The 113,420-nt window shown below is 51.0% G+C and carries 111 protein-coding genes, 4 tRNA genes and 2 pseudogenes (2 of these 117 only partly in view); 66 read left to right on the plus strand and 51 right to left on the minus strand.

Annotation, left to right across the window (positions count from 1 at the left end; all coding sequences use genetic code 11):
• Positions 1-133, plus strand: partial view of a fumarylacetoacetate hydrolase family protein gene (locus AC5JO6_RS22085; protein ID WP_496083192.1) — the 3' end only. The gene continues 668 nt to the left of window position 1, outside the view; 133 of the gene's 801 nt are visible here — the last part of the coding sequence; the start codon falls outside the window, past its left edge; the stop codon is at positions 131-133.
• A gap of 73 nt (positions 134-206) precedes the next feature.
• Here AC5JO6_RS22085 and AC5JO6_RS22090 read toward each other — a convergent pair whose 3' ends face one another.
• The 8 genes from AC5JO6_RS22090 to AC5JO6_RS22125 all read right to left on the minus strand — a co-directional run bounded on the left by AC5JO6_RS22090 (position 207) and on the right by AC5JO6_RS22125 (position 6,603).
• Positions 207-683, minus strand: coding sequence for a Tic20 family protein (locus AC5JO6_RS22090; protein ID WP_496083193.1), 477 nt, complete (start codon positions 681-683; stop codon positions 207-209).
• Between the two features lie 97 nt (positions 684-780).
• Positions 781-1,071: a hypothetical protein gene (locus tag AC5JO6_RS22095; RefSeq protein ID WP_496083194.1), complete on the minus strand. Its 291-nt coding sequence runs from the start codon at positions 1,069-1,071 to the stop codon at positions 781-783.
• Positions 1,072-1,199: 128 nt separating this feature from the next.
• Positions 1,200-1,817, minus strand: coding sequence for a chorismate lyase (locus tag AC5JO6_RS22100; protein ID WP_496083195.1), 618 nt, complete (start codon positions 1,815-1,817; stop codon positions 1,200-1,202).
• Between the two features lie 157 nt (positions 1,818-1,974).
• The gene (locus tag AC5JO6_RS22105; protein WP_496083196.1) at positions 1,975-3,330 is read right to left on the minus strand and encodes an FAD-binding oxidoreductase; all 1,356 of its coding nucleotides are present in this window, start codon (positions 3,328-3,330) and stop codon (positions 1,975-1,977) included.
• Between the two features lie 216 nt (positions 3,331-3,546).
• Positions 3,547-3,957: a YggT family protein gene (locus tag AC5JO6_RS22110; RefSeq protein WP_496083197.1), complete on the minus strand. Its 411-nt coding sequence runs from the start codon at positions 3,955-3,957 to the stop codon at positions 3,547-3,549.
• A gap of 53 nt (positions 3,958-4,010) precedes the next feature.
• Positions 4,011-4,544, minus strand: a complete 534-nt coding sequence (locus tag AC5JO6_RS22115) for a pyroglutamyl-peptidase I family protein (RefSeq protein WP_496083198.1) — start codon at positions 4,542-4,544, stop codon at positions 4,011-4,013.
• A 43-nt stretch (positions 4,545-4,587) separates the two neighbouring features.
• On the minus strand, positions 4,588-5,019 hold the full coding sequence (locus AC5JO6_RS22120) for a ketosteroid isomerase family protein (protein ID WP_496083199.1): 432 nt from the start codon (positions 5,017-5,019) through the stop codon (positions 4,588-4,590).
• Positions 5,020-5,139: 120 nt separating this feature from the next.
• A complete protein-coding gene (locus AC5JO6_RS22125) occupies positions 5,140-6,603 on the minus strand; it encodes a DUF3747 domain-containing protein (RefSeq protein ID WP_496083200.1) in 1,464 nt (487 codons plus the stop codon).
• Positions 6,604-7,272: 669 nt separating this feature from the next.
• On the opposite strand from AC5JO6_RS22125, the gene AC5JO6_RS22130 reads away from it, so the two are divergent.
• Positions 7,273-8,424 (plus strand): EndoU domain-containing protein, encoded by a 1,152-nt coding sequence (locus AC5JO6_RS22130; protein WP_496083201.1) that lies wholly within the window; start codon positions 7,273-7,275, stop codon positions 8,422-8,424.
• Between the two features lie 6 nt (positions 8,425-8,430).
• Positions 8,431-10,065 (plus strand): phospholipase D-like domain-containing protein, encoded by a 1,635-nt coding sequence (locus tag AC5JO6_RS22135; RefSeq protein WP_496083202.1) that lies wholly within the window; start codon positions 8,431-8,433, stop codon positions 10,063-10,065.
• 60 nt (positions 10,066-10,125) lie between these two features.
• On the opposite strand, the gene AC5JO6_RS22140 is transcribed toward AC5JO6_RS22135, so the two are convergent.
• Together AC5JO6_RS22140 and AC5JO6_RS22145 are read right to left on the minus strand one after the other, a co-directional pair.
• On the minus strand, positions 10,126-10,398 hold the full coding sequence (locus AC5JO6_RS22140; RefSeq protein WP_496083317.1) for a ParE family toxin-like protein: 273 nt from the start codon (positions 10,396-10,398) through the stop codon (positions 10,126-10,128).
• A gap of 170 nt (positions 10,399-10,568) precedes the next feature.
• Positions 10,569-10,790: a hypothetical protein gene (locus tag AC5JO6_RS22145; protein WP_496083203.1), complete on the minus strand. Its 222-nt coding sequence runs from the start codon at positions 10,788-10,790 to the stop codon at positions 10,569-10,571.
• 195 nt (positions 10,791-10,985) lie between these two features.
• Here AC5JO6_RS22145 and AC5JO6_RS22150 point away from each other — a divergent pair, with 195 nt between their 5' ends.
• Together AC5JO6_RS22150 and AC5JO6_RS22155 are read left to right on the plus strand one after the other, a co-directional pair.
• Positions 10,986-11,678 (plus strand): Uma2 family endonuclease, encoded by a 693-nt coding sequence (locus AC5JO6_RS22150; protein ID WP_496083204.1) that lies wholly within the window; start codon positions 10,986-10,988, stop codon positions 11,676-11,678.
• Positions 11,679-11,718: 40 nt separating this feature from the next.
• Positions 11,719-12,591: an SWIM zinc finger family protein gene (locus AC5JO6_RS22155; RefSeq protein ID WP_496083205.1), complete on the plus strand. Its 873-nt coding sequence runs from the start codon at positions 11,719-11,721 to the stop codon at positions 12,589-12,591.
• A 12-nt stretch (positions 12,592-12,603) separates the two neighbouring features.
• Here the strand turns inward: AC5JO6_RS22155 and AC5JO6_RS22160 are convergent, their stop codons facing one another.
• A complete protein-coding gene (locus tag AC5JO6_RS22160) occupies positions 12,604-13,299 on the minus strand; it encodes a Crp/Fnr family transcriptional regulator (RefSeq protein ID WP_496083206.1) in 696 nt (231 codons plus the stop codon).
• A 373-nt stretch (positions 13,300-13,672) separates the two neighbouring features.
• Between AC5JO6_RS22160 and AC5JO6_RS22165 the strand changes: the two genes are divergently transcribed.
• The gene (locus tag AC5JO6_RS22165) at positions 13,673-14,533 is read left to right on the plus strand and encodes a DALR anticodon-binding domain-containing protein (RefSeq protein ID WP_496083207.1); all 861 of its coding nucleotides are present in this window, start codon (positions 13,673-13,675) and stop codon (positions 14,531-14,533) included.
• 191 nt (positions 14,534-14,724) lie between these two features.
• On the opposite strand, the gene AC5JO6_RS22170 is transcribed toward AC5JO6_RS22165, so the two are convergent.
• Positions 14,725-14,797: transfer RNA gene (locus AC5JO6_RS22170), tRNA-Thr, on the minus strand.
• Positions 14,798-15,022: 225 nt separating this feature from the next.
• Here AC5JO6_RS22170 and hemE point away from each other — a divergent pair.
• Both hemE and AC5JO6_RS22180 read left to right on the plus strand, forming a co-directional pair.
• Positions 15,023-16,087: a uroporphyrinogen decarboxylase gene (gene hemE / locus AC5JO6_RS22175; protein ID WP_496083208.1), complete on the plus strand. Its 1,065-nt coding sequence runs from the start codon at positions 15,023-15,025 to the stop codon at positions 16,085-16,087.
• A 5-nt stretch (positions 16,088-16,092) separates the two neighbouring features.
• Positions 16,093-17,049 carry an NAD-dependent epimerase/dehydratase family protein gene (locus tag AC5JO6_RS22180; RefSeq protein ID WP_496083209.1) on the plus strand — a complete coding sequence of 319 codons (957 nt, stop codon included), beginning with the start codon at positions 16,093-16,095 and terminating at the stop codon, positions 17,047-17,049.
• 95 nt (positions 17,050-17,144) lie between these two features.
• On the opposite strand, the gene AC5JO6_RS22185 is transcribed toward AC5JO6_RS22180, so the two are convergent.
• The 4 genes from AC5JO6_RS22185 to AC5JO6_RS22200 all read right to left on the minus strand — a co-directional run bounded on the left by AC5JO6_RS22185 (position 17,145) and on the right by AC5JO6_RS22200 (position 20,642).
• Positions 17,145-17,654, minus strand: a complete 510-nt coding sequence (locus AC5JO6_RS22185; RefSeq protein ID WP_496083210.1) for a cupredoxin domain-containing protein — start codon at positions 17,652-17,654, stop codon at positions 17,145-17,147.
• A gap of 40 nt (positions 17,655-17,694) precedes the next feature.
• Positions 17,695-19,953 (minus strand): heavy metal translocating P-type ATPase, encoded by a 2,259-nt coding sequence (locus AC5JO6_RS22190; protein WP_496083211.1) that lies wholly within the window; start codon positions 19,951-19,953, stop codon positions 17,695-17,697.
• A gap of 21 nt (positions 19,954-19,974) precedes the next feature.
• Positions 19,975-20,169 carry a heavy-metal-associated domain-containing protein gene (locus AC5JO6_RS22195; RefSeq protein WP_496083212.1) on the minus strand — a complete coding sequence of 65 codons (195 nt, stop codon included), beginning with the start codon at positions 20,167-20,169 and terminating at the stop codon, positions 19,975-19,977.
• A 173-nt stretch (positions 20,170-20,342) separates the two neighbouring features.
• On the minus strand, positions 20,343-20,642 hold the full coding sequence (locus AC5JO6_RS22200) for a DUF3493 domain-containing protein (protein ID WP_496083213.1): 300 nt from the start codon (positions 20,640-20,642) through the stop codon (positions 20,343-20,345).
• Between the two features lie 92 nt (positions 20,643-20,734).
• Here AC5JO6_RS22200 and AC5JO6_RS22205 point away from each other — a divergent pair.
• Positions 20,735-20,806: transfer RNA gene (locus tag AC5JO6_RS22205), tRNA-Thr, on the plus strand.
• Between the two features lie 194 nt (positions 20,807-21,000).
• On the opposite strand, the gene AC5JO6_RS22210 is transcribed toward AC5JO6_RS22205, so the two are convergent.
• Positions 21,001-22,281, minus strand: a complete 1,281-nt coding sequence (locus tag AC5JO6_RS22210; RefSeq protein WP_496083214.1) for a sensor histidine kinase — start codon at positions 22,279-22,281, stop codon at positions 21,001-21,003.
• A 183-nt stretch (positions 22,282-22,464) separates the two neighbouring features.
• On the minus strand, positions 22,465-23,154 hold the full coding sequence (gene rppA, locus AC5JO6_RS22215; RefSeq protein WP_496083215.1) for a two-component system response regulator RppA: 690 nt from the start codon (positions 23,152-23,154) through the stop codon (positions 22,465-22,467).
• A 174-nt stretch (positions 23,155-23,328) separates the two neighbouring features.
• On the opposite strand from rppA (AC5JO6_RS22215), the gene der reads away from it, so the two are divergent.
• From der to aat, 8 genes are all read left to right on the plus strand, one after another.
• Positions 23,329-24,699 (plus strand): ribosome biogenesis GTPase Der, encoded by a 1,371-nt coding sequence (gene der, locus AC5JO6_RS22220; RefSeq protein WP_496083216.1) that lies wholly within the window; start codon positions 23,329-23,331, stop codon positions 24,697-24,699.
• Between the two features lie 47 nt (positions 24,700-24,746).
• Positions 24,747-25,739 (plus strand): energy-coupling factor transporter transmembrane component T family protein, encoded by a 993-nt coding sequence (locus tag AC5JO6_RS22225; RefSeq protein ID WP_496083217.1) that lies wholly within the window; start codon positions 24,747-24,749, stop codon positions 25,737-25,739.
• Between the two features lie 254 nt (positions 25,740-25,993).
• Positions 25,994-26,263: a transcriptional coactivator PipX gene (pipX, locus tag AC5JO6_RS22230; protein WP_496083218.1), complete on the plus strand. Its 270-nt coding sequence runs from the start codon at positions 25,994-25,996 to the stop codon at positions 26,261-26,263.
• Positions 26,260-26,949, plus strand: a complete 690-nt coding sequence (locus AC5JO6_RS22235) for a YggS family pyridoxal phosphate-dependent enzyme (RefSeq protein WP_496083219.1) — start codon at positions 26,260-26,262, stop codon at positions 26,947-26,949. The genes pipX and AC5JO6_RS22235 overlap by 4 nt, the downstream gene beginning before the upstream one ends.
• A gap of 478 nt (positions 26,950-27,427) precedes the next feature.
• Positions 27,428-28,033: a cell division protein SepF gene (locus AC5JO6_RS22240; protein ID WP_496083220.1), complete on the plus strand. Its 606-nt coding sequence runs from the start codon at positions 27,428-27,430 to the stop codon at positions 28,031-28,033.
• A gap of 93 nt (positions 28,034-28,126) precedes the next feature.
• On the plus strand, positions 28,127-28,936 hold the full coding sequence (gene proC, locus AC5JO6_RS22245; RefSeq protein ID WP_496083221.1) for a pyrroline-5-carboxylate reductase: 810 nt from the start codon (positions 28,127-28,129) through the stop codon (positions 28,934-28,936).
• A gap of 408 nt (positions 28,937-29,344) precedes the next feature.
• Positions 29,345-29,641: a hypothetical protein gene (locus AC5JO6_RS22250; RefSeq protein ID WP_496083222.1), complete on the plus strand. Its 297-nt coding sequence runs from the start codon at positions 29,345-29,347 to the stop codon at positions 29,639-29,641.
• A 102-nt stretch (positions 29,642-29,743) separates the two neighbouring features.
• Entirely contained in the window at positions 29,744-30,358 is a 615-nt protein-coding gene (aat, locus tag AC5JO6_RS22255) for a leucyl/phenylalanyl-tRNA--protein transferase (RefSeq protein WP_496083223.1), read from the plus strand.
• 135 nt (positions 30,359-30,493) lie between these two features.
• Here aat and AC5JO6_RS22260 read toward each other — a convergent pair whose 3' ends face one another.
• Complete coding sequence (locus AC5JO6_RS22260; RefSeq protein WP_496083224.1) at positions 30,494-31,189, minus strand: esterase/lipase family protein; 696 nt, start codon at positions 31,187-31,189, stop codon at positions 30,494-30,496.
• Between the two features lie 18 nt (positions 31,190-31,207).
• Between AC5JO6_RS22260 and AC5JO6_RS22265 the strand changes: the two genes are divergently transcribed.
• The 8 genes from AC5JO6_RS22265 (at position 31,208) to AC5JO6_RS22300 (ending at position 37,392) form a co-directional block, all read left to right on the plus strand.
• Positions 31,208-31,393 carry a hypothetical protein gene (locus AC5JO6_RS22265; protein WP_496083225.1) on the plus strand — a complete coding sequence of 62 codons (186 nt, stop codon included), beginning with the start codon at positions 31,208-31,210 and terminating at the stop codon, positions 31,391-31,393.
• Between the two features lie 103 nt (positions 31,394-31,496).
• On the plus strand, positions 31,497-32,558 hold the full coding sequence (locus AC5JO6_RS22270; RefSeq protein ID WP_496083226.1) for a hypothetical protein: 1,062 nt from the start codon (positions 31,497-31,499) through the stop codon (positions 32,556-32,558).
• A gap of 126 nt (positions 32,559-32,684) precedes the next feature.
• Positions 32,685-33,743, plus strand: a complete 1,059-nt coding sequence (locus tag AC5JO6_RS22275) for a bifunctional heptose 7-phosphate kinase/heptose 1-phosphate adenyltransferase (protein ID WP_496083227.1) — start codon at positions 32,685-32,687, stop codon at positions 33,741-33,743.
• Between the two features lie 154 nt (positions 33,744-33,897).
• Positions 33,898-34,167 (plus strand): hypothetical protein, encoded by a 270-nt coding sequence (locus AC5JO6_RS22280; protein ID WP_496083228.1) that lies wholly within the window; start codon positions 33,898-33,900, stop codon positions 34,165-34,167.
• 265 nt (positions 34,168-34,432) lie between these two features.
• Positions 34,433-34,930 (plus strand): GNAT family N-acetyltransferase, encoded by a 498-nt coding sequence (locus AC5JO6_RS22285; protein WP_496083229.1) that lies wholly within the window; start codon positions 34,433-34,435, stop codon positions 34,928-34,930.
• 100 nt (positions 34,931-35,030) lie between these two features.
• Positions 35,031-35,237, plus strand: coding sequence for a glycogen debranching protein (locus tag AC5JO6_RS22290; protein WP_496083230.1), 207 nt, complete (start codon positions 35,031-35,033; stop codon positions 35,235-35,237).
• Positions 35,238-35,874: 637 nt separating this feature from the next.
• Positions 35,875-36,957, plus strand: a complete 1,083-nt coding sequence (gene psbA, locus AC5JO6_RS22295; protein ID WP_496083231.1) for a photosystem II q(b) protein — start codon at positions 35,875-35,877, stop codon at positions 36,955-36,957.
• Positions 36,958-37,092: 135 nt separating this feature from the next.
• On the plus strand, positions 37,093-37,392 hold the full coding sequence (locus AC5JO6_RS22300; RefSeq protein ID WP_496083232.1) for a hypothetical protein: 300 nt from the start codon (positions 37,093-37,095) through the stop codon (positions 37,390-37,392).
• A 476-nt stretch (positions 37,393-37,868) separates the two neighbouring features.
• Here AC5JO6_RS22300 and AC5JO6_RS22305 read toward each other — a convergent pair whose 3' ends face one another.
• Both AC5JO6_RS22305 and AC5JO6_RS22310 read right to left on the minus strand, forming a co-directional pair.
• Positions 37,869-38,075 (minus strand): hypothetical protein, encoded by a 207-nt coding sequence (locus AC5JO6_RS22305; RefSeq protein WP_496083233.1) that lies wholly within the window; start codon positions 38,073-38,075, stop codon positions 37,869-37,871.
• A gap of 4 nt (positions 38,076-38,079) precedes the next feature.
• Complete coding sequence (locus AC5JO6_RS22310; protein WP_496083234.1) at positions 38,080-38,457, minus strand: GIY-YIG nuclease family protein; 378 nt, start codon at positions 38,455-38,457, stop codon at positions 38,080-38,082.
• A gap of 146 nt (positions 38,458-38,603) precedes the next feature.
• Here AC5JO6_RS22310 and aroC point away from each other — a divergent pair, with 146 nt between their 5' ends.
• Both aroC and AC5JO6_RS22320 read left to right on the plus strand, forming a co-directional pair.
• The gene (gene aroC, locus AC5JO6_RS22315; protein ID WP_496083318.1) at positions 38,604-39,692 is read left to right on the plus strand and encodes a chorismate synthase; all 1,089 of its coding nucleotides are present in this window, start codon (positions 38,604-38,606) and stop codon (positions 39,690-39,692) included.
• An 88-nt stretch (positions 39,693-39,780) separates the two neighbouring features.
• Positions 39,781-42,783, plus strand: coding sequence for a PAS domain S-box protein (locus tag AC5JO6_RS22320; protein ID WP_496083235.1), 3,003 nt, complete (start codon positions 39,781-39,783; stop codon positions 42,781-42,783).
• A gap of 34 nt (positions 42,784-42,817) precedes the next feature.
• Here AC5JO6_RS22320 and AC5JO6_RS22325 read toward each other — a convergent pair whose 3' ends face one another.
• Positions 42,818-44,308: an MBOAT family O-acyltransferase gene (locus AC5JO6_RS22325; RefSeq protein ID WP_496083236.1), complete on the minus strand. Its 1,491-nt coding sequence runs from the start codon at positions 44,306-44,308 to the stop codon at positions 42,818-42,820.
• A 274-nt stretch (positions 44,309-44,582) separates the two neighbouring features.
• Here AC5JO6_RS22325 and AC5JO6_RS22330 point away from each other — a divergent pair.
• Together AC5JO6_RS22330 and AC5JO6_RS22335 are read left to right on the plus strand one after the other, a co-directional pair.
• Positions 44,583-44,664: transfer RNA gene (locus AC5JO6_RS22330), tRNA-Tyr, on the plus strand.
• A gap of 98 nt (positions 44,665-44,762) precedes the next feature.
• A tRNA-Thr gene (locus AC5JO6_RS22335) sits at positions 44,763-44,834 on the plus strand.
• Between the two features lie 1,309 nt (positions 44,835-46,143).
• On the opposite strand, the gene cas12k is transcribed toward AC5JO6_RS22335, so the two are convergent.
• Entirely contained in the window at positions 46,144-48,102 is a 1,959-nt protein-coding gene (cas12k, locus tag AC5JO6_RS22340) for a type V CRISPR-associated protein Cas12k (protein ID WP_496083237.1), read from the minus strand.
• 925 nt (positions 48,103-49,027) lie between these two features.
• Here cas12k and AC5JO6_RS22345 point away from each other — a divergent pair.
• The 5 genes from AC5JO6_RS22345 (at position 49,028) to AC5JO6_RS22365 (ending at position 55,735) form a co-directional block, all read left to right on the plus strand.
• Positions 49,028-50,059, plus strand: a complete 1,032-nt coding sequence (locus AC5JO6_RS22345; protein WP_496083238.1) for a type IIL restriction-modification enzyme MmeI — start codon at positions 49,028-49,030, stop codon at positions 50,057-50,059.
• Between the two features lie 91 nt (positions 50,060-50,150).
• Positions 50,151-51,419 carry a hypothetical protein gene (locus tag AC5JO6_RS22350; protein ID WP_496083239.1) on the plus strand — a complete coding sequence of 423 codons (1,269 nt, stop codon included), beginning with the start codon at positions 50,151-50,153 and terminating at the stop codon, positions 51,417-51,419.
• Positions 51,420-51,451: 32 nt separating this feature from the next.
• On the plus strand, positions 51,452-51,910 hold the full coding sequence (locus tag AC5JO6_RS22355) for a hypothetical protein (RefSeq protein WP_496083240.1): 459 nt from the start codon (positions 51,452-51,454) through the stop codon (positions 51,908-51,910).
• 379 nt (positions 51,911-52,289) lie between these two features.
• Positions 52,290-54,509 (plus strand): AAA family ATPase, encoded by a 2,220-nt coding sequence (locus tag AC5JO6_RS22360; RefSeq protein WP_496083241.1) that lies wholly within the window; start codon positions 52,290-52,292, stop codon positions 54,507-54,509.
• The gene (locus tag AC5JO6_RS22365; RefSeq protein WP_496083242.1) at positions 54,506-55,735 is read left to right on the plus strand and encodes an McrC family protein; all 1,230 of its coding nucleotides are present in this window, start codon (positions 54,506-54,508) and stop codon (positions 55,733-55,735) included. Before AC5JO6_RS22360 ends, AC5JO6_RS22365 begins: the two co-directional genes overlap by 4 nt.
• Positions 55,736-55,820: 85 nt before the next feature.
• On the opposite strand, the gene AC5JO6_RS22370 is transcribed toward AC5JO6_RS22365, so the two are convergent.
• Complete coding sequence (locus AC5JO6_RS22370; RefSeq protein WP_496083243.1) at positions 55,821-56,015, minus strand: ribbon-helix-helix domain-containing protein; 195 nt, start codon at positions 56,013-56,015, stop codon at positions 55,821-55,823.
• A 194-nt stretch (positions 56,016-56,209) separates the two neighbouring features.
• Here AC5JO6_RS22370 and AC5JO6_RS22375 point away from each other — a divergent pair, with 194 nt between their 5' ends.
• The 5 genes from AC5JO6_RS22375 (at position 56,210) to AC5JO6_RS22395 (ending at position 57,868) form a co-directional block, all read left to right on the plus strand.
• Positions 56,210-56,824 (plus strand): hypothetical protein, encoded by a 615-nt coding sequence (locus AC5JO6_RS22375; RefSeq protein WP_496083244.1) that lies wholly within the window; start codon positions 56,210-56,212, stop codon positions 56,822-56,824.
• Positions 56,821-57,132, plus strand: coding sequence for a helix-turn-helix domain-containing protein (locus tag AC5JO6_RS22380; protein ID WP_496083245.1), 312 nt, complete (start codon positions 56,821-56,823; stop codon positions 57,130-57,132). The genes AC5JO6_RS22375 and AC5JO6_RS22380 overlap by 4 nt, the downstream gene beginning before the upstream one ends.
• Before the next feature lie 89 nt (positions 57,133-57,221).
• Complete coding sequence (locus AC5JO6_RS22385) at positions 57,222-57,422, plus strand: hypothetical protein (protein WP_496083246.1); 201 nt, start codon at positions 57,222-57,224, stop codon at positions 57,420-57,422.
• Positions 57,419-57,730: a hypothetical protein gene (locus tag AC5JO6_RS22390; RefSeq protein WP_496083247.1), complete on the plus strand. Its 312-nt coding sequence runs from the start codon at positions 57,419-57,421 to the stop codon at positions 57,728-57,730. Before AC5JO6_RS22385 ends, AC5JO6_RS22390 begins: the two co-directional genes overlap by 4 nt.
• A gap of 15 nt (positions 57,731-57,745) precedes the next feature.
• Positions 57,746-57,868 carry a hypothetical protein gene (locus tag AC5JO6_RS22395; protein WP_496083248.1) on the plus strand — a complete coding sequence of 41 codons (123 nt, stop codon included), beginning with the start codon at positions 57,746-57,748 and terminating at the stop codon, positions 57,866-57,868.
• A 179-nt stretch (positions 57,869-58,047) separates the two neighbouring features.
• Here the strand turns inward: AC5JO6_RS22395 and AC5JO6_RS22400 are convergent, their stop codons facing one another.
• The gene (locus tag AC5JO6_RS22400; protein ID WP_496083249.1) at positions 58,048-58,938 is read right to left on the minus strand and encodes a tyrosine-type recombinase/integrase; all 891 of its coding nucleotides are present in this window, start codon (positions 58,936-58,938) and stop codon (positions 58,048-58,050) included.
• Between the two features lie 83 nt (positions 58,939-59,021).
• On the opposite strand from AC5JO6_RS22400, the gene AC5JO6_RS22405 reads away from it, so the two are divergent.
• The 3 genes and pseudogenes from AC5JO6_RS22405 (at position 59,022) to arsH (ending at position 60,920) form a co-directional block, all read left to right on the plus strand.
• Positions 59,022-59,474 carry a helix-turn-helix domain-containing protein gene (locus tag AC5JO6_RS22405; protein ID WP_496083250.1) on the plus strand — a complete coding sequence of 151 codons (453 nt, stop codon included), beginning with the start codon at positions 59,022-59,024 and terminating at the stop codon, positions 59,472-59,474.
• A 394-nt stretch (positions 59,475-59,868) separates the two neighbouring features.
• Positions 59,869-60,192 carry a tetratricopeptide repeat protein gene (locus AC5JO6_RS22410; RefSeq protein ID WP_496083251.1) on the plus strand — a complete coding sequence of 108 codons (324 nt, stop codon included), beginning with the start codon at positions 59,869-59,871 and terminating at the stop codon, positions 60,190-60,192.
• A gap of 66 nt (positions 60,193-60,258) precedes the next feature.
• Positions 60,259-60,920, plus strand: a pseudogene (gene arsH / locus AC5JO6_RS22415) (arsenical resistance protein ArsH).
• 25 nt (positions 60,921-60,945) lie between these two features.
• On the opposite strand, the gene rppB reads toward arsH, so the two are convergent.
• The 8 genes from rppB to AC5JO6_RS22455 all read right to left on the minus strand — a co-directional run bounded on the left by rppB (position 60,946) and on the right by AC5JO6_RS22455 (position 70,627).
• Positions 60,946-62,277 carry a two-component system sensor histidine kinase RppB gene (gene rppB / locus AC5JO6_RS22420; protein WP_496083252.1) on the minus strand — a complete coding sequence of 444 codons (1,332 nt, stop codon included), beginning with the start codon at positions 62,275-62,277 and terminating at the stop codon, positions 60,946-60,948.
• Complete coding sequence (gene rppA / locus AC5JO6_RS22425) at positions 62,264-62,968, minus strand: two-component system response regulator RppA (RefSeq protein WP_496083253.1); 705 nt, start codon at positions 62,966-62,968, stop codon at positions 62,264-62,266. The genes rppB and rppA (AC5JO6_RS22425) overlap by 14 nt, the downstream gene beginning before the upstream one ends.
• 124 nt (positions 62,969-63,092) lie before the next feature.
• A complete protein-coding gene (locus AC5JO6_RS22430) occupies positions 63,093-63,344 on the minus strand; it encodes a hypothetical protein (RefSeq protein WP_496083254.1) in 252 nt (83 codons plus the stop codon).
• Between the two features lie 108 nt (positions 63,345-63,452).
• Entirely contained in the window at positions 63,453-63,950 is a 498-nt protein-coding gene (locus AC5JO6_RS22435) for a copper resistance CopC family protein (protein WP_496083319.1), read from the minus strand.
• A gap of 42 nt (positions 63,951-63,992) precedes the next feature.
• On the minus strand, positions 63,993-67,127 hold the full coding sequence (locus tag AC5JO6_RS22440; RefSeq protein ID WP_496083255.1) for an efflux RND transporter permease subunit: 3,135 nt from the start codon (positions 67,125-67,127) through the stop codon (positions 63,993-63,995).
• Between the two features lie 15 nt (positions 67,128-67,142).
• Positions 67,143-68,093: a CDF family Co(II)/Ni(II) efflux transporter DmeF gene (gene dmeF, locus AC5JO6_RS22445; protein ID WP_496083256.1), complete on the minus strand. Its 951-nt coding sequence runs from the start codon at positions 68,091-68,093 to the stop codon at positions 67,143-67,145.
• An 85-nt stretch (positions 68,094-68,178) separates the two neighbouring features.
• Positions 68,179-69,843: an efflux RND transporter periplasmic adaptor subunit gene (locus AC5JO6_RS22450; RefSeq protein ID WP_496083257.1), complete on the minus strand. Its 1,665-nt coding sequence runs from the start codon at positions 69,841-69,843 to the stop codon at positions 68,179-68,181.
• Positions 69,844-69,922: 79 nt separating this feature from the next.
• Entirely contained in the window at positions 69,923-70,627 is a 705-nt protein-coding gene (locus AC5JO6_RS22455) for a DUF305 domain-containing protein (RefSeq protein WP_496083258.1), read from the minus strand.
• 562 nt (positions 70,628-71,189) lie between these two features.
• Between AC5JO6_RS22455 and AC5JO6_RS22460 the strand changes: the two genes are divergently transcribed.
• The 4 genes from AC5JO6_RS22460 (at position 71,190) to AC5JO6_RS22475 (ending at position 74,795) form a co-directional block, all read left to right on the plus strand.
• Positions 71,190-71,384 carry a heavy-metal-associated domain-containing protein gene (locus tag AC5JO6_RS22460; protein WP_496083320.1) on the plus strand — a complete coding sequence of 65 codons (195 nt, stop codon included), beginning with the start codon at positions 71,190-71,192 and terminating at the stop codon, positions 71,382-71,384.
• A 7-nt stretch (positions 71,385-71,391) separates the two neighbouring features.
• Positions 71,392-71,886 (plus strand): hypothetical protein, encoded by a 495-nt coding sequence (locus AC5JO6_RS22465; protein WP_496083259.1) that lies wholly within the window; start codon positions 71,392-71,394, stop codon positions 71,884-71,886.
• Positions 71,887-71,996: 110 nt separating this feature from the next.
• Positions 71,997-74,258, plus strand: a complete 2,262-nt coding sequence (locus AC5JO6_RS22470; RefSeq protein ID WP_496083260.1) for a heavy metal translocating P-type ATPase — start codon at positions 71,997-71,999, stop codon at positions 74,256-74,258.
• A 27-nt stretch (positions 74,259-74,285) separates the two neighbouring features.
• Positions 74,286-74,795: a cupredoxin domain-containing protein gene (locus AC5JO6_RS22475; RefSeq protein WP_496083261.1), complete on the plus strand. Its 510-nt coding sequence runs from the start codon at positions 74,286-74,288 to the stop codon at positions 74,793-74,795.
• A gap of 933 nt (positions 74,796-75,728) precedes the next feature.
• Here AC5JO6_RS22475 and AC5JO6_RS22480 read toward each other — a convergent pair.
• The 5 genes from AC5JO6_RS22480 to AC5JO6_RS22500 form a co-directional block, all read right to left on the minus strand.
• Positions 75,729-76,259, minus strand: coding sequence for a TniQ family protein (locus tag AC5JO6_RS22480; RefSeq protein ID WP_496083262.1), 531 nt, complete (start codon positions 76,257-76,259; stop codon positions 75,729-75,731).
• A 30-nt stretch (positions 76,260-76,289) separates the two neighbouring features.
• A complete protein-coding gene (locus AC5JO6_RS22485) occupies positions 76,290-77,156 on the minus strand; it encodes an AAA family ATPase (protein WP_496083263.1) in 867 nt (288 codons plus the stop codon).
• Positions 77,157-77,159: 3 nt separating this feature from the next.
• Positions 77,160-79,034 carry a TnsB C-terminal domain-containing protein gene (locus AC5JO6_RS22490; protein ID WP_496083264.1) on the minus strand — a complete coding sequence of 625 codons (1,875 nt, stop codon included), beginning with the start codon at positions 79,032-79,034 and terminating at the stop codon, positions 77,160-77,162.
• Positions 79,035-79,466: 432 nt separating this feature from the next.
• Complete coding sequence (locus AC5JO6_RS22495) at positions 79,467-80,303, minus strand: hypothetical protein (RefSeq protein ID WP_496083265.1); 837 nt, start codon at positions 80,301-80,303, stop codon at positions 79,467-79,469.
• Positions 80,304-80,689: 386 nt separating this feature from the next.
• Entirely contained in the window at positions 80,690-80,842 is a 153-nt protein-coding gene (locus AC5JO6_RS22500) for a hypothetical protein (RefSeq protein ID WP_496083266.1), read from the minus strand.
• A gap of 338 nt (positions 80,843-81,180) precedes the next feature.
• Between AC5JO6_RS22500 and AC5JO6_RS22505 the strand changes: the two genes are divergently transcribed.
• Positions 81,181-81,687 carry a pyridoxamine 5'-phosphate oxidase family protein gene (locus AC5JO6_RS22505; protein ID WP_496083267.1) on the plus strand — a complete coding sequence of 169 codons (507 nt, stop codon included), beginning with the start codon at positions 81,181-81,183 and terminating at the stop codon, positions 81,685-81,687.
• 78 nt (positions 81,688-81,765) lie between these two features.
• Here AC5JO6_RS22505 and AC5JO6_RS22510 read toward each other — a convergent pair whose 3' ends face one another.
• On the minus strand, positions 81,766-82,191 hold the full coding sequence (locus AC5JO6_RS22510; protein ID WP_496083268.1) for a DUF8743 domain-containing protein: 426 nt from the start codon (positions 82,189-82,191) through the stop codon (positions 81,766-81,768).
• Positions 82,192-82,383: 192 nt separating this feature from the next.
• On the opposite strand from AC5JO6_RS22510, the gene ftsH3 reads away from it, so the two are divergent.
• The gene (gene ftsH3, locus AC5JO6_RS22515; RefSeq protein ID WP_496083269.1) at positions 82,384-84,219 is read left to right on the plus strand and encodes an ATP-dependent zinc metalloprotease FtsH3; all 1,836 of its coding nucleotides are present in this window, start codon (positions 82,384-82,386) and stop codon (positions 84,217-84,219) included.
• Between the two features lie 62 nt (positions 84,220-84,281).
• Here ftsH3 and AC5JO6_RS22520 read toward each other — a convergent pair whose 3' ends face one another.
• Positions 84,282-84,917: a hypothetical protein gene (locus AC5JO6_RS22520; RefSeq protein ID WP_496083270.1), complete on the minus strand. Its 636-nt coding sequence runs from the start codon at positions 84,915-84,917 to the stop codon at positions 84,282-84,284.
• Positions 84,918-85,316: 399 nt separating this feature from the next.
• On the opposite strand from AC5JO6_RS22520, the gene AC5JO6_RS22525 reads away from it, so the two are divergent.
• The 3 genes from AC5JO6_RS22525 to AC5JO6_RS22535 all read left to right on the plus strand — a co-directional run bounded on the left by AC5JO6_RS22525 (position 85,317) and on the right by AC5JO6_RS22535 (position 87,555).
• Positions 85,317-85,967 carry a bifunctional 4-hydroxy-2-oxoglutarate aldolase/2-dehydro-3-deoxy-phosphogluconate aldolase gene (locus tag AC5JO6_RS22525; RefSeq protein ID WP_496083271.1) on the plus strand — a complete coding sequence of 217 codons (651 nt, stop codon included), beginning with the start codon at positions 85,317-85,319 and terminating at the stop codon, positions 85,965-85,967.
• Positions 85,968-86,092: 125 nt separating this feature from the next.
• Positions 86,093-86,611 carry a L,D-transpeptidase gene (locus AC5JO6_RS22530; protein WP_496083272.1) on the plus strand — a complete coding sequence of 173 codons (519 nt, stop codon included), beginning with the start codon at positions 86,093-86,095 and terminating at the stop codon, positions 86,609-86,611.
• Between the two features lie 56 nt (positions 86,612-86,667).
• Positions 86,668-87,555 carry an alpha/beta fold hydrolase gene (locus AC5JO6_RS22535; RefSeq protein ID WP_496083273.1) on the plus strand — a complete coding sequence of 296 codons (888 nt, stop codon included), beginning with the start codon at positions 86,668-86,670 and terminating at the stop codon, positions 87,553-87,555.
• A 10-nt stretch (positions 87,556-87,565) separates the two neighbouring features.
• Here AC5JO6_RS22535 and AC5JO6_RS22540 read toward each other — a convergent pair whose 3' ends face one another.
• From AC5JO6_RS22540 to AC5JO6_RS22555, 4 genes and pseudogenes are all read right to left on the minus strand, one after another.
• A complete protein-coding gene (locus tag AC5JO6_RS22540) occupies positions 87,566-88,081 on the minus strand; it encodes a DUF4330 domain-containing protein (protein WP_496083274.1) in 516 nt (171 codons plus the stop codon).
• Positions 88,082-88,267: 186 nt separating this feature from the next.
• Positions 88,268-88,844: pseudogene (locus AC5JO6_RS22545) on the minus strand (alpha/beta fold hydrolase); the annotation flags it as partial.
• A 153-nt stretch (positions 88,845-88,997) separates the two neighbouring features.
• Positions 88,998-89,912, minus strand: a complete 915-nt coding sequence (gene murQ, locus AC5JO6_RS22550) for an N-acetylmuramic acid 6-phosphate etherase (RefSeq protein ID WP_496083275.1) — start codon at positions 89,910-89,912, stop codon at positions 88,998-89,000.
• Positions 89,913-89,997: 85 nt separating this feature from the next.
• The gene (locus AC5JO6_RS22555) at positions 89,998-90,417 is read right to left on the minus strand and encodes a DUF3110 domain-containing protein (RefSeq protein WP_496083276.1); all 420 of its coding nucleotides are present in this window, start codon (positions 90,415-90,417) and stop codon (positions 89,998-90,000) included.
• A gap of 366 nt (positions 90,418-90,783) precedes the next feature.
• Here AC5JO6_RS22555 and atpD point away from each other — a divergent pair, with 366 nt between their 5' ends.
• From atpD to dxr, 4 genes are all read left to right on the plus strand, one after another.
• Positions 90,784-92,241: a F0F1 ATP synthase subunit beta gene (gene atpD, locus AC5JO6_RS22560; protein ID WP_496083277.1), complete on the plus strand. Its 1,458-nt coding sequence runs from the start codon at positions 90,784-90,786 to the stop codon at positions 92,239-92,241.
• Between the two features lie 102 nt (positions 92,242-92,343).
• Entirely contained in the window at positions 92,344-92,751 is a 408-nt protein-coding gene (gene atpC / locus AC5JO6_RS22565) for an ATP synthase F1 subunit epsilon (protein ID WP_496083278.1), read from the plus strand.
• Between the two features lie 156 nt (positions 92,752-92,907).
• Entirely contained in the window at positions 92,908-93,195 is a 288-nt protein-coding gene (locus AC5JO6_RS22570; protein ID WP_496083279.1) for a hypothetical protein, read from the plus strand.
• A gap of 133 nt (positions 93,196-93,328) precedes the next feature.
• On the plus strand, positions 93,329-94,516 hold the full coding sequence (gene dxr, locus AC5JO6_RS22575; RefSeq protein WP_496083280.1) for a 1-deoxy-D-xylulose-5-phosphate reductoisomerase: 1,188 nt from the start codon (positions 93,329-93,331) through the stop codon (positions 94,514-94,516).
• Positions 94,517-94,528: 12 nt separating this feature from the next.
• Here dxr and AC5JO6_RS22580 read toward each other — a convergent pair whose 3' ends face one another.
• Positions 94,529-95,020 (minus strand): acyl-CoA thioesterase, encoded by a 492-nt coding sequence (locus AC5JO6_RS22580; protein WP_496083281.1) that lies wholly within the window; start codon positions 95,018-95,020, stop codon positions 94,529-94,531.
• 494 nt (positions 95,021-95,514) lie between these two features.
• On the opposite strand from AC5JO6_RS22580, the gene AC5JO6_RS22585 reads away from it, so the two are divergent.
• From AC5JO6_RS22585 to psb27, 7 genes are all read left to right on the plus strand, one after another.
• A complete protein-coding gene (locus tag AC5JO6_RS22585; protein WP_496083282.1) occupies positions 95,515-96,363 on the plus strand; it encodes a universal stress protein in 849 nt (282 codons plus the stop codon).
• Positions 96,364-96,543: 180 nt separating this feature from the next.
• The gene (locus AC5JO6_RS22590; RefSeq protein ID WP_496083283.1) at positions 96,544-97,155 is read left to right on the plus strand and encodes an SRPBCC family protein; all 612 of its coding nucleotides are present in this window, start codon (positions 96,544-96,546) and stop codon (positions 97,153-97,155) included.
• A gap of 249 nt (positions 97,156-97,404) precedes the next feature.
• Positions 97,405-98,520, plus strand: coding sequence for a phosphate ABC transporter substrate-binding protein PstS (pstS, locus tag AC5JO6_RS22595; protein WP_496083284.1), 1,116 nt, complete (start codon positions 97,405-97,407; stop codon positions 98,518-98,520).
• Between the two features lie 191 nt (positions 98,521-98,711).
• On the plus strand, positions 98,712-99,665 hold the full coding sequence (gene pstC, locus AC5JO6_RS22600) for a phosphate ABC transporter permease subunit PstC (RefSeq protein ID WP_496083285.1): 954 nt from the start codon (positions 98,712-98,714) through the stop codon (positions 99,663-99,665).
• Positions 99,666-99,772: 107 nt separating this feature from the next.
• A complete protein-coding gene (gene pstA, locus AC5JO6_RS22605) occupies positions 99,773-100,711 on the plus strand; it encodes a phosphate ABC transporter permease PstA (RefSeq protein WP_496083286.1) in 939 nt (312 codons plus the stop codon).
• 176 nt (positions 100,712-100,887) lie between these two features.
• The gene (pstB, locus tag AC5JO6_RS22610; RefSeq protein ID WP_496083287.1) at positions 100,888-101,697 is read left to right on the plus strand and encodes a phosphate ABC transporter ATP-binding protein PstB; all 810 of its coding nucleotides are present in this window, start codon (positions 100,888-100,890) and stop codon (positions 101,695-101,697) included.
• Positions 101,698-101,960: 263 nt separating this feature from the next.
• Entirely contained in the window at positions 101,961-102,368 is a 408-nt protein-coding gene (gene psb27, locus AC5JO6_RS22615; RefSeq protein ID WP_496083321.1) for a photosystem II protein Psb27, read from the plus strand.
• Positions 102,369-102,438: 70 nt separating this feature from the next.
• Here the strand turns inward: psb27 and AC5JO6_RS22620 are convergent, their stop codons facing one another.
• Complete coding sequence (locus AC5JO6_RS22620; protein WP_496083288.1) at positions 102,439-103,497, minus strand: adenosine deaminase; 1,059 nt, start codon at positions 103,495-103,497, stop codon at positions 102,439-102,441.
• A gap of 265 nt (positions 103,498-103,762) precedes the next feature.
• Here AC5JO6_RS22620 and AC5JO6_RS22625 point away from each other — a divergent pair, with 265 nt between their 5' ends.
• Both AC5JO6_RS22625 and AC5JO6_RS22630 read left to right on the plus strand, forming a co-directional pair.
• Positions 103,763-105,115 carry an adenylosuccinate synthase gene (locus AC5JO6_RS22625; RefSeq protein WP_496083289.1) on the plus strand — a complete coding sequence of 451 codons (1,353 nt, stop codon included), beginning with the start codon at positions 103,763-103,765 and terminating at the stop codon, positions 105,113-105,115.
• Positions 105,116-105,213: 98 nt separating this feature from the next.
• Positions 105,214-105,837 (plus strand): 50S ribosomal protein L25/general stress protein Ctc, encoded by a 624-nt coding sequence (locus AC5JO6_RS22630; RefSeq protein ID WP_496083290.1) that lies wholly within the window; start codon positions 105,214-105,216, stop codon positions 105,835-105,837.
• A gap of 171 nt (positions 105,838-106,008) precedes the next feature.
• Here AC5JO6_RS22630 and trpB read toward each other — a convergent pair whose 3' ends face one another.
• Positions 106,009-107,265 (minus strand): tryptophan synthase subunit beta, encoded by a 1,257-nt coding sequence (gene trpB, locus AC5JO6_RS22635; RefSeq protein WP_496083291.1) that lies wholly within the window; start codon positions 107,263-107,265, stop codon positions 106,009-106,011.
• 149 nt (positions 107,266-107,414) lie between these two features.
• On the minus strand, positions 107,415-108,494 hold the full coding sequence (gene fba / locus AC5JO6_RS22640) for a class II fructose-bisphosphate aldolase (RefSeq protein ID WP_496083292.1): 1,080 nt from the start codon (positions 108,492-108,494) through the stop codon (positions 107,415-107,417).
• A gap of 302 nt (positions 108,495-108,796) precedes the next feature.
• On the opposite strand from fba, the gene AC5JO6_RS22645 reads away from it, so the two are divergent.
• Complete coding sequence (locus tag AC5JO6_RS22645) at positions 108,797-110,863, plus strand: S9 family peptidase (protein WP_496083293.1); 2,067 nt, start codon at positions 108,797-108,799, stop codon at positions 110,861-110,863.
• A 58-nt stretch (positions 110,864-110,921) separates the two neighbouring features.
• Here AC5JO6_RS22645 and AC5JO6_RS22650 read toward each other — a convergent pair whose 3' ends face one another.
• The gene (locus AC5JO6_RS22650) at positions 110,922-111,137 is read right to left on the minus strand and encodes an Hfq-related RNA-binding protein (protein WP_106260629.1); all 216 of its coding nucleotides are present in this window, start codon (positions 111,135-111,137) and stop codon (positions 110,922-110,924) included.
• A 163-nt stretch (positions 111,138-111,300) separates the two neighbouring features.
• Between AC5JO6_RS22650 and dapF the strand changes: the two genes are divergently transcribed.
• Entirely contained in the window at positions 111,301-112,137 is an 837-nt protein-coding gene (gene dapF, locus AC5JO6_RS22655; RefSeq protein WP_496083294.1) for a diaminopimelate epimerase, read from the plus strand.
• A 350-nt stretch (positions 112,138-112,487) separates the two neighbouring features.
• Here dapF and AC5JO6_RS22660 read toward each other — a convergent pair whose 3' ends face one another.
• Both AC5JO6_RS22660 and ispE read right to left on the minus strand, forming a co-directional pair.
• Positions 112,488-112,829 (minus strand): DUF3082 domain-containing protein, encoded by a 342-nt coding sequence (locus AC5JO6_RS22660; RefSeq protein ID WP_496083295.1) that lies wholly within the window; start codon positions 112,827-112,829, stop codon positions 112,488-112,490.
• A gap of 85 nt (positions 112,830-112,914) precedes the next feature.
• Positions 112,915-113,420: the 3' portion of a 4-(cytidine 5'-diphospho)-2-C-methyl-D-erythritol kinase gene (gene ispE / locus AC5JO6_RS22665; protein WP_496083296.1), read on the minus strand. 463 nt of this gene lie beyond the right edge of the window; the window shows 506 of its 969 coding nt (coding positions 464-969); its start codon lies beyond the right edge, outside the window; the stop codon is at positions 112,915-112,917.

Raw genomic sequence — 113,420 nt, forward strand, 5'->3', positions numbered from 1 at the left:
GCTGACTGGAACACCGGAAGGCGTGGGACCGCTCCAGGTGGGCGATCGTGTCCGAGTAGAGATTGAGGGTATCGGCTACTTAAACAACACGGTGGCTGTACGAGTGTCAGAATCGTCGTCAAGCCCTACCTGAACGTAAAAGGCACCCCTTTGCTGATGAGGTGCCTTTCGCTTTGTCCTTACGGCTCTGCTGCGTCGATCAACTGCTAGCGAACCTGAGTATATGCAGCGTCCGAGATGGTGGGGATCTCAGCATATCGTCCCAACGCAGACTGAACGACAGAATAGCCAGCAGCTGCAAGAGTTCCTAAAAAGACTGTATTGAAGAGCGTTTGAGTCAGTAAACCACCGCCTAAAATTGGTCCGAGAACGTACTGCCAAATAATGCCAAACAAGCTTAAAACGATGCTGATGAGAATTGCTTGCATAGCATTGAAACGAATGAAGTGATGGATGCCTTCGTTTCTGACGACGAGCAAGAACAGCGCAAAGAAAACGACAAAGGGGACAAAAGGAAAGTAGTAGATTTGAACAAGTGGAAACCGCATCAGCGCGCTCAAGTTGATGCCTAAAAATTCTCTAAGGAATGATTGACCGAATGGCAGAACATCCAGTAACGGAACTAAATAAACCAGGGAGGCAAAAATTCTATCCTGAGCCGTGTTAGACCCGCGCCAAGTCATGTTGCATTCTCCAGAAGTAGGGTGGTTTATTTATACTTTTCTACTGCTTAGGATAGCGCAGTTAGCGTAGGGATGCCCAGCTTTGAGGCGCGATCGATCATACTGTCCTGTCTTGGAGTAGGCGATCAACAATACCAACTAACCGATCAATGTTGCGTTCCTGCCGTTCTGCTGTTGCCGCCTGCCGTTCTGCTGCTTCTGCCTGCCGCTCTGCTGTTAACTTAATGTCCGCAAAGCCTTCAGTGAGATGACCAATTTGATCGGTTAGCGCATCAATTTTGTCCGTCAGTGCATCAATCTTATGATTATGCTGGCTAGAAGACTGCATCAGTGCAGTGGTTGTCTTGATTAGTTGGTCTAGCTGCTGCTGCGTCGTCGGGTTAGACATCTTAGCGGATGGTATGCACTGTCACTGAGAACAGATTATAGCCCTAGTTGACAAAAACTATCTCTGTAAAGCAGCCGCATGTGAACTGAATAGCGCGATCGCCGCGACCTTCATTCAGCGCCATCAACTCAGCAACCATCCAAGCGTGTCGCGCCCAGATACCTTGTCAAGTAAGGCGAAAAAACCTCGTAAATCAGCGTGAGGGGCTGTCCGCGATGCCAGAATAAGTAGTGGCGACCCCAGAGCGGACCCGATTGCCCAAATGCTTGCTCTAGCGCTGTCGAATGACCATAGCAGATACCCTGAACATCCCGATATAGTTCTGTACGTAACCGGGCAAGGCTTGCCCAAATGGGGAGCGATCGATTTTGCAGGTACTCATCCACATGACTGGCTTCCCACCAGGATGTAGCGTAGGCTAGGCGCTGCCCTGAAGCAGTTCGCAACCAGACCTGCCGCCGCAAGCGTGGACCCGGCACGACCTGAAGTTGGCTCGGTGCCTGATCGCCATCCATGCCGATCGCCGACATATCAATGACATCAACTTCTGTTGGCTCTCCGGTCAACAACTGTAAATGACGGGTTGGGGAACCATCGCCCAGCATGAGCATCTGCCAGGTAGGCGCTAGTTTGCTATGAGGTAAACCCTGCTGCACGATCGTTTCATCACCTTGCCAGATTGGGTTAAGAGGATGCCACGTCGCTGGCAGCGCAATATGCTCTGAAGACCTGACGGTTGTAGTCAACTTTCTTTACACAACTTAACCTCGCTACAATCATAGCGCTCTCGTTAGCAAAGTTCGTTTCTTGAGTCGGAGGGCGATCGGCTGACTGTTGCCTAGAGGAGACAGAAAGCCAGGGGGCGGCAGCGTTCAAATGACGCGTCTTCTTGTCCCCTACTCCTTATTCCCTTTCTTCCCAGGCTCTCATTTTTCCAGGATTCAGCAAGCCATAGGGATCGACCTGTTCTTTGAAGCGCAACTGCTCTGGATCAACGGTCTTTCTCCCCCCATCTTCTAGAACGTAGGTATGAGGATTGGCAATGAACGCACCGTTCGCTTCGTGGTAATGAATAATCTCGGCAAGACGCTCTGGAGTGGTATAGCGGACAATTTGCAGAGCAGCAGGAACGGCTTCGCCACCGATGCGAATAAACTCCAGGTGCATCATGACTTCATCACCAAAATGTTGATACATGTGCTCAACCAGCTTCATCTCTTTGTCTGGCGGAAACATCGTCTGGAGATAGGTCAAAGACGGATCAACGCTACGAGCGTGTAGTGTGGTGTGATTCCAGGAGTATTCAACTAAAGTGGTGCCTTTGCTGGCTTCTTGGGCGCTCTTCTGTAAGCAAACCGTGCCGCTGTATGCCTTTACCAGTTCGGCAAAGGGTTCTAGCGCTGATTCGGCAACCATGACCAGGGCACAGTGGCTACCAGCCGGAATGACGTTACGGAACGCGGCAAAATAGGTGGGGATGGGATCAGCGCAAATGCACGCGAGCTTTTTGATGATGCCGTCGCTATCGCTGAATGCCTGACCAAATCGAGCCGCCGTCATAAAGTCGGGAAAAGCAACGATCGCCTCTGCCCAGGCGTAGGCAGGCGCAAGCGGAATCTCCAGTTCGGTAATGATGCCGTTAGTGCCATAGGCATGAGCAACTTTGTAAACATCGTCGCCGCGTAGCTCAATCACACGGGGTTCGTCTTCCATGGTGACTACGCGCACTGCTAGAAGATTGCCGCGATCGCGAATTTGCCCATAGGTAATCGACCCGATGCCACCACTGCCACCTCCAATAAAGCCACCGATCGTCGCTGTGCGATAGGTTGAGGGCAGCATCCGCACTTCCCAACCACTGCTGCGAGTTTGCTTGTCCAACGCTGCCAGTTTGACCCCTGGTTCGACACATGCCAGCCCAGGCTTGACCCATTTGACCGCCTGCATCCGAGACAGATCAAGAATAATTCCACCTTGAAGCGGCACACACTGACCGTAGTTACCCGTCCCAGCGCCGCGCACCGTCAGCGGCAGCTTATGTTTGACGCAGGCAGCGGCAACCTGAATCACCTCTGCTTCACTGCTTGGGCGCACCACAAGATCGCCGCGCTTGTCGCTCAATAGCGGTTGCAGAATGGGGCTAAAGGTGTAGTAGTCCTGAGAAAGCTTGGTGATCTGGGTGAGATCAGTAATAATCTCCAATCCATTCAGTTCGGCAGCAAATTGCCCAAGATCTATAGGTAGCTTAGTTGCAGTCATAAGGATGTCAATAAATGCAAGAGACTTGATGGCTAAAGAACAAGACAAAACGATTAGCCAAGCGTCAGCATTACACAGATCCTTGGAGACGGGTGGTAGTGATAGTAGCGAAATGCGGTGAGAGGGTGAGGAAAAGGTTTGGGTTCTAAGCTACTTTAGCGTTCAGACGTGAGTCAATCGCTTTTCAGGTGTTAACTGATGACCGTGAATTCTAAGTTATCGCCCTCGAATGTACTGTACAAAGGCGATCGCCAACCAGCCTAAGAGTGCATAGACCACGATCGCAACCAAAACATTGAGGTCAAAGATATTTGAGCCACCCCCTGTTACAGGACTCACAAAAAGCGTAGAAAAAGGGGCAACAAACGGTTCGGAAATATCGTAGATAAACTGAGCAAAGGCGTTTTTGTTATTCGCTCCAGAGACACGTAAAATAAATCTTAAAGCTAAGAGGATTTCAAGCAGCCCAACAAAAAAGGAGATGCTATTAATGATCCACGCAAACGTCGTATTTCTTTTAGCCGACTCTAAACGTCCCTGCTCTTGTTGAAGTCGAAACGCCTCTTCCTCTCGCAGCAGTTCGCGTCTTCGCTCTAAATTATCCTGGTTATTCGGCTCCTGGTTCATCTCAGGTTCTCCTGGGTAAGCGCGTTTTAGTAGCGCTCATATTATAGAGTTGTCTATTGCTTTCTTGAGGCTTGTTGAGAAAAGTGTAGAATCGCCAAAAAGTCTTTCAAGACAGGCGCAAGGTTCATCTCATTGAGAACAGGTACGTGAACAAAGAGGCACCGACAGTTTAAGCCACGATCGCGAATGTATTTTAAGACTGCGTAGTAAAGGTGATTGCAAACAAACGTTCCAGCGTCATGACTCACTTCAGTAAACTCTAAACGTTTTACCAGTCGATCGACCGCAACCGCTGTTGAAAGCGCGTCCGTTTTGTGCCTGCCAGTTGACTCTACAGTGAGTAGCGATCGATGCTCAGCCATACCGCAGCAGATAACCAAATCCGGCTGCAAAACATCCATTTGAGCAATCACATATTGAGGCGCTAATTGAAAATCAACGGGCAATTTGCGCAGCAGGAACAGCTTGTCATGCCATGCAGCAAACAGATCCTGCTGAGCCATCGCTGTCATTAAATCGTCCGAAGCATTTGAGGTATGGTGCGCTTCCCAACAATCAAAAGACGTTAATAAAATTTTGTTGGTCATACGACCATTTGAGGTTTGACTGCATCAATTTTAGCTGTCTTTTTCAACCGCGCAGGCTGAGCAAATCTTGAGGAGATGCCAAAAGTTTGATTTTTGCCAGTAGTAATTTTTCTTCGGAATCCACAAGGAAGAGCCAAGAGACGTTGACTGAAAACAACGGTGTTTGCACCTTGCCAGCGACCTCTATTTCGGTGTAGCCGCTGTCTAACAGCTTCACTGTGCCTTCACGAGGCTGCAAGCTGAAGCCCTTTGCCTCCGCCTGCAAGTAGGATGCGATCGCGTCAGTCCCCACCACCGCTTGCTCAAACGGTGGCTGCATCTCCCCATCAACCGCAAAGAGTTGACCTGTTGCCTGGAACGCCCCTTCGTTGAGGGTTTCAAAGTAGCGTAAAATCACTGGCTCGTTCACACCCGCGATCGTCAGAGTAGGAGACGCTGTCACGTGAGGCTGAGCAGTGGGAGCTGGACTTTTCATATGAATAGATGGATAACGACGATCGCACACTAACTACTCTTTAGAATACGCAGAGCAGCCAACAAAAAGTGTGCCTCTTGAGAGAGATTACACCACGATTCGGAGAAGTGCTTCTGCGTTCTATGGATTTACTGGTGTTGTCGGTACAACGACTGATCCTGGAGTTGGTGATGGAGTGGGCGATGGTAGGGGTGTTGGCGATGAAGTGGGCGATGGTAGGGGGATCGGTGTTGGCGATGGTAAGGGTGTTGGCGATGAAGTGGGCGATGGTAGAGGTATCGGTGTTGGTGTCGGTATTGGCGATGGTAAGGGTGTTGGCGATGAAGTGGGCGATGGTGTCGGTGTCGGTGTTGTCGGCGGCTCTGTGGCGGGTGGTGTCGGTGCTATGGGCGATGGTGTTTCAGTAGGCGTTTGGGAACCGACGAACACAACATAGGGAGACGGAATAGCAGGCAGTTGACCCGCATCCGCCAGCGCTTGATAAACGAAGGCAGCAACTTCGGCTCTAGTGGCTGGACGAGTCGGATTTAGCTCTTTGACGCGAGGGTAGTTAACGACCAAACGACGATCGGTAGCCGCCGCGATCGCGCCATTCGCCCAACTCGGAATTTGTGCTGCATCCTGATAAAAGGACAGGGCATCCGTGGTGGTACTGCTTAGCTTCAGACCACTCGCTAGTGAAACCAGCGACTCTACGCGGGGAATTTGTTGGTTCGGCTTAAATGTGCTGTCTGGGTAGCCTGACATAAACCCCTTTTGATACGCCGTCTGAATGGCTTGAGCACCCCAGAAATTCGGTTGAATATCCTTGAAAGTGATACCAGCACGTTGCGATTCCAAAGCGGCAAAGGCTTTACTGACGATCGCGGCAAACTGCACTCGTGTTACTGGCTCATCAGGACGGAACGTTCCATCTTCAAACCCACTGATGATTTTTTGGGCAGATAATGCGTCAATGTAGTTCTTTGCCCAACTCGACTGCGTATCGACAAACGCCGTCAGCTTAATGCTAGAGGGAATTGTCTCGCTGGTTAGATAAACAAAGCTCAGCACGTTGCCATCTTTATCAGTGCGCTTGGTCAACCGCCACTCAGGGTTGAGGTTAATTTTGGCAAAGGCACCAGCAGGCGGCAGACCGTTTGTTCTACCAATTTCGATCGGCGGTGCATCACGATTGGTCAAGTCAACTGCAAGCAAGACCAAATCATTGTCACGTCTGAGCACACTGAGCTGCAAGAGCAAGCCAAAGTCTCGATCAGCCAGACGGACAGAATAACCGTTGCTATCGTTGCTACGCCCGCAAATGCGCGTAAAGTCAAAAGTCAGCAGCAGTGGATCGATGATAGTTGGGTTAGAGCCACTTTCACTCCAGCAGAGACGCTGATCAGAAAGCTGCTCCAAAATCAAAAGCTGATAAGCGTTAGTGCTGTAAGGAGAAGCCACAACGACAAATTTGCCAGGGTCAACTTCTGTTTGTCCAAACACTGCCGCGATCGCCGTTTTTGCCGGATGTAGCAGGCTAAGAGACGTAATGCCCAGAGCCGCCACTAGAGATGCAAGGCGAGATTGTGTTAAAGCTGCCATACCTGTAAGCCTATTTGTGTAAAAGCATTAGAGAGACCAACGGTCAGTTGAACAGCATATCAACCGATCGTGACAGGATGGCTGCTGCTCTCAATTGCTGCGGAACTCGATTAGACGCAGAATCCGCTCAATAGTGCCATTTGCGTTTGTATAAACACTTGTATAAACACGTGGATCTTACGCGATGTGCAACTAATTCGCCCTCATCCCCACCCTTCTCCCTGGGGAGAAGGGCTTCCAGACCGTTCCGGTTCCCTCTCCCGATGGGAGAGGGCTAGGGTGAGGGCAGTTTTGGCAAGCTTTTCAGGAAAGTCGCACATCGCGTGGCTCTTTGAAAATGAGAAAACTTTGAGATTAGAAAAGCTTATCTCAGCAACGCCATTGCGAGTTTGCAAGCACAAGCTTGGTAGGAAATGGCTCAATGTCCCTTTAGACAGTCACTTTACATTTCTATTTGCTTGAAGATTAAGGATTATTCAATAGCTGGTTGTCAGATGTTAATGAGCGATCGCACAAATTTTCTCCGTTCAAGAGGATTTAGTTAAGAAAAGGTTATCGCTCATAGCAATTAACATAAATTTTTCTGAAAAGCGTTCGGACTAGTGCTATGACCTGTTGTATTGATTTGCTGTCAGTCTTGCACACAGCCACGCACTAGGAGTTGTTTTCATGCCCCCCCTCTCCAAACGAATCGCGATCGGGGTTACCTGCCTCTCGATCGGCGCTACATCAGCATTTTTTGTTAAAACGATTCATGCCCAGGTGCCGCCATCGGGCACTTTTACAGCGACACAAGCCTGTCCTGCAACCCAAGCCATTAACGGCAAAAATCCTGGCAGCGTTCAGCTTACAGTAGGCACGAGCTATACCGCTGTTGGCTTCAACAGTCCGCAGCGGAAGTTTGTCTTTGTAACAGTGCCAGGAGCAACACCCGAACGACGCTGGGTGAGTGCAACCTGTGGTGACTTTCAAGCCAGTGACGGCAGCCCTGTAACGCCTTCCCCATCGCCCGATGCGTCACCTGATACGTCGCCTACGCCAGAACCCGCGAACCCATCAAATTCATCACTGCTGCCGTTTTTTGATACAGAGACGAATCCGGTTGCAGTGGACTTTCCCAGAGATGAACAGAAGGACATTTCGCCGCGTCCGCCGGAGCTGAATGATTTCGATCGCAAGGTTCTGGCACTTTGCGGCGCTGGATTTGATGCTCCTGTGAGCGACACCAAATTTCGGCAGTTGATGACGTTTTATCCCGATGTCGTTCGCAAGCTCAAGCAGGCAACGGGTGGTGAGCTAAAGCCCAATCGCAACTCCGACAGCCAGTTTTTAGATGATTTAACCGCCATCTGGTTTGAGCAGAAGGGCTTTAAGCACATTTTTTGCGGCGAGAAGGATGGCAAGAGCATCGGCGGGCTGCATTTTGTCGGTCGTTACCTGGAGTTGCAGCAGAACGGCATCGGTGGGCGCATTCTCCGCACTGGCAATGGCAGAAAGGCAACGCAAGAAGTGGTAGATGGTGAAATTTACACCTTTGGTGTGGCGATCGTGCAAAACGGTCGAGTGATTGTAGACAATCCCATCAAAGGTTATCCCTACACGCTTAACGCCCAGGAAACTCTGCTGGAAGGCACACGCGGGTTCAAGCTGTTCAAGTCCAACTCTAAAGAATCGAAGGGTTGTCTGCTGACGATCGCCGTACCAGGCACGGCACCGTATCAAGCCGTGTTTGTCAAAAAAGCAGGTGCCATTCGCACGTTTTACCCCGATGCTACGCCCGACACCAACCGCAATGCACCGTGTGACCAACCTACCCGGTAAAAAGCCATGCGAAAAAAAGAGACGAACGGCGCGATCGCAGTCCAGGCGATCGCAGGCTCCTATGTTGTCCTTCTGGGCATTGATTTAGCAGAATCGAGTAGTGCGGGTGTGCTGGGGTTTGCGATCGAGCGCATCGATCACACCGAAGACGAACGCTACTGGCTCAGGGGCTTTCGCACCTTTGAGGAAACCGATCCCAGCTTGCCGCCTGGTAGCCTTGTTTCGTCTCTAGAACATCCTATTCAGGCGTTTTTGTGGGGCGACTTCACCGCCAAGCCCAACCACGACTACACCTATCGCATCGTCGCACTGCGCGGCAAACCCAGGAAGCTAGAGCAGAGCGACACGGTAGAAGTCAAGGTTGAGACTGAGGATGAAACGGTTGGCACCCATACGGTGTACTTCAACCGGGGGGTGGCAGGGTCACAGGCATACGCCCGCAAGTTCAAAAATGTGTCGCCCGACAAAGTGCCTAAAGGCAAAGCCTGGGAATGGCTGTCTCGTGGGCTGGTCGAAGCGCTGCTGGCTTTTATCAAGCAGGCGAACGGTCGTCAGTATGAACTGCGGGCAGCGCTGTATGAATTTCAGTACTTGCCCGTCTTACAAGCGTTTGGTGCCGCAAAAAAAACGGGAGCCGCCGTCAAAATCATCGTCGATGCCAAGCCAAATAGCCAGAACTATCCTAACCAGGCAAACCAGGCGGCGATCGCCGAAGCCAACATCGAAGCCCTCACCATTCCTCGCACCACGAACCCCAGCTACATCGCCCACAACAAGTTCATCATCTTGCTCAAAGACGGCAAACCCCTTCAGGTCTGGACGGGTTCCACTAACATCACCGATGGCGGCATCTTTGGACATTCCAATGTGGGGCATGTTGTGCGCGACGCGACTGTTGCTGCCAGTTACCTCACCTACTGGGAACAACTTAGCCAGGATCCCACGGCTGCCAAACTGCGCCCCTGGAATGATGAGCAAACACCTGTTCCAACTGAGTTGCCACCCACTGCAACGACCACCATCTTCAGTCCCCGTGGCTCACTTGAAGCTCTGGAATGGTACGCCGATCGCATGGAAGCAGCAAACACAGCGGTATTCCTCACGGCTGCGTTTGGCGTGAATGATTTGCTGGCGGCAGTGTTGGCGAAAGACAAAGACTACTTGCGCTATGTTTTGCTTGAAAAAGAAGACGGCAACGTGGAAAGTTTGCGCCGTGACCCGGATAATCGCATTGCTGCGGGAGCCGCTGCCAAAGGTAGTGCCTTCGATCGCTTCCTCAAAGAAAAAACGACGGGACTCAACACCCACGTCAGGTACATTCACACCAAATATATGTTGATCGATCCCCTTAGTGATGATGCGATCGTCATTACAGGTTCCGCCAATTTCAGCAATGCCTCAACCAAGAACAACGACGAGAATATGCTGATCATTCGGGGCGATCGGCGTGTAGCTGACATTTACCTGGGCGAATTCATGCGGCTTTTCATTCACTACTACGCCCGCTATGTCGCCACAATGCAAACGACAGAACCCGACGAAGTGCGATCGTTTCACCTCAAACCCAACGACTCCTGGCTCAAAGGCTACTACAAACCAGGGTCACCTAAGCAAAAAGAACGCCTGTATTTCGCGGGTTGAAACATCGGGTTTCCACCTCAACTAACCACAAGGAACTTCGATTCAATCGCACTCGCTCACCTATAGGTTTTTTAGCAGTTTGTCGTAGTTGCTGTGTGAACCAATCCAAAACCATACGATAGTGTCTGGATTTTTTAAGACCCCTACGGCACGCCAGCCGATCCCCGCTCTTACTGAGTAAATAGGCTGTTTTGTGTTGAGCTTCTTAAACTCTAAGCTTGGGTGGTTAGGGTTTTGCTTCCAAAGCTTGTAGTTTTTTCGTGATGTTTTTTGAACCCTTTCGGGCAGCTTGGCAAAATATTGAACAAACTCATCCGTCAACTCCGACTTCAGAGGCTGTTTGAAAAGTGTCTGGCGGTTAAAACCGCGACTACATCAACAAAGTCCGCCTGCGCGGACTACCTCAGCACGAGGGTTTTGGAACCTGCGTAGGCAGGTTTTGTGCGTGTAGCCGCGACTTCAGTCGCCAGAGCTACACGCATCTTGACTTTTAAAACATCCTCTCATAGCTCGTCAAAGCCCTTTAACTGAGTCTTACCCTGTAGAGAATTGCTCAGTGCCTGCTCTGCCAGAGCGTCCAGCAACGGACTCTGGGGTTGAGCTAATTGTTTTTGCCATTTCCATTCGTTCTCAATATCGTCAATTAATTGTTCAGCAAGCTCATCTTGTAAATGCTCCGGTAAGTCTTGTGCCTTCCTAAATGCTTCTGTCAGTAGATTAGTCATACGTTAGTAATGCTTCAGAGGCTATTTCTCACTAAATTAGCATTGTGCATTGCAACATGAGATTCGCTTCCAGCACATTGCTTTTATTTGAATGTCCTTACTGACGCGGCGCGATCGCACCACGCTTACTCTCAGCTCACTGCTACTGTAAGTTTGCTACGCTGATATGCATTGACAGTAGAACAGGTGTTTGTCATGTCTTTGGTTCAGGTGTCTTCTGTGCAAGATTCAGCGATCGCACTACCAGATCCGGACGTGCTGCTGCCGCCTTGCGATCTGTACAGCGACGAGCCACCAGTGGAAACTGACCTTCATTTTCAGCAAATCGTGCTGTTTTTAGAATGCCTCAACTGGCTGTGGCGCGATCGCACTGACTTCTACGCCAGCGCCAACAGCACGATTTACTTTAGCGAAAAACAACTCCGCAACCGAGACTTTCGCGGACCCGATTTCTTTGTCGTCTTAGGTGTAGAACGCAGACCGCGTAAAAGCTGGGTCGTCTGGGCAGAAGACGGCAGAACACCCAGCGTGATTATTGAAGTACTGTCTGAAAGTACAGCAGATGTTGATCGAGGCTTGAAGAAACAGCTTTATCAAGATGTGCTCAAAGTCTACGACTACTTCTGGTTTGATCCCAACAGCCTCGAATTTGCAGGCTTCTCCCTAGTCAACGGTCAATATCAGCCGCTTCAGCCCAACGCGCAAGGGCAACTTTGGAGCCAGCAGCTACAGTTATTTTTGGGTCTTCACGAAGGCAAGCTGCGTTACTTTACACTCGAAGGTGACCTAGTTCCCTCGCCCACTGAAGCTGCTTTATCCTCACAGCAACGCGCCGATAGCCTAGCCGCCAAACTACGCGAACTCAACATCGATCCAGATACCCTCTAAGCACTACTCCTCACTCCTTACCCCTCACTCCTCTCCTCCCATGTCCGACCCCTACTCTCAACCAAACCGCGAATGGTGGGCACAGCGCTGGATTGATGTCCTGGAATCGTTCGGCTGGGTGCGACGGTTGGCGCGTGCCCGTACCTACGCCCGTGAAGGCAATGTCCTCAATATTGATTTCAAGGGATCAAAAGTCGCTGCGAGAGTGCAAGGTACAGCGCCAGAACCCTACAAGGTTTCCCTATCGCTCGATCCCTTTGGGGATGATCAGTGGGGCTACGTGATTGAGTCGATGGCACAGCAGGCGATTTTTTCTGCCAAACTCTTGGCGGGAGAGATGCCCCAAAATATTGAGGAAGTCTTCACCGCAAACGGTTTAAGCCTTTTTCCCTTTACCAAATTTGATATTCACAGCAAATGCTCCTGCCCTGATCCGGCAAACCCTTGTAAGCATATCGGGGCTGTGTATTATTTGTTGGGCGATCGCTTCAGCGAAGACCCATTCGTGCTATTTCAGCTACGCGGTCGCACCAAAGCGCAAATCATCGAAGCCCTCCGGCAAATTAGAAGTGCAGGCAGTGAGGACAATGGAGCAGACACTACTCACGACGAACGTAGCGCGCCCCAGTTTACAGAAGAGCGTCAATCACCCGAAACGATACCGTTGTCGATCGATCGCTTCTGGCACTACACAGAGCAGCTAGAGTCGTCGCTAGTCGTCATTGCACCGCCGCCTACCAGTGAGACAGTCTTAGATGTGCTCGGCTCCGTACCGTTGAGGGTTGAGTCCATCGCTGAGGCTGCGATCGCCCAAACCGATGCACAAGCGGTTACAGACTACCTTAAAATCGTTTACCAAGCAGCTAGCCAGCAAGCAATCCTGGCGGCAATGCGGACGGAAGGCGCAACATAAGCGTTTGGAGCATCAGGTATGAGTGAGTGAAGCCTCTGTGGGAATGCAGAGTAAGTTGTCTCCCTGAGTGCGGATCATGCCGCGCTGACGGAGTTTGCCCATCAGTCGAGTCACGGTGACACGGGTTGAGCCGATCGCGCTACCGATCTGGGCATGGGTCAACGGAAACGGAAGGCAATAGCCTTGTTCAGTCGGTTCACCATACTCTTCAATCAGCAACGTGAGAAAGCCAAGCAAGCGATCGATCGTCCGCCGTTGCCCCAGCGTACTAAGCCAAAGCAGCTTGCGTTGATGCTGATAACGAAAGGCATCTAGTACCTCTCGACGAAAATGGGGCCAGTTATCCAAATCATGCCAATACATCCACAGCACCGATGTCTGGTCAACATGGGCATAGCTTTGGAGGGTAAAAGGCGATTGAGCGACGATTTCAAACGGTTGCCCTGCTCCAACAAAGCCTAGAAAGGCTTCTTCTGGGCTGATGCGCGGGAGACGTGATGAGGTACTGCTGCCGATCGCATTGACTTGAGCGCTACCGACTAAACGCACAGCACCTCGCTGTACTAAGTAAACAAGTCCAGGTCGTGTTGGCAGTTTCTCATCTTTAGTAAATGTGCGAACACGGTAATGCTCCTGAGACCAATCAATAATCCGCTGCCAGGTGAGAAACGGACGCGATGCCTCTGAATTGGATGTTACTGAGTACATAGGCTACAGGCTGTAGGATTTACTAGGAATAGCAGGGAAGACGTAAAATTACTCACTGCAACTAGAACGTCAGACTCTACGCCTTGAGCCGAAGTCAGGGCACAACGACAGAAAGGTACTATTAGTCTACATTCACATTTCTCTTGTGGCTTCCGCAAGTACATTGGATACATTAATTAAACTAATAACTCTACCTTAGTCATCGAAGTGCTGTTGCGATCGTCGTGTCACTCAGGAATCTGACCATCAATGTTGTCTCCAACGCCCTTGCTGCGAGTAAGAAGGCAACGTCAGTAAGCAACCTGAATGATCAGTGGCTCATTTGAAGCACGGAGTTGGAAAGAGAACTGGCAAACATTGAGCTACTTTTGCGATGTTATCACTGCTACGCATGAGCCTGTATCAAGCGCTCTGCCGCTGGAGCGCCTCTACGGAAGCAATGGGGGGCAGTGTACCAGCGGCTCAAGCGATACCGCTCAAGCGTTTTGGCAAGACAACACCGCTGGTCTACACTTGCGCGATCGCGCATCGTTTAGCGCTTCAGTCGCAACATGCTGCCGCCATTGCCGCTCAATTAGTTGACCTGTTGCTACAAGCTTCACCTGATGATGTTGCAGTGCCGCCAGGAGTCTCTGTTCAAGCAACCGGAGCAGGCTTGATTCATTTTGAGGTGGGCGATCGCGCGATCGCCGCGTGGCTCGATCAACTTCTTGTCAATGCGCTACCTCAACGGACATTGCCGTCAGCGCCACTGGCTGTAAGCGAACGGCAGACCATGCTGCACTCAGCGGCAATTTTTGAAGCGCAATATGCTCATGCTCGTTGCTCTTCACTCTTACGGCTAGCCCATCATGAGGGGTTGATTAGGCTAGAGAGACTTGAGGAATCGCCATTTTATTGGCGCTTCAGCAGCCCCATCCCGTTTCCCTGGCTTACATCTGCTGCTCAGCTTTCCCTGCATCACTCAGCCGATCGTTACTTGCTTGTGCAGTTATTTGAGGCACTCGATCGCGTTGATGACCCATCCCAAAAACGAACCATAGCCACACTAGCGCGATCGGCACAAGCTGTATCACAGGCTTTTCAGACCTTTCATCGCGTACATCCACTGTGGGATCAGACTGAGCAAAAGCCTGTACTAACGGCTCAATTAGGATTGCTAATGGCAACCCAGCGCGTTCTGTTCTTGCTCCTGGCGGACGGACTGCATCTCTGTCCCGCGATCGAGCTTTAAGAGGGTGTTTGAGAAGCAAAGAGAGGAGAGATTATTGATCAAGCGCAACAAAAGGACTGCCGAACCAAAAGGACTTTAAAACCTGCCTCAGCAGGGTATAGCCCTTTGGGCATGGCTGCGCTAGCGTTGGTGTAGCCGCGACTTCAGTCGCCAACGCTACAAGGAATCGGACTGTTAAAACATCCTCTTAAAGCTGGTGACAAGACTCGAACTTGCGACCGGCTGATTACAAATCAGCTGCTCTACCAACTGAGCTACACCAGCGTTCTATCCATACGGCATGATAGCAAACTTTATTGCCCTCCTGCGGTGGATCGCCAGCTCTAGAGCAATACTTTAGACTCAACATCGGTAGAGCGTTTAACCATTATCAGCGTCTAATGGATGTCGAGTAACGTCTAGAAGCCACGAACTTGGGGCAATTGTCTAAACAGTGTTGTTGGGATGATAAGCTAGCAAATGCAATCAAGATGCCAGGAAGAAGCTTAAATGACCGGGTCAACCCAGGTTCCCTATTTGCTACGTGCCGCCCGTGGTGAAATGTTAGCGCGTCCTCCCGTTTGGATGATGCGGCAAGCGGGACGCTACATGAAAGCCTATCGGGATCTACGGGAGAAGTATCCGTCGTTTCGCGATCGCTCAGAAATTCCCGAAGTTGCGATCGAGATTTCCTTGCAGCCTTGGAGAGCCTTTCGTCCGGATGGAGTCATTTTGTTTTCGGATATTGTGACTCCGCTGCCCGGTCTGGGCATCGACATGGATATTGCTGAAGGCAAAGGTCCGATTATTGCCGATCCGATTCGTACAGAAGCACAGATCAACGCGTTGCACGCACTGGAACCTGAAGCGTCTTTGCCCTTCATCAAGCCAATTTTGCAAGCGCTACGGGCAGAAGTGGGGAATCAATCCACGGTGTTGGGGTTTGTGGGCGCACCCTGGACGCTGGCAGCGTATGCAGTCGAAGGCAAAGGATCGAAAACCTATTCTGTGATCAAGCAGATGGCGTTCTCAAACCCTACTGTGCTACACCAACTGTTGGCAAAGTTAGCGGATGCGATCGCCATCTATGCCCGGTATCAAATTGACTGTGGCGCTCAAGTGGTGCAGATGTTTGACTCGTGGGCAGGTCAACTCAGCCCGCAAGATTACGATACCTTTGCATTGCCCTATCAGCAGCAGGTTTTTCGCCAAATCAAAGCAACCCACCCCGATACGCCATTAATTCTACTGGTGAGTGAGAGTGGCGGTCTCTTAGAACGCATGGCGCAGTCTGGAGCAGACATTCTGACGATCGATTGGACGGTGGACATGGCGGATGCACGAGCTAGACTGGGTAAAGACATCATTGTGCAAGGCAATCTTGATCCAGGTGTTTTGTTCGGTTCTAAAGAATTCATTCGTGATCGTATTCTCGACACAATCCGTAAAGCTGGCAACGGAAAGCACATCCTGAATCTAGGGCATGGTATTCTACCGAACACGCCTGAAGAAAACGCTGCCTTCTTTTTTGAAATTGGCAAACAGGCTGATCAATTGTTAGCCGTTCATGCTTAACCCCGATGACGCTTAAGCGGATTTTTGTGACTGGTGCCAGTGGCTGTATTGGTCACTACGTTGTCGAAGCTCTGATTCAAGAAACTAACCACGAGCTTTTTTTGCTGGTGCGGAATCCAGACAAGTTAAAGTTTGATTACCGTGCTCGTCCTGGCATCACGATCCTTCAGGCGGATATGCGTGAGATCGACCGCTTTAGCGACCTGCTGAAAACGATCGATTGTGCAGTGCTGATTGCAACTGCTTGGGGTGGCACGCAGGAGGTTTACGATGTGAATGTCGTCAAAACACTCCGCCTTTTGAGCCTGCTAGACCCAACTGTCTGCCAGCAGGCAATCTATTTTGCCACTGCCAGCATTTTAGACCGCAATAACGAGCCACTCAAAGAAGCAGAGACGATCGGAACCGACTACATTCGCTCTAAGTACGCCTGTTTCCGGCAACTTGGCAAACTGAAAATTGCCCCCCGCATTACAACGCTGTTTCCCACACTGCTGCTGGGTGGTGATGCTCACAAACCGCAATCGCACGTTTCGTCGGGTGTTGTGCAGGTCGCTAACTGGGCGGGTCTACTGCGATTCCTTAAAGCCGAGGGTAGCTTCCATTTTATTCATGGAAAAGACATTGCTCAGATCGTACGTCATTTAGTGGATCATCCTCCAGCAGACGGTGAAAGCCGAGAATTGGTGTTGGGCAATCAAATGATGACGGTGAATGGAGCGATCGAAGAAACCTGTTTTTACCTCAATAAGCGCATTTATTTCCGCATTCCCCTCACACCAGGGCTTGCCAATGTGCTCATTACACTCTTCCGTATCAAAATGGCTGCATGGGATCGCTTTTCGATGCACTACCGCCACTTTACACATCGTTATGTGGTTAGCCCAGAAGTCTTCGGTCTGCCCACTTACTGTGCCACGTTTACCGATGTTTTGAAGCTCAGCGGAGTTCAACGACGTTAGCAACAAAGTGATGCACTCTAAATCTGCTGACGGTGAATCTGCCGATAGTGATCGCGATCGCCTACTTCTGAATAAAAGCAGCATTCCAGGCGCAGTTACTCTGCCCTAACCACACCGCGAAACATATGCATGCCACAGGTGAAACTGTATTCGCCTGGTTTGTTGGGGGTAAATTCGATCGCCGTTACCTGATTCAAGGCAAGATCAGCGGCAATCCGAAAATCGGGCAGCAGGATTTTCTCCAGGCAACTGCTGGGATCTCTGCGAAAAAAGTTGAGTTGCACAGGCTGTCCAGCTTTTACCACCACTTGACTAGGTAGATAACCCCCGTCTACTTGAATGGTTAGCATTTGCACGCCCTCGTCTAGAGTGGATTGTTTCGCTTTTGGCTGGCTCAGGAGAAACCACCAAAGCTCCAGCCCAATCAGGAACAGTCCGCCTGTCACGACACCGAGCTTGACCTCTAACGGTTGCTCAAGCCGTTCAAATTTTTCCTGAGAGGCTGGATGTTGCATAGGCATCTCGGCAGCGACGAGTCCAGATGCTGTCCCTAAAAGTAGCCCCACGATCGCACAACTGCCTCCGATCTTACGTTTGTGCCGCATTGATGCACTCCTTTGTTTTGAAACACTGGTTTGAAACAAGCTATGTCAACGGTTTGGGATGAAAGTGCCGCAGTCGTAAAGCATTGGTCACAACGGAAAGGGAACTGAGTGCCATTGCGGCTCCAGCGAAGATAGGACTGAGCAACCAGCCAAACACGGGATACAGAATGCCAGCCGCGATCGGAATGCCAGCCGCGTTGTAGATAAAGGCAAAGAAGAGATTTTGGCGAATGTTGCGCATGGTGGCGCGGGAGAGTTGGATCGCGGTGACGATCCCCTGCAAGTCGCCAGCGATGAGCGTGATATCGCTGGCAGCGATCGCCACATCAGTGCCAGTGCCAAGGGCAATGCCCACTTGAGCTTGAGCCAACGCAGGCGCATCATTAATGCCATCCCCCACCATTGCCACGATTTTGCCTTCTGCCTGGAGCTTGTCGATCTGAGCTACTTTCTGGTCGGGTCGCACCTCTGCAAACACGCGATCGATACCGACTTCACGGGCGATTGCCTCGGCAGTCTGACGGTTGTCGCCAGTCAGCATGACCACTTCTAAGCCCAAACGCTGTAAGGCTCGTACTGCTTGAGCCGATGATGGTTTAAGGGCATCGGCAATCCCCATCAAGCCCTGAGCACCATCAATGGCGATGAGAATGGCAGTCTTGCCTGAAGACTCTAAACGTTCCCTGTCTTGTTGTAATGCCTGGGTATCAATGCCTAATTCTTGCAGCCAGCGCTGAGTGCCGATGTGGATCACTGTGTTTGACACCCTGCCTTGCACGCCACTACCCGCGATCGCCTCGAAGTCTTGCACGTCGATGAGCGTGACTTCTTGAGACTGAGCATAGCGGACGACTGCTTCAGCCAACGGATGTTCAGAATTGCGTTCAACCGAGGCTGCTAGTTGCAAAAGCTTGAGTTCATTCTCAGGGGCGTTGCCTACAGTTGTGATGAAATCTGTGACGGTGGGTTGACCTTGCGTCAGAGTGCCCGTTTTGTCAAGGACGATCGTCTGAAGCTGGTGTGCCAGTTCCAGACTTTCTGCCCCTTTGATCAAGATGCCATGCTCTGCCCCTTTCCCTGTGGCTACCATGACGGATGTCGGCGTTGCCAAGCCGAGCGCACAGGGACAGGCAATAATCAGCACTTCCACCATCGTAATCAGCGCCAGGGTGATGTTCCCCACGACTGTGAACCAGATGATAAAAGTGGCGATCGCAATGGCAATGACAGCAGGTACAAACCAGCCTGTCACCTGATCTGCCAGTCGTTGAATCGGTGCTTTCGACCCTTGCGCCTGCTGCACCAACCTGACGATTTGTGCCAGGAAGGTGTCTCGACCGACGCGCGTTGCCCGAAGCTTAAAGCTCCCTGTTTGGTTGATCGTGGCTCCAATCACTTCATCGCCAGCCTGCTTTTTGACCGCAACACTTTCCCCAGACACCATTGACTCGTCGATCGTGGAAATGCCTTCGATGATTTCGCCATCAACCGGAATCTTTTCGCCGGGACGCACGACCACAACGTCGTTTAGCTGCACGTCGGCGATCGATACTGCCATTTCTTGCCCATCGCGAATGATGCGGGCATCTTTCGCTTGTAGACCGATCAGTTTGCGAATTGCGTCAGAGGTTTGCCCTCTCGCACGGTGCTCAAACAAGCGTCCGAGCAGAATCAGCGTGACGACGATCGCGGCTGTCTCGTAGTAAACACTGGGCATCAACCCCTGAGCCGTGAAAAAGTCTGGATTAACAGTGGCAAACAGTGAGTAGAAATAAGCCGCGCTGGTGCCCAACGCGATCAACGTGTCCATCGTGGCAGTGTGGCGCTTCAACGCTTTCCAGCCGTTAATGTAGAATGAGCCGCCACACCAGAATTGCACTGGAGCCGTAAGCATTGCCTGTAGCCAAAAATTGTGCAGCCAGGTTGGTATGAATGGCAGACTCAGCCCGGTCATCATTGGCAATGACCCAAGCAGCAATACCGCACTGATGCTTCCTCCTACCCACACTTTGCGGATGAGCGACTGGGATTCTGCTAGCTGCGTTGCTGTTGCAGCATCGTCCTCGCCCGTTGCCATTGCCGTTTCTTGCAGTGAGAAAGCAGCATAACCCGCTTCACTGACAGCGTGTTGGATCGCTTCTAAATCTGCGCGTTGCGAGTCATACGTTACAGTTGCCTGTTCCGCACCAAAGTTCACGCTGGCGACGGTCACTCCTGGCACAGTCCGAATAGCTGACTCAATATTGTTGGCGCAAGCGACACAACTCATGCCCCTCAGTTTCAGTATGGTCGTTTCCACAGTTAACCGCAGTGATAGAGATTAAGCAACGGTGTATCCGGCGGCAACGATCGCCTGTCTTACGGTCGCTTCAGGCTGTTGGGTTTCAATTTTGGCGTGCTTTGTTTTGGGGTCTGCCTCCACTTTTGCTACCGGGTCGATCGCCATTACAGCATTGGTGACCGTGGTTACACAGGCAGAACACGCCAGATCGGGAATCTTAAATTCGAGAGCCATACAGTCACTGCTTCAATTACGTTCTGCTTCTATTTTGGAGTCTCCAGTTCACTAGAGAGTCAAGCGTGATCCTCCGATGCGATCGGTCGCTACTCCCAAACGGTGACCGTTTCAAACGTACCAGCCGATTGCAGGGTTCGGCATGAATGAATGCTTCAACGCAAGTACAGTCATTAGGAGTCTGATTTGCGTTCTGCTTTGCCTTCAAGGCGAAACAGCCAAACCATCAACGCGATGACTCCAATCTGTACAGCTAAATTGGGCAAGATCGTACCAACATCTTGTCCAGCAAGCAGTTGTGTGAAGAAAATGAACGCACCGATCGCTCCAGAAGCAGCAAAGCCCACATAAACAAATTTTCGCAAACTGCGATAAGGAGCCTGCGCCTCTGCTTTCAAGAAGGCATATTTTTCAGGGTCTGTTTGCTTGAGCGTGAGACGCTTTTCAGCCCCATCCGATCGCTTGTTTGTCATTTGCTCTCTCAATCCTTGCAAGCCTTATACTCTTTACCCTACACCCCATACGCTGTGAAAACGCCAAGCCTGTTATACTGATCCATTGTTATGCCGATGTGGCTCAGTGGTAGAGCACTCGATTCGTAATCGAGCGGTCGGGGGTTCAAATCCCCCCATCGGCTTCTGTGCAGTTGCGGGATGAGGTTACATTACGCGATGTGCAACTAATTCGCCCTCATCCCCACCCTTCTCCCCAGGGAGAAGGGCTTCCAGACCGTTCCGGTTCCCTCTCCCATCGGGAGAGGGCTAGGGTGAGGGCAGTCGGCAGGCATTTCAGGAAAGTCGCACATCGCGTTACATTGCTTTTGGGGAGTGTTTATCCTTTTAGAGGCAACTCAATCTGAAACGTTGATCCTTTTTCTAGAGTGCTGGTGGCGGTGATGCGTCCCCGATGGGCGATGATGATTTGTTGAGCGATCGCTAACCCCAAGCCAAAGCCACCTGTCTGTCGCGATCGGGCTGTATCGACGCGGTAGAAGCGCTCAAAAATGTGGGGCAGATCCGCTGCGGGAATGCCGATGCCATTGTCTTCAACCTGGATCAGGGCGTAGCGGGATGAGGTGGAAAGACTTAGCTGGATACTGCCGCCGGGAGCCGTGTACTTGAACGCATTGCTGAGGAGGTTTGTCACTGCTTGTTTCAGCAGATCTGGATCGGCGTTGAGGGTGACAGCGTGATCCGGTAACTGACTGGTGAAGGCTAGCCCTTGTGCGATCGCCTGCGCCGTTTGGTCGTCTGTGAGCGATCGCAGCAGTGCTACCAGATCTACACGCTTTAGACTGGCTAAATCGAGCGCGCCTTCGCGTCGAGAGAGAAACAGCAGATTGCCAATTAACGTACTCATTGACTTGGCTGTATCCACAATCTTTTCTAGCCGCAATCGCTGTTGGGCATTGTCGTCGGGCGACATTAACCCAACCTGGGCATTGCTCAACACTGCCGCCAGGGGTGCCCGCAGCTCATGGGACGCATCGGCTGTAAAGCGCTGAAGTTGGTCGTATGCTCGCCGCGTTGGCTGCATGGCTATGCCGCCCAAAAACCAGCCTGTCATGCCGATGATGCCTAACGTTGCGGGTACTCCCAATGCCAAAAACAGCCGCACACGATCGAGGCTTTCTTGAATCGGTGTGAGCGGTTCAGCCATCTGAAGATAGCCCACCAATTGTTGATTCTGAAGGAGGGGTAGTGTGATTTGACGCAGCCGTTGACTCGACGGTTCGCCGCCATTCTGAGCATCCGCGATCGCGATCGTTTGAAACTCTGGTACTGCGGTCAAGCGGATCGGTGCAGGCAAGCCAATGAACCGTACCAAATAGCCTTTCGCGTTATACCAGCGAACGTAGACCAACTCGCTGTTGCGTGAGCGATCGCCCCCCATCCAGGGTGCCTCTTCTGGCTCAATCTGCCATTGTCCCTGTTGAACCTGAATCCTTGCACCCGACGCGATCGCTTTACTCTTCTTGTACAGCGCCTGATCAAATGCCTGTAGCTGATCTTCAACACTCAAGTAATAGCTCACACCTGCAAACAAAACGAGAATGCTCCCCATTGAAAGAGCAAACCAGTAGGCTAAATTGCGGCGACTGCGGGTGAACATGGAAGAGCGAAAGTTGTTGGTTGTTGGTTGTTAGTTATTAGTGGGGCAGGGGGAGTAGAGGGGCAGGGGGAGTAAGGGAGGCGGGGGAGTGTTGAATTTTGAGTTGGAAGATAGGGGAAGAACGGATGCACACTGCTCTTTATCCTTAGATATCTTTCTGCCTCCTCTGCCTCCCCTGCTTCCCTAGCCCCTCATCCCCCTTTCCGGCGGCTGCAATCGATATCCCATGCCATAGATCGTTTCTAACCAATCTTTAGCACTCACGGCTTGCAGGCGTTGTCGAAGCCGACGGACGAGCGTTGTGACGGCGTTGCTTTCGGGTTCGGTACCCCAACCCCACAGAGCCTGCTCAATTTGCTCGTGGGAGAGAACCTGGCGTGGGTGACGCATGAGATATTCCATCAACTGAAATTCTCGGCTGGAGAGTTGGGTCGTCATCTGATGGCACTCTAGCGTTAAGGTGCTCAGATGTAAGCGCAATGCGTCTAAAGACAGTAAATCGCCTTGCCAGAGAGGCGATCGCCGCCGCAGTGCCCGCACTCGTGCCAGTAGTTCCACCACATCAACCGGTTTGACTAAGTAGTCATCGGCTCCGGCATCCAGTCCAGTGACTTTATCAGCGATCGTATCTTTAGCAGTCAGCATCAGCACAGGTGCAGTTTTACCAGACCGACGATACTGTCGGCAAAGGGCAATACCGCTGATTTTGGGCAACATCCAATCCAGAATCAGTAGGTCATACTCTTTTTGAGCGATCAGCCACTGTGCGGTTTCGCTATCGTCGATCGCATCGACAATATGCCCTGCCTGTAAAAGGACTGCCTGTAAAGGCTCTAACTGTGCCGGATCATCCTCCACCAGTAAAATCAACATCGATCGTGACTGAGACGTTCTGCTTCATCCTAGCGAGTGCAAGATTGCTGTTGGTCAACTGCGAAGCATACGAGTGAACGACTTATCGCTAGAATAAGAGACTTAAGTGATGAATGGTCGCCTGGAACGAACTTCATTCATCCTTGTAGACCTCATCCTTTCATTCTCACTCCTATGCCCTTGCCTATTGTTGCTATTATCGGTCGTCCTAACGTGGGCAAGTCTACAGTCGTCAATCGGCTGTCAGCGTTGCAGGATGCCATTGTGTTTGATGAACCCGGCGTGACCCGCGATCGCACCTACAAGCCTGCCTTCTGGCGCGATCGTGAATTTCAGGTCGTCGATACGGGCGGTTTGGTGTTTGATGACGATACCGAGTTTCTGCCGTTCATTCGTGAACAGGCAATGGCAGCGCTGGCAGAATCGAGCGCCGCGATTTTTGTAGTGGATGGCATGATGGGGCTGATGCCGTCCGATGAAGAAATTGCGACCTGGCTGCGGCAACAGTCAGTACCTGTCTTATTGGCGGTCAACAAATGTGAGTCGGTCGATCAAGGTGCAGCGCAAGCGGCAGATTTCTGGTCGTTGGGCTTGGGCGAACCGTTTCCGATTTCGGGCATTCACGGCAATGGGACTGGTGAACTGCTGGATCAGTTGATTACTCATTTGCCACCCGCGAATGAGATTGAAGAATCCGATGAGATTAAGGTAGCGATCGCAGGACGACCGAATGTGGGTAAGTCCAGCTTGCTAAATGCGTTTGTCGGTGAGACGCGATCGATTGTGAGTCCCATTTCAGGCACCACGCGCGACGCGATCGACATGGTTGTTCAGCACGGTGAGCAGACCTATCGTTTAATTGACACGGCGGGCATTCGTAAAAAGAAGCAGGTCGAGTATGGACCGGAATTCTTTGGCATCAACCGTGCCTTCAAAGCAATTAATCGTGCCGATGTGGTGTTGCTTGTTGTAGATGCGCTGGATGGTGTGACTGAACAAGACCAGAAACTGGCGGGGCGCGTTGCGGACGAAGGTCGCGGCTGCGTCATTGTCGTCAATAAGTGGGACGCAGTGGAGAAAGACTCTTACACCATTTATGATCACGAAAAACTGGTGCGCGATCGCCTCCACTTCACCGAATGGGCAGACGTGATCTTTATCAGCGCCAAAACAGGGCAGCGCGTGGAAAAAATTCTGGATATGGTCAATATTGCCGCAGAGCAGCAGAAACGACGTGTGACGACTTCGGTCATTAACGAAGTGCTGGAAGAAGCGGTGGGCTGGCACTCGCCACCGACCACGCGTCAGGGTCGTCAGGGTAAGATTTACTATGGCACTCAGGTAAGCAGTCGTCCACCTGCGATCGCCCTTTTCGTCAACGATCCCGCCCTCTTTAACGACAACTACCGTCGCTATATTGAAGGTCAGTTTCGTAAATCGCTCGGCTTTACTGGCACACCCATTCGTCTCTTTTGGCGCGGCAAGAAAACGAGAGAAGTCGAACGCGTCACCGCAAACCGAGCGACACGCGTCAAAGAGTTTTAGATTGCAGATGACAACTTCAATCTAGAAGCCAAACGCTCAGAGCAACAATGGATTTACTGCGCTCCCTCCCTTTAGGGCTTTATTTAGAACAACCTGTCACCTGGTTACATCGTCTCGACCCACGCATCAAACTCGCCTGGTTGATGACGTTTTTAGCAGCGCCACTGCTGGCAAATCCAGCCTGGCGCATCTTGCTGGCAGGGTTGCTGATTGCTGTCACTGTTTTTGCAATGATTCCCCTGCGGGTCTGGCGGCAGCAAATGGGTTGGTTGCTGGTGCTTAGCTTCATGGTGTTTGCGTTAACAACAGTGATCCCCGATGGACTCAAAGCACGCCACCAGCCCCGTATGCCCTCAGATGAACTGGCGTTTTCGCAGCAGCCAAAGACACTACCACCCGCGCCTGCGCCGAATCCCTGGTACAACCCGTTTGGCTTGGGTAAACCTACTGTGCCATCAGCCAGCACAGCCTCAACCGTTGCTCTACCCCAACCGACTGCTTACCGCTATGTACTATTCAAGCGCGGCTCGATCACCGTTACAACGCGATCGGTGGATTTAGCCATTCGCTACAGCACTCTGCTATTCACCTTGATCTACAGCACCAATCTTTTCTTATTAGTGACAGCTCCCGAAGAAATTACCGCCGCGATCGAAGATTGGATGGCTCCCTTACGCCGCTTCAACCTGCCGATCACAGAAGTTGCCCTGACGCTGACCCTCTCGCTCCGCTTCATTCCCCTGGTGCTTGAAGAAGTGCAAAATTTGGTGCGATCGGTTAGTACTCGTGCGATTAATTGGCGCAAGCTGGGCTGGCGGAGCGCACTACAAGTCTGGTTAACTGTGGCTGAACGACTACTCAATAACTTACTGCTGCGGGCAGAGCAGATCGCCAGCGCGATGAAGGTACGAGGCTTCACCAGCCCTAACGAGCATCAGGTGCAATGGCACCAGTTTCACCTTAGATTGAGTGATTGGCTGGCGATCGGAAGTTTGGTCGGGCTGTGGAGTGCCCGTTTGGTCTGGGGGTGGGAACTTTAGAGGGGGAGTGGGGAGTGGGGAGTGGGGAGTAGGGCTAAAGGCTAAAGGCTAAAGGCTAAAGGCTAAAAAGCTGACCGCTGACCGCTGACCGCTGACCGCTCAACCAATTCAGAACTCAAAACTCTTTTTACACCTCTCCCCTCACACCTCTCCCCTCTCCCCATAAAACTCATGCAGAGACAGCGTTATCACGTAAAGTGATGGCATACCTGCGTTAAGGTGTACTATTTCATCGTCGTCCAGCTTAGATCTGAATGAGCAACGAAAATTACTTAAACCATCCGAATTTTGGCTTGCTTTTCAGAGTCTGTCTCATTGATGCAACGCGTGAGTTGTTTACGACACTCTACGCACAGCGCTTGTTTTTTCTGGTCGCCAATGGAGACGACGGCTTAGAATTTGAGCCGCTGACCCGAACGGATGCCCGCATTCTCGTCGAGAACCGTATGCGGGTACTGCGTCGGCAGGGGCAGCAGCAAGACTACAATCAGCTTCAGGTGATTTATAAACAAACGTTTCAATGACAGCGTTCTCTCAACTTAGCGGTACAATCGCAGAACGAATTGACCAGGTTCGTGAAACATTGCCAGAGACAGTGCGGTTGATTGCCGTCACGAAGCAGGTTTCGATCGAAGCAATGCGTACCGCTTATGCCTCTGGAGTGCGCGATTTCGCAGAGAGCCGCGTTCAAGAAGCAGAAGCAAAACAGGCTCAGCTTTGTGATCTAACTGATATTACCTGGCATTTGATTGGGCATCTCCAAAGCAACAAAGCGCAAAAAGCGTTGGAGTGCTTTCAATGGCTTCATTCGATCGACGATTTGAAGCTTGCCCAACGACTCGATCGCTTAGCCGCACCGCTGCCTCAAAAACCAAAGTCACTGCTGCAAGTGAAGCTGTTGCCTGATCCAACAAAACACGGCTGGGCAGTAGAGGATCTTTTAGATGATCTTTCAACATTAAATCAATGTAAAAATCTCAGCATTCAGGGGTTGATGACCATTCTTCCGTATGGCTTACCAGCGTCAGAGGCAAGCGCGGCATTTCAAAAGACAGCCGTATTAGCTAATACCATTCAACAACAGAATCTGCCTTATCTGCAAATGCACACACTGTCGATGGGTATGTCGAATGACTATGCTTTGGCAGTGCAGGCAGGGGCGACAATGATTCGTCTGGGGCGCATTCTCTTTGGCGATCGTCCGACATAGCCTTTTCCCAACCCAACTCAAACATCGCTTAGCTGCCGTCGCGATCGAGCGTAGCAATTGCAGCAAAAATGAAGGCGTAAGAATTTAGAGAAAAGTGAAGCGCTTTTCAAAAGATAGAGTATCTTGAGTGCTAGAGTTCCAGCTTTAGGAAGTGAGGCGACATAAGCCTACCGACTTCATGGTTATGCCAGCGATTTAAACATCTGATCGGAAAAACTTTTGGTGACATGCTTCTATTTTGGGATCTAGATGTATACTATTCTTTCAATTCGGTCAAAGTAGGTTAGTCAAACTAAGCAGGGTGCCTGAGCGATTTGCTCTCGGATAAGCCTTCATCGATTGGGCTTTTACTAAAAGTTTCCAGAGGCATTCCTCTTGCCGATGTTTTCGATATCACAAACTAGATTGAGCAATCTTTTTGCAGATCTGGTCGCTATATATTTTTCGATTTCAACCTGATCGTGACGGAGCGTGAACAGTGAGCAACATCTTTACCAAGCTACGGGACTTTGTTGGATTTAACGAACCTATGGACTACGAATACGAGTACGACGAAATGGATGGCGATGAGTACCAAAACCTCTACCAGCAGGAGCACGCTCAACCCGCTGCACCGCAGGAAGATGCCCGCACTCGTCGCCCTAGCCGCTTGCGCGATCGTGCCCCGTTAGGCGGCGAAGTCGGAGCAATGGGAGCCTCGCCAATGGGTAATGTGATTGGGATGCCCGGTGTGAATGGCGTATCTGAAGTGGTGGTGATGGAGCCGCGATCGTTTGAAGAAATGCCTCAGGCGATCCAGGCATTGCGCGAACGGAAGTCGGTCGTGCTCAATCTGACGATTATGGATCCTGATCAAGCGCAACGTGCGGTTGATTTTGTGGCAGGCGGTACTTATGCGATCGACGGTCATCAAGAGCGCATCGGCGAAAGCATTTTTCTCTTCACTCCAAGCTGTGTGCAGGTCAGCACACAAGGCGTTCCAGGGTATGAAGCGCCCCAGGCACAACAGCCCCAAGCTCGTACAACCCGTCAGGCAGCACCCGCACCCGCCTGGGCAAACGAGCAAATGAGAATGGCGCAATAGAGTTGTTAGTTGTTAGTTGTTAGACGGAGAGTAAATTGGCTTTTCTCTAAAAACCAACAACCAAAAACTAAAAACGTCTTGGAGACAGTTCAATTGAGTATCAAACTCGGTATGATTGGCGGCGGGGTAATGGGAGAAGCTCTCTTATCCCGCCTTGTCGATCGCGGCATTTATCTGCCAAACGACGTTTTGATCAGTGAACCGCAGGCAGCTCGGCGAGATTTTTTGGCACAGACGTATGGTGTCCAGGTAACAACTGATAATCGAGCAGCCGCTGAAGCTGACGTGTTGTTACTGGCGATCAAACCACAGATTTTTAGTGCAGTCGCAACGGCAGTGTCAGGTCTTTTTGACACCCGAACATCGCCTCTATTAGTACTCTCGATTTTGGCTGGGATACCGCTGAGCAAACTGGAAGCCGCGTTTCCTCAACAGCCAATCGTGAGAGCGATGCCGAATACACCTGCAACCGTGGGCGCAGGTATCACGGCGATCGCTCCCGGTACGCATACGCTGGCTCATCACCTGGTACAGGCACGACAAATCTTTGAGGCAGTCGGTGAGGTGGTAGAAGTGCCTGAAACTGCAATGGATGCCGTCACAGGATTGTCTGGGTCAGGTCCTGGCTACGTGGCATTGGTGATTGAAGCGCTGGCAGATGGTGGAGTCGCCGCAGGCTTACCACGGGCGATCGCGCTCCAACTGGCGCTCCAAACCGTTAAAGGTACGGCTCAACTGCTGCAAGAGACAGGGCAGCATCCAGGACAACTGAAAGACCAGGTAACCAGTCCCGGTGGTACGACGATCGCAGGTGTTGCGGCGCTTGAACGTGCTGGCTTGCGGTCAGCGTTGATTGAAGCGGTGCTGGCTGCCTATGGGCGATCGCAAGAGTTGGGACGCTAAAAAAACACAAAGCGTGATGATTTTGCTCAGAGACAGGCTGCTCTTCAACTAGGGCGCGTCATCAATTAACGATCAAAAGCCTACGGCATCAGCCTGACCGCGCCCGCCCCAGTAAAGCAGGCTAGGGGCTGTAGACTTGCCATCATCAGGACTCTGATTGTAATTGACGACAGCCCCTAGCGTGTCTCAGCGTTGCTCAGGCGTGTTCCTTCTTTTGGCAAAACGTCCGGTGGAGTGTCCTGATCCTCCGTATAAGGATCAATGTAGCGTCGTATAGCTACCACGTTTTTAGCTTTCATACCCCTTCGATCGTTGCTTGTAACCGATTCTTGCAAGAGTGAACTGCCGTTGACTCTTATCCGGTATGAAATTTTTGCCTTAAAATTTTCAGCCTTCAAAGGAGGCAAAATGAACCTGTCTCATGTGGCGGTGCAGTTACTGGCTGCGATCGTCTGTGCTGGTATTGCCAATATGTTGATTCCGCGTCAGATTCCCGGTAAATTTTTGGGCTTTGTGTTGACTGGGTTGGTAGGGGTTTGGCTTGGAGAAGCGGTTTTTAGACTGCTGAAAGCTCAGCATGGGCTAAACTACCCCTTTCTTTACTGGGGCATTGGTGGCGTTCCAGCGGTGCCATCCATTCTGGGCTGCGCCATCATCATTTATGTGGTGATGACGTTTATACAGTGGGGTCACTACAATCGCTGAGTCTCTGTGGGTATCCGATCGATCGCCCATTGTTTGACTCCTGACTTCTGAGTGCTGACGGCTCTTTTCGGAGAGGCTCTGATTATGAGATGCTTGTGTCAGATGTCTACTGAGTGGGGCGTTGCACGATTGACAGAGAGCCGCTTTGATGTCGCCTCAATTATCCAGGGGTATACCCAGGGTTATTTCCTCATGGCGGATGACGCTGGAGAGTCGCTGGGTTGGTACTCCAGTCGAGAGCGGACACTGATTCCTCTGGATGAGCGGTTTCGCTATCCCCGATCGCTCCAGCGAGTGCTCAATCAGGAGCGCTTTACGGTAGCCGTCAATCGAGACTTTGAGGCAGTCGTTGATGGCTGCGCTAACCGCGAAACGACGTGGATTTCAGCCGAACTGAAAGCTATTTATCGATCGCTGCACGCTGCTGGATGGGCACACAGCTTTGAAACCTGGCAGGGTGACGAGCTGGCAGGGGGCATTTTGGGATTGACGATCGGGGGTGCCTTTATCGGCGAATCCATGTTCTTTCGGATTCCCGATGGCTCGAAGGTGGCGATGGTGAAACTGGTGGAACGGTTGCGCGATCGTCAATTTATCCTTTTCGATGCCCAGATGATGAATCCTCACTTAGAACGGTTTGGTGCCCATGTCATTGGCAGCAGGCAATACACAGCGCTTTTGAAACAGGCACTAACGCGGCAGTGTGCGTTGGAGTGATTTGCCTAATGAGAGTGAGGGGAGAGGAGTGAGGAGGTTGAGAGGTTACTTCTGGCTACTGCCCTCTGCCTTCTGCCTTCTGCCCTCTGCCTTCTGCCTTCTGCCTTCTGCCTTCTGCCCTCTGCCTTCTAATATCTACACAAGATACGGTGTCCAGTGTTCCAACAAGTCAGGCGAGCCGTACCAAGTCCGATTGCCTCTAGGAGAATGCATCGCGCCCTCAAGGGTGAGATTTTCAGCACCTTTAAGATGAGCAGCCTCGATCGGCGTAATGCCATCGCCCCAGGTATTGCCTTGTCCACAGGTAAGCTTATAGCTGCTGAATGCCAACCAACTTCGCCAGCGATCCCCGTACACTGCTTTCCCTGCAACGCAGACATAGCGCACGTCAGCATAAAACGCACCGGGATAGCTCAGATTCACAAAGTCGAGGTTTTTCCGCGTCCAGCGTTCCAGGCTGGTGTGGGGTGTGCCAAGTGTGATGAGTGTCGCTACGCGATCGCGGGCAGACCAGGCGCAAGCATTCGCATCACTGGGATGCACACAGTAAGGTTTTTCGCCCAAATAAATACGCGCGAGCCAACCGCCTGCCGAATGTCCAATCAGCGTCACTTTGGATGCGTCATACTGCTGGAGCACTTGCTGGACTGCCGTGTCCAGGATTCGCAGAATAGGCGCAACCGATCGACCGCCGATCGTCGGCACCCAGTCTTGCCAGCGGAGTGGCACGGTCACGGTTGGGAAACCTAACGCTTGTAGCGTCTTTTCCAGAACGCGGTACTCTACCGCACCCGCGAGATAACCTGGCAAAATAACGATCGGTCGTGGCATGGGCAAGCTTAAAGATTGATGGCTCTCCTAAAATCTAAAGCGTTTTTGCTCACAATAGGGATCAGCGGTCAGCGGTCAGCGGTCAGCGGTCAGCTATCAGCGCTCAGCGCTCAGCTATCAGCTATCAGCCGTCAGCTTCAAACTATTACCTCCCCTCTCCCCTCTCCCCTCTCTCCTTACTCTTCACTGCCCTACGGTTTCTAAACTGGCAACAGAACGCTAACCATCCAGCCATGAGCGCTAAGATTTGAGCAGGGTTTGCTCTCGATCGCACGTGTCCATTGCCCCACGACTGAACTTATCTGCTATGTCTAACTCCTGGTCGCCTAAAAACACGTCCAACGTCTTCACTCAGGAGACGCTAGAGAGAGTGCTGGCAGCCTTGCGTCAACCGTTCTCGATCGCTGTTTTAGCGTCCTTGGGCGCACATGGCTTGCTGTGGGCAGCGCTGCCTAACATGCTGGCAGGCACGGAAGCAGAACCAGACGCGAAGCAACTCATTCGGACTGTAGAACTGTCTCCCGCTGAGCAAAGCCAACTGCCGTCGTTTGGCATTGAGCAAGTGCCGCAAACGCTTTTGCCGACAAAGCCCTCAAAACCGTTGCAATCCGCCACAAAGCTACCCGATCCTAAGCTTTACAACGATCCATCGCTCTACAACTTTCCGCTTCTAGCGCCGCCACCACCCATCGTGTTTCCTTCTTTTGGGTTGCCTCCTACATTTGACATCAGACCGTCTCCAGCGAAAAAAGCACCGCAGCCAAAGTCAACTGACCAGGCATTAAAAACGCCCAAGCCACCTGAGAAAACAGACACAACAACGACAGGTACAGGCACCCCCAATACCCCTAAAGCACCTGTCGATCCAACTGCGCCTGTGAGATCAGACAAGCTATCGCCTGAGCAACTCACTGCACTACGGCAACAGGGAGAGCGATCGGGTCAGTTGCGAGCCTTATACACCTTTAATGGTCCAGATACTCTAGAGAAGGCAACTGGAGCCTTGAACGCAAATGGAGTCGATTTTATAGAATTGGCAAAGAAGATAACGGGTGGAGAGGCTGACGACAGCCGCCTTTATAAGCCAGAACGGGTGACTGCTAGCGTTCCTAAAGAGGCGTGTCCGTTCGTTAGAGGAGTGCGAAATGCGTCCTTTGGCGCGATCGTAAAGCCTGATGGCACCCTGGCAGAATCGCCAACAGTATTGCTGACTTCTGGTTTCAAAGGCTTAGATCAGGTTGCGATCGACGACATTACCAACACAGTCAAAAATAAAAAATTTGGTGACGGTGGCAAATTTCAACTCATCCGGTTTGATTTTCTTTTTGATCCCAAAGCAGCCTGTTCTAACCCTGACAAGCCTGCTTAAGCGTTTGGCTGCTAGCACACGTGCAACCAAGTCACCTTCTTTGGCTTCGGTGCATGTGTGAATACCCGAATGCGCTACTCTGGCTGAGGTGAAGTTGTTGGCGCGTTGAGCAACGCGCGATCGTCTATGGCATTTGATGCGTCCTTTGCAGCCCAGCTTGCCGCGTCGGCTGAGCGGCTGTTTGACCTGATCGATCGCTTTTACGAAGCGAAGGTTTTAGTCGTCGGTGACTTGACGCTGGATGAATTTCTCACGGGACAGGTTGAGCGTTTATCGCGCGAAGCGCCTGTACTGATCATTCGTCATGAGCATACGCGACAGGTGCCCGGTGGTGGCGCAAATGCAGTCTATAACTTTGCAAAGCTGGGCGCACAAGTGAAAGCGGTTGGGCTGCTGGGCAAAGACGATCAGGGCAAGACGCTGCGGGGCATTTTTGAAGCAGCAGGCATTGACACGCAGGGGATTTTGCTGGATGTCGATCGCCCCACCGTCACCAAAACCCGCATCTCTGGTCATGCGCGTCAGTCCGTTACACAGCAAATTGTGCGGGTCGATCGCAAGTCCGATCATCTGCCCGATGAGTCCTTACAATTCCAGCTTGCCGACTATATTCAGCAGCACGTTGGCACCGTCGATGCCGTCATATGTTCCGATTACGGCGATGGCACCCTGACGCAACCTGTCATTCAAGCAGCGCTGAACCATTCGCTGAGTGTTGTAGATGCTCAGACAAAGCTCGATCGCTACCAGGGAGCGACTGTCTTCACGCCCAATCTACCCGAAGCAGAGCAAGCCGTTGGCTATTCGCTCGTCAGTCCATCGGGCAATCCGGCTGACCTGACGCAGCTTCAGCAAGGTGGACGCGATCTCTTGCAATTGACGCAGGCAAAGCAGGCATTAATCACTCGCGGTGAAGAAGGTATGAGCTTGTTCGATCGTGATGGCACCCAGCACCACATCCCTGCTTTCAATCGCACTGATGTCTTTGATGTGACGGGCGCAGGTGATACTGTCGTCGCTGCCTTCACATTAGGACTCATCGCTGGAGCAACCACCTGGGAGGCAACCGTCTTAGGCAACCTCGCAGCCAGTATCGTCGTTCGACAGTTTGGCACTACACCGACAACGCCAACCGAGATGAAAGCCTCGCTCCAGGCACTTCTGGACGAATTTCAGCATGAGTAGAGTGATGTTGGGTGATCAGCGGTCAGTGATCAGCGGTCAGCGGTCAGCCTTTTTAGCCCATTTCTGAGAAAGCTTGATATTTAGAAATTCTTAATAGTACAAATATACTGATTTATGTGTAGAATACTCACAGCAGAACGTTGAGGAACCCCCTATGCAACCAGCGCTCAAATTCTCGCTCGAAATTGTTGATGGTGAACGCTTGGGTAAGCTTGCTGTACCCTATATTCAACTCGCCCGATGGCTGAACTTTTTAACCTCTCCTCATTACGGGGCGCAGATTATCTTTGCTGAGCAAGGTAGAGAGAACGTCACCATTTATTTTGATGCGTGCGAAGGGATGTACAGTTATTTAAGCGATCGCATTCATCCCGATCGCGCTACGCATCAGCCAGAACCCGCTCCTCTTGCACTAGCAAGCTGATGTTCTGTCACCCTTTTTAGGATCAGCGTTGGTTTAAAGCCGTTGTTTCCGGTAGAGCGATCGCACGTTATAGCGGTTCCCATGAGAGTGCGGTACAAGGACTGAGGTTTTAAGGCAGGAGGCAGGAGGCAGGAGTAAAGCCGCCGTGCTCTTTCACTTCTGCCTTCTGCCTTCTGCCTCTTTGCGACTGTACTTCACCGGATTGGGAACCGCTGTATATTCCTACAGAAGACCTTCCAGTGTCGACCCCAACCACTAGCAACTCATGCCTGAAGCAATCCATCTTCGTGTAGCGACTGCCGACGATGTACCAACCATCTTTGCGCTCATTCAGGCGTTAGCAGAGTACGAACACCTCTCTCATGCGGTTACAGGCACACCAGAGGCACTGCACGAGCATTTATTTGGTTTCCGTCGCTATGCTGAAGTTGTTTTAGCAGAGACGGCAGGTAGCATTGCAGGGTTTGCACTCTTCTTCTACAACTACTCCACCTTTTTAACTAAGCCAGGGCTGTATTTAGAAGATCTGTTTGTGCTGCCAGAGTATCGACGGCTGGGCATTGGCGAGGCGCTGCTGATTTATCTCGCTCAACGGGCGATCGCAGAAGATTGTGGACGCTTAGAATGGAGCGTGCTGGATTGGAATACACCTGCGATCGCCTTTTACGAGAAAATGGGAGCTACCGTTCTACCCGATTGGCGCATTTGCCGCGTCACCGGAGATGCGCTGACCTTAATGGCTCAAGCGAATGCTGAAAGCTGATAGCTGATAGCTAAATAATTGAGTATTGTTCACTTGATGACTGCTATAAACCCCTAAAATTAATAGCCTAAAGGTCAAAATTTCTCAGGAGGGCGCGATCGTGTCTATTTGGGTAAACGAACAGCTTGATCCATCCGGCATCCTCTACTCCTGCATTGCCTGTTGCGATGAAGACCACGCACAGGATTGTCACAAATCCTTTCAGGACAACTTGACCGCCAACCAGGTTGCCGCAGGCTGGATTGCTCGACTCCGCATCGTCAATTCGTGGGACGAAGTGCCCGCTAATGCGCTGAAGTTGGACTAACTAGGCGATCGCCATGAGTGCGATATAGCAGTTCCCATCAGAGTGCGGTATGAGGGCTGCGGTTTGAAGGCAGAAGGCAGGAGGCAGAAGGAGAGCCGCCGTTCTCTTTCACTTCTGCCCTCTGCCTTCTGCCTCTTTGCGCCCCTCTGCCCTCTGCCTTCTGCCTCTTTGCGACTTTACTTCACTGGATCAGAAACCGCGATACCTGTTCAAGCTGGTTTTTGACGTTCTGAAGTGAAGAAAGATTGCTAATCGTTGCGATCGCGTTAGAAAGTAAACCATTGAGCCAATTAAAGTTTCACTCAATACAGTTAACCCAAACGCTTATTCGGCAGAAATTGTAGACTTTTTGATGGTCTACGCAGCGCTTTTGCTCTCTTTACGGAACTTAAATTGCAGAGTGTCGTACCCTTAGTTAAACACCTACTAATTATGCCCTAAAGCTTTCTAGCTGGGCTTTTCAGCCGGTTCCCAATAATTGCGATCGTGTTGATAAATATTCACAAACGGCGCTGAAAAAGCAAAGCGAATCTCAATACTATGAGGGTAGGCAAGCAATACCTAAATTAGGCGGTGCTTGCTAAACATTCATTCTTGGCTACGGATTTTCCTGTAGTTTCTAGCAATTATTACCACTATGGCAACAACCATTCAAAGACGCGAAAGCGGCAGCACATGGGATCGTTTCTGCAACTGGGTTACCAGTACCGATAACCGCCTGTATGTAGGCTGGTTCGGTGTCTTGATGATCCCTACCTTACTGGCTGCAACCATCTGCTTCATCATCGCCTTCATCGCTGCGCCTCCTGTCGATATCGATGGCATTCGCGAGCCTGTGGCTGGCTCCTTGATGTACGGCAACAACATCATTTCTGGTGCGGTTGTGCCTTCCAGCAATGCGATCGGCTTGCACATGTACCCCATCTGGGAAGCGGCTTCCTTAGATGAGTGGCTATACAACGGTGGTCCGTATCAACTCGTTGTCTTCCACTTCCTGATCGGCATCTTCGCCTACATGGGTCGCCAGTGGGAACTGTCCTACCGCCTCGGTATGCGCCCCTGGATCTGTGTGGCTTACTCGGCACCTCTGGCTGCGGCTACATCCGTGCTGTTGATCTACCCGATCGGACAAGGTTCCTTCTCCGACGGGATGCCCCTCGGCATCTCTGGTACGTTCAACTTCATGTTTGTGTTTCAGGCTGAGCACAATATCCTGATGCACCCCTTCCACATGTTGGGTGTGGCTGGTGTCTTCGGCGGCAGCTTGTTCAGCGCCATGCACGGTTCGCTAGTGACCTCCTCACTTGTCCGTGAAACCAGCGAGAACGAGTCTGCGAATGCTGGCTATAAGTTTGGGCAAGAAGAAGAGACCTACAACATCGTCGCGGCACACGGCTACTTCGGTCGGTTGATCTTCCAATATGCCAGCTTCAACAACTCACGCTCCCTGCACTTCTTCCTGGGTGCATGGCCCGTAGTAGGTATCTGGCTGACGGCTCTAGGCATCAGCACGATGGCGTTTAACCTCAACGGGTTTAACTTCAACCAATCGGTGCTGGATTCTCAAGGTCGCGTTGTGAACACCTGGGCAGACGTGCTGAACCGCGCCAACCTGGGGATGGAAGTGATGCACGAGCGCAATGCTCACAACTTCCCGCTTGACCTCGCCTCTGGTGACGCAACCCTCGTTTCAATGCAGGCTCCCGCGATCGACGGTTAATTCACTCGTCTCTCGCTAACCAAAAGCGCTCTCTTACAAGGGGGCGCTTTTGGTTTGATAAGCAATATGTCATTTTCATAAGGCAATCCTATTTTGTCGATGCTACGGTATAGAAACACATTGAGAAATTTCTTTATGAGTTACACCAGACATACAACTTGGGAAAGGCTTTACAGCGCTGTAGGTGCTCTTGCTGTGGGATCTGGCGACATTCAAGAGAGACTCCAAAACGCTTTTGTAGTTCTTTCTGCTCTTAAGGCAGAGGAGTTTCCAGAAGAATTGCGAAATAGAGTACCGTTTGTTTACCGTTCTGGAGATGAAGGCACTACTAAAGAAAGTCTGAGCCACTTGACGTATGAGGAAGCTCGTAAGCTAACAGAGGAAATTTTGTATATATACGACACCATTGCGCGTGAACACTGTACTCCCGAATGAATAGCTAGGAACTCTATCACTGCACCGCACTGAGGCTTTTTAATGCGATTTGGTTTTGTCCAGGCACCCCAGAAAGCTTAAGATTGCATGATTTTGTCACTCGTCAATTCTTACCGAGCTGGATTAGTTTAGTTGAGCGCTGCAACTCAATAAAGCAGCACGCTATGATAAATGAATAACGGTTACATTTGTTTTTTAAGAAGGAAATAAAATTATGATGGATGAAGATATGGTTGACCTAAATTGTAGAAACTATTTTGTACGAACAGATTCTGAGGGTTACATTAGTGGCGAATCATCTGATCGTTCGTTAAAAAACTGTAATAGGAATAATAGTGTCAAAGGAGAAAAGGCTGAGGAATAGTTTTGGGCGTTATTAGTGAATAACGTCTTTTGAGCAAATACTTGTGATCCCTTAATTCTTTTGAGCTAAGGGATCATTTTTATAAGTCAGTTTTCTAATCAAGCTTACGGGTTTACTGTCCACGTCCTGGCTTACAATCAGCAAAGCCTAATGCCTCGGTATCGAGAAAACTGGCGATCGCCATTTCAATGACGGCTTCAATGGGATACTCAATGTCAGCCGCACGAGCAATGAGAGCCTCTCGAATGCGCTCAGGCAAGCGACCCAAAATGACTTCAGCATCAGATAGAGAAAGCTGCTCTTGAAGGTTGGCTTGCATCGCTTCACCGCTCGGTTGGAATTTGGACGTTGTAGGGGGGGTCGGTCGCTCTGAGGATAATAGCTTCTAGCTCTAATAGTAACTTAGGGTTTTCCCAGTGATCAATGAGCTGCGCTGCAATCCGAACGTCTGCATCATTGTATTGATCGAGCCATGCCCATAAAAATGCTTTATGCCCACCCGTGAAGCGCCCTCGTAGACTCTTTGTTTTGCCGATGTAGAGTAGCCCCTCCGTTCTGTGCCTGATAGCATAGATGCCAGGACGGGCAGGAATATGGTTAAACTCTCGACTTAGGGGTTGGCATTGCTCGAAGGAGATAAAGGCGATCGCATCCAGAATGCTCCGTGCTTGGGCTTGTAGTTCAGAGTCATTCGTTGGCATGGCAACAAGAAGGCTGATGGCACAGAAATTACGCTCCTACAAATTCTCTGACAGGAATTGGCTCATAGGCGTTTCATCTTCGTGATTTTGACGGTAGCATGTCGTTTTCCGCTACGATCGCAATCTCACTCTCTCCAACAAGCGCAATGGGCAATACCTTCGGACATCTCTTTCGCATTACCACCTTTGGCGAATCGCATGGTGGCGGGGTGGGTGTCGTCATTGATGGGTGTCCGCCCAGGTTAGAAATTTCAGTTGAGGAAATTCAGGCAGAGCTGAATCGGCGCAGACCGGGGCAGAGCAAGATTACTACGCCGCGTAATGAAGCCGATCAGTGTGAAATTCTCTCCGGCATCTTTGACGGCAAAACGACAGGCACCCCGATCGCCCTTCTGGTTCGCAACAAAGACCAGCGATCGCAGGATTACGACGAAATGGCGGTGAAGTATCGTCCCTCTCATGCGGATGCCACGTATGACGAGAAGTACGGTATCCGCAACTGGCAGGGTGGGGGACGATCGTCTGCACGGGAAACCATTGGACGCGTGGCAGCAGGGGCGATCGCCAAAAAAATTCTCCAGCAGGTGGCAGGGGTTGAAATCGTCGGCTATGTCAAGCGCATTAAAGATCTTGAAGGCGTGGTTGATCCAGAAACGGTGACGCTGGAACAGGTCGAGAGCAATATTGTCCGCTGTCCTGATTCAGACGCAGCCGATCGCATGATTGATTTGATTGAGCAGGTGCGGAAGGAAGGGGACTCGATCGGTGGTGTGGTCGAATGCGTGGCTCGTCATGTGCCCAAAAGCCTGGGAATGCCCGTTTTCGACAAGCTAGAGGCAGATTTAGCGAAAGGTGTGATGTCACTTCCAGCAACCAAAGGCTTTGAGATCGGCTCTGGCTTTGCAGGCACCTTGATGACGGGCAGTGAGCATAACGACGAATTTTATACGGACGATCGCGGCACCATTCGCACCGTCACCAATCGATCGGGCGGGGTGCAGGGCGGCATCTCCAACGGCGAGAACATTATCATTCGGGTTGCCTTCAAGCCCACTGCCACCATTCGCAAAGAGCAGCGTACGGTGACGAACGATGGTGAAGCCGTCACGCTGGCAGCCAAAGGTCGTCATGATCCCTGCGTGTTGCCTCGTGCTGTGCCGATGGTTGAAGCAATGATGGCGCTAGTGCTATGCGATCACCTGTTGCGTCAGCAAGGGCAGTGCGGGGTGCTGTAGCAATTTGCGTTAACGCATCCGTTGATTAGGGAACATTGAGTATGGCGCTTACAGCCGCTTTTGTTCTCATACGGAGTGTTTGACGCGAATGCAGTCCACCGAGCTGAACCTGGAGTCAAACGGTGAGGGAACCGATCAAACCGCACTGTTGCGATCGTTTGTTGAGCACAGTCCCGCCGCGATCGCCATGTTCGATCGCAATGTGCACTACCTGCTGGCAAGTCGTCGTTGGCTTGAAGACTACGGTTTGGTCGATCGCGCCATCATTGGGCAGTCTCACTACAACCTTTTTCCCGATCTGCCACAGCATTGGAAAGCCATTCATCAGCGCTGTCTGGCGGGTGCGATCGAGCGTTCTGACGAAGAAGCGGTGACTAACGCCGAGGGCACTATTGACTGGCTCAAGTGGGAAGTACGCCCGTGGCACGATCGCGCTGGGGCAATCGGTGGGATCATCATTTTTGCGGAACTCATTACAGAGCAAAAGCAACGAGCACTGGCATTACAGCAAGCGAACGCTGAACTGGAGGCTCGTATCAAAGCCCGCAATGCTGAACTAGAACAAACCATCGAACAGTTACAGCAAGAAATTTGGGAGCGTCATGCTGCTTTGCGCGATCGTGAACAGGCTGAGCGAGAATTACGGGAGTCCAAACGACTCCTCCAACTGGTCTTTGACTTACTGCCCCAGCGGGTGTTTTGGAAAGATCGGGATTTTCGCTATCTGGGCTGCAATAAACTGTTTGCCCAAGATGCACAGCTAGAGTCACCAGAGCACATTATTGGCAAAGACGACTTTGAGCTTATCTGGAAGGATATCGCTCATCTCTACCGCACCGATGACACGGCTGTGATCCAAAACAATCTTTCTCGCATTAACTATGAAGAATCGCTGATTAAAGAAGACGGTGTGGTGAACTGGGTGAGAACCAGTAAAACTCCCCTACGTGATGAAACAGGCGCGATCGTCGGGGTGTTTGGCACGTATGAAGATATTACTGATTATAAACAAGCACAGATTGCCCTTGCCGAAAGTGAAGCCAAGTTTCGCCGTTTGGTAGAAGATGCCAGCGACTATATTTTTGCGATCTCAACAGAAGGCACCTTTACATACATCTCACCTCAGTTCACACGGTTTTTTGGCTATGAACCAGACGAGTTTCTCGGCAAACCATTTACGCCGCTGGTACATCCCAATGATTTAGCTCTCTGTAGTGCCGCTTACCAACGGCTGATTGAAACTGGACAAAATGAAGCTGGGCTGGAGTTCCGGCATCAATGCAAAGACGGTAGCTGGCGTTGGGTGATCAGCAATTTATCTCCCATTAGAGGTGTTGCAGACGCTATTACAGGCTATCAGGGCATTTTGCGGGACATTAGCGATCGCAAAGAAGCTGAAGCCGCCTTGCAAAAAGAGCAAGTATTCCTTAAAACCGTTCTTGATCATTTAGCTGACGGTATCGTTGCCTGTGATGAAACAGGGCGATTGACCCTCTTCAACCGCGCGACGCGAGAATTTCACGGTGTCTCTGAAGCCGCTCTGCCTGCTGATCAGTGGGCACCTTACTTCAGTCTCTACCACGCCGATGGGAAAACCCCTATGCAAACGCAAGACATTCCTCTGCTGCGGGCGTTTGAAGGCGAAATTGTCCACAACGTTGAGATGGTGATTGCACCCGAATACGGTGAAACGCGCACTCTACTGGCAAGTGGGCAGGCATTTTTTGATCAGAACGGTCATAAACTTGGCGCGGTTGTGGCAATGCACGACATTACAGCCCAACGCGATCGCGAACAAGCCGAGGCACAACTGCAAGAACAAGAGCAGTTTCTCCGCAGCATTTATGACGGCGTTAACTGCTCCATTTTTGTCATCGATCGATGTGAGAACGGCGAATACTATTACGCCAGCCATAATCACATTTCCGAAAACCTTATGGGTCGCTTGAGTGCTGAAGTAGAAGGCAAAACGCCAGCCGACCTGTTTGGTGCTACTGAAGGTGCGCTCGTCTGTCAGGTTTTAGACCGCTGTGTTGCCATCAGAACAGCTCTAACAACAGAAGAAATCTTGACCTTTGGCGGCAAAACAATCTGGGTGATGACCACGTTTAACCCACTGATCGACCAAGACGGTCACGTGCATCGTATTGTTGGCACCAGTTTCAACATCAACGAGCTAAAGCAAGCGGAGGCACAGCTCAAACAACAAGCAGTGGACTTAGAACATGCCCTGCAAGAGCTACAGCGCACCCAAACGCAGATGGTGCAGAGCGAGAAGATGTCGAGTTTGGGACAACTGGTTGCAGGTGTGGCGCACGAAATCAACAATCCCGTCAATTTTATTTACGGCAACTTGCTGCACGCTAATGAATACACCCAAGATTTACTCAGTCTGCTGGCACTCTATCAACAGCACTATCCCAATCCAGACGCTGCTATTCGGGATGAGATTGACGCGATCGACCTCGATTTTTTGATGGCAGATCTTCCCAAACTTTTGACTTCCATGAAAGTCGGTGCCGATCGCATTCAAAAAATTGTGGCATCGCTGCGATCGTTCTCGCGGTTGGATGAGGCAGAAGTTAAAGATGTTGACATCCACGAAGGTATCGACAGTACGCTGATGATTTTGCACAATCGGCTGAAGTCAAAATCAGAGTATCCTGCCATCCAGATTGTGAAGGAGTATGGCATTTTGCCTAAAATTGAGTGCTATGCCGGACAGCTTAACCAGGTTTTCATGAATATTCTCAGCAATGCAATCGATGCGCTAGATGAGCAGAATCAGCAGCGATCGCCAGCCGAGGTTGCCGCGCATCCCAGTGTGATCACCATTCAGACGACGGCGATCGATGACGAGACGGTTGCGATTCACATTACTGACAACGGTCCAGGGATTCCCGAAGCGGTTCAAAAACGTCTCTTCGATCCATTCTTCACCACCAAAGCCGTGGGCAAAGGCACAGGTATGGGTATGTCTATCAGCCACCAAGTTGTCACCGAACGCCATAAGGGACGCTTGAAGTGCCTCTCACGTCCAGAGCAGGGCGCAACCTTTGTGATTGAAATTCCGACGCGGCAGGTTCGTTAAGTGGGTCAGTCTTAGCAGTAGCGGTTGAGTCTTGTTAGAAATCGAAGTAAATGTAAGGCAGGGAGCCTTTGGGAGCCAGAACCCAAACCGCAAACAGGCACAGCGGCACCAGCATTAACTTGATGTGCCAGTTGAGCTGTAGTTTGAACGCGCGATCGCACAGATAAGCAACGCCCATCAAAAGCACGATCGCCCACAGCAGTAGCGCAATTTGGAACGGTGCCAGCCCGATCGCTTCCAAATAAACCTTTTGGGCAAACTGCGCGTCAGCCGGATGCCCCCATAAGCGCTGCACCACCAACCAGGAATCCTTTAGATCGGGTAAGCGAAAGAAAATCCAGGTCGTGAATACTAAACTTTGTGTCAACATCCATGCCAGCACAACGCCCGGTAAACTCTGCCATGCGCTCTTTAACCACGTGACCTGATTGGAGAGTGCATCTGTGAGCCGATGCATCACCAGCGCGATGCCGTGCAGCAATCCCCAAACGATAAAGCCCCACGCGGCACCGTGCCAGATACCCGCGATCGCCATGATGATCATGAGATTCGCACAGGTACGTAGCAACCCTTGACGTGAACCACCGAGCGGGAAGTAAAGATAGTTGCGTAACCAGTCGCCTAGCGTCATGTGCCAGCGTCGCCAAAAGTCTGCAATGTTCGTGCTGAAATAGGGGAAGTCAAAGTTTTGCGGCAGGTCAAAGCCCAGCAGCACGGCACTACCCCGCGCCATGTCCACATAACCGCTGAAGTCAAGGTAAAGCTGTAGCCCGTACGCCACGATCGCCAGCCATAAATCTGCACTGCCTGCCCGCTGTAAGTTTTGAAAGCTCAAATCAACTAACACGCCTAGATTGTCTGCCAGGAGTCCTTTTTTAACTGCACCACAGGCAATGAGCCACAACCCTTCCACAAGGCGATCGATGGTAGGAAAGGTCTGCGCCTGGACTTGCGCCGCGAATGGATGATACCGAGTAATGGGACCACTGATCAGCTTGGCAAAAAACAGCTTGTAAGCAGAGAAGCTAAGAAACCGCTGTGCTGCGGGTGCTCCACGATAAACATCGACCAGATACGCGATGCACTCAAAGCAGAAAAAGCTCAGTCCCAACGGTGCAATGAGATTAGAGCGCGTCCACACTGCTTGTTGTTGCAGTGCCGGGTTTCCTATCAATGCCCCGATCGTGGATAGCAAAAAAGGAATGTACTTAAAGCCCAATAACAGTAAAACATTGACGACAATGCCCAACCATAGCAGCCTTAAGCGCTGTCGATGCCAGTCCTGTTGGGCAAACTGCCAGTCTTCAATGCGCCAATCGGGCGGCACCGCGATCGCCTGCCCCAACTGAAAGGTAACCCACGTACCAGCCAGCAGCAGCGGAATGTACTGCACTTGAAAGGATGAGTAGAAGACAATACTGGCAGCCAACAATGCCCACATGCGGAGCCACTGCTGTTGCACCGACCAGTAAATACCAATCACGCTCAGCAGGAACAGTCCGTAGGTGATGGAGATGAAGGTCATACGATGGCAAAGGGTGATGACAGCGCCGAGCAGCAGAAGGAATGCCGTTCGCGTTGATTATAGTGAAGGTTTGCCCATTCGCACAGATTCTTGATCTGACTGTGCGATCGACCCATCCCTGCTGAAGCTCAGATAGCGAAATACGCCACACGAACAACTGTATGCCAACCGAGCAGAATGGCAGGGAAACACTAAGTGATCGACCGACTAAAATCTAAACGACTTTGAATCTCGTGGACGCTGTTGTGCTAGGATCAATTTCCGTGGGTGAAGTGGGTCGATGCCCGAGTGGTTAATGGGGGCGGACTGTAAATCCGCTGGCTACGCCTACGCTGGTTCAAATCCAGCTCGGCCCATCCACGACAAGAGAAAGGATAAAGTATGAGTGATAAAGGATAAAAGAAAGTATTTTTAAGCCTTCATCCTTAAGTATTTATCCTTTCAAATCAAAACTGCCCGTGTGGCTCAGTGGTAGAGCACACCCTTGGTAAGGGTGAGGTCACGAGTTCAATCCTCGTCACGGGCTCTGCATTTCAAGGTGTACGTTCGCACATTAAATGTCGCGATTCGCAAATTAATGTCGTTTTCGGCGAATTTACTTCTTTTAGTAATGATTTCGCAAATTAACGTCGTTAATGAATACATCCTTGCTTTTCGCGAGTTAATGTCGCTGATTACCAAGGGTGTGCTCCTTTCAGTCCCCCTCAAAATTCAAGCTCTATTCCTTTAAACCAATAGGCAGAGTGCAGTACTTCCCGTTCCATAGTTAGGTAAACCCGACTATCTCTTAGGAGGCGGTGGCGACGATGGAGAGCCGATCCTGGAAGCCTCGAATGTTCGCCTTTTCTTTCAGCCCGCCCATCTCTGGGAGGGCGATGGCGACCTAAATCAACCACGATTAAATCAACCGAGTTCGATCGCTTTCAGCCCGCCCATCTCTGGAAGGGCGATGGCGACTCCCCTCGCAGGTTTCTTTGAAGGAATCTGGTGGTACTTTCAGCCCGCCCATCTCTGGAAGGGCGATGGCGACTCCCAAAGCCAAAACCCTTGTCCTGCAAGCTTTCCAAAGTAGGTTTTGGCAAACCTGCTAACAAACTGTCTTGCTACCTTCCTTTAAGGATCGCTTTGGTGCTTTCAAAGGGATGAAAGTCGCGCCAGCAGAGGGATTTTGGATTCTGGCAAACCTCCAGGGGTTTTTGACCCCGCTTCGGTTTGCCAGAAAAATGATGGAGGACTCCTCCTTGCTCGGAGGCGATTGATACGGAATCCGATTCAGATACCCTCTTTCTTGAGAGATCGCTGTTCACCCGTGAACAGCTTTTCGCCCTGCCAGTGAGAGCAACAAAGCGGGTTCCGTATCAGCAGTAGCTGCCACGGCGTATATTTTAAGGCGGGAAGCCTTCCAGAACGGCACTTCTAGCCCGTAAGGGTTTCAGCCGATCTGGGGGCTAAATTTTCCCCACTTTAAGTTATGCACCGCTGTCACGCCAGTGACACTTCAGTCACACCATTTGCTTCAATAAATTGAAGCGATGATGCTCCCGTACCTTCACACAGTGAAGGCTGAACTCACTTCTGCTGGGTGCGCACCTGCGCTACATTTGAAGAATGAACCAACGAATGCAGCTTCCCATCCCCATACAAGCCTCAAAATGAAGTCTGTGCCAAGATGGCAGTCAGTGAGCGGACAGCTACCAGGGTCGGAAAGCACAGTCGTCTTGCGACGACCAAACTGACCCTCATTTTTCACAGTTCAGCGGCTCAAAAAGCTTGAACTGAGGCGCTATTGTTCCGTATATTAACTTGTCTAGGTTCAAACGTACTAGATCACGCACTTACTTTGTAGCGATCGCACGGGCGTGATAGGCAGCGATCGCCATCTCTTGTGCTTGTGCTTGGAGTTTGCCTTGGAGCGGCTGAAAGCCTGACTCAACGGTGATGCCAAGTTGCTGCGCTTTACTACGGATCGCTTCAATGAGTCGGTTGTAGCTCCAGCGATGGATGTTCTGGCGGTACTCTTTGGCGTACTTGTTTTGAACCTCAACTACGCTCGACTTCTGTTCAGCCCTTGCCGTAATCTCACTGGCTAGTAATTCTTGCAGGTGTGTCAGGTTTGGAATCACGATGCTGCCTGCTTGATAGGTTTGGGCGAGTTGGATGATTGCCTTTGCCAGTAGGCGATCAACGTACTGACCCAGTTCTGCTTCTGAAGGTTGGTACGCCACACCCCGCCGCTGATTTTTGTGACGTTGTAGAGCATGTTGCTGCTGCTGCTGGCGCTGACGGTTGAGCAGGTGGTAGTCATCGCCCAGCAAGGTGCGAGGCATGCAATAGGTCAGTGCATCGCCTGTGCTGGCATTGATAACGGCGGCTGTGACGGGATGAGCCAACCCAAGACTGAGTCCTACCAAAATTTCTGGCTTGCCCCGATAAGGTTGCTGGCTGGGGCGATGGGGCAAATTTGTCAGGCGGCTAAGAGTGGAGGTATTGCGCTGATGGAACTTTTGCTGGTGTTCTGTCAACTCGTGGTCAGAGGTTTCAAGAGTCTGGTTCCTGGTAGCTTTAGCTAGCTTCTCCTGCTGAACTTCCAGAGTGCCCTCTGCGGTCATCAAGCGAGTATCGAACGAGCAGTAAAGGGCGAGATGATTTACATGCCAGGGTTCACCCTTACCCTCGCCTTCTCTCCAAGCCAGCATGGCTGAACTGAGGGTGAGTAAGCCTGCTGGATAGGTAGCTTTATTCGCTTGATAGGCTTGCCAATCGTCCAAAAAGCGTTGGAAGAAGGTCAATTGCCGTTGGTCGCAGTACACCTGGAAAGGAGATGCTTTGGTGGTCTTGAACCATGCTTCAAGGTCAGGATCAGTTGCTTTGAGATACTTATCGATGCCACTAAAGTTGACGGTAATTCTCTTTGCGGTCTTACCCCAGCGGACATCCGTGGAACTGCCGTAGATGATGGGATAGGGCAGAGAGGCGGGTCGGGTAAGCAGTTTGGCTTGCCATTCGCGTGCTTGGGCAACGCTTTCGGAAATCTGCTGTGTGGCGATCGCCAATGTCTCCATAAACTCTTCCCCGGTTAGATCCCGTCCTTTCGGTAGGCGAGCCTGAAGCTGAGCCTCAAGTTGCTCGACCTCTTTCTGCTTGCGGCGAAGGCGGTGGGCAAATTTTTCTGGGTCTTCCTCAGTTTCAGGGATTTTGAAGCCATTTTTGATCAGATAGGCGATCGCGCAACGGTTCAAGGTCTCGTCTGTCGCGTCATAAGCTTCAAACAAACGCGTCATGGGACTTGCTTTGTTGGCAGACTGAGTCTGCTGTTGTGCAGCCTGACGCTTCTTGGGGTTGGAAGCTGCTTGAGTTTCAGGCTCTATATTGAGTTGCTTCAGAACGGTTTGTGCCCTCTCTTTGATCGCTTCGAGAGTGGTGCTGCTGAGTTCAAGTAGTGCCGGATCACTCTTCACTACATTCAGCCACTTTTGTTTGCCATCCAGACGGCGGCGGCGGTTCTGCTGGAGTGCTAACCATGATTCATAAGTATAAGTCACCATCAAGATTGCCGAAGCGTAGCAGCGTGCAGGCTGACCTGGGTAAATGGCTTTGAGTGGTTCACAAAGTTCTCTAACGACTTTTTCTGGGACAGTCCCTCGGCGTTGCCAGGTTTCAAAATCGGGATGTTGGCTGACTTGCGTCAGCAGGTCGTTAACCAGGGGGGTATTGCTCTCGGTCATGAGGTGCCAGAGGTGGCGACGAACAGGCTCAGAGGCGACAAGGCGGCAATGAATGGTAATGATGCTCATACTTAGCAACGACCCAGGGTAGCAAGCTACTTGAACGTTTTAGGCTATCCGCTAGTAGTTCAGATGTACTTTTATTCTGTGAGGTATCATACTCTAAAGCTTGTCGCTGTGACAAGATAGTTGGCAAGACTCTTGCCCCGCGAACTCCGTCTCATACACACTGGTGTGCGTCACGGCTTTATCGGCTCTGGTGTATAGCGAATTGATGGAACTTGAGGCATTTCTACGGCTTTGGGCTGTGTCACGGGAGGAACTTGCGTTCATCTGCGACTGCTCCTTGACAACGGTTAACCACTGGTTTTCACAGGGAGAACACCGTCGGTTTCCCAGTGAGAAGCATCAGCAGAAGTTGGCGCTGGCTCACCATATCTGGACAACGATCGAGACAGAACCAGAGTACTTAAGGGTTTTGCGGGAAATGTATCACAAGAAGCCACGGAGAATTACTCTTTAAGGCTTGTCAGATGGCAAGTATTTTTTGTCATGTTATCGAGGATTCGTTGTTGTTGCCTGAAGCTGTCCGTTTTTCAGTTGTGCCTCTGTAGCGGCATAGCGACATCAACGTTCTGGCGAGTAAGTGAATGCTGGATTTAAGCTCAGTTGGACGAAGCGATCGCCACCCTTAGCCATCCCGCACCAGCCCGTAAAGTGCCCAGTTTTCAGGCGTATCGGTTTTGCGCTCTTTCAACGTCATGCGGTCCAGAAAGAGTGGAAAAGCCACCGGATGAGCGCTTAAATGACCATGCTTTCTTTTGAGCGTGAGTGCTGTAATTGCTGACGCGCAGAGCCTTTTTAAGCGGACTGTAATGACTCTTTAAAGAATGTGTTTGATCCGGCTGTGGCTGTGGCAACACTGTATGGGGAGCTAAGGTAGTAGAACGTGCTCCCATCGTGATGCTGCCCCCTGCAAGCTTAGGAATACCGGATGGACGACTCAGATCGGCAACGAGTCCAGCACTTTCTGAAAACGTGGCAAGGCTCTCAGGGCAATGAGCGAGCCAACTATCAGGGCTTCTTTCGTGATCTGTGTGATGCGTTGGGAGTCGATCGCCCACCGCCAAAGGGCAATATCCCCAGCGATCCGTATGCCTTTGACAAGGATATTCGCGTCATTCATAAAGACGGCTTCAGCACGAACTATGCCGATTTCTACAAGGAAGGGCATTTTCTGATTGAGGCGAAACAGGGCGGGAGTGCTTCTAACAAGGGCACGGCGAAGCGGGGTACGAAGACCTACGACACGGCGATGGAGAAAGCCTTTTATCAGGCACTCAGCTACACGCCGTTTTTGACGCAAAAGCCACCCTTTGTGATGACCTACGATATTGGCTCTCACTTTGAAGTGTGGATGAGTTTTAGCGGCAACTATGGCGGCTATGGGGCACGGGAAACCATTGCGATCGATCGCCTGCTGGATGAGAAGGTCTTCGATCGCTTTGTTGCCATCTTCAACGATCCGCAAAGCCTGAACCCGGAAAAGTATCGGGCAAAAGTGACGCGGGAAGTTGCCGCTACGTTGGCGAAGCTGGCGCGGTGGCTGGAGGAGCAGGGCAATGAGCGGCAGGAGGTTGCCAACTTCTTGATGCGCTGCATCTTCACGATGTTTGCGGAAGATGTGGATCTGCTGCGAGGTGAGGTTTTTACGAAGGCGTTGAAGGATCGGTGGCTGACTGACCCAAAACTGTTTCAGCCAGAGATTGAGAGCCTCTGGCAAACGATGAACACGGGCGGCAGTTTTGGGTTTGAGCGCATTTTGCGGTTCAACGGGAGCTTTTTTGCGGATGCAGCGGCGTTTGACCTGCCAAAAGCACGGCTAGAAACGCTGTATGAGGCAGCGGAGAAGGACTGGGCGGAGGTGGAACCTGCCATTTTTGGGACGCTGCTAGAGCGGGCGCTGGACAAGAAGGAGCGGAGCCGCCTAAGAGCACACTACACGCCGACATCTTACATAAAGTAATGTTCAGATTGTAGAAATATGTTCTTCAAGTGTATGAAGAGTAAAATTGAAGTTTGTAATGGCTATTTATAGTAGACAGGGTTGATTCTAAATGGCAATTATTTCTTCTCAAAGCCGCAACACGTTTTATGAATCAAATCAATTTAAGCCCTTTAAATTACTAGAGGAAATATCTTTAGAAACAGCCTACTCAATTGAAGACTTGAAGAGAATCTGTGATCGTGTCTCAATTCAAATATTCAAACAAAACAGCAAAGATTATATTTTAAGCCATCACTTAAATAAGTTATACCTTGTCATGGAGAAGCCTAAAATCTTGGAAAAGGTTGGTTCTCTTGACGACTTCTACCTGTACGAACACTATCCAAAAATCACAGAGTACTTATTTTTTCATGACACCATTGATATTGTTTGCTGGTTGTTGAAGCTACGATATTCCTCTAAAGATTCCATCAAGAAGAAAAAATATAGAATCGATACTCTTTTAGATAATTTCTTAAAAGAAAATAAAATTTCGACAAACAAAATCCGTAATAGTGTGGGTAAAAATTTTTCTCAAGAGAGATTTATTTTTCACCTAACAAAGGGGTGGTACAACGAGCTAGTAAGACTTGTTCCTGTCCCTTCGGACTTCCTTGAAGTAGGTACTAGACTAAATGCCTCTAGTTATATTGGAAAATCTCCATCATGGAATATTATTCAAACGTATTACTCAATATATGAATATACAAATTCGATAGTTTTTACAAACAATGACAACCTCAACACCGAACAGCATAGAAAGAGCACTAATTTTTTTAATAACAATTTGCTCTCTAAATTGAATGGAACTACTGTCTTTTATCCCTTTAATATTACTATTCCGTGTAAAGATTCAATGCTGAATTTAAGAGGGGTTGATAAAGAGTTCTGGAAATACAAGTACAGCAAGTGTCCTCGTTTCCCCGAAAAAACAATATATGATCTTGAGGATCTGTACATCAAGTTTGTGTCTGAACATGGTAACTTCCTTGATTTCATATATAGATTTCGCGTCTGGGCTAATTATCTTGGAATTAACACAATTATAGAAATAGAAGAGGGGCATTTGCTATATTTTCTATATAAAAATCTGGCTCTTTTGTGCTTTTTCTATGCATCAATGGCTGAGCTTACGGCAATAGCATTCCTTGGAGAGGATAAAACTATTCAGATATTAAGGGACTTCTCTCAAAAGTATATTTTAAAGCAATCTAATTTACGTGAAAACTGGTATTTAGTACCTCCTTTTATTAGATTTAGATTGTACTCAAAACATGGGTTTATTAATCAGCCAATTGATTTTCTTGTCCCACCGAATCCAGATCCTTTATCCATTTGACTACATCCTTTAGCCATTTGAATTTAAGAAAAATGAGCATAAGCAAAGGTTGTAGGCTACTCAAATTAACTTCTTCCAAAAACCTGGATTTGGGTGAACGACTCGTTGCCCTCAACGCCGATCGTGCCGAAGAGGAGCGCAACGGCATCATTCGCTGGCTCCGTCCCGACTACCAGGCACCCAACGAAGTGCAGACCCAACAGGTAATTGCCGGAGTCGTCGAAGCCGAAGAAGCCGTTATCGCCCCGGTCGAGCAAAAGCCCTTCCCCAAACAACCCAAAGAACAACTTGCCACCATCCGTGATCTCCTCCGCACCAGTGGCGGCGAATGGACAGTGGCACAAATCGCTGCTCAGTTCAAAGGGGGTGGACGGTATAAGGGTGCGATCGCCGAAAACCTGGAACGCCTCGAATGGTTTGGCGTCCTCCTCTGCCGTGAAGATGGGCACACTAAACGGTGGCAGTTTGCTGAACTTCAACAGAGTGCCTGACCCTCCCTTCATTTCCAAAAACAGGACATCTTCTCCAATGTTTGGCAGCAAAAAGGTTGAATTCATCCGTCTCTTTCAAGAATTTGCAGACGCTTTTGTATCCACGCCGGAAGGGCAAAAGCACATCAGCCTTTACGACGAAAATCGTCAAACAGGTCGCCAAAACTTTCAGAAGATTCAAGCTGCCGTAGCTCGTGGTGAAGATATCACCGACCTCGTATTGCTGAAGCTACTGCCCCATGCTGAGACAGACAGTAATGAGGCGAGAGGAGCCTGGGCTCACCATGCTCCTTCAATTTCGGGGAACTTGAAGAAGTGGTACGAGAGTGACGGCAAAAGCTACGACTGGACAGCGATCGCCCAAGCGATTTTCAACTTTGTGCAACGCTGTGACACCGACCCCACTGAGCTAAAAGATGCCTGCCTTGAATTCTCCAGCCTCACTTGCAGTAAAGGCTTTCAGGTGGGAATGCTAACCCCTATTCTCAATGCCCTCCGCCCAGACGAGTTTTTGCTGGTCAATAAGAAACCCTGGCGCGTCATTAACTACTTTGAGGACACGTCCTATAACGCGCTTCTGACTGGCTATCCGCAAATCAATACAGGGCTACGACAGATGATTCAGGCGATCGCGCCCGAAATGCGCCAAATCTGCCCTAATGTGGCTTTGCATGATGATGACCTGTTTGATATGTTCTGCCACTGGTTGGTAGCGGTGAAGAAATATACCTTCGATGTGCACTACTGGAAGATTGCACCGGGTGAAAACGCATGGCAGTGGGAAGAATGCCGTGACCAGGGTTTCATTGCGGTCGAGTGGGATGAACTCGGTGATATTTCCAAGTTAGACATCATAGATTTTTATAAGCGTCGCGACCAATTAATTACCCAACATCCAGAGTTGAAATGGAAGAAATCTGGAGTCAACCAAGTTCATACCTTCGCACAGATTAAGCCCGGTGATTATATTGTTGCCAACAAGGGTAAAACAGAAGTGCTTGGGATTGGAACGGTTACAGGGACCTATTACTTCGAGCCAAATGCTCCCAAATACAAACACCGTCTTCCAGTTCATTGGCACGACCTAACACCTAAAAAAGTTAATCAGAAAAATTGGCAAAGAACCTTGCTAGGTCTAACTTCAGAGCAGTTTGATGAATTAGGTGGTAATGCTGTTCCTTCTCACTCACCAGCAAAAACCACTAATTTCTTTACTCCAGCAACGTTCGCTTTGCTCGCGAAATGGCAAGATAATCCAGAACTGACCTTCTATTACCAGCATCAGGACGAGCTTCGCGAGCATGTTCAAGAACCATTTAATAAACTTCTGCGTTTGATTGCAACCCGCCCCTCAGCACAGATAACAACTCAAGCAGGTACAACATGGGGTACAGCATCACTGGAAGGACGCTTTGGTTTTCTTGGCTTTCTGTTTATCCGAATTACTAGCACTGGGTTGCAGTTTGGTTTTCAGATTTCTAGCCCTTATTTCCAAGCTTTAGACGAATACAATCAACGATTTCAACGAAATTATCAGAAGTATCAGGAAATACTCTTATGGGATCTCTGCGACAGTTCACCCACCTCAGTTATTCCAGCAGAATTAGTTTTACAAAGCTCAGATGAACAATTAAGTGATCATATTGTAAAAACATTTAAGCAAGCTTTTCCACTGGTTTTGCTTGCCACTTTAGATGACCCAGCTCAAGCAATACGTGAGTACATCAATTCTCTAAAAGATGATCCAACTGTCTTGCCTATAACAGTCGCTCCAACATTCACATTATCTGATTGCGCGGAGGCAACCCAACTGGATGAGAGTTTATTGCACGATTGGGTAAAGGCGCTCGATCGTAAGCGACAAGCGGTTCTGTATGGACCGCCTGGTACTGGAAAAACCTTCCTGGCTCGTCACCTTGCTCAACATTTAATCGGTGGGGGGAATGGTTTTGTCGATATGGTTCAGTTTCATCCTGCTTACACCTACGAAGATTTTATTCAGGGTATTCGTCCTAAGCGAACTGAAGGAGGATTAGATTATCCGATCGTTCCAGGTCGTTTTCTAGAGTTCTGTAAAAAGGCTCAACTTTGCGGTGAGCATAGTTGCGTCCTCATCATCGATGAATTCAACCGTGCTAACATCTCTCAAGTTTTTGGGGAGTTAATGTATCTCCTGGAATACCGGGATGAAAAAGCGTACTTGGCAAGTGGTGAAACATTTAGTATTCCTAAAAACGTTCGGATCATTTGTACGATGAATACTGCCGATCGCTCCATTGCCCTGGTTGATCACGCGCTACGTCGCCGTTTTGCCTTTCTCTACGTCCCGCCCAACTACGAAGGTCTGCGAAAGTACCACCAAGCCACTGGTTATGCCACGGAAAACCTCGTCAATGTATTGCAGCACATCAACGCTCAAATTGGTGATCCGCACTATCAGCTTGGCACCAGCTTCTTTCTGCGAGAAAACCTCGACACAGAACTCAAAAGCATCTGGCAACTGGAAATTGAGCCGTATCTGGAAGAATTCTTTTTTGACCAGTCCGACAAGATGAAAAACTTGAGATGGGCACAGGTTGAGGGGCAATTACGCCCATGAATGCTACCCATCCCATCGTTTACGAACTGACTGAGTACGCCTCAAAGCTTTTCGCCGAAGACCTCATCTCTTTAGAACTGGGAACGCTGCTCTGGCAGTCGTATGGTGCAAACGGTGCCCTGCGAAAAGGGGTGGTTGAAGTGGAATTCCCTACGCCCATCACAGGCAGACAGTGGCGACTAACGTCTCACGGATGGGTTGGCTATATTCCGCTGTCAGACGCAATAGGCTTTCGGCTTCAGCCCAAAGTAGGACTGGCAAACATCTTTGGCATGTTGGAATACGCCTACCAACTCAAGAGCTTTCATTTTCTCGATGGCTTAAGCAATTTCGACAAACTGGAAGACTTCTACAATTACTTGGCAAACATCCTGGCACGGCGTATCCGCGATCGCGCTAAGCAAGGTCTGTATCGTACTTACATCCCCAAGAGCGATCGGATGACCTTCGTGCGAGGACGCATGGACGCGCGGCAATTGGTACAACGACCGTGGGAAGTCAAAATCAAGTGCCACTACAAAGAGCACACACCTGACATTGAGGACAACCAAATTCTGCTTTGGACACTCCGCAAAATTGCCGCTTGCGGAGCCTGTAGCCCAGAAGTCCTCCCGAACGTGAGGCAGGCTTACCACGCTCTTCAGGGCACCGTCTCACTCGAATCCCATACGGCTCAAGCCTGCATTAAGCGCCTCTATCATCGTCTCAATGAAGACTATCAACCGCTTCACGCTCTCTGTCACTTTTTTCTAGAGCAGAGTGGTCCCAGCCATACCGAGGGCGATCGCAAAATGTTGCCGTTCCTCGTCAGCATGGCTCGACTCTACGAACTGTTTGTTGCAGAGTGGCTCAAAGCCCACCGGGCGACAAAACTGCTGCCTCAGAACCTGGATGTTAAAGCCCAGCATCAGGTTCACATCAACCAGGAGGGTTCGCTGTCTTTCAGCATCGATCTTGTGCTTGTTGATATCACTACGGGACAAACCCGCTATGTGCTGGATACTAAATACAAAACTCCGACCGCCCCTGGAACAGATGATGTGGCGCAAATCATCGCCTATGCAACCACTCAAGGCTGTTCCGAAGCAATTCTCATCTATCCGCAACTGCTAGAAAAGCCTCTGTATACCAGAGTGCAGCAGATTCGCGTCCGCACTCTGACCTTCGCTGTTGATGGAGACTTGCAGCAGGCAGGAGAGACATTTTTAGAGAGCTTGTTTGCTTGAGAGAAAGCGATTGCTCCCAGTCATCAAGGAATCATTTCTAGCGAGCCCATTGCCGTTAGGTGAAAATTGCTGTTGGAAGGATTTCCTAGCCGATCTCATCTAACTGATCGAGGTTAAACTTCTCCACAATTTCCTTTTGCTCTGCCTCCTCCAACCAATGCTCGATCGCTTCATTCACTAGAGCATTGACAGATGACTCCTTCACCGCTGCCAAAATTTTGAGAATCTTGTCGGTATCAGTCGGCAAGTAAACGCGGATTTGAGCTTTTTTCTCTGCCATTACGGAGTCAGGGCTAAACATCTCCTCTAGGGCTATTCTCCCTTATCGCAAGATGTATAAAGGGCAATTGTCACTATGCCCTATTGCCCTATCGTCTTAAAGCTTCTAAACTAACGTCAAAGGCCAGACCCACAGCTTTGGTCGGCACGGGGTCTGGCACTCACTCCCACTTCACTAGGAGCAGTTTCAATCCTATGCCAAATCGTTCCAAGGCAACTCGACTGTGGTGTCGTCAAACACCACCTTGCCGCACTCCTAACCCTGCCATCGTATCTACAGGGGCTTACCAGACAGGCTATCAGCAAGCATTAGCTGACTTTGCCATTGCTGATTTACTTTGCCGCCTCAAAACTTACTCCGATGCCAGCTTCGACACCACTTGGGTCGCGCTCAAATCACAGGAAGCCGAACCCCTCGCTGCCATCCTCATCCAAACCCTGACCGCCAATCTCAACGGTAGACTTCTCGCTGCCTATTTAGATGCCTTACGGAGCAGCACCCTCGACACATCGAACGCTCTGTCCAACCTGCAACTCCCACCCCCAGCAACTGACCTACCGACCACTTTCCCCGATGTCGAAATGCCTCGGTTCCTCTACGGCGATCGCCTCCGTTGGCTTTCCAATGGTGAACCCACTGACTGGGGCATCGCGATCGGCAGATTCTACAGTTTTGCGCCCCATTGCTGCTGTTGGGACTGGTGCTACCTCATCTGGCTGGATGCCAACTCACCCAGCGCCGCATGGGTGCAAGCGGACATTGCCTGGGAAGGCGACCTCGAACCAATGACAGCAGAGGAGTCCCTGTGAATCCCCGCTCTCTGACTGACCGCGAACACCACCTGATTGACCGCTACAGCTACTGTCAGCTTGGCATGACACCGCAGACCTTCTACGCCAAGTGGCACGTCAGTCAGGAAGCGATCGCGGCGATCTGTTCGCGCTCTACTTCTACCGTGCGCTGCTGGTTCCGTCGCGGTCGCAGCTATCGGCGTCCCACCGCGATCGACCTGCGTCATCTCGCCCTCATGGACTTCCTGCTGGAACACTTTGAGCAAATGCCTCCAGACCTCGTAATGGCACTCTGTCCACCCCAGCAGGACAAAACAGATGCCTAAATGGTCTGAAAGTCAATACCACCCTGACCTGTTTTACACAACTCACTCTTTATAAGGTGGTTGGAGTGTTTTGAAAGCTTGGAAAGCCGATGAGTCAGACCAGTGTGAACTATCAGCAGCAGTTACATCCGTGGTGCATTGTCCGACTCCTGCCAAATTTGAAACGGCTCACAGTCGCTCGTTGCCGTCGTCGAGGCGATGCGGAAGCCCATCTCAAACTGCTGCATCAGCAAACCGCCGCTGATTTCACCATCATCTTTGATCCATCGCCTCACTTAGACGAATCATGAACGAACCAACTGAAATAAGTACGCTGACCCCGTTCCAGAAAGCAGAGTTTGCGGCTCGTCGCTTTGCCGCCTTGCAATATAGAGACTGTAGTGCCTGGAGTGTCACCCTGCGGAAAACCTATGGCGTGAGATCGCTCTTCAAGGATCTCAAAAGCGATCTTGCCCAAGCCATTGCGCTAGAGAAAACCGATGAGCAAATCCGGGAGTCCATTCACGTTAGTCCGGATGGTGGGATGACTCAGTTCACTGCCGAGGAAGCTTACTTGATTGCCCAATCTTTGCAGTTAGACGCTCCTCTTCCAGAGTAGTACCAGGAAGCCGTTATGCCACTTTTTCCGATTACCAATTTGTATGACGAAGGCATCTCCTCGAATGTTTTCCGTGTCGTGGAAGCAGAATCTAAGTTGGCGATCGCGCTAGTTGGCAGGAGCAACTATCACCATTAACCTGACCGATTACCTGCTGTTTCCGCTAGCAAGCCTTCTTTGTTGGTGCCACCGATTGGGATGCAGGGATAACGGCGCTGGCAGCAGGAACACTCATTTTACTGATGCAGAGTACCGTCCATACTCTGCATCAAAAGACTCAATGGGGTAAATTGTTACTACATGTACACTTTCTATAATCACTTTTTAGTGAGTGATTCAAAGGCTTTCTTGGCAACCGTTTCGGCTCGCTGTGATGTTACCTTTTGGTAACGCAAAGTTGTCTGAATGTTCTGATGTCCCATTAACGCTCGCAGTTCCTCAATGCCCATCAAGCCCACCCGTTCGGTCGCGAAGGTGTGGCGCAGGTCGTGAATCCGAATGCTTTTCAGGGTTGCTTCTTGGGCAATGAAGTCAGTCCAGTCTTGATGTGCCATACGGTAGCTCAGACGACTGACTTCCAAAGTAAAGGGTTGCTGTGCTGTAAATAATGCCACACTGCTGGAATGCCTTTGATAGCGACAGTAGCGTTCTAATGCTTTTGCGGCATCTTCACTGTAGAAACACCAGCGTTGCTTGTTGCCTTTGCCCAAGACCTGAAACTTCCGTTGCTCCAGATTCAGGTCTTGCAAGTCGAGCGCTAGGATTTCGGCAATTCTTGCGCCTGTATGATGCAGGAGATGCACGAGCGCATTCAGGCGCAGATCAGAGGCGATCGTACGATACAACACTGCAAGCTGCTCTGGTGTCAGATAACGAATGACGGCATCGCTCCGATGTTCACCTTTCGCCTGGTCTGGTTTTCGCCGTTTCAGCTGAGCGATCGGGTTGGCTTTCAGATAGCCTTGCTCTACGGCGAAGTTGAACAATGCCTGGATAATCGCTTGATGACGGTGATGAGTGGTGTAGGAAATCTCAGTCAGGTTGTTGAGATAGTCCTGTAACGTTTGGCGAGTCAAGATTTCGATCGGTAATCGCCCGTATTCTTGCAGCAGGGGCATCAGCGTCGATTCATAGGAACGCAAGGTCGTATGAGCCAAACCGGGGCGTTGCAAAAAGGCGATGGTGACTGTAGCGAGTGAAGTAGTCATTTACCTTAATGAGGGTAGTCGAAATGACAGCGAAACTGAACAAATAATATAGTCTTAAGAGAAATAGATTTACGTACACTTTAATGCCACTTTTACAGCAAGAACTGGCTCCAAACCCTGAAGAAACCCTGGCAAATTACGTCAGGCGGGTGCGGATGAGCCTGGGGCTGAGCCAGAAAGAACTGGCAGGACGCGCAGGGGTTCACCTACAAAGTGTAGGCAAAATCGAGCGTGGGCAGACGACTCGATTGAAGCAAGCACCTAAAAGCGGCTTGGCTTATGCATTGGGTGTCCCTGTGGAGTATTTGGATGCGGTCTGTAAGGGAGTAGCAGTAGAGGCGATCGCCTCACTCAAGTTCTGCCCCCGCTGCTGGGTACCTGGAACCCCACCCGACCCCATGTGGACGACAACTCGTTCTAAATATTGCTTTGCCTGTAGCAGTGCATTGTGTGATCGCTGTCCAGATTGCCACAAGCCCGTTGAATCCCTCAAATTTCGATTCTGTCCATACTGTGGTCAGAGTTACAAGAAGTGAAAAGTAGGTTCAAGCACATCTCGTAATTTCTTGGATCAGGAAATGCCACTCAAGAGATCTATTCGTTTTTCCAGGGAACGTGTGGATATTACAAGGAAGCTTGCTGCGCTGCTTGCTTAGCTTTGCCCAACTTCAATGCTGAATTATAGGGCTGACTATCGCAGCTTGACCTTCTGCGGAGCAGTGCGGCGAACAGATGAATTGAGCGTGACCAAGAAGATAGTGATTAGAGAGTGTACAAGCGGCTCTGGAGCAGGCTTGGACTCATTCGCGCTGAGAAAGGGGCAAGAGACCAACACAATCTCCGCTCAGCTTGCTCCGGTTGTTACCATTGGGTGCTGCTGACGAAGCTAGCTGAATGTATGCTCATAGATAGTAAAGAGGCGAGAAAGCTATGCGTTCTATGCGTCAAGCTCTAGCAGTCTTCGGCATCAGTACAGTACTTAGTGGGTCAGCATTGCTTGTCCAAGCTCAAAGCGTGCCATCCTTCTCGGTTCAAGCGAGCGCTGCGGACTTGCTCAACCAGGGACAAGCAAAGGCGAAGCGAGGCGACTATCAGGGCGCGATCGCTGCTTACACCCAAGCTCTTCAAGTCAGCGAGAGTAGCATCAAGTCGCTAGATGATTCGATTACTCGTCATCAACTTTTCCTGCAAGAAACTCAAGCACTGAAGCAATTAGAAACTGATTTAGCTGATGCAACAGCGGGTGACTTGTAAGCTCCTGAGCTTTCAAGCTACATAGTTTTATAACCTCACGACTGAACCTTACGACTGACTGCTACTATGATGACCTTTGATCATCCACCCCGCATTCTGTTCCTCTACGGCTCTCTACGAGAGCGTTCCTACAGTCGCTTGGTGGCAGAAGAAGCGGCACGTATCATGCAGGAGTTTGGGGCAGAGGTGAAGTTTTTCGATCCGCGTGAGTTGCCAATTTACGGCAGCGTCCCTGATACCCATCCCAAAGTGCAAGAACTGCGCGAGTTGAGTCTGTGGTCTGAGGGACAAGTCTGGTCCAGCCCAGAGATGCACGGTCAAATTACAGGCATCATCAAGAACCAGCTTGATTGGATTCCCCTCAGCCTTGGCGCAGTCAGACCGACACAAGGCAGAACATTAGCGGTCATGCAAGTCTCTGGTGGCTCTCAATCCTTCAATGCTGTTAATACTCTCCGTCTTCTCGGTCGCTGGATGCGGATGTTCACTATTCCCAATCAATCCTCAGTGGCGAAGCCTATCAGGAATTCCATGAAGACGGCACGATGAAGGACTCGCCCTACCGCGATCGCGTGGTTGATGTGATGGAAGAACTCTACAAATTCACCCTGCTGCTACGAGAGCAGATGGATTATCTGACCGATCGCTACAGCGAACTGAAGGAGAAGGCAGCTAAGGGAGCGGCTTCAGCCGACACTCCCCATAGTGTTGAGCTAAAAAAGATGTAACGTATAACAGTCCTCATTTCATTCCCTAAATTAAGGGCAAGCGTACAGTGAATGTGCTGCCCCTGCTCAACTCACTCTCGACTGTAATGCTGCCATGATGCGATTGGGCGGTCGCCTTTGCAATTGCCAGTCCCAACCCTACTCCTCCAGTTTGGCGAGAGCGATCAGAACTCACTCGGTAAAAGCGATCGAAAATACGGGATTGGTCTACTGAGGCGATGCCAATGCCATTGTCTTGAACCTGGATCAACGCGTGGGATTCATCTCGCTCTAAAATCACTGTTACGATTCCACCAGGGGGAGTGTATTGCAGGGCGTTGACGATGAGGTTAGAAAATAAGCGTCCCAGTTGATTTTCATCACCCATGACATACAGCGGCTCCTTGACTCGAAACTGCGTTAATAGCTTGATGGAAGCGGCAATTTCTAACACTAATAAGCTTTCTACTAAATCAGAAAGCAAGTCGTTGAGGCAACAGGTTTGACGTTTTTCTGCCAAAACCTTTTGATCTATCCGAGACAGCAACAAGAGATCTTGTACTAGGCTTGCTAGGCGATTGTTTTGGCGATCGACTACCGCTAATGTTTCCTGCATTTCTTCAGTTGACAGATCATCCTCATCCTGAACCGACTCAACAGTGGCACGGATGGCAGCTATGGGAGTGCGGAGTTCGTGGGCAGCGTCAGCGGTGAACTGTTGCATTTGTTGATAGGACTGGTAGACGGGTCGCATCGCCAGCCCAGCCAGCCACCACCCTGCGCCTGCAACCGCCAGCATGGAGAGCGGTAGCCCAACTGCCAGTAATAGTCGCAGCGTGGTGAGATAGTCGTCATACTCTTTTAGTGATCGCCCGATTTGCATGTAGCCCCAAGCAGACCCAGTGGCAGTTTTTAGCAACAGCGTCGTTTGGTGATAGCGCGTGCCGCTCTGGTTGCGTAACGTGTTCCAGCCCTCTTTGGTGGCTGGTGGTGGCAACCCATCTGGCTGACTGCCCAAACTCGCCAACAGTTGTCCAGACTGCGTAAAGAAGCGGATGTAGTAGCTGCCTTGTTGCACAATGCCGAGGATATGCCGATTTTGAGCGTCATTGGAGCAATCCGTTTCGGCAAGACACAATCCTGGTAAGGCTTGCGTGCTCGCAGGCTCAAGGTGATCGGGTTGTTTGAGCTTTGGTTCCAGAGTGTCGTGCAGCGTCCCCGAAATCGATTCCAGTTCTTGTTCAACCGCTTGCCAATGAGCAACGGCTAACATTTGGTGGGTGCACAGTCCGCTCAAGCTTAAGATTAAGCCCATGACTCCGGCATAACAGCCTGCAAGTTGAGCACGAGTGCGGTTGAACAGCTTATTTTGGCGCATAAGGAACGTTGAATCGGTAGCCAATGCCATGCATCGTTTCAATGAGCCCGTCACATCCGACTTCCGCAAGCTTACGTCGCAGTAGCCGAATTTGAGCAGCTACCGCGTTGTTGGTTGGCTCTGCGCCGACTTCCCAGAGTTGATTCATGATTTGCTGGCTCGTTACCACCTGGCTGGGATGTTTCATAAAGTATTCCAGTGTCTGAAACTCTTTTGCGGTTAGAGCAATCGGGGCTTGTTGACCCTTAGAATCTTGCCAGGAAACCGTGTGTGCGCCGTAGTCGAGCATCAGCTTACCGACTTGAAGTTGTTGGGGGTGAAGTTCGGGCGATCGCCTTTGCAGCGCCCGCAGGCGTGCCAAAAGTTCTGCCATACCAAACGGCTTGACCAGATAATCATCGGCTCCGGCATCGAGTCCAGCGACTTTATCTTCCATGCGATCTCTCGCAGTCAGCAGCAGAATGGGGAGTGGGTTATGCTGACGGCGGAGCCGTTGGCACAACTCTACACCAGTCAGTCCGGGTAGCATCCAGTCTAAAATGGCTAAAGTATAGTGAACGCTGGAGTTATCAAGGTAAGCCCAAGCTTCGCTGCCATCTTGAACCCAGTCCACCACGTACCTTTCTCGATGCAGGACACGATGAATTGCGGTACCTAAATCGGGTTCATCTTCCACCAGTAACACTCGCATACGATCGCTTGATAAACAGCCGTACCTGTCTGGCAACGCTGTGCTCTGAACCAGAGGTGTTCATTGAAACACCTCCGATGGTTAGGAAAAGCTCAATCAATCAGTCCAAGGAGACTAACGACACCTACTTTCCTGATGGCGCTGGGGGATTCATTCCAGGCATTTTGTTCTCACTGTCGTTCATCTTTTTCTCCATCATTTTTTTGCAGCACTCACAACCGCTCATTTGCTCAGTCTGAGCGGCAGGTTTCTGATTCTCTGGAGCAACAGGTTTCTGATTCTCTTGAGCCAAACCACTACCAACCGCGATCGTTGCAATGGACAGTAGGGCGATCACGCCAGCAGCAGCAACCTTAATTCCGTGTAATTTGTTCATGTTTGCTCCTAACTGAATCATTAAACAGACTATCAAAGGCTCTTTCAGAGCAGCCCTATTTCCAGCTTAAGGCTGAGAAATGAAATCAGCATGAAATGAAACTCAGTCTTATTGCTTAAAGCTGAAGCGCCCATTCACCTTCTCGCCGTTGATGTCTGACAGAATGGCAACTTTGTACTCTCCTGCAGCAGCACTGGGCAGGATTGCCGTGTAATGCTTATCGCCAGCGTCATACTTCATGGGTAACGCTTTCTGACTGCCGTCGGGTAATTGTAGTTGAGCCGTGACCTTTGCATTGGGAATCGGTTCGTGGTTGTCGCCTTTTTGCAAGAAGAAGTCGATGTGAGTCGCTGTTGCTTCTTTTGCAGTTACGAGCTCTAGATGATAGACACCTGACTCAATGACTTGTCCGCCCTGCCCACCGTGATTCTCACCAGTCTCAGCTTTAGCAGCAGGAGCAGCGGCAGTAGAAGGTTGAGTTGCTACAGGCGCAGAAGCCGCAGGGCTACTGGTAGGAGCGGTTGATTGGTTGCCACTGCTGCAAGCGCCCAAGAAGAGCAGTCCGATCGCCGTCATTGTCATCACATTCATTTTCAATTGCATGATGTTTCTCCTGATTGAATGAACAAAACTGTTTGACTCAAACGGTTAAGCCTTTCCTGACAAACGTTCCATCTCTGATTGGGAGACTTTGCCGTTCTCAACGATTGACCGTTTGGGAAAGAGATACTTGCCGAACTTGGCGTAGAGCGCAGGTAAGATCAGCAGCGTCAGGGCGGTAGAGGTGAAGAGTCCACCTAGAACAACGATCGACAACGGCTGTAGTAACTCTTTCCCAGGTCCACCAGCCACAACCAGAGGCGCTAATCCTAAGGCTGAGGTAAACGCTGTCATCAGGATCGCGTTAAGTCGTTCCATCGACCCTTGGATGAGCAAATCTTTCAACGGTATGCCAGCGGCAAATTTGGTGTTGTAGTTGTCTACCAGCAGCAAACCATTGCGGGTGGCAACCCCAAACAGCGTGACAAAGCCCACGAGTGAGGCGATAGACAAAATGCCGCCCGTCATTGCCACTGCAATTACGCCACCGACCAACGCTAGAGGCAGATTGATCATAATCATGACGGTGGACGCAACCGATTTCACCGAGAGATACATGATGATCGTGATGACAACGAAGGCGATCGCACTAAAGAGCACAATGTTTTGGCTGGCGCGTTCCTCCGCTTCAAATTGCCCCGCGTACTGGATGTAGTAACCAGCAGGAAGCTGCACCTGTTGTTTGACGTTGGCTTGAATATTATTCACGACCGAGCGCAAGTCTCGCCCCTGGGCGTTAGCAGCGACTACCAGCAAGCGAGAGACATTTTCCCGGTTAATCGTGTTTGGTCCCGTGCCGTCCTTAACCGTTGCCACCTGTGCCAGTGGAATCTTATTGCCACTGGGCGTATCAACCCTTAAGTTGCCAATGGTGTCTAAGCTTTGACGGGCTTCTGGTTCTAGCCACACCACCAGGTCGAAGGTTTGCTGTTGCTCCAACACTTGCGACACCACTCGTCCATTCAGCGCGGTTTCAATCGTTTCTGACAGTTGCCCGATCGTTAAACCATAGCGAGCAGCGGCAACGCGATCGAACTGAAGCTGAATCTGCTCGACTGGAATTTGCGGTTCCAACTGGAGATCGACAATGCCTTCAACTGACTGCATGGCATCATTCACCTGCTGTCCCAGAGTGCGGAGTTGTTCCAGTTCAGGACCGAAGATTTTGACGGCGATCGCGCTTCGCACCCCGGACAGCACTTCATCCATCCGGTGCGAAATGAAGCCACCGACATTTGGTGCGGCTCCTGGCACTTTGCTAAACTCCTCGCGTAACAGTTCCACGCTGGCTTTGCGGTCTTTCATGCCCGTCTCGCTCAACTCCACATCCAGGTGAGCCAGATTCACACCTGCGGCATCCGCATCACCTGCTGCTCGTCCCGATCGCACTTGAATGCTTTGAAAGCGGGGATTGTCTTTCAGCTTGTGTTCCAGCACGGAAGCAGCGCTATTTGTTGCTTCCAGCGATGAGCCAGGGTAGAGCAGCAGCGTGTTAACCAGCGATTGCTCCTGAAACTCTGGGAGAAAGGTGCGCCCAAACGACGGCACCACGATTACCGCCGCTACTAAACTTGCTGCCGCGATGCCGAAAATAACAGTCGATCGTCGCATCGCAAACGTGAGCAGCGGTAGATACAGTCTTTTGAAAAACCGGGCAACCCACGGTTCTCGTTCGGGCAAGCGACCATAGGGCAGCAAAAGCGCGCACAGAGCAGGCGTGACGGTCAAGGCGACGACGCTAGACGCTAACACTGCCGCCAGGTAGCCCAAGCCCATTGGGATGAAAATACTGCCTTCGACACCCGTGAGCGCAAAGATGGGCGAGAAGACAACGACGGTAATAATCGTGGCTCCAAACACCGAATCGCGCACTTCCTGACACCCTTCAAAAACGACTTCTAAAACAGGGCGGGGCTTGGGAGCATATTTGTTTTCTCGCAGACAGCGGTAGACGTTTTCAGCATCGACGATCGCATCATCCACCGCAGAGCCGATCGCCACTGCCAAACCTCCCAGCGTCATGGTGTTCAAGCCTTGTCCGAGCCAGTTGAGCGCCAACACACCGATCAACAAGGACAGGGGCAAAGCCGCCAAACACACCGCTAAGTTGCGCCAGTTCATCAAGAACGGAATCAGGATCAAGGCAACGATAATGCTGCCTTCGACTAAGGCTTCCCGCACATTCTCAATCGACGCATCAATATAAGTTTCCTGGCGAAAGGTTGTTGCCACCTGAATCCCTTCTGGCAAGCCTGCTTTCACCTCTGCCATTGCAGCTTCCACAGCGCGGGTGACAGTGGGTGTATCGGCTTGTGGCTGTTTATTGACGATCGCAACGACCGCTTTTTGGGCGTTGACACTGGCATCCCCACGCTTCACGGCGGCCCCGATTTTGACCTCAGCAACGTCTGTAATGCTGACGGGTGTACCATTACGAGCCGTAATCACGGATTGCTTCAAGGCTTCAATGTCTTCAATCCGCCCGATGCCTCGGATCAGCTTCTCGCGATCGGGTGTGATCAAATAGCCGCCTGGCGCATTCACGTTTGCTGCTGCCACGGCTTCTGATACATCTTGGAGGGAGACGTTGAACGCCTGCAATTTCTCAGGCGCAACCAGCACTTGATACTGCCGCACATCGCCACCAAAGACGATCACTTGCGTGACTCCTGGCACTGCCAGCAAGCGGTTTGTCACCTGCCAATCGACAATGCGCCGCACGTCCATCAAGTCAGTGGTTTGAGAGGTGAAGGCGTAGGTGACGATCGTGCCAATCGGTGAACTGATGGGCGCAATTTGTGGAGTCTCAATGCCTTCTGGCAGTTTACTTTGAGCGGACTGTAACCGTTCCGTCACAAGCTGTCGAGCTTGATAAATGTCGGTGCCCCAGTTAAACACCACGCGCACCACCGAGATACTGGCGGCACTGGAAGACCGCACGGCTGAAACTCCTGGTGTACCATTGATGGCACTCTCGATCGGCAGCGTCACCAGCGATTCCACCTCTTCAGGCGCGAGTCCGGGTGCTTCCGTCTGAATTTCCACTTGCGGTGGTGCAAAGGTGGGAAAGACATCCAGCGGCATTTGGCTGATGGTGCGAACAATCCAGATGGTCAGGATCATGGCACCCAAAATCACCAACCAGCGGCGGGCGATCGCCCACTTAATAATGGCACTCAGCATAAGCGAATTAAAAAATTAAGTGGTTCTATTACTGCCAGACAGAGAAGGGGCACAGGGTTGCCCATGACACGGGTTGACCTCCACAACAACGTGAGCAAGATGCTCGATGTTAGTCAGCAATTTTTTGTAATGCTCTGGGGCTTTGGGGTAATGCGTTACCAGTGAGACGATCGCTGCCAAGTGATCTTGACCAACAGACCACAGATGAAGGTCAACAACGCGGCTATCAGAGTCCTCTTCAATTGCGGATGTAACGGCTGCTCTTGTTTTTCGATCAGAGGCTCCGTCCAGTAATACTGAACTGGTATCTTGGAGCAAGCCGAACGCCCATCGGGTGATCAATGCTGCGCCGACCAAACCCATCGCCGGGTCTAACCAATTCCAGGCAAGGAGTTTTCCTGCCAGCAACGCAACGATGGCAAAAACAGAGGTAAGCGCATCCGCCAAGACATGAATGTAAGCCGCCCGCAGATTGTAATCATGAGGGTGGTCGTGACCATGAGAATGATCATGGTGTTCCTGAAGTAGAAAACCACTGATTAGATTGATCACCAGTCCAAAGATCGCGACCCCGATCGCTTCATTAAACTGGATGACCTGAGGTTGAAAGAAGCGGGAGATCGACTCCAGCGCCATCACCAGCGCAATTACGGCAAGCGCGGTCGCACTCGCAAAACCACCAAGAGCGCTGACTTTTCCAGTGCCAAAGGTATATTTTGGACTGCTTGAGTAGCGACGAGCATATCGATAAGCAAAGATAGCGATCCCAAAAGCGGCTGTATGAGTTGCCATGTGCCAGCCATCGGCTAACAAAGCCATTGAACCAAAGAGAGTGCCAGCGATAATTTCAACAATCATCGTGGTGGCTGTCAGCAGCATGACCTTCTGGGTGCTTTTTTCTGCTTCATACTGGTTGGCGGAGAAATCGTGAGTGTGCTCCCACTGTTCGAGATTATGGATGTGCATGGAGTCCTCTACAAAAATCTTGTCCTATTGCCGCGATTCAGCATCGAGAGATCGCCCATTGAATGATGGAACTGAGCATGACGCTTTACCTCGATTGATGAGGATAGCGATCGGATGCTGACTTTAATGAGGGCAGCGTTGGTGGAGTGTGAGCATCATAATCAGTCGGACTCAAGCCATCAAGAGATTCGTGAGTCGTATGACCATTGGATGGTGAAACGAATGTTTTGCGGTGGCGCTTTGCCCACACCATTCCAGCGGCAAATGCACCTGCCATCATTGCTCCTCCCACAGGAATTCCCACCCACCAGGGAATTGCAGGTTGTGAGTTAGAAACGGGTGTAGACTCCGTTTCCTCCCCGTGATCAGCGGCTGACTTGCTCCCACCGCGTAGCGATTGAGCATACAACTGATTGGCGCGTTGAGTCACAATCCGATCGCCATCAAACAACCCGTTTTTAACCTCGACAAACTCGCCTGCTTCTCTGCCTAAGGTGGCTTCTGTGGGCTGAAACGCAGTGCCGTTTTGGACAAAGACGATTGTCTTTTTATCGTTTGTTGTCACCAGTGCAGACTTAGGCACTGCCAATAGTGCAGCGGGAGTGCGATCGGTGAGCACTTCCAACTCCGCAAACATCCCTGGTTTTAGCACCCCATTCGGATTGTCCAGTTGGGCTTTCACAGGGACGACACGGGTTTCTCCCTGCACAGTAGAACCGATAACGCTGATACGTCCTTGAAACGTGCGCTTGGGCAAGCTGGCAACGGTCATCTGGATTCGTTGCCCGGTCTGAATCAGATCGATGTCCTTCTCATAGATGTTGGCGTTCACCTGAACGCTGCTACCGTTGATGATCGTCATCACCTTTTTGCCAGCATCCTCGCCCGATTCGCCTGTGGTAGTTTCACGATCAGCAACGATGCCTGCAATGGGAGCCGTGATCGTGATGGTGCCATCCTGGGTTGCACTCGCGCCCAGTTGTCGCAGGCGAGCTTGATAGGTTTCTGCACTTAAGCTCACGCGCGATCGCGCCACCTGTACAGCAGATTCAGCCCGTCGCAATTGTGCTGCTGCTGCCGAAACCTCTAAACGACTGGCAGCTTTGGTGAGCGCCGCTTTGGCCTCCGCCAGTTTGGTTTCCGATTCTAGAAAGGTGCGGCGGGGAATAGCACCATTGGCAGCCAGTTCCCGGTCTTTGTCAAAGCGCTCCTGAGCAAAGCTGAGTTGGGTACGGGCTTGAGCCACGTCTGTTGCGGCAATTTTCTGTTGTTGAGCAAAGTTTTGCTGTGCCAGCCGCAAATCGGCTTGTGCCTGTTGGGTGGAGCCGATCGCCTCCGTCCGACGATCTAAGGCAGTGGTTCGCAGTTCTGCCAATTCTGGACTGGTCATGATGGCAACCGCTTGCCCTGCACTCACCTGGTCTCCTGGCTGCACCAGTAGCCGCGTTACAGTCCCTCTCACTGGCGTGGTCACTTCCACCTGCTGGTTGGGCAGTGCTTCAATTTGTCCAGTGGTTTTGATGCCAAACGCCAAGCGTTGACGCGAGACAGGTTCAACTTTTAAGCCCAATCGTTTTGTCGTTTCCGCATCGACCTGGATCGCATCTGCGGACTGAGCCGCTTGGCTCCCGCCCTGAAATTCGTTGCCGTGTCCCGCATGAGCCAAAACGCGCAGCGGCGTTGATAGTAACAGCCATGTCAGCAGAGTGACAGAGAGGCGGGCAGTAGAGTGTTTTGGAGAGCGAGTCATTTACAGGTTCCTTGGCACAGCACTTAATCACCAGTGTTTCAGGCAGGCATGAAAGCAGCATGAAATCATGCAACCAGAACTATTGTTTGTACCAGGCTTGCTTCCACTGCTGCATTTGCTTGATTTCAGCGTTCTGCGAGGCAATAATTTCTTGAGCCAGTCTCTTGATTTCAGGGCGCTTTGACTTCGCCAATGCATCCTTTGCCATCACCACAGCGCCTTCATGGTGGGGAATCATGCCGTTGAGAAACCGCAGGTCGAATTGGTCATCGGCTGCACCCAGATCCATGCTCATCATCATGCCTTGCCTCTGATCTTGCGACATGGGCATGGAGTGTTTCATCTGAGCGTTGTAGGCGATCGGTTCAGCACTGGCTTTGGGATACCAGGCTTGCCGCCACTGCTTCATCTGGTTCAGTTCTTTGTCTTGTGCCTGGATGATGTTAGCCGCCAGTTTTTTGATCTCAGGACGCTTGGATTTCTGCTGTGCTTCCTTTGCCATGACTACGGCTCCCTGATGGTGTGGAGTCATCGCATCGACAAAGCGCAGGTCGAATTCAGCATCGGCGGGACCAAGATCCATCGACATATTGCTGCCGTGGTTCATGCCGCCCATATTGCTGTGATCCATGCCCTGCATGGCTCCGGCATTAGTGGCAGCAGGGCTGGGGGCTTGTGCCTGGTTTTGAGCCGCAGTGGAGCAGGCGCTAAGGACGCTGCTAGTGGCGATCGCTCCTAACACCAGAGTCAGAGAACCCGTTTTTGTGAAGAAATTGCGCGACATACGTTCGTTGTGCCTGAAATAAAGGGTTAGAAAGAGTAGTGTTATGATTCTGGATGCTCCAGTTGGCTGGAGGGTCAAGTAGTCAAAGTCTCCAAGTCTAGAGACCGTTTGCAAGCGTGAGCCAAAGTTAAAGAGGCACACCCTTTTACCGTGGCACGCAGTTATGAAATCAGCATGAAATCGCTCTCGCTCTAAAGTACGAGAGCATCTTCCTTTCGGAAGGGGGAGGTAATGGCTTGCCTACCTCTCTAGGGTGAAGCAGAACCTCCAGCAGAAAGCGCAACAGACTACCGAACAGATTGAATCATTACAACTCTTGCGCTCTGAACTGCAAGGGTTGTTGTCAGGCTGGCAGGATCAGCCTCCAGCCGAGCTTGCAGCCCGAACAATTTGTCCCAACTTGGAAACTGGGGCAGAGACTGAACGATTCAATTTCGCCCGTAAACGAGCCGCAGTCAGTGTGTGATGCAAGCAGGTTTCTACCGCATCGTTGAGCTATGCACCTGACGCTCTTGTTCAGTGGAAACTCCATGATTGATGTAGTGATTCAAGGATTGACATGATGACACTCGAATTCAACGTTCCGAATATGGCGTGTTCTGCTTGTGCTACCACGATTACGAATGCAGTAACGGCGATCGACCCAACTGCAAAAGTCGAAGCCGATCCTCAAACAAAGCAGGTCAAAATCGAGACTCAACAGCCTGAAACGATTGTCAAGCAAGCGATCGTTGCTGCAGGGTACACAGTGGATTAGTAATCTTATGTCAAAGCATCAGAACATCATTGGCTCTCGGCACTGGCTGAATCTACCCGAATGGAATGTGGCTATGTTCTCCTTTCTGTTGTCTTTCGTTTGGGAAGTTCAGCAAATGCCGTTTTACCAGGTTTCAAATGAGTTCTCATGCCTCGACAGAACTAGAAACTGCACCCTCGCCACAGTGGGAGATATTGGCATTTCGCTGATCTCTTTTTGGATCGTTGCAGCAATAGCAAAGTCGCGTCAATGGATGCAGCGACCCAGCCGCAAGCAAATCAGCCTTTTTATACTTGTGGGAGTGGTGATCACAGTTATTTTTGAAGCCTTGGCGACTGGACCACTCGATCGGTGGACGTATGCCGAGTCTATGCCAACCATGCCTTTCTTGGGCACTGGGCTAGTGCCGTTGTCGATGTGGTTGCTGATGCCGCCCTTAACGATTTGGCTTGTCAAACGTCAGCTTTCTCATGTCAGCGATCAAAACTCAGAGCAAAGGTAACTGAGTTCAAAAACGTTTGCAGGCTTGATGCGTGAACTCCTCTTCAAACCCTTGAAATTTCTGGCGGCGATCGCTGCCTCAAAACATACCTTTACTCGGCTTTTACCACTATGGACACTACAACCCTGAAACTGCGAGGCATGAGCTGTGCCTCTTGTGCCAGCAGCATCGAGCAAGCTATTCAGACTGTGTCAGGAGTCACTCAAGCAAGTGTGAACTTTGGTGCCGCACAAGCAACCGTCACTTATGACGCGCAGCTCACAGACTTAGAGGCAATTCAAGACGCAGTGGAGGAAGCAGGTTACTCAGCCTTCTCACTACAAGAGTCAGCGATGGTGACGGGTGAAGACGATGCCGAAAAAGTAGTCCGGCTGGCAGAATCGCGCGACTTAAACCGCAAGGTTTGGGTAGGGGCAGGCATCAGTACAGTGTTGCTACTGGGGTCGCTGCCCATGATGACCGGGCTGAACTTACCCTTGATTCCAGCCTGGCTGCACAACTTCTGGTTTCAAGCCATACTGACGGCTCCGGTGCAGTTCTGGTGCGGTCGATCGTTCTACACCAACGGCTGGAAAGCATTGAAGCGCCACACTGCCACAATGGATACGTTGATTGCCTTAGGCACCAGTGCCGCTTATTTTTACTCGCTGTTGATCACTATCAATCCAGGCTTTCTCACGGCTCAGGGGTTGATGCCCAGCGTGTATTACGAGACAGCAGCGATCGTCATCACGCTGATTCTACTCGGACGCTTATTTGAGAACCGTGCTAGAGGACAAACCTCAGATGCCATTCGCAAGTTGGTGGGGCTGCAAGCGAGAGATGCTCGTGTCATTCGCAACGGGCAAGAAATGGCAGTCCTGATCGCGGAAGTGCAGTTAGGCGATGTTGTGGTCGTGCGTCCCGGTGAAAAGATTCCGGTGGATGGGGAGGTGATTGAAGGGAGTTCAACGATCGATGAGGCAATGGTGACGGGAGAAAGCGTTGCGGTCAAGAAGCAAGCAGGCGATGAAGTGATTGGAGCCACTATCAACAAAACGGGTAGCTTCAAGTTTCGGACAACCCGTGTCGGTCGCGATACCTTTCTGGCACAAATCGTCACGCTGGTGCAGCAGGCGCAAGGCTCCAAAGCCCCGATTCAACGACTGGCAGACCAGGTGACAGGTTGGTTCGTGCCTGCTGTCATTGCCATTGCAATCGCCACCTTCGTCATCTGGTTCATGGTCATGGGCAACTTCACCCTGGCGCTGATCACGATGGTGGAAGTGCTGATTATTGCTTGCCCCTGCGCGTTGGGACTGGCAACGCCAACGTCCGTTATGGTTGGCACAGGCAAAGGGGCAGAGCATGGCATTTTGATCAAAGGAGCCGAAAGTTTGGAGATGGCACACAAGCTTCAGACGATCGTGCTCGACAAGACGGGTACTCTCACGCAAGGACAGCCCACCGTCACAGACTCCATGACGACTGTAGGCACCGCCAATGGCAATGAACTCAAACTCCTGCAACTGGCAGCATCGGTTGAACGCAGTTCTGAGCACCCTTTGGCTGAAGCAGTCGTTCGTTATGCCGAGTCCCAAGAAGTGACGCTAGTAAATGTTCAGGACTTCGAGGCGCACGCCGGTAGCGGCGTGCAGGGCAAGGTGTCAGACCAATTGATTCAAATCGGCACCCAACGCTGGATGCAGGAATTAGGCATTGACACTCAAGCGCTGCAACGAGACAAAGAGCGGCTGGAAGCTTTAGGCAAGACTGTCATTCTGCTTGCGGTTGATGGTGAACTCCAAGGCTTGATGGGCATTGCCGATGCTCTTAAACCCACCTCGGCTCAAGCAGTGCGAGCCTTGCAGCGCCTGGGCTTAGAAGTGGTGATGATGACTGGCGATAATCGTCAGACCGCTGAAACGATCGCCCGTGAAGTAGGCATCCAGCGCGTCTTTGCCGAGGTGCGCCCCGATCAGAAAGCGGCGCAGGTGTACAAGCTTCAGTCGGAAGGCAAGATTGTGGCAATGGTGGGGGATGGCATCAACGACGCGCCAGCATTGGCTCAAGCGCAAGTGGGTATTGCCATTGGCACCGGAACGGATGTGGCGATCGCGGCTAGCGACATCACACTCATTTCTGGCGACTTGCAGGGCATCATCACTGCGATTCAACTCTCCCGCGCCACGATGCGGAACATTCGCCAAAACCTCTTCTTTGCTTTCATCTACAACGTGGCAGGCATTCCGATCGCGGCAGGCATTCTGTATCCCGTGTTTGGCTGGTTGCTCAGTCCGATTATTGCTGGAGCCGCGATGGCATTCAGTTCCGTTTCAGTTGTAACCAATGCATTGCGGTTACGCAACTTTCAACCCAAGACACTGACATAGCTTGTTTCAAACTAAAGGAGTGCTTCAATGCTGCATAAACGCAGAATCATAGGCGGTTTAGCTAGCGTAGGGCTACTTTTAGGAACGACATCTGGCATAGGAGCGGCTGAGATGTCAGGGTCACATTCAGCACCTCAAGGGCAATTTGAACGGATCGAGCAACCGTTGGGAGTGAAGCTTGGTGTTGCAGCGGGAGGTGCGTTCCTGATTGGGTTGGAGCTTTGGTGGTTTCTTTTAAGCAAACCGAAAGCCAAACAGTCCACCCTAGATCAAGGAGTGCAAAAGCTAACCATTCAAGTCGATGGCGGCTATGAACCCAGTCAAGTGGTGGTGAAAGCTGGACAGCCTGTGCAACTCAACTTCTTCCGCAAAGATCCCAGCAGTTGCTTGGAGAGAGTCCTGCTACCTGATTTTCGGATTGCGGCTGATCTTGCTTTGAATCAGGTAACGGCGATCGAATTCACACCCGACAAACCAGGCGAATACATTTTTACCTGCGGTATGAATATGTTTCGCGGTGTCGTTAAAGTAGAGTAGCTTCACCTGAACCTGGCGAAGCTACATTTTGGGGCAATTTAGTGCTGTATTGGTATTGATGTAGCGGTAGTAAGTCGGACGACTAATACCTAAATGTGCACAAATTGAGGTCACACTTCGTTTTGGGTCTATAGCCAGCGATCGCCCCATTATCATCTGATACCCTATTTCAATTTGCTGAGTCGTTCATCCCTACAAGAAGTGGCTCAACCATTATCTTGGCAATGTTACTGCATTACATCGGAAGGGAATTTCATCCTGGCCAACTCTGCTTTCCGGCTACTGCGTTCAGCCCGTTGGTTAGCACTCGCTTGAGTCAGTGTGTCAGCCACTGAAGACAGCAACAGTAGGTAATAATCCCCGTCAAAATAAAAATCGGCTCCAGTCAGTTCTATTGCTGTCCTTAGCGCCAGTGTGTCATGGACCGGCGATAACCTAATCATGGTGCATCCGTCGTACTCGCACCGCAGCATAAAGGCAACCTCACGGGCTGCCTCTGAGGTTTCAAAGAGTAATCGCATAGGGGGTGTCAAAAAACGGGTATGACATGGAGGCAGTTTGAAAGTGGCTTACAGCAGCAGTTGCTGGTGTGAATGGAAGGGGTATCAAAAAAGGGCCGTTTTTTATAGGCTTCTAGTATGAGGATACTTACCCCACCTTTGCCGTCCTACCTCTTCGCGTCTCTGCTACCGGTAAGGTATAGGACGCTGCCAACCATGTCTTGTGTTAATGCAGCCTATTCAGACACATAACCCCTCACATTCCCTTTTGATGCTGTTTCATTGTTACAAACATCATCTGGCAGTTATAGTCTTGGCAAAAGGCAGAGAGCAGCTCTTACACGTTCCCTTAGCCCCCAAAGACGGCATTAGAAAAGTTGCCTTACATTGAAGGCATTTAGAGAGAAGACAGAGTGGGGGGCGATCGCCCGTCTCAGCTAGTTTTCTTGCTTCTCTCTTGATACTTCACCATCGACGTGAACCGCATCTCACAGTGATAACATTTCCCATCCGTCCACAACGCCGGAATCTGAAAAGGCTTCTTGCAACTAGGGCAGCGCTCCAGCAGACGCAGCGGATGATGGGGACAAACCGCAGCAATATCCTTGTGCTGCCACGCCATCCGATGACAGGGCACCTCGGCATAACAAGCACCGCAGAGCCGAATGGGGCGAGGCTGCAATGTCATCCCTCGGTTCGGCAACATCTCTTGCAGTCGTCCCGTATCCAGTCCAATTAAGCGGGAGATCGCCCCCAACTCCGCCTCCGTCGGAAACGGATTGAAGTAGAGCTTCTCCCATCGAGCCGTGATGCCACCAATCCCCGCCGCTTGCCCTAGCGCATGAGCCGAGGGCAGACTATTCGCCTTCAACCGTCTTAACCGCCCCAGGTAATGGCTAAGACTCTCATGCTCCAACGGTTCCACAGACCCTAGTCGGAGCAACGTTTCATCAAGCTGACTCATCGCAGACTCTCCTCTCAAAACGATCGGTGCTCAGCCTTCACCCAACTCTGGCTTCTTTCTGGCTTCTGGAGGGACATAGCGCTGGCCATAACGACTGGCAAGGTTGTGCAAAATCACCTCATCAACCTTCCCATGCCCCTTTTTCAGCGAGTGCAAGACCGCCTTGGTCAAAAGCTTAATCAACCTACCCATATGGGCTTGAGTGCTGACTGCCAGCATCTCAAAGAGAGTCCCTTCTGCCAAATTGGAGGCTTGAGGCAGTGCCAAAAGATCGAATTCGATCGTCCTCAGCGTCTTCTGGAAGTCTTCGTACTCCAGTCTGTCAAACTCAAACAGCGTCGGAAAGCAGGTCAGTAAATCGAAGTTTTGCAGACTGCTATCGAGATCCTGCCCACCGATGAGGATGATGGATACTCCCGACTCTTCATGTAGCTGCTTCAGGTCAACCAACGCCTCCCGTTGCAGATTATCGGCATTGTCCACGAGCAGAAGTTCAATGCCAAACGGCTCCAAACAGCCAGCCAAGCGAGCGCGTAAATCGTGCCGTCTGCCCCTTGGAGCTGCATGGTTGATGTCTTTGAGGATTTGGGAAAATAGCCGCTTAGAACTTGAATTTGACCATGCTTTGACACAGGAAACCCGTTTACGATCCTCTTCTCGGTAATGTACCGACGAGCGGCTCTTGCCCACATCTCTCGGTCCAATGACTCGACCACACTGCTTCAGCAAGCGTAATTCATCCAACCATCGGAAATACTGCAAGGCGCGATCGGTTGGGATAAAGGCAGTCTTGAATAGTTCCTCGATCGCAGCCGTTTTGGCGAGCACATCGGTTAAGTCGAGTTGAGGAGCCAAGACCTCTACCGGAACCGGAATTGCTAGTTGTGATTGTGCCATGCTTTACCAAAGCCTCTTCAACGTCTGATTTTTGGGAACTACAAGCTTGTGTCGCTCTTCGGGTGGAGGAGCAGACGCGGCAGGTTCAAGGATCTGTGGAGTCGCTACGGGGAGAGGTAAAGGAGCTTGAGGCTTCCTTTGTTCGGGTGTAACCCTTTCAGGCAGGAGTTCCATTGGTTTGCTACTGCCAGCAGCATTGCCTGCCCGCTCTTGCCGCAAGGCCACCACATTCGAGTTCTGCTTACTGTTGCCTCGCAGCTTTCGCTGCTCTGAGCGCTGCCGTTCTTTCTTCTCCTGTTTCCGTGCCTCTACAAGCTTTTGGCGCTTATCCAAAGCCAGGAGCGCATCATAGTTTGAATGGGCACGCTTAGCCGTGCTCCGGACTTTGTTCAGTTGCTTCAGCTCCTCCAGGCTCAGGTCTTGAGTATCCATATTGATCGCATGAGCAAAGCCAATAAACTCCCCGACATCATCACCTGTCGCTTGGCTGTAGATATACAACGTCAGAATGTGGTCGGGGTCATAGCTCAACGTCACATACTGACCTTGCCGCGATCGCAGTTCTTCACAACGGTAGGTCAGGGTTTCAAAGTAAACCGACCCGTGTGCCTGCACAACCCGTTGCTCCTCCTTCATCAGGCAAATGTCCAACTCACGCTCATTCAGTGGTTTAGGTAGTTTGTTACCCATGCCTTTAAACCAGCGCTCAAAGCGGCTATCACGCGGGTCTTTGGGATAAGACCCGTGATTGTAGTCGTCACAGAAGTAACTCGCGAGAATCTTATCGACATCCTCAATCGTCAGACAAGCTTCTTTCTCTGCCCGTTCTGCCCCACCGTCTTCCTTTGATATGTATCCGGGAAGTGGTTTCAAAACCTCGGTGTTAACGGTGTTGAAGAGCCGCTCGACAATGCCCCCTTGAGGAGGACGATCGCGCAGTTCACACGCAAAGCCCAACTTTTTACCCATTGCTTTGATGAGCTTTGCTTTACTCAAATCTTTGCCACCATCGGTGAAGAAGTACTGTAGCGGCATTCCACAAATATCCCAGAGCTTTTCAAGCTCATACTCTGGTGGATAATGCTTGGGTAAGGCGGCATGTCTGAGAGTCAGAGCGACTTCATGCGCCCCCGGTTGTTTGTGCCAGAGGTGATAGCCAATGAGGCAGCTTGAGAAGGTATCCACAACGGTGGTCAGCCAGGGTCTCCAACTCAGAAGCTTGCCTTCTTGATCAACAATCCGGATATCCAACTTCGTATGATCGCACTGAATAATCTGATTACTAAATTCAGCTTTCAGTGATTTTCCATCCCGTGTCTCAACCGTCATCCAAGAACCTGACCCCGGATTGCGGATTTTTTGCCTCCGTTTCTGCCGCTCAATCAGGGGTTTCAAAAGCCGATAAATCGTTGCTGGATGTGGATAATCACCGTCTTCATGCCGCAAGTCAATCACAGCATGACGCTTCACCTCACGCACTACGTCAGCGGGCTTGAGAGGATGCTTATGCTTCAGGCTTTGCTCGTAAACCGTTCGGACATAGTCTTGCCAGTAGTTATCAATCCGGTGTTGTCCTTTGTCAGCACGCTCACTACCTGTTGTTTCGCGTAACCGATCCTCTTGATACTGACTGAGCATCCGCTCAACCTGACGCGTTGAGATAGCAAGCGTTTGGGCGATCGCCTGCTTCCGCTCAGATTTCACCTTTCGATTGGGCGACCCAGCCAACCACTCAACGAGGCGAAAGCGTAGTTTTTGCGAATCTGATGCTTCAAGCAGGATTTGGGATGGGTCAGCATCGCAAGCGCGATCGCTTAATACCAACTCATCCAGGGCTTGGGGGTCGGCATCTAAACAAGCAGCTTGGCTTTCATCCATAGTAGATTGCCGTATTTCTGGCGTGAATAGTAAAAATGTATCACTATCCTCCTGATACGGCTAGAAGATGCGACATGAAATTTGCGAGGCAAGTTGGTTCAGAAAAACGACGCCCAATTTGCGAATCTGACTTTGCGACTCTTAACTTGCGAATTCGCTAAAATGTCGCTTTCCTGGTGAGAATCCTCCAGAGTCTTGGTGAATCGTTGTTTTCGCTACTTGTACCGAGCGAAAATGATTTGCGAACTGCGACATTTAATGTGCGAACGTACACATTTTAAGGGCTTTTAGCCTCTAAGCATAGCTTTACTGACATAAACCTGACACAGAGTTTAGGGCAACTTGTAGCAGTGAGACGAACAACACTGTTTCTACACTGACTTTACGTCAGCGTAGAAACAGTTCGCCCTTATTAACCCACGTATTGAGGCGTTAAAGGATCGCTGACGGGAAAGTTCCACTTTCCCCGATCGCTCTTGAAACTTCAACACCATTTTCTTCAAAAATGACAACGGGTTCAGTGCGAGCGTTTAGCTCAATGCGCTTGACCAATACCTGTCCATCCGAAAGGCGTTGTCCCACCCGAATATGGCGACTATTTGCTTCATTTGGGGCTTTAACGATCGCGTGAACCACGCTTCCTACCACTACAACACCACTGACTTCCACCGCATTCGCTAAATTTGCCGATGGTAATGGCGGCAATGTGCGAACAAAAGGAGTGCTTTGGTTTGGCAGCAAGGGTGTGGTTCTCTTGGGTTTCACAGCAGTAATGCGCGTTCGGGGAGTCAATGGGGGCACAGTTACATCAGGTTTAACTGGAAACTGCCTGCTAAAGGGGAAATTCGGTCTGTAGGCAATAGTCGGTCGCTGTTGTATCAAGCGTGGGATGCGCTTGGTTTGCGTTGGCGATCGCCTGATGGGAGGGGCACTTGGACGATAGGTGTCAGTACTTGGTTGTTGTCGCTCTAGTGGCAAGCTTGCAAACGGATCACTTCTTTTTTGACTGTCAATGCCTCTCTGTACTTGCCTTGCCCGCTCGTCACCGTTGGTCGCTTGGATAAGACCTGGAATGTATTCAGGGGCTGCCACTTGAGGCACCAACGGCGCTGTCTTTGCATCAAAAGGTTGTTCTGTAGCAGGCGCTTCTGCTGTGCTAAAGGGTTCTGGAGGAAGCGTGATTACTACATTCTTATCAGCATTGGATGAGCAACTACCCACTGTCAAAGCGATCGACCCAGCCAGCCCAGCAGACACAAACTTATGCATGTTTCTCTTCTCGATTACTCGGCATTCTCGTGGCGTTAGCAAGAGTAAGGGTGCAGTGCTATGTAGCTCAAAGCAAAACTCTCGTGATCACACCAGGGACGTTCTGTTTAAGAAGTTCTCAGTCTTCAGAGAAAATCCGTAAGCCCATCATGAAGTTCCTGTGAGCGATCGTGAGCTAAACAAAAAGGTTGCATCACTCGATCACCACTGTCTCTGTTGAGAGTTTCCCCACTTGGATATTCTAAAAATGCCAGCAAGTACGCAAAGTGTGCCGATCCGATGGAATTCGGCTGGGATTCACATCGGTTTGACGGAAGAGGTGGTGGCATTACTTGCTAGAGCAAGCAGCGCACCTAAATGAATGTCAATGTTGGTTGCGCCCTCCATCACCCGTCCGGTCGTATATCGGTAAAGAGCACCTCGTTCCCAAATGTCTCCCGATAAAATGCCTCTCGCTCCAATCGAATCAGATCGTCGGTAAGCTTAACCGCACCATTGTCCGGCGATCGTTGCTCACGTCCAGCTTCTGTTTGCAGCAACAGACGCAAAGCATTACGGGCATATTGAGCAGAAGCTAGCTTCGCCCGATTACGTCTGGAGAGGGATAAAGAGACATCAGGCGATCGATAGAATCTGTGTTCAGAGCAGCTTGCCGATATTTGGTTGCATCAAGAAACAAGTTGAAGCAGGTGAGCTTTATTTGAGTCATCGAGCGTATCAAATCCCCGTGTCTGAAACGACTGCTGCTCAAACGCGCGGCGAGATAGGGCATTGAGTTACCGAAGTTGTGATTACACCAGTAAAGGAATGGGGTGTTATCAAAAGACAGGAAATTAAGCAGTCGAATGAGCGTAAGCAGTTAAGGGAGACCGACAAAATGGCTACAGCAACAACAAATGATGCCCAATTAGCGAAATTGCGAGAGCTGATCAAGGAGATTGACTTTTGTATGCTCACCACTCTTACAGCAGATGGCAGCTTGCATAGCCGTCCCATGTCAACCAACGGGCAAATTGAGCCGAACGGGGATCTCTGGTTCTTCACCTATGCGAATACTCCTAAAATAGTGGAGGTCGATCGCGTTGAGCAGGTGAACGTCAGCTTCTCTGAGCCAAGCCAACAGCGCTATGTTTCCCTCGCTGGAACGGCTCAACTGGTGCGCGATCGTGCCAAAATGCAAGACCTGTGGAAGCCGGAACTCAAAGCCTGGTTTCCTCAAGCGCTCGACGAGCCAGAAATCGCGTTGCTCAAAGTGACCGTCGAAACCGCAGAGTATTGGGATGCGCCAGCAGGTTGGGTAGCCAAAACCGTTGGGTTTGTCAAAGCAGTTACGACTGGCGAGAAGGCAAACGGCGGCGAGAACGAAAAGCTCAACTTGAAGTAGACATTTGCCAGCAGCGGCTTTACTGCGAGAGACGATGGAGTCCGTTTTGACAAAATCGGTGCCGCTACCTTAGTGCCTCTAGCTGTGGTAAGTCAGTAAATCCTCAATCGCTCTCGCTGTAGTGAACTGCTCCCAAGTTGTGGCGATAAAAGCGATTCGGCGCAGGCGTTGACTGACGATCGGCTGCGGTAACGTTTCTAACGGCGATAGCTCTAGCTTGCAGTAGCGTTGTTCACTCTTGGCATCTCTGGGTTGATCAGGAAAGAGTTCCCAGCGGTAAACCTCGTAAACCTGGTTGACTTGAGCGTAAGCATTGACGGCATAGGCTTCGGCACCAAACACTTTGGTTTGGTAGAACGCTAGCCACTGAGGCGACCAGTAGCCCTGCTGTTTTAACTTTGCAACTTGCACAGTAGGAATGCGATACCAGCACTGTGTGCGGACAATATCCCAATCTGCCCAACTGTTCATCACGGCAATTAGCACTTCACCACGGCGAGTCATTCGTTAGGATGAGGAGACGCAAGGACACTAACAGGATCTAGTCATCCCTGTTTTCGCATCATGGAGACAGGCAGTGCGCTAAAACTTACTGCCCGACCCGCGATCCGCTATTCCTGAGAGTACGTTAATATTAGTTAACATCGATTGCATAGTGAAAGACTCCGCACCCCTATAAAAGGAGGACAAATCCCGGTGAATAAGCGGTGGAGAAATGTTGGACTGTATACGTTGCTGGCGATCGTTGTCGTTTCTTTAGCGACAGCGTTTTTTGATAAGCAACCCCCAAGCAGAGAAACCTGGCGCTATAGCCAGTTTATTGAGAAGGTTCAAGAAGGCAAGATTGAGAAAGTGAGAATTAGTGCCGATCGCAGCATTGCGGTTGTGCAGGATGGTAATAACCGCATCGTGGTTAACTTGCCCAACGATCCTGAGCTGATCAACATCTTGACCTCTAACAAAGTCGATATTGCTGTCTTGCCACAAACAGACGATGGCTTCTGGTTGAAGGCACTGAGCAGCCTCTTCTTCCCAGTTCTGTTGCTGGTTGGCTTGTTCTTTCTACTGCGCCGCGCTCAGAGCGGTCCGGGTAGTCAGGCAATGAACTTTGGCAAATCGAAAGCTAGAGTACAAATGGAGCCGCAGACTCAAGTGACCTTTGGCGATGTCGCAGGCATTGATCAGGCAAAGCTTGAACTGAGTGAAGTGGTGGACTTTCTGAAGAACGCCGATCGCTTTACGGCTGTCGGTGCCAAGATTCCTAAAGGCGTACTGCTGGTGGGTCCTCCTGGAACGGGTAAGACGTTGCTGGCTCGTGCGGTTGCAGGTGAAGCGGGTGTACCCTTCTTCTCGATCTCCGGCTCTGAGTTTGTAGAAATGTTTGTGGGTGTCGGTGCGTCCCGTGTCCGTGACCTGTTTGAGCAAGCGAAGACCAATGCGCCGTGTATTGTCTTCATTGATGAAATTGACGCAGTGGGTCGTCAACGGGGTGCGGGTCTGGGTGGCGGTAACGATGAGCGGGAACAAACCCTCAACCAGTTGCTGACTGAGATGGATGGCTTTGAGGACAATACAGGCATTATCATCATCGCGGCAACCAACCGTCCTGATGTTCTGGATGCGGCACTGTTGCGCCCTGGTCGCTTTGACCGCCAAGTAGTGGTCGATCGTCCCGATTATGCGGGTCGTCTCGAAATCCTCAATGTCCACGCGCGCGGCAAAACGCTGTCGAAAGATGTGGATTTGGAGAAAATTGCGCGTCGGACACCGGGCTTTACAGGTGCCGACCTGTCTAACCTGCTGAACGAAGCGGCAATCTTGGCAGCGCGTCGCAACTTGACCGAGATTGCGATGGATGAAGTGAACGATGCGATCGATCGCGTTCTCGCTGGACCAGAGAAGAAAGATCGAGTCATGAGCGAAAAGCGTAAAGAGTTGGTCGCCTACCACGAAGCGGGTCATGCGTTGGTCGGTGCACTGATGCCTGATTACGATCCGGTGCAGAAAATCAGCATTATTCCACGCGGTCGTGCGGGTGGTCTGACCTGGTTTACTCCCAGCGAAGATCGGATGGATTCAGGTTTATACTCGCGTTCCTACCTGCAAAACCAAATGGCAGTTGCTCTGGGTGGTCGCATCTCGGAAGAGATCATTTTTGGTGAAGAAGAAGTAACCACAGGTGCATCGAATGACCTTCAGCAAGTGGCTCGTGTTGCCCGTCAAATGGTGACGCGGTTCGGCATGAGCGATCGCCTGGGTCCCGTTGCACTCGGTCGTCAGCAGGGCAATATGTTCCTCGGACGTGACATCGCTGCTGAGCGTGACTTCTCGGAAGAGACAGCAGCCGCGATCGACGACGAAGTACGCAATCTGGTTGAACAGGCATACCGTCGGGCAAAGGCAGTTCTGATTGGCAACCGCCACGTACTGGATCAGTTAGCAGCAATGCTCATTGAGAAAGAGACAGTGGATTCTGATGAACTTCAGGAACTGCTGGCAAATAGTGATGTGAAAATGGCTTCGATCGCGTAACATTAGTCGCATTCGACGCTTACTCAACGGGTTTAGGGTGGTTCTAGTGCGCTAGAGCCACCTTAATTTTTGCTTGTACTTGTCTGCGTTTGAGGGTCAGATGTTTGAGAGTGAGCCGATCGGGGCATAGCGTCAACGGCATCTGCGAGTACTTTCGGTCGTTCAGGAACATCCCATAACGGCTTCGCATTTCCAGGCGTTGGAGTCGCGCTCTGAGCGATCGCCTGACCTAGAAAAGTCATTGTTCCATTTGCAGGCTTTAAACGATGGCGGCGATCGGTGAGCAAAGAGGCAGGCAACTGATGAACGGGTGCCTTAAAGTCAGTCTGTGCGCTGGTCTCGTCGCTAAGATGAGCAGAATGCTGAGTGGCTTGATGTTCTGGTAGGTAGCTCATGTCTGCCTGAGTGGTTTGTACCAAAACGACGCGATCGCGCAGACTGATCTGTTGCACCAAGCGGCTACTCAGCAGTACAAAATGCCAATATCGGTGGATATCAGGTCGCACAATCAACAGCGATAGCTGCCGCTGGTTAAGAAGCAAATTTCTCACCTCACCAACAGGTTTGCCATTGATATCAACCACAGTAAAGTTGTCTAGCTTCTCTTTCAGCACCTCAATTCTGTTTCGCAGCAGGCGTTTCAGTCGCTGCTTGCTGTCTGCCAATTGAGCGAGTTTTTCTGGTGACGCATAGTTCATTGGCTAGTGCTAACCTCTTGAGCAACGACTGAGATGAAACTTGGCAACGCGGCGGCGACAGGACGCAATCACATCATAGAACAGCGCGATTCCTTCGTTTGTAGCGCGTTCAGCAAACGTATCGTTAGCGGTTGCTTTTAGTTTAGTAATTTTCGCTCATTAAGCGACGCTTCCATGCATTGACGATCGCACTTAGGCATAAGAATTCAATCACACCGAATTTTATAGGATGCGTATAGCCTACTCTTCGAGAAGCAAGCTACGGCATGGCTTCGCTAAAGACGCTAGCCGTAACGCATCAAAGCCCCGGAAGCGATGCGTTACGCTACGCTGACGGCATCCTACACAGAATTACAGGTCATTTAATCCACAATCCTTAGTACGTGCGTTATCTCCATCATGACCCCTCAAGACTGGTACACCCTCTTACAACAGTTTCGCGCGATCGCGGTCATTCGTGCGCCACACTTTGAAAGCGGCTACCAGATGGCAAAGGCAGCAGCGGCTGGAGGCATCCGGCTCATCGAAATTGCCTGGAACAGCGATCGTGCTCCTGCGTTAATCCAAAAACTGCGTCTACACTTGCCCCACTGTACGATCGGCGCAGGTACGCTGTTGCAGGAAGCACACTTGCAGGAGGCGATCGCGGCAGGTGCCCAATTCCTTTTCACGCCTCATGTTGCTACTAACCTGATCGAGTTTGCTACCGCACAAAACGTGCCCATCACCCCTGGTGCGCTTTCTCCTACAGAAATCGTCAGCGCGTGGCAGGCAGGGGCAAGCAGCGTCAAAGTTTTCCCGGTACAGGCATTAGGCGGCGCAGCCTACATTCAAAGTCTGCAAGCACCGTTGGGTCATATTCCGCTCATTCCAACAGGTGGTGTGACGCTGGATAATGCTGCTGAACTTTTGACCGCTGGGGCGATCGCGGTTGGGCTTTCGGGCAATCTATTTCCAAAGCAGGCAGTGGTTGAAGGCAATTGGGACGCGATCGCCCAGCAAGCAAAAACGCTGGTGCAGCGCCTTGCGATCCCCTCTGCCAGAAGATGATGAAGCTTAGAACCTGGAGGGACAGTCAACTGTAAAGCCGCTTTGAACGTTGGCTTAATGATCAGCTTTGAGGCGGGAAAAATCGTAGAGAGGAGTGTAGAAAACAATAAAAGGAGTAAACGACGATGTTGCTGCTTCGCGGTTTCAAGCAAAGCCTGGGTTTGTTAATTTTAGCGGGTGCTGTCGGTCTATTGCCGTCGCAGGCGATCGCGCAATTCTCTGTCACAGCACCAACGGTCGTGGCACGAACTGACACTACTGCAACTGCAATTCGTCGCTTGGAACAATCAAAACAGCGCTGGATTGAGATCAAGCTGTCCAGCCAGCGACTCATTGCCTGGGAAGGCAAAGCGCCTGTCTACGCGATTCTGATCTCTACAGGCAAAGCTTCAACGCCCACCCGAACCGGAGTCTTTGCCATTCAAACGCGCGATCGCTATGCCCGTATGAGAGGCGATGATTATGACATTGCCGATGTGCCCTACACGATGTACTACAGCGGTAGCTATGCCATTCATGGAGCCTATTGGCATCGTCGCTTTGGTACGCCAGTCAGTCATGGGTGCGTTAATCTTGCAGTTGACCATGCTCGCTGGTTGTTTAACTGGGCGAGAATTGGTACGTCAGTCGTTGTACGCAGATAAACCACACTGCTACAGCGTTCTATGCCGCTCACTCTGTCCTACTCTCACCAAAGCGCATGTTTCTCCCACCTGGTTTTGATCAACACTCTACCGTTACGTCACTCGGCAAAATGGTCTACTACACGGCTGACGCACCGCCCTGGGTAGCCAACGATCGCGATCTGCCCACGCTCGTGTTTCTTCACGGGTTTGGGGGTGGTTCCTCGGCATATGAATGGTCGAAGGTCTATCCTGCGTTTGCGTCAGAGTATCGCATCCTGGCACCCGACTTGATTGGATGGGGGCGATCGGAACACCCAGAACGGCAATATCAAGTAGAGGACTACATCACGACGATCATTGAGTTCCTGGAACAGACGTGTGAAGGCGCTGTGACTGTGGTGGCATCATCGCTAACCGCCGCGATCGTCATTCGCGCCGCGATCGTCCGTCCAGAGTTGTTCCACTCTCTGATTTTGACCGCACCAGCGGGGCTTTCTGATTTTGGCGAAGACTACACGCGCAGTTTCTTTGCCCAACTGGTCAGTACGCCAGTGCTCGATCGCGTCCTCTACAGCACAGGCATTGCCGCCAGTTGGGGCATCCGCAACTTTCTCGAACAGCGACAGTTTGCACAGGCAGACCGCATCTTTCCCGAAATCGTCGAAGCGTACCTGGAATCTGCCCAACAGCCAAACGCTGAATATGCGGCGCTTTCGTTCGTGCGGGGAGATTTGTCCTTCGATCTTGCGCTCTTCATTGCTCAGTTGACGGTACCGACGGCAATGCTATGGGGCAAGCGATCGCAATTCACAGAACCCGACATTGGCTATCGGCTGGCAGCACTTAACCCGCAAGCGATTCGGGCACTGGAGGTGATTGATGACGTTGGTTTGACCCCTCAGTTGGAGTTGCCAGCGGTGTCGATCGCCCTGATCCGCAGATTTCTCGCACTGCTGAAGTAGCGCTTGCCATCTAGGCACCAACGCGAACATCAATCACATATAGATCTGAAAAATCGTAAGTAAAGCCTTCAAGCTCAATCTTGGTGCCCGTTTTGATCTTGTTGTTGCCCAGCAGAGGACCATTCTTGGTCATGTTGGCATCGCCCGCAACCGTCACGAGAAAATCCTTCGTGAGGGCTGCTTCAGGTCGAGGATCAGGCAGGGCTTTAAGAGAGCCATTGGGCTGAGGGACTGCGACATTGCGGGGCAGTTCTCTCACCGCTTTAATTTTGATATCGCCAAAGGGCTGATTCCGAATGATCAGGCTGGTTTTATCCCCTTCTTTCAGCAGGGTCTTAGGGTCTTGAGAGCCAACGCTGCGAATGACCACATCCACCTCAACGGGTTTGACGTTGGAGCTAAGTTGGGCACCCGTAAAGCTAGGCAGCAGGACACCCACAATGACCAACAAAACCACCAGGGCAGCGCCAAGATCTAAAATGCTGACTTTGCCAAACAAGCGACCTTTAGAGTCTACGATAGCCATGAAGTTCTGCCTCGACGATCTGTGCTGCGAAAGTTTTTGGGTTTAGGCGGGTTGCCAGTGCATTGCTAGTTTACACGAGGAACCTACGCTAAACGAACTTTCAGAGTCGGAGCCAAAACCCCTACACCAAATTATCATGACCGCAGTGACCACCGAGTGAGTCAATCGCGCAGAGGGATGATGGCAGTGTCCACCGTCCAAGATGTGCAGTTCAGCGTGAGGTAAATCTCTGAGATATGCTTGCGCCGCGCCTTCAGGCATATAACCATCTTGAGAACCCCAGACAATCAGTGTCGGTGGCTGGTGTTCGCGTAGATAGCCTTGGCACTTGGGGAACCAATTAAGATTTTCCCGTAAGCCCTCCATTAGACCAATCATGATCTTTCATAGCAAGGCGAAGCCCGATCTGGGAGCCGTAGTCATGCAGGTAGAGCGCATATCGCGTTAGGTTCATCGCCACAGTAAACCGCTCAAGAAAGTCAGCATAGCCCTCGAAAGTGTAATTGAAGTGTGTCTGATCGGGTGTGTCGCTATAGCCAAAACCCGGATAATCCGGTGCAATCAAGTGCCAGCGGTCAGCCAACACAGGTATAAAATTGCGAAACTGGAACGATGAGGAAGGATAACCATGCGGTAGTAGCAGCACGGGCGCATCCGATGAGCCAGCTTCCCGATAAAAGATCTCTGTGCCGTCAATTTCAGTCGTACAATGCTTGACACTCAGTCGTGATGAAGTGTTTTGTGTGGACTTTGCTTCTGCCATAATGGAACTCCACTGTTTCAATAAGTGCTTTAGCTAGCAAACTCCCTATCTGTTCGATCGCTACACGATAGCCGCCCAACAACCCCAATACACCCGACCATTGGGAGATTCTCCGTCAAGTTCGAGGTTACTTGTGACGGGTGATTGAGAACGCTACTCATGCGATGCCATAGCCGCCTTTCTCAGGTTGCCTTGATAATCCGCCAAAAGCCGATCGCCCTCTTCTTTCCCTAATCCCGTCCAATGCATCAAGAGCGCGAGTTTGACACTGCGATCGCTCTGTTCCAAGAGATAATCAGCAGCCTCACGGTTCAAGTCAGTCAGGTCTTGCAGAATGCGGAGGGCGCGATCGTGCAGCTTTTTGTTCGTAACCGCCACATCTACCATGCGATTGCCGTAGACCTTGCCCAACTGCACCATCACACCTGTAGAGAGAATATTGAGTGCCAGTTTTGTTACGGTGCCAGCTTTGAGACGCGTTGAACCCGCCAGCACTTCAGCACCCACCAGTAAGCGAATGTCCACATCGACCTGAGCGCTCACCTGATCGGCAGGAACGCAGGCGATCAAGATGGTGGTGGCTCCTCGCTGACGCGCTGCCTGTAACGCCCCGTGAACGTAGGGGGTCGTGCCACCCGCGGTGATGCCAACAACGACATCGATAGCGGTGATGTGTCGATCGGCGATCGCCGCTGCCCCATCATCTACTCGATCCTCCAACCCTTCCGAACTGCGGACTAATGCTTCGGCTCCCCCGGCAATGATGCCCTGTACTTGTTCTGGATCAGAGCAAAATGTAGGCGGACATTCCGCCGCATCCAACACGCCCAGTCGTCCACTTGTCCCGGCTCCGATGTAGAATAGCCGTCCACCTTGCCGTAGTGAGGTTGCGGTGAGGTCGATCGCTGTTGCCAGTTGCTCTCGTGCCTCCGCGATCGCCACGATCGTTCGAGCATCTTCCTGGTTAAACAGATCCACCAGTTCCAGCGTCGTCAACTGATCCAGATGTTCGCTCTTTGGATTTGCCTGCTCCGTCAGTAGATGTCCACGTTCGTCTAGATTGGGCATGGGGAGAAAAAGAAGGTCTAAAGGATAAAGGATAAAGGATAAAAGGGCATTCGAGTCTAGCCTTCTGCCCTCTGCCCTCTGCCTTCTACAGCAGCCCCTCCAGTTGGCGGCGAAGGCGCTCCAACTCTGCATCGGCGATCGCGTCCCCTTTGGATTCTGGCTCTAATTCTGATATTTCTGTCTTCTGGTCTTCCTGCCAGTCGGTTTCAACCAAATTAGTTTCAGGGGGAGCCAAGAGCAGCCGATCGGCATCGGTTTGAGGCACAAAACCAGCAGGCACAAACTGACCCTCATAGCCAGCACTTGCACAGAACCCCTCAATGTCAGCCTGCTCCATTACTTCAACCGTTGGCACCGGAAAATCTTGCGCCTCTAGCAATAGTGCGTAGCGGGTCGCATCGTCTTCCTGCTCAAAGATCAGCACCAGATTGCGATCGCCAATCCGAATCGTGTGGATGCCTTCATTTTCCGTGTCAGCATTAAACAGTAAAACAAACACCTGCATAGCTACAGACTTCTACTTGCGATTATTCTTCAATCTTAAGGTTAGTCCCTACTGGTCAACTGTTAGAGAGACAACACGAAAAGGGAATTAAGAAGGCAAAGAGCAGAAGACAGAAACTGCTGCTGACCGCTGACCGCTGATTGCCCTCAAAACTCCCCTCACCCCTTCACACCCTCACTGCTCACTCCCGTCACTCCGCACCAACTTCATTCACCGTAACCATTCAGTGGTAAGCTAAGCGTGGCAATTTAATAGTGACAATTTAAATTCAAGACTGCATTCCGGTAGGAAATCGTTCCCGGTATGCGATCGCTGAGTCACGCTATCTTAAGTTACTGAGGCTAAACCACGGAGTAAGGCGCGAGCATGGTCACCACCACAGAAAAAACTCACATCGGCTATATCACGCAGGTTATCGGTCCCGTTTTGGATGTTAAATTCTCCAGCGGCGATATGCCAGCGATTTACAATGCGTTGACCATTAAAGGCACCAATGCGGCTGGTCAAGCGGTCGCTGTCACGTGTGAAGTGCAGCAGCTACTCGGCGACAACCAGGTGCGGGCAGTGGCGATGAGTACCACTGATGGTCTGGTGCGCGGGATGGAAGTGATGGATACGGGCGCACCCATTAATGTCCCGGTTGGTCCCGCAACATTAGGTCGCATCTTCAACGTCCTCGGCGAACCCGTTGACAACAAAGGACCCGTTGATACCAGCGAAACGTCCCCCATTCACCGATCGGCACCAAAATTTACCGACCTGGAAACCACGCCTTCTGTGTTTGAAACAGGCATCAAGGTGATTGATCTGCTGACCCCCTATCGTCGAGGCGGCAAAATTGGTTTGTTTGGTGGTGCAGGTGTGGGTAAAACCGTCATTATGATGGAATTGATCAACAACATTGCGACCAATCACGGTGGTGTGTCTGTGTTTGGCGGTGTAGGCGAACGCACCCGTGAGGGCAATGACCTCTACAACGAAATGATGGAATCGGGTGTCATCAACAAAGACAACCTGAGCGAGTCGAAGATTGCTCTGGTCTACGGTCAGATGAACGAGCCGCCGGGAGCCAGAATGCGCGTCGGTCTGTCTGCGCTCACGATGGCAGAATACTTCCGCGATGTGAACAAGCAAGATGTGCTGCTGTTTATCGACAACATCTTCCGCTTTGTGCAAGCGGGTTCTGAAGTATCGGCGCTGCTCGGTCGGATGCCATCTGCGGTCGGCTATCAGCCAACGTTGGGTACAGACGTAGGCGATCTACAAGAGCGGATTACCTCTACAACGGAAGGTTCCATTACGTCTGTGCAAGCGGTCTACGTCCCTGCGGATGATTTGACTGACCCCGCCCCAGCGACGACCTTTGCTCACCTGGATGGTACGACGGTGCTATCACGCGGCTTGGCATCGAAGGGCATTTATCCAGCAGTCGATCCGCTGGATTCGACTTCAACGATGCTGCAACCCGCGATCGTCGGCGGCGATCACTACGACACAGCACGAGCGGTACAATCCACGCTCCAGCGGTACAAAGAACTCCAGGATATTATTGCGATTCTGGGTTTGGATGAACTCTCGGAAGACGATCGCCTGATCGTTGCCCGTGCGCGGAAGGTCGAGCGCTTCCTGTCGCAACCCTTCTTTGTCGCGGAGGTATTCACCGGATCTCCTGGCAAGTACGTCACACTTGAAAAGACGATCGACGGCTTCAAAAAGATCCTTGCGGGTGAACTGGACGATCTGCCTGAGCAGGCATTCTACCTGGTGGGTGACATTGATGAAGCGATCGCCAAAGGCGAGAAGCTGAAATCAGAAAGCAAGTAGGTAAAGCGATTAGTTGTTAGTTGTTAGTAACGGTCTAACAACTAACAACCAATGACTAAAAACTCTCTCAGTTAACCGTCCTGCCTTTAGGAAAAATTATCTATGCTAACTGTTCGTGTCATTGCACCCGATAAAACCATCTGGGATGCAGAAGCAGAAGAAGTGATTCTGCCCAGCACCACCGGGCAACTAGGCATCTTGACAGGGCACGCACCTTTGTTGACCGCTCTGGATACTGGAGTGATGCGAGTTCGGTCAGACAAAACTTGGGTACCGATCGCCCTCTCAGGCGGGTTTGCCGAAGTGGATAGTAACGAAGTCACGGTGCTGGTCAATGCAGCCGAACGTGGCGACACGATCGACAAAGAAAAAGCACGTGCTGCGTTTACAGAAGCAGAAGCGAAGTATAACCAGTCGCTGCAAAACGACGATCGCTCGGCAAGCATTCAGGCAACACAGGCGTTTAAGCGTGCCCGTGCTCGTCTGCAAGCTGCTGGTGGTACAGTTTGATCGCGTGAACCATTGAGAGACAAAAAACCTGACTCTGTATCTGTCAAAAACAGCGATCGTCTCATTAGAAAGGCGATCGCTGTTTGCTTTCTGAGCTGAGCGATCGCCTCTCCAATGGCGATCGCCTAAACTGGTAAACACTGATAGAACAAGATCATGGCTCAATCGAATGACTTACCCAATCGAGTCGATCGCCTTGAAAACGACTCGATCGACATCAAAATGGCAGTCAGCGTTCTACTCAGCACCGTTGAAATTCACCAGCGCGACATGGAAGCCTTTCGCATTAATGCCGATCGCACGAATCAGAATGTTGAAGCGATCGTGCAGATTATGCAGCAAAGCCTTCAACGCATGGAAATCATGGAATCCGACATCCGAGGACTGCAAACTGAAAACCGTCGCATTCTGGATATACTGCAACGCAATGCAGGCGAGCCATAAACGTTGGAGCCTTTAATCAAGGCGCGATCGTTTTGACAATTGCAGGATTATTCTCACTCTGCTTAAGAATTTCTTCCAGGTTAAGTGCGCGGCAAGCGTAAGATAGGGGAGGCGTGACTGGACTTCGGCGATCGTGAAAGCAATTTCTCTCCTCGGCTCAACTGGCTCCATTGGCACTCAAACGCTTGATATTGTTGCCCAGCACCCAGACGAATTTCGCATTGTTGGGTTAGCCGCAGGACGCAATGTAGCGCTTCTGGCACAGCAAATTCGCCAATTTCGTCCCGCGATCGTGGCGCTGTGTGAATCAGAACTGTTGCCCGATCTTCAGGCTGCGATCGCCGATATCGATCCACAACCCACTCTTTTAGCCGATGAAGCTGGAGTTATTGAAGTGGCTCGTTGGAGTACAGCCGACGTGGTCGTGACAGGCATCGTCGGTTGTGCAGGACTGTTGCCAACGATCGCGGCGATCGAAGCGGGCAAAGATATTGCTCTGGCAAACAAAGAAACGCTGATAGCGGGTGCGCCAGTTGTGCTACCGCTCGTGCAAAAGCATGGTGTGAAACTGCTGCCTGCCGATTCAGAGCATTCGGCAATTTTCCAGTGTCTCCAGGGCGTACCGGATGGTGGCTTGCGCCGCATTCTGCTCACCGCTTCGGGTGGGGCTTTCCGCGATCTGCCCGTCGATAAACTAGCGCACGTCACCGTGGCTGATGCCCTTAAGCATCCCAACTGGTCGATGGGTCGAAAAATTACGATCGACTCTGCCACTTTGATGAACAAAGGGTTAGAAGTCATCGAAGCGCATTATTTGTTTGGGGCAGACTACGACCAGATCGCGATCGTCATCCATCCCCAAAGTATCATTCATTCGCTCATTGAGTTGCAGGATACCTCTGTGTTAGCGCAATTAGGTTGGGCAGATATGCGCCTGCCGTTACTTTACGCGCTGTCTTATCCAGAGCGCCTTGCTACCAGGTGGGAACCGCTCGATCTGGTCAAGGCTGGCACGCTCACATTCCGGGAACCCGATCATCAAAAATACCCCTGTATGCAGTTAGCCTATGCAGCAGGGCGGGCTGGAGGCTGTATGCCTGCGGTCTTAAATGCAGCAAATGAACAGGCAGTTGCACTGTTTCTAGACGAAAAAATTCAATTTCTAGACATTCCTCGCTTGATTGAGCAAGTCTGCGATCGCTACCAGAGCCACAACCGTTCCAACCCCAGTCTGGAAGACATCCTTGCGGCAGATCGCTGGGCACGACAAGAAATCCTGACGGTGAGCCAAATGCCAGTCCCGGTCATCTCTATCCGATAGCTGTAACGCTCCTCAACGTGCCGATAGCTTGACTAATGCCTCTTTGACGACAGGAGGTAACTGTCGCATCACTTTACCTTTGTCGCGATCGACCGCTACTAATGCCACACGAGCCGTAGCAAACAATTCCTGCCCATCGGTTGACTGGATTTGATAATCCCAATTGATGCGAACCCCCTCCGTATCTGCCATCCGACTTCGCACAACGGCTGCCATACCCATCTGAACAGGCTGATGGTAGCGAATCGACAGTTCTACGACAGGCAAATCACAACCCAGCGCCACGAGATCAGCAAATTCAATACCGATCGAGCGCAAACACTCAACTCTGGCTTCCTCCATCCAGGCAACATAAGAGCCGTGCCAGACGATGCCTGCATAGTCGGTATGGTGCGGTTGTGCTCTGACTAAATAATCAAACCAGTTTCCAGGAGAAACGTGCAGCGGATTTTGGATGGCTCCAGTGGGAGGTAATTGACGTTGATCAGGTTGGTCGTTCGTCATACAGTCAGATGCTTCAGCGATCGATGTTTTTGTTTTATTTTATCTCAATCATTCTGCCACTTGTTTACGTTAGTTAACTCAATCAACGGTTGCTTGTGTCACATTCGCAATTAGTTTCTTTACAGCAGATTTAATCGTATAGGGATCAATACTATAAAAGTAAGCCAGCTAAGGCTGTCAGGCGCTAAACGCTTCATAAAGCATTAAAAAACATATCCTTAAAATGACTGTTTAAACTTTAGGGATTTTGTCCGCTTTACTTAATAGCTCTTCACGATTACAAACACAACAATGAGTAACAGAGAGCATCAGTTTGGCGAATGTTAAAGGTAGAATTCTGATTATCAAGAGTTGACCAAGCACCGCTTTGATTGCTTAACCTTCAGTCGGTCAATCAAGCGCGAGGGCGATCGCAGCCTTGCATCTTGCCAGCGACCCAACCCTGAGGGTCAGAAACTCTGTGCTGTTTAAAACGGAAAGCGTGAGACAAATTCATGATCGAAAAAATTCTTTTAGCTGATTCTGGAACCGGACAGTCCGAGGAAATGTTCAAAGCTCTGGCAAGTATTCCTTCTATGCAAAGAGCCTCTGTTACGGTTCTACATGTCGTTCCGCCTCAGATTACTGCGGCTGAAATGGTTGAGCAGCGAGAAAAAGGGAGCGAAATTTTAGCTCATGCCATTCAAGCCTTGAATCTTGATCCAGCGCGTGTCTCTAGGCTGCTCCGCGAAGGCGATCCCAAAGATGTGGTTTGTAAAGTCGCCGACGAGATTGACGCAGATCTAATCATCATGGGTTCTAGAGGCTTAAAGCGTCTAGTCTCCATTCTGGAAAATTCGGTTAGTCAGTACGTCTTCCAGCTCTCATCGCACCCCATGTTGTTGGTAAGAGACGACATCTACATCAAGAAAATCAACCGCGTCATGGTAGCGCTAGACCGATCGGAAGCGGCGAGTCAAAGCCTCAAGCTAGCGCTGTTTCTACTACGCGATTTTAAGGATGGAGAACTCATCCTGACGCACATTAATCCAGATCTGAGCGGCAAATCTTACTGTGCCAGCGGTGAAGCGTCTGAACAAGACCCTGTTTTTGCCACAGCAGTGGCAGAGGCAAAACGACTGGGCATCGCCTACCGTTGCCTGTCATGTGTTGGCAAACCTGCCGAAGAGCTATGCCGCCTAGCCGATGAGTTGAACGTCGGCTTGCTGCTGGTGGGTTCGCCCGATCGCCGTCCAACCATCGCTAAAGGGCTACCTGACCTCGATCGGTTACTTGGTTCATCCCTCTCCGACTATGTGAGGGTTTACGCTAATTGCCCCGTTTTGTTAGCGCGCACCAGCTAACCGTCCATCTACCAGCAGCCTGCACGAACTTAGCCGAATCTTCATGCCCTTCCGTAACCTTTCTTTGCAGTTATGGAGTTATGCTTTCTGTAACACGGAACGCTTGGCTCCTGCCGCTGCCTTAAGGGTGCCAAACAAGGTTTCGACACGTTCTTATCGCTTAGGAGTTGCTGGACTGGAATGATGACCTCTACTGCACCAACGCTCACCCGTACAACGACGCTTTCAACAACTGTCACTGACCTTTTAGCGAAACAGTGCCACGAACCACGCGCTAAACAGCTTTTGAGCGGTGAAATTTTGTTGAAGACCCGAACCTATTCTGCGTGGGGTGGTGCAGTAACGGCTCAGATGTACCTGCCGTTAGAACGGGCGATCGCATGGCAACAGTTGACAGACTATCCCCGGTGGGTGCATTACTTTCCTGCGTTGACCCGGAGCGAAATCCTTCAGCGCAATGACTCCAGGCTAAGCAACCAAAAATCTCTGGATGGCTACAAGCGACTGTACCAGGTGGCAAGTAAAGCCTTTTTGTTTCTCACAGCGCAAGTTGATATCTACTTAAAGGTGATCGAAATCGCACAGCAGCAGATTCAATTTCGGTTGGAGTCAGGCAATTTTCATGACTTTGCGGCTGATTTGACGCTGCAAGACTACAACAACGGCACATTACTAACCTATTCTGTACAGGCAACGCCTACCATTCCAGTCCCTTCAATGTTAATCCAGCAAGCGATTCAAATGGATCTGCCAGACAATATGCAAACCATGCGTCGGGTGCTTTGCCGTTAGCGCTGAGCTTGGTCGGCTGGCACACAGCATAACGCTTCGATCGTTTCCACTCGCTAAACCACGCAGTTTTTTGACCGCTGTAGCAGTCCAGCAGCCGTTGACCGGGTATCGATCACAGCTACTTTCGCCAGCAGGCATGATTCGTTGAGACCGTAGGGTTCTGCAAAAGGAGATGTAATCCTGATTACTTAACCTCTTCTTTACTGATGCACGGTAGCGTTAGTGCAGATGTGTTAAGTTGCAGAATTTATGATCTCCTCTCTAAAAGCAGCCCGTTGGGCGTTCTCGGCTTCAGCGATCGCCCTAGCGGCGAGTCTGGCAGCCTGTGCTCCTCAAACGACGACGAATACTCCTCCAAGTGAGAACACCAGTGCCAGTCCTGCTGCCTCCTCGGCTGCTGGCGGCACGGTTTCCATTAGTGGTGCTGGTGCAACTGCTCCTAACCCGCTGTATCAGCGCTGGTTCCAGGAATACAACAAAACTAATCCAAACATTCAAATCAGCTATGACTCCGTTGGTAGCGGTGCAGGTGTCAAGCGCTTTCTGGATCAGACAGTTGACTTTGCTGCAAGCGATGATCCGCTTAAAGACGCTGATAAGGCAAAAGTTCCGGCTGATCGCGGCAAGGCGGTTCAGATTCCTTCAACCGGGCTTTTCGTGGTCATGGCATACAACCTGGACGGTGTAGACCAGCTCAAGCTGTCGCGTTCCGCCATCTGTGGGATTGTAGATGGGTCGATCAAGACCTGGAACGACCCTAAAATTGCGAAAGACAACGCAGGGACGAACCTGCCAAGTACTCCGATTACTTTTGTTCACCGCTCGGACGGTAGCGGTACAACTGCCATCTTCACCAACCATATTGTGAAGGCGTGCCCGACCTGGAAAGCGGGTGCTGGCAAGACCATTGAGTGGCCCGTTGGTACAGGTGGTAAAGGTAGCGAAGGTGTAACTGCCCAGGTTCAACAAACTAAAGGCGCGATCGGCTATACCGAGTACTCTTACGCCAATGAAAACAAACTGAAGGTCGCTGCTCTGCAAAACAAAGCAGGTGAATTTATTGTCCCTGCGCCAGACGCGGCTGCAAAAGCGCTTGACGGTGCTACTGTGCCTACTGACTTTGCAGTGAAGGTTCCTGATCCCGCTCAAAAAGGTGCCTATCCGATCGTGAGCCTGACCTATCTGCTGCTGTACGAAACCCCCAAAGATCCGGCAAAAGCAAAAGCAATTAACGATTTTGTGAAGTGGGCGCTGAAGGATGGCAAGCAGTACGCTAGCGAACTAGGCTACATCCCCTTACCTGATCCAATCTCCACCAAAGTCACGACGGCAGTTGACACTATCAAAGTTAGCTCTGCCAAGTAGCTGACCTGTTGATGAATTCAACTAAGTCTGACTGGTTTGGATCGTTTGTTGCGCGTATGTGGAAGTGCTGATGTCTAGCTTCAGAGAAATTTGTGGTTATAGACATCAGCCTCTCCTTTTTTGAGCATTGAAGGGTCTATTCTAAATTTTCATTTGCGGGTTGTTTAGCTTACTACTTCAGTTGACTACCTATGACTCCAACCAATCAGCCTTTGCCCATGTCGTGGCAGCGTTCTCAAACCTCACGCTGGATTGATCAGGGTTTTGTCTGGCTTACAGCCGCCTTTGGTATTGGGGTTGCGTTGGTACTGGTAGCGATCGCCACCAGAGTTGGAACCGATGCACTCCCAGCGATTCAAAAGTTTGGTGCTGGCTTTTTAGTTACCAGCCGTTGGAGCGTTAACGATGAGATTTTTGGCGCGCTAACTCAGATTTACGGCACGCTGGTCACGTCATTTATCGCCTTGCTGATTGCGGTGCCGATCGGGATTGGTGTTGCTCTCTTTCTAAGCGAAGACTTTTTGCCGCCGCATGTTCAACAGCCGATCGTGTTTCTCGTTGAGCTTCTGGCTGCAATTCCTAGCGTGGTCTACGGGCTGTGGGCAATTTTTGTGTTGATTCCAATTTTGACGCCGATCGGCGGTTTTCTGAATAGCAATTTAGGATGGATTCCTATCTTCAGCACGACACCCTCCGGTCCGGGCATTTATGTTGCTGGCATCATCCTTTCAATCATGATCCTGCCCATTATTGCCGCCATCTCTCGGGATGCTTTAACAGCAGTACCTGCGGAACTGCGGCAAGCTGCTTACGGGCTGGGTGCAACCCGTTGGGAAACAATCTTTCAAATCATGCTGCCTGCTGCGTTCTCTGGTATTGTCGGCGGTATCATGCTGGCGCTAGGGCGGGCTATGGGTGAGACGATGGCGGTCACGATGGTGATTGGTAACTCGGACACGATTAAGTCAGCTTCGATTTTGTCTCAAGGCTCGACGGTTGCCTCATTGCTGGCAAATCAATTTGCTGAAGCGGGCGGACTACAAGTGGCTTCACTGATGTATGCGGCGCTGGTGCTGTTTGCCTTGACGCTTGTGGTGAATGTCTTGGCTGAGATTATCGTGCGTCGCTTTAGCTTGAAGCTTTAAGGTGCGATCGTACGCTTAAACGCGGTGGCATCAAGCCTGCCTCAATCTGCCATGACGTGACTGGACTAACGAATCAATCAGTTGATAGAAGTTAAGAAAAGGTTGAGATGACGAATCCAGACTTGGCGAATACCCCTCTAGTAGAGCGCAATATGAGACGCGTTCCAACGTCACCCCGGACGTTGTTTTCGTCAGCGATGACCGTTGTCGCCTATATCTGCGCTGCGATCGCCCTCGTTCCACTGGTTGCGGTGCTTTCTTACGTGCTGATCAACGGCTTCGCCCGGTTAAGTCCGGCTCTTTTTGTCCAACTGCCGCCCGCTCCCGGTCTCACAGGCGGCGGTTTTGGCAATGCTTTTGTTGGGACTCTGACCACCGTTGGTATTTCTGCGGCTCTGAGTATTCCTTTTGGTGTGCTGGCAGCCATCTACCTGTCTGAATTTGCCAGAGGAACGAAGCTGGCAGACGTGATCGATTTTTTCACGAATGTTCTCAGCGGTGTGCCTTCGATCGTCGTGGGAGCCTTTGCTTATTCTCTGGTGGTTTTAGCGACTGGTCGGTTTTCAGCGGTAGCTGGCGGCATAGCGCTCTCGGTGTTGATGCTACCGACGATCGTACGTACGTCAGCAGAAGCGCTAGAGGCAGTATCCAATGACTACCGACAGGCAGCAGTGGGGTTGGGAGCCACACGCATTCAAACAACGTTGAAGATTGTTCTACCAGCGGCAGTACCGTCAATTTTGACTGGGGTCATGTTGGCTGTGGCTCGTGCTGCTGGAGAGACAGCGCCTGTTCTCTTTACAGCCTCTTTCAGTCGTTACTGGAATTCAGGGTTGAGTTTGAGTCCGGTCAACGTGAATCCCGCTACTTACCTCACTAACGGCATCTGGGAGCCGACCGCTACAATGTCGAGATTGGTGTTTGACTTTGCGACAGCGCCTTACAAGAACCAGCAAGAGCTTGCTTGGGCTGGTTCACTAGTGCTTGTGGCATTGGTTCTAGTGACCAGCATCCTCTCGCGCTGGATTACGAGGCGGCGTAAATAATGTTTAAGGCGGTGTGTTGAGTTTGTGAGCGATCGCTGGCTCATACAGTCCTAACTTTTTGTGATCGGCGATCGTCATGCTTTAGCAGTCTTGGTCGTTTGCTGCCGCCGCGCCGCTTTTAATCTTAGTAACTTCAAGTCTTATTGAAATAGTAACCACTCACCCCCTTTAGATTTATGACGACGGACATCCAGAGCACCGCCCGCCAAACTGAAACGATCTTTCGTACTCAGGATCTCAATATTTACTACGGTAGTTTTCTGGCAGTAAAGAATGTCTCGATCGAGATCCCCAAAAACAGCATTACCGCTTTCATCGGTCCATCCGGTTGCGGTAAGAGTACCGTGCTCCGGTGCTTTAACCGATTGAATGATTTGATTAAGATCTTTCATCTTGATGGCAAAATCTTTTACCGCGACCAAGATCTTTATGCGCCAGAGATTGACCCTGTAGAAGTGCGGCGGCAGATTGGGATGGTGTTTCAGAAGCCAAATCCCTTTCCAAAATCTATCTACGAGAACATTGCGTTCGGTCCTCGGCTAGTTGGCTATAAGGGTGACATGGATGAACTGGTAGAACGGGCACTCAAGCAAGCAGCCCTTTGGGATGACGTGAAGGACAAGCTCAACGCTATGGGCACTGATCTTTCCGGTGGTCAGCAGCAGCGACTTTGTATTGCCCGTGCAGTAGCGGTGCAGCCCGATGTGATTTTGATGGATGAACCCTGTGCGGCACTTGACCCTATTTCGACGCTGAAAGTTGAGGATCTGCTGCAACAGTTGAAAGAGCGCTACACGATCGTCATCGTGACCCACAACATGCAACAGGCATCGCGCGCCTCTGATTTCACTGCCTTCTATAACGTGGAGGCAAATGCGAAGGGTCAGCGCACAGGCTACATCGTCGAATACGATCGCACTGAAGTGATCTTCCAAACCCCTCAGCATCAAGCAACGCAAGAGTATGTCAGCGGTCGCTTCGGCTAGGGTCTTGTCGAGGAAGAACCTTGTTTCACGGAGAGACCAGCAGCCATTAGCGATGCTTGCTCAGCCCTACTCAAATCGCTGATTGCCAGCCTAAGGGTTTGAGCGAAGGCTTTAATCGACCCAGCCAAGGGTTGAGCGACTTGCAATTGCTAGTGTCCCCTTCGGAAGACGCATGATCCCTACGCTTGATCGCGGTAGGATGATTCTTGTCTGCACTTTCGAGAGCAGGCTAGAAGGTTATTTACTCCTCTTCGTTAATGCTTATGAAGCGCTATCTATCAAGCTTTTTTTCTCTAATCCTAGTCGTTTTGATCGGTCTGACGGGTGCTGTCCCAGCCGCAAGAGCAGCGACAGTTTTAACTGGAGACTATCGCCAGGACACGGCGGCAGTGGTTAACAATTTGAGAGAATCCATTCAGCTACCCGACGATTCTCCTGCGCGAAGTGCTGCTCAGGCAGAAGCACGTCAGCTGATCGGTGATTTTACGGCTCGCTATCGGCGTGACGGTTCTGTGGCAAAGTTAAATTCTTATACCACTATGCGAACGGCGTTGAATTCGCTAGCGGGTCACTACAGCTCGTATCAAAATCGCCCTGTGCCTCAGAAGCTACGCGATCGGCTGGAGCAAGAGTTTAAGCAGATCGAGCTTTCCCTCAGTCGAGGTTCCTAGTCAAAGCGGTCTGAGTACTAGAGCGCCTGTAGGAACACGCGGCAAGCACGACCTACAGGCATTTTTGTGTCTAACGCTGAGCAATCTCGTAAGCACTGCTACTGTCTCGATCGGGTTCAACCTTTAGCAAACCATTGAGCAGTGAGGTTGGTTGTTGACTATGAGGCCAGGCAAAGGCATGACGGAATGCTGCCTCCTGACAGGCTTGCAGTTCCTCGAACCCAATGATGTCGTGCGTGAGTAGATTTTCGTACTCAAACGGCAGACGAACGTTGTGTAAGCCAGCGTTATCAGTACAGATGGCAATGTCAACACCTGCATCAAAGCAGCGATCGAACACTGCCTTCAATTGCGAAATATCGTCCAATGTCCCGGTTTGCAGGTACGTTGTGGGGCAAACTTCGAGGCATTGTCCACGCTCGGCAACCTCTTTTAGCAGATGCGGATAGTGCAGGGGGATCTGGATACCGTGCCCAATGCGCATCAAGTACGGTAGCAGTTCCGGGTAGCAACCCTCTCTAGTTTCATAAAGGTGCCCTGTCGTATTGATCCCCAGCGATCGCGCGTACGCGTAGAGTTCAACAAACTCGTCCAGCCGCTCACCGTAGTGATTATCACCACCCGCTACATCGATCGCACAGACATAGTCCCGCGATTGTGCCGCCAAATCAACGATCGCTCGGTTCACTGCATACGGCAACCGCGTGTGCATACATAAGATTTGACTGGTTACGATCGGGTACTCGTTGAGTCGACTCGCTTTGCCCACGATCGACACAATCTCTGCCATCAAATCAATCCGCTGCGCTTGCGTGAGGTGGTCGGGCGTACGGAGATACGGCGTATAGCGCAGCTCCAGGTAAGCCAGATTCTCAAAAATGTAAGCGCCTCGCATTAAGCGGTAAATAAAGTAAGGCAGCGCCTCTGCTGTTTGCACCGATTCCACCAACGTATGCAGCTCCAAATATTCATCTAGAGTGCTGCGGGGACGCGTGTAGAAATCCTCAAACTCAGGATAGGCGGGAAACCGTTGTGCCAGATCAGCATCATTCCGTTGTAAGTACCGCCATAGAACCCGAGGAACGACCGATCCTCCAAGGTGACGGTGTAGTTCAGCATATAAAGTCACAAGCACCTCTTTAGGGTAAAAATTAAAGGGTTTCAGTCTAAAAGCAGGCGCAAGTCACAAAGACTAGGCAGCATGTCGATCGCTCATTTGTGATATCCTAGCGAATCTACTGAAGTCGTACGGTAATCAGAAAGTGCGACCGGGTTGAATTCAGCCATACGGCTGAGTGTTGTAGCGAACTATCTTTCGTACTAAAGCATTGACACGAGTGTCTCTTTCTGGTGATAATCAACGTTTGTGCAAACTCTAGTACTGATCAAAACTCTTGGCTAACGTCGTTGTCATCGGTGCCCAGTGGGGCGATGAAGGTAAAGGAAAAATCACGGATCTGCTCAGCAAGTCGGCAGATGTCGTTGTTCGCTACCAGGGTGGCGTGAACGCAGGGCACACTGTAGTAGTGGATGAGCAGACTTTCAAGCTCCATCTGATCCCATCGGGTATTCTCTATCCCGACACAGAGTGCATTATTGGGTCAGGTACTGTGATTGACCCAAAGGTACTGATTGGAGAATTGGATCAGCTAGAGACGCTCAACGTTTCTACCCGCAATCTATTGATTTCAGAAACGGCTCATGTGACGATGCCATACCATCGGCTCATTGACCAGGCATCGGAAGAGCGTCGTGGTGAGCATAAGATCGGTACGACAGGACGCGGGATTGGTCCTACCTATGCTGACAAGTCTGAACGTACAGGCATCCGGGTCATCGACCTGATGGACTCTGACTCGCTGCGGAAGAAGCTGCGCTGGACGGTGGAATATAAGAATGTTCTTTTAGAAAAACTGTATGCCTTGCCGCCGCTGGATGCAGACGCTGTGATCGCCGAATATCTGGGCTATGCCGATCGCCTGCGTCCTCATGTCATCGATAGCTCACTCCGCATTTATGAGGCGTTCCGGCGCAAGCGCAACATCTTGTTTGAAGGGGCACAGGGCACCTTGCTCGATTTGGATCATGGCACCTATCCCTACGTTACGTCCTCCAACCCGGTAGCAGGTGGCGCTTGTGTGGGTACGGGTGTCGGTCCCACGATGATCGATCGAGTGATTGGCGTGGCAAAGGCATACACTACCCGCGTTGGCGAAGGACCCTTTCCAACCGAACTTCATGGCACAATGGGAGAGTTGTTGTGCGATCGTGGTGCAGAGTTCGGTACCACTACTGGACGCAAGCGCCGCTGTGGCTGGTTTGATGCAGTGATTGGTCGTTATGCTGTTCGCATTAACGGACTTGATTGCTTAGCCATTACTAAGCTTGATGTGTTAGATGAGCTGGAGGAAATTAAGATCTGCGTCGCCTACGAAGTGGATGGCGCGACCTGCAACGACTTTCCCAGTAACTCGCGTAAGTTTGCCCGCTGTCAGCCGATTTACAAGACGGTTCCTGGTTGGAAGCAGTCTACCGAACACTGTCGATCGCTGCATGACTTACCCCAGCCAGCGCTGGATTACCTCAAAATGCTGGCAGAGCTGATGGAAGTGCCGATTGCGATCGTCTCGCTCGGTGCCAGTCGTGACCAGACCATCATTGTTGAAGATCCCATTCACGGTCCTAAACGCGCACTTCTGTACTCCAACGGCACAACGCCGACTGACGCTCACACGCTAGAAGTCTGAATTTGAAAGGCTAAAAGATAAAGGCTAAGGGGTAAAACCCGTTATTTAGTTTTTATCCTTTAGCCGTTAGCCTTTCCCCTTACTCCCCTTGACTCACTATGGAACTCACGCTCGAATGTCAAACACGCCCTGCTGGCAGCAAGGCAAATGCACTCCGTCGCGCTGGCTTGATCCCCGCCGTGCTATACGGTCATAAAGGTGCAGAATCGGTTTCGCTAACCGTCAAAGCAAAAACGGCTGAACTGCTGATCCGCGACGCTTCAGTGAACAACACGCTGATTCAGGTGAATGTGCCAGAACTGCCGTGGAAGGGCAAAGCGCTTTTGCGAGAGGTTCATTCTCATCCCTGGCGTGGGTATGTCTATCACCTAAGCTTCTTTTCAGTCGGCTCCCAAGAGTCGTTGGATGTAGACGTGCCGATTCATCTAGTGGGCGAAGCCACGGGTGTGAAAAACAGCGGCGGCTCGCTCGACCAGGGGTTGAACGAACTACAGGTTCGCTGTGCGCCCGATCGGATTCCAGAATCCATTGAAATTGATGTGACTGGGCTGGATGTTGGCGCAGCACTCCATGTCCATGAGCTTGTTTTACCAGATGGGGTTGTGGCATTAGGTGAACCCGATCGCGTGGTTGTCACAGTTCTAGCACCGTCGAGTTCTGTGGCAGCCGAGGCGGCAGCAGAAGAAGCCGCCGCTGCCGCTGCTTCGACTTCAGGGGCTTAACCCTAACCAGCCTTGTTCAGTGATCAAAAGGCATCCACTAGGGGTGCCTTTTAGGTTGTTAAAGGCACTAAACCTTACTTCTTTTGAATACATATCCCCACGATTTCTCGAAGCCAACTGATTTAACTAATTGGTTACACAGTCATCGACCGTAACGCGCGATCGTCGTAGCTAGGTCAAATCCAAAACCTTCGCAACGGTTTGCACATCTTTGTCGCCGCGTCCAGAGCAGTTGATGACAATGCGAGGACTGCCAGGGAGCTGAGGGCAGAGTGTTTCAAGGTAGGCGATCGCGTGTGCCGTTTCTAACGCCGGAATGATGCCTTCTAGCTGCGATAGTCGTTGAAAGGCTCCAAGAGCTTCTGCATCGGTAATGCTGTAGTATTCTGCCCGCCCCCAATCTTTGAGGTAGCTATGTTCTGGTCCAACGCCGGGATAATCTAGCCCAGCGCTGATGGAATGTGCTTCTGTCACCTGCCCATCTGCATCTTGTAGCAGGTAACTCATGGCACCATGCAAAACGCCAACGCGTCCTTGTGTCAGGGTAGCTGCATGTTTTTCTGTGTTTACGCCTTCGCCCGCTGCTTCAACGCCAATCATGCGTATCGTTGGCTCATCAATAAATTCGTGGAATAGCCCGATCGCGTTTGAGCCACCGCCCACACATGCCAGCAAAAGGTCTGGCAAACCGCCCCATTTTTCCTGGCACTGCACGCGAGTTTCTTGCCCAATGACGGCATGGAAATCTCGCACGATCATGGGATAGGGGTGCGGTCCAGCAACAGAACCTAAGATATAGTGGGTGTCCTCTACATTTGTCACCCAGTCTCGAATGGCTTCTGAGGTCGCATCCTTCAGTGTTCCAGTTCCGGCTTCTACAGGCGATACTTCCGCGCCCATGAGCCGCATCCGAAAGACGTTGAGCGCCTGCCGCTCCATATCCTGCACGCCCATGTAGATGACACATTTCAAGCCAAAGCGGGCACAGACGGTTGCAGTCGCCACGCCATGCTGACCTGCACCTGTCTCAGCAATCACGCGCTGTTTGCCCATACGCTTTGCCAACAGCACCTGCGCCAGCGCGTTGTTGATCTTGTGAGCGCCCGTGTGGTTTAGATCTTCGCGTTTCAGGTAAATTTGCGCACCCGAACCGTCTGGTCGAGCATAGTGAGTCGTCAAGCGCTCAGCAAAGTAAAGCGGACTGGGTCGTCCGACATAATCGCGTAACAGCCCTTGGAGTTCCTGCTGAAAGTCTGAATCAGCGCGGTACTGATAAAATGCTGTTTCCAATTCACTCAAGGCAGGCATCAAGGTTTCGGGCACATACTTGCCACCGAATTTGCCAAACCGCCCGAGCACATCAGGACGATCGTGAGGTAGAGCATTTGCCGTTTGCAGAAGACTAGCGGGGCGGGGCGTTGTAGTCACAAGCCTGTAGAAATAGGGGATCGCTTCTATTATACGTCTGGGGCTGTCAGGCGTTCAGCCAATGGGTAGATTATGGACAACGAAAGCAAAGAGCCGGGTAGCGTTAGCTACCCGGCTCTTTCACGCAACGATCGCGCTAGAGGAAGAGGCTAAACACCAACAGCCTTCTTTGTGATGGCTGCAAGTTCGCCTTTGGCATATTTAGCAGCGTACTCATCCAAGCCAATTTGCTTGATCTTGCTGGCATTGCCTGCGCTGCCGAATTGCTGGTAGCGATCGCCACAAACCTTCTGCATGTACTTGATCGACGGTTTCAGGAAGTGACGGGGATCAAATTCCTTAGGGTTCGATGCCAATGCTTCACGCACAGCAGCGGTAATTGCCAAACGGTTGTCGGTGTCAATGTTCACCTTCCGCACACCGCTCTTGATGCCTTTCTGAATTTCTTCGACCGGTACACCGTAGGTTTCAGGAATGGCACCACCATACTGGTTGATGATGGCAATCAAGTCTTCAGGCACAGAGGAAGAACCATGCATGACCAAATGGGTGTTGGGCAGACGACGGTGGATTTCTTCAATGCGGCTGATTGCCAAAATTTCGCCCGTGGGTTTGCGGGTGAATTTATAAGCACCGTGACTGGTGCCGATCGCCACTGCAAGAGCGTCAACCTGCGTCTGTTCCACAAACTCAACCGCTTCATCAGGATCGGTTAACAGTTGATCGTGCGATAAAACGCCTTCAGCACCGTGACCATCCTCGGCTTCACCTTGACCCGTTTCGAGAGAACCTAAGCAGCCCAGCTCGCCTTCAACACTCACGCCGATCGAGTGAGCCACTTTAACCACTTCGCGGGTGGTGCTGACGTTATACTCAAAGCTGGCGGGAGTTTTGGCATCGGCTTCTAATGAGCCATCCATCATCACGCTGCTAAACCCGTTCTTCATGGCGGAATAGCAGGTGGATGGGGCATTACCGTGATCCTGGTGCATCACAATGGGAATGTGCGGATAGGTTTCGATCGCAGCCAGAATTAAATGACGGAGGAAGTTTTCGCCTGCGTAGGTGCGCGCACCACGAGACGCTTGCAAAATAACAGGGCTATCGGTTTCGTCAGCAGCGTTCATGATTGCACGAATCTGCTCCATGTTATTGACGTTGTAGGCAGGGATGCCGTAACCATTCTCTGCTGCGTGGTCGAGCAGCAACCGCAGTGGTACGAGCGCCATAGACAGTCCTCCTGGTGATTGGTGATTAGCTTTTGCAATTCAGCTTAATTCTTACGATAATCTTAAGATACTTTCTGCTCCACATTGATCAAGATCTAGACGCTTAAGCCTCATAATAAGTAAAAATTACTATTTAATCTACTTATGGCTTTATGGTCTTCTAAGGGGAAGGCACTCGATTTCTGATGCGAGTGATCACGCAATGTGAAGCAAAAAGCCATGCTCCTAACTCACGTTTTCTCTCCAGATCTGAAAGAGAAACATAGACCAACCACTTAAACAAGCCCTGAAACAACTGAACGATGGATCAAAATCGCACTGTGGCTCCAATTGCATCACCACCGATCGCCGACAAACAGCCAGAAATCCTCTCACTGCATGGAGACGATCGCGTCGATGACTATTTCTGGCTGTGTCACCGCGACGAACCAAGCACGATCGCCTATCTCGAAGCGGAGAATGCCTACACCGCAGCCATGATGGCGCATACAGAAGCGCTGCAAACCGCGCTGTATGACGAGATGCTCGCTCGTATCCAAGAAACGGATCTCTCAGTGCCGTATCGCAAAGGTCAGTTTTATTATTACTCACGTACAGAAACAGGCAAGGCTTATCCCATCTACTGCCGCAAAGAAGGCAGTTTAGACGCGCCGGAGGCATTGCTCCTCGACCAGAACGACTTAGCGAACGGACACGATTTCTTTGGGCTAGGGCTGTTTTCGGTCAGCCCGAACCATCAAATTTTGGCGTACTCAGTCGATACAACTGGCTCAGAACGACATACCCTACTGTTTCTGAACCTGGTCACAGGGCAGCTTTATCCTGAAAAAATTCTTGAAACTGGCTATGGGTTCGCCTGGGGTAACGATAACCAAACCGTGTTTTACACGCTGGTAGATGATGCGAATCGTCCGTTTAGGCTTCTGCGGCATCAGTTGGGAAGTGCCGTGAGCGATGATGAATTGGTCTATCACGAAACAGATGAGTCCTATTATCTGACCGTAGGCAAAACGCGTAGCGATGCCTACATTCTCCTGGAACTTCAAAGCAAGATTACCTCCGAAATTCACTATCTAGATGCCAACCAGCCGGAGGGCAAATTTCAGGTCATTCAGCCGCGATCGTCCGGCATTGAGTACCAGGTTGAACATCACAGCGATTCGTTCTACATCACGACCAACGATGAGGCGCTCAATTTTAAGCTGATGCAAACGCCCGTTGCGGCTCCTGCAAAGGACAACTGGCGTTTGGTGATTCCCCACCGTGAGTCGGTGTTGCTAGAGGGTGTCAGTGCCTTTGCCAAGCATCTGGTGCTTTACGAACGTGAGGCAGGGCTACCGACGATTCGCGTGCGTCAGCTTGACAATGGTGAGGAGCACTACATCCAGTTTCCAGACCCAACCTACAGCGTGGATGAGGGTAGCAACCCAGAGTTTGAGACCGATACACTGCGATTCAATTACACGTCTTTAGTAACGCCTCGATCGGTCTTCGATTACAACCTGGAGACGCGAACACGGGAACTGAAGAAAGAAACGCCCGTGCTGGGTGGGTACGATCGCAGCCAGTACGTGAGCGAACGGCTGATGGCAACGGCAACCGACGGGACTCAGGTGCCGATTTCGATTGTCTATAAAAAAGGGATGGCGAAAAACGGTGCTAATCCCCTTCTCCTCACGGGCTACGGCTCCTACGGCTTCAGCTATCCAGCGACGTTTTCGTCTGCGCGCCTGTCACTGTTAGAACGAGGCGTTGTGGTGGCGATCGCCCATATTCGTGGTGGTTCTGAAATGGGTCGCCAGTGGTACGAAGACGGCAAATTTCTACATAAGAAAAACACGTTCACTGACTTCATCACCTGTAGTGAACAGCTCATCACTCAGGGTTGGACATCACCCGACCATCTGGCGATTTTGGGCGGCAGCGCTGGTGGGTTGCTAATGGGTGCAGTGATTAACCTGCGTCCTGATTTGTTCAAAGCCGTCGTCGCGCACGTACCGTTTGTCGATGTCGTGACCACTATTTTGGACGATCATCTACCGCTTTCTGTAATTGAGCGGGAAGAATGGGGCGACCCGAATGACAAGATGTTCTACGACTATATGAAGTCTTATTCGCCCTACGACAACATTGAGGCGAAAGCGTACCCTAATCTGTTGATCACAGCAGGCTTAAACGACTCTCGCGTCGCCTACTGGGAGCCAGCGAAGTGGACAGCAAAGCTGCGATCGCTCAAAACTGACCACAACTGCCTGCTGCTCAAGACCAACATGGGTGCTGGGCATGGTGGCGCGTCGGGACGGTACGATAGCTTGAAAGAAACTGCCTTTGAGTATGCGTTTCTCTTTGACCAATGGGGATTAGCTTAAGCCCACAGGTTTACACTCGGAGCGGGTTCATTCTAAGCTGTGACTCACTGACTAGAGTCTATGGTCTCGGTTTGAGGTAAACGATCGCCTGTCGCCACACAATCGTGCTCTGGTCGTATTGGTCTACCATCGCCAAACAATCGCTATCCTGCCAGCGTACCTTACCAGCCAAAAGATCACCCGTCACAAGCTTTAGCTCTACTTCTGTCTCCTCCCGAATTAGATTCTGGATTTGACGTACGCTCGGTAGCCCGGTCTCTAGTTCGATCGCCATTGTGTTCGTCCCTCTTGAAGGCTAAGGGCTAAAGGCTAAAGTTGAAACAGGCAGCAGAACACTCACCATTCCTGCCTTTTTCATCCTTTATCCTTTATCCTTTTCTTTTCCCTTCTATCATTCCTCACCTGAGCCTTTTTCACACCACACATTTGCAGAATCTATGGCAGTTGCATTCACCAAGTATCACGGTTTGGGTAACGATTTCATTCTGATCGACAATCGCGCCTCAGCAGAGCCACGTTTGACCCCAGAGGACGCTGTGCAGTGGTGCGATCGACATTTTGGCATCGGTGCTGATGGTGTCATTTTCGCCCTGCCGGGACAGAATGGCACCGACTACACCATGCGAATCTTCAACAACGACGGCTCGGAGCCAGAAATGTGTGGCAACGGCATTCGCTGTCTTGCTAAATTCATTGCGGAACTAGAAAGCGTAACTGAACCCCGATCGTACAAAATCCACACGTTAGGTGGGTTGATTACACCCAGGCTTGAAGCAGACGGGTTGATTACCGTTGATATGGGCAAACCCCGTCTGCTGGCAGCCGAAATTCCTACAACACTTGTGGCAGCCGATCAGAAAGTAGTGAATCAACCATTACAGGTTGCCGGAGAAACCTGGCAGGTCACCTGTGTCAACATGGGCAACCCGCATTGCATCGCCTTTGTTGACGATGTAGCAGCCGTTGCACTAGAAACACTCGGTTCCCAGTTTGAGACGCATCCCGCGTTTCCCCAGAAGATCAACACCGAGTTTATTCAAGTAGTGCGATCGGACTACTTGAAAATGCGTGTCTGGGAACGAGCTGCTGGGATTACTCTGGCGTGTGGTACAGGTGCTTGCGCGTCTTTGGTAGCAGGCGTGTTGAATGGCAAGTGCGATCGACGTGCAACGGTTGAACTTCCGGGTGGTTCTCTTCAAATCGAATGGTCTGAAGCGGACGATCGCCTCTACATGACAGGACCCGCAGAAAAAGCGTTTGTTGGAACGCGGTAGGCGGAGTGATTCTCTATAGGCAGAAGGCAGAAGGCAGAAGGCAGAAGGCAGAGGGCAGAAGCAGAAGTTAAAGAGCACGGCGGCTTTCCTTCTGCCTCCTATCTTAAAACTTCAGCCCTTGTACCGCACTCTCATGGGAACCGCTATACCGCTGTAGCCAATTTTGAATTTGTCGTTCAGGGATACGCTGAAAATGCTTGAGATTAAACGTTCTCTTGTCCTCTATCGGACTACAAGCCGCTGTAAGTTTAATTCAAACTTACGCTCTCTAGACCAGTCCTTAAATTCTCTGTCTACTGTTTCATCATCCATTTCCTACGTTCTTTCAACTTGCGTCTTTCTAACGTGAATTAAGAATCTGTAGGTGGTGCCGATTCTTCCTTAGATCGCTGAAGCAAGAGTTGGATGCCCAAAGCGAAAAGCCCGAAGGCTGCTAAGGCAAAGATGCCCGTTCCTAGCGAACTTAAACCGACAATTAAGGTGCGGACGGCGGCAGAAATGCGCTGCGTAGTGAAATTATCGGTTTGAAGGGGTTTGGTGGCAAAGGCGATCGCGATCGAGCTGGTCAGTCTGTAAAGCACGATTGCAATACCACCAGCGACGATCGAACCACCAATACAGCGTAGTGGACTGGGTGCGGGTGCGCCTTCTTTAGAGACTTGTACAACCGGATCAGAGATTGGCTCACTCATAGGATTAATGGCTGGTTGGCTTGGTGAAGTTGAGTTAATTAGAGGTAGGGATGCTTAATCTGCAAGCCAAAATCCCTTGATTTCCTTACTTTACTATCCGAATGCCAGATGGGTTGAAGGTGGCGATCCAAAATTCTAGATCGGGGTTGGCGATCGTCCCTTTCACTCGTTCTTGAATTGCTTCTGCCTGTGCCTGCGATGCTGTCAGCGCAAAAACGGTAGGACCAGAACCAGACATCATTGTGCCCAGTGGGTTTGCCTGCTGAAACGCTTCCCGTAGCTGTAAGACCTGAGGATGTGCTGGCAACACGACTTTTTCCAAATCGTTTCGCAGCAGTTGACCAATTTTGGTGCCATCTCGTTGCCCGATCGCCGCCATCATGTCACCCGAATGGATTTGCTGACGGCGTTGCTCTAGGTCTTGACCCCGACGCAAATACGATGAGCCAAACTGGTGTCGATAGGTTTGATACGCCCAGGCAGTCGAAACCGACAAACTGCGATATTTTGCCAGCACGACATAGCGACCGGTCAACGCAGGTAGTACGTCAAGCTGTTCACCACGACCTGTTGCAAGGGCAGTGCCTCCCG

The sequence above is a fragment of the Tildeniella sp. genome (assembly GCF_059505325.1).

Coding starts and splice junctions, on each gene's coding strand:
- rppB (WP_496083252.1), bottom strand. CDS start 62,277: ATGCGCCAAAATAAGCTGTTCAACCGCACTCGTGCTCAACTTGCAGGC.
- AC5JO6_RS22180 (WP_496083209.1), top strand. CDS start 16,093: ATGACGCTTAAGCGGATTTTTGTGACTGGTGCCAGTGGCTGTATTGGT.
- AC5JO6_RS22365 (WP_496083242.1), top strand. CDS start 54,506: ATGAATGCTACCCATCCCATCGTTTACGAACTGACTGAGTACGCCTCA.
- psbA (WP_496083231.1), top strand. CDS start 35,875: ATGGCAACAACCATTCAAAGACGCGAAAGCGGCAGCACATGGGATCGT.
- AC5JO6_RS22150 (WP_496083204.1), top strand. CDS start 10,986: ATGTCTTTGGTTCAGGTGTCTTCTGTGCAAGATTCAGCGATCGCACTA.
- AC5JO6_RS22530 (WP_496083272.1), top strand. CDS start 86,093: ATGTTGCTGCTTCGCGGTTTCAAGCAAAGCCTGGGTTTGTTAATTTTA.
- AC5JO6_RS22275 (WP_496083227.1), top strand. CDS start 32,685: ATGGCATTTGATGCGTCCTTTGCAGCCCAGCTTGCCGCGTCGGCTGAG.
- AC5JO6_RS22125 (WP_496083200.1), bottom strand. CDS start 6,603: ATGGCAGCTTTAACACAATCTCGCCTTGCATCTCTAGTGGCGGCTCTG.
- AC5JO6_RS22210 (WP_496083214.1), bottom strand. CDS start 22,281: ATGTTCACCCGCAGTCGCCGCAATTTAGCCTACTGGTTTGCTCTTTCA.
- AC5JO6_RS22505 (WP_496083267.1), top strand. CDS start 81,181: ATGGCTACAGCAACAACAAATGATGCCCAATTAGCGAAATTGCGAGAG.
- AC5JO6_RS22440 (WP_496083255.1), bottom strand. CDS start 67,127: ATGCTGAGTGCCATTATTAAGTGGGCGATCGCCCGCCGCTGGTTGGTG.
- AC5JO6_RS22300 (WP_496083232.1), top strand. CDS start 37,093: ATGAGTTACACCAGACATACAACTTGGGAAAGGCTTTACAGCGCTGTA.
- AC5JO6_RS22320 (WP_496083235.1), top strand. CDS start 39,781: ATGCAGTCCACCGAGCTGAACCTGGAGTCAAACGGTGAGGGAACCGAT.
- AC5JO6_RS22235 (WP_496083219.1), top strand. CDS start 26,260: ATGACAGCGTTCTCTCAACTTAGCGGTACAATCGCAGAACGAATTGAC.
- der (WP_496083216.1), top strand. CDS start 23,329: ATGCCCTTGCCTATTGTTGCTATTATCGGTCGTCCTAACGTGGGCAAG.
- AC5JO6_RS22185 (WP_496083210.1), bottom strand. CDS start 17,654: ATGCGGCACAAACGTAAGATCGGAGGCAGTTGTGCGATCGTGGGGCTA.
- AC5JO6_RS22280 (WP_496083228.1), top strand. CDS start 33,898: ATGCAACCAGCGCTCAAATTCTCGCTCGAAATTGTTGATGGTGAACGC.
- AC5JO6_RS22540 (WP_496083274.1), bottom strand. CDS start 88,081: ATGGCTATCGTAGACTCTAAAGGTCGCTTGTTTGGCAAAGTCAGCATT.
- AC5JO6_RS22270 (WP_496083226.1), top strand. CDS start 31,497: ATGTCTAACTCCTGGTCGCCTAAAAACACGTCCAACGTCTTCACTCAG.
- AC5JO6_RS22525 (WP_496083271.1), top strand. CDS start 85,317: ATGACCCCTCAAGACTGGTACACCCTCTTACAACAGTTTCGCGCGATC.
- AC5JO6_RS22090 (WP_496083193.1), bottom strand. CDS start 683: ATGACTTGGCGCGGGTCTAACACGGCTCAGGATAGAATTTTTGCCTCC.
- AC5JO6_RS22110 (WP_496083197.1), bottom strand. CDS start 3,957: ATGAACCAGGAGCCGAATAACCAGGATAATTTAGAGCGAAGACGCGAA.
- AC5JO6_RS22430 (WP_496083254.1), bottom strand. CDS start 63,344: ATGAACAAATTACACGGAATTAAGGTTGCTGCTGCTGGCGTGATCGCC.
- AC5JO6_RS22130 (WP_496083201.1), top strand. CDS start 7,273: ATGCCCCCCCTCTCCAAACGAATCGCGATCGGGGTTACCTGCCTCTCG.
- AC5JO6_RS22195 (WP_496083212.1), bottom strand. CDS start 20,169: ATGGCTCTCGAATTTAAGATTCCCGATCTGGCGTGTTCTGCCTGTGTA.
- AC5JO6_RS22385 (WP_496083246.1), top strand. CDS start 57,222: ATGAGTCAGACCAGTGTGAACTATCAGCAGCAGTTACATCCGTGGTGC.
- AC5JO6_RS22490 (WP_496083264.1), bottom strand. CDS start 79,034: ATGGATGAAAGCCAAGCTGCTTGTTTAGATGCCGACCCCCAAGCCCTG.
- pstC (WP_496083285.1), top strand. CDS start 98,712: ATGACTCCAACCAATCAGCCTTTGCCCATGTCGTGGCAGCGTTCTCAA.
- AC5JO6_RS22310 (WP_496083234.1), bottom strand. CDS start 38,457: ATGCCAACGAATGACTCTGAACTACAAGCCCAAGCACGGAGCATTCTG.
- AC5JO6_RS22585 (WP_496083282.1), top strand. CDS start 95,515: ATGATCGAAAAAATTCTTTTAGCTGATTCTGGAACCGGACAGTCCGAG.
- AC5JO6_RS22370 (WP_496083243.1), bottom strand. CDS start 56,015: ATGGCAGAGAAAAAAGCTCAAATCCGCGTTTACTTGCCGACTGATACC.
- pipX (WP_496083218.1), top strand. CDS start 25,994: ATGAGCAACGAAAATTACTTAAACCATCCGAATTTTGGCTTGCTTTTC.
- AC5JO6_RS22390 (WP_496083247.1), top strand. CDS start 57,419: ATGAACGAACCAACTGAAATAAGTACGCTGACCCCGTTCCAGAAAGCA.
- AC5JO6_RS22200 (WP_496083213.1), bottom strand. CDS start 20,642: ATGACAAACAAGCGATCGGATGGGGCTGAAAAGCGTCTCACGCTCAAG.
- AC5JO6_RS22510 (WP_496083268.1), bottom strand. CDS start 82,191: ATGACTCGCCGTGGTGAAGTGCTAATTGCCGTGATGAACAGTTGGGCA.
- AC5JO6_RS22555 (WP_496083276.1), bottom strand. CDS start 90,417: ATGCAGGTGTTTGTTTTACTGTTTAATGCTGACACGGAAAATGAAGGC.
- AC5JO6_RS22160 (WP_496083206.1), bottom strand. CDS start 13,299: ATGTACTCAGTAACATCCAATTCAGAGGCATCGCGTCCGTTTCTCACC.
- AC5JO6_RS22145 (WP_496083203.1), bottom strand. CDS start 10,790: ATGACTAATCTACTGACAGAAGCATTTAGGAAGGCACAAGACTTACCG.
- AC5JO6_RS22480 (WP_496083262.1), bottom strand. CDS start 76,259: ATGAGTCAGCTTGATGAAACGTTGCTCCGACTAGGGTCTGTGGAACCG.
- AC5JO6_RS22395 (WP_496083248.1), top strand. CDS start 57,746: ATGCCACTTTTTCCGATTACCAATTTGTATGACGAAGGCATCTCCTCG.
- AC5JO6_RS22455 (WP_496083258.1), bottom strand. CDS start 70,627: ATGTCGCGCAATTTCTTCACAAAAACGGGTTCTCTGACTCTGGTGTTA.
- AC5JO6_RS22580 (WP_496083281.1), bottom strand. CDS start 95,020: ATGACGAACGACCAACCTGATCAACGTCAATTACCTCCCACTGGAGCC.
- AC5JO6_RS22305 (WP_496083233.1), bottom strand. CDS start 38,075: ATGCAAGCCAACCTTCAAGAGCAGCTTTCTCTATCTGATGCTGAAGTC.
- AC5JO6_RS22535 (WP_496083273.1), top strand. CDS start 86,668: ATGTTTCTCCCACCTGGTTTTGATCAACACTCTACCGTTACGTCACTC.
- AC5JO6_RS22285 (WP_496083229.1), top strand. CDS start 34,433: ATGCCTGAAGCAATCCATCTTCGTGTAGCGACTGCCGACGATGTACCA.
- AC5JO6_RS22520 (WP_496083270.1), bottom strand. CDS start 84,917: ATGAACTATGCGTCACCAGAAAAACTCGCTCAATTGGCAGACAGCAAG.
- AC5JO6_RS22485 (WP_496083263.1), bottom strand. CDS start 77,156: ATGGCACAATCACAACTAGCAATTCCGGTTCCGGTAGAGGTCTTGGCT.
- murQ (WP_496083275.1), bottom strand. CDS start 89,912: ATGCCCAATCTAGACGAACGTGGACATCTACTGACGGAGCAGGCAAAT.
- AC5JO6_RS22225 (WP_496083217.1), top strand. CDS start 24,747: ATGGATTTACTGCGCTCCCTCCCTTTAGGGCTTTATTTAGAACAACCT.
- AC5JO6_RS22660 (WP_496083295.1), bottom strand. CDS start 112,829: ATGAGTGAGCCAATCTCTGATCCGGTTGTACAAGTCTCTAAAGAAGGC.
- pstB (WP_496083287.1), top strand. CDS start 100,888: ATGACGACGGACATCCAGAGCACCGCCCGCCAAACTGAAACGATCTTT.
- AC5JO6_RS22105 (WP_496083196.1), bottom strand. CDS start 3,330: ATGACTGCAACTAAGCTACCTATAGATCTTGGGCAATTTGCTGCCGAA.
- AC5JO6_RS22495 (WP_496083265.1), bottom strand. CDS start 80,303: ATGCATAAGTTTGTGTCTGCTGGGCTGGCTGGGTCGATCGCTTTGACA.
- AC5JO6_RS22155 (WP_496083205.1), top strand. CDS start 11,719: ATGTCCGACCCCTACTCTCAACCAAACCGCGAATGGTGGGCACAGCGC.
- AC5JO6_RS22570 (WP_496083279.1), top strand. CDS start 92,908: ATGGCTCAATCGAATGACTTACCCAATCGAGTCGATCGCCTTGAAAAC.
- hemE (WP_496083208.1), top strand. CDS start 15,023: ATGACCGGGTCAACCCAGGTTCCCTATTTGCTACGTGCCGCCCGTGGT.
- AC5JO6_RS22410 (WP_496083251.1), top strand. CDS start 59,869: ATGCGTTCTATGCGTCAAGCTCTAGCAGTCTTCGGCATCAGTACAGTA.
- AC5JO6_RS22115 (WP_496083198.1), bottom strand. CDS start 4,544: ATGACCAACAAAATTTTATTAACGTCTTTTGATTGTTGGGAAGCGCAC.
- psb27 (WP_496083321.1), top strand. CDS start 101,961: ATGAAGCGCTATCTATCAAGCTTTTTTTCTCTAATCCTAGTCGTTTTG.
- AC5JO6_RS22650 (WP_106260629.1), bottom strand. CDS start 111,137: ATGGCGATCGAACTAGAGACCGGGCTACCGAGCGTACGTCAAATCCAG.
- rppA (WP_496083253.1), bottom strand. CDS start 62,968: ATGCGAGTGTTACTGGTGGAAGATGAACCCGATTTAGGTACCGCAATT.
- AC5JO6_RS22475 (WP_496083261.1), top strand. CDS start 74,286: ATGCTGCATAAACGCAGAATCATAGGCGGTTTAGCTAGCGTAGGGCTA.
- AC5JO6_RS22590 (WP_496083283.1), top strand. CDS start 96,544: ATGATGACCTCTACTGCACCAACGCTCACCCGTACAACGACGCTTTCA.
- AC5JO6_RS22250 (WP_496083222.1), top strand. CDS start 29,345: ATGAACCTGTCTCATGTGGCGGTGCAGTTACTGGCTGCGATCGTCTGT.
- AC5JO6_RS22345 (WP_496083238.1), top strand. CDS start 49,028: ATGGACGACTCAGATCGGCAACGAGTCCAGCACTTTCTGAAAACGTGG.
- AC5JO6_RS22350 (WP_496083239.1), top strand. CDS start 50,151: ATGGCAATTATTTCTTCTCAAAGCCGCAACACGTTTTATGAATCAAAT.
- AC5JO6_RS22355 (WP_496083240.1), top strand. CDS start 51,452: ATGAGCATAAGCAAAGGTTGTAGGCTACTCAAATTAACTTCTTCCAAA.
- AC5JO6_RS22165 (WP_496083207.1), top strand. CDS start 13,673: ATGTTATCACTGCTACGCATGAGCCTGTATCAAGCGCTCTGCCGCTGG.
- rppA (WP_496083215.1), bottom strand. CDS start 23,154: ATGTTGATTTTACTGGTGGAGGATGATCCGGCACAGTTAGAGCCTTTA.
- AC5JO6_RS22645 (WP_496083293.1), top strand. CDS start 108,797: ATGGATCAAAATCGCACTGTGGCTCCAATTGCATCACCACCGATCGCC.
- AC5JO6_RS22135 (WP_496083202.1), top strand. CDS start 8,431: ATGCGAAAAAAAGAGACGAACGGCGCGATCGCAGTCCAGGCGATCGCA.
- AC5JO6_RS22450 (WP_496083257.1), bottom strand. CDS start 69,843: ATGACTCGCTCTCCAAAACACTCTACTGCCCGCCTCTCTGTCACTCTG.
- AC5JO6_RS22325 (WP_496083236.1), bottom strand. CDS start 44,308: ATGACCTTCATCTCCATCACCTACGGACTGTTCCTGCTGAGCGTGATT.
- AC5JO6_RS22265 (WP_496083225.1), top strand. CDS start 31,208: ATGGCTCTCCTAAAATCTAAAGCGTTTTTGCTCACAATAGGGATCAGC.
- dmeF (WP_496083256.1), bottom strand. CDS start 68,093: ATGCACATCCATAATCTCGAACAGTGGGAGCACACTCACGATTTCTCC.
- dapF (WP_496083294.1), top strand. CDS start 111,301: ATGGCAGTTGCATTCACCAAGTATCACGGTTTGGGTAACGATTTCATT.
- fba (WP_496083292.1), bottom strand. CDS start 108,494: ATGGCGCTCGTACCACTGCGGTTGCTGCTCGACCACGCAGCAGAGAAT.
- aroC (WP_496083318.1), top strand. CDS start 38,604: ATGGGCAATACCTTCGGACATCTCTTTCGCATTACCACCTTTGGCGAA.
- AC5JO6_RS22630 (WP_496083290.1), top strand. CDS start 105,214: ATGGAACTCACGCTCGAATGTCAAACACGCCCTGCTGGCAGCAAGGCA.
- aat (WP_496083223.1), top strand. CDS start 29,744: ATGTCTACTGAGTGGGGCGTTGCACGATTGACAGAGAGCCGCTTTGAT.
- AC5JO6_RS22405 (WP_496083250.1), top strand. CDS start 59,022: ATGCCACTTTTACAGCAAGAACTGGCTCCAAACCCTGAAGAAACCCTG.
- atpD (WP_496083277.1), top strand. CDS start 90,784: ATGGTCACCACCACAGAAAAAACTCACATCGGCTATATCACGCAGGTT.
- AC5JO6_RS22260 (WP_496083224.1), bottom strand. CDS start 31,189: ATGCCACGACCGATCGTTATTTTGCCAGGTTATCTCGCGGGTGCGGTA.
- AC5JO6_RS22375 (WP_496083244.1), top strand. CDS start 56,210: ATGCCAAATCGTTCCAAGGCAACTCGACTGTGGTGTCGTCAAACACCA.
- AC5JO6_RS22120 (WP_496083199.1), bottom strand. CDS start 5,019: ATGAAAAGTCCAGCTCCCACTGCTCAGCCTCACGTGACAGCGTCTCCT.
- pstS (WP_496083284.1), top strand. CDS start 97,405: ATGATCTCCTCTCTAAAAGCAGCCCGTTGGGCGTTCTCGGCTTCAGCG.
- AC5JO6_RS22400 (WP_496083249.1), bottom strand. CDS start 58,938: ATGACTACTTCACTCGCTACAGTCACCATCGCCTTTTTGCAACGCCCC.
- pstA (WP_496083286.1), top strand. CDS start 99,773: ATGACGAATCCAGACTTGGCGAATACCCCTCTAGTAGAGCGCAATATG.
- AC5JO6_RS22095 (WP_496083194.1), bottom strand. CDS start 1,071: ATGTCTAACCCGACGACGCAGCAGCAGCTAGACCAACTAATCAAGACA.
- AC5JO6_RS22470 (WP_496083260.1), top strand. CDS start 71,997: ATGGACACTACAACCCTGAAACTGCGAGGCATGAGCTGTGCCTCTTGT.
- AC5JO6_RS22465 (WP_496083259.1), top strand. CDS start 71,392: ATGTCAAAGCATCAGAACATCATTGGCTCTCGGCACTGGCTGAATCTA.
- AC5JO6_RS22460 (WP_496083320.1), top strand. CDS start 71,190: ATGACACTCGAATTCAACGTTCCGAATATGGCGTGTTCTGCTTGTGCT.
- atpC (WP_496083278.1), top strand. CDS start 92,344: ATGCTAACTGTTCGTGTCATTGCACCCGATAAAACCATCTGGGATGCA.
- cas12k (WP_496083237.1), bottom strand. CDS start 48,102: ATGAGCATCATTACCATTCATTGCCGCCTTGTCGCCTCTGAGCCTGTT.